Genomic DNA, 112,947 nt, shown 5'->3' with positions numbered 1-112,947 from the left:
CGGGCGCGGACGGCGGCCTTGAGGTGCTTCTGGCTGGTCACGGTGGAACTCCTCGGGGCGGCGCCGGGTCCCGCCCCACGCACCGCCGGACCCGGGCCGCGGCGAAGAGGTCGCACACCGGCTGAGATCGCCCCGAGGACGCAGATCCCCTTTGCCCTCGCGATGCCGGCCTGCGTGGGCGGCCGGTCAGAGGGTGCGGCGGAGGGCACCGCCGCTGCGCAGGTTACCGGAGGGCGGCCCGGGCGACCACGTCCTGGGCCCACCGCTCCCAGGCCTCGGGGGTCCGGCCGCGCTCTCCCGTCAGCAGGAGGCGGACCTCGATGCTGATCAGGGTGAACAGCGTGTCGGCCGCCTCGTCCAGCGACAGTCCCCGCTCGCGCTGGAGGACGTCGCGGCGGGCTGACCCCGCCCGGCAGCCCGTGACCGGCTCCCTCAGCCGAGCAGGACCAGGCCCACCGCTGCGAGGGGGAGCGACACGAACAGGAAGACGCCGACGGCGGTGAGTCCGGCGCCGCCTCCCGGTTCCTCGCGATCGGGCCCACGGCCGAGGAAGGCCCGGGCGTCGTTGGTCGACGCCCGGGACACCGCCGTCCCCCCGGTCAGTGCGAGCAGCCCTCCCACCACCATGAGGCAGATCGCGGTCGCCCGGCGGAACCCGGTGCTGCCGAGGCTCGACCAGACCGCCGCCGCGACGAGGGCCACCGCGGCTCCCGCCACGAGCATGAGCGCCGCCTGTCGCAGTCCCCGCCCCATGCCCGGATCCAACACCGGTTGGTGCCGGATCAGGGGAACGAAGTCCCCGACAGGCCGGTCCTCAGCTCCAGCCGTGCCGCTCGGCCACGGCAACCGCGGCCTGCCGGTCCGGTCGTCAGGGTCAGCGGATGGAACGAGGGGCGGGACGGCAGCTGCCGTCCCGCCCCTCGTCGCAGATCCTGGGGTCAGACCGTCGGCGGCACCATCGAGGCGCTCACCAGCGGCGCCCGGTCCCACACGCGGTGCATGCCGAGCGCGGCGACCGTCGCGGCCGCCAGCTTGGCGTTGGCCTTCTTCCCGGTGAGGACGCCGGGTGCGTCCGGGTCGATCCCCGCGGTCCTCAGCACCTCGACCCCGTCGCCCCAGGCCCCGACCGCCTTGAGGTGGCGGAACGCCTCCTGCAGCATTCCCAGCGCGCGGAAGTCCCCGTCCTTCGGGGCGCCGTCGGCGACGACGATCGCGTCGAACTCGATCGACCGCCCCGTGGCGAAGGTGCGCTCCACGATCTCGACGTCCTTGCCCTTCGCCAGCTGCCCGCCGTGCGGCGCGATCACCCGGAGCAGCGCGCCTTCGGCCTCCAGCGCCTTCCGCAGCGTGGCGATCCCGCTCAGGTCGGCACCGGGGCCGGCGACCACGCCGACGATCCGACCCTCGATCGGGAAGGGCGTCGGCCTGATCTGGCGCAGCGCGGGGGACTCCAGGCGCGGCTTCTCCGCCTTGACCTTCTTCGGCACCGGCAGCCCGAGCCCGGCGGCGACCTGCGCGCAGAGCTTCGCGTCGATGCGCGCGAGCACCGACAGGCCGCGCTCCTTGATCGACTGCTCGTAGCACTTGCCGAGCTCGAAGGTGTACGCGTCGGCCACGTGCTGCTGCTCGACGCCGGTGAGGCTCCGGTAGAACAGCGCCGGCTGGGAGAAGTGGTCGTCGAAGGACGCCGGCGCCGTCCGGCCGACCGCTCCCTCGACGTGCCGCGGCACGTGCACGTAGCCGCCCTCGGCCCAGTCGGCGGGGAAGGGGACGCCGTCGTCGACGCTGTTGGGCGTGTACGGCGCCTGCCCGGTGTGCACCGCCTGCTGCGCGAAGCCGTCCCGGCTGTTGTCGTTCACCGGCGCGTGCGGCCGGTTGATCGGCAGCTGGGTGAAGTTCGGGCCGCCCAGGCGGGTGAGCTGGGTGTCCAGGTAGGAGAAGTTCCGGCCCTGCAGCAGCGGGTCGTTGGTGCCCTCGATGCCCGGCACCAGGTGGCCGGTGTGGAAGGCGACCTGCTCGGTCTCGGCGAAGAAGTTGGTCGGGTTGGCGTTCAGCACCAGCGTGCCGATCGGCTGCACCGGTGCCAGCTCCTCCGGCACGATCTTGGTCGGGTCCAGCAGGTCGATGCCCTCGAACGTCTCCTCGGGGGTGTCGGGGAAGACCTGGATGCCCAGTTCCCACTCGGGGAAGGCGCCGTTCTCGATGGCGTCGGCCAGGTCGCGGCGGTGGAAGTCGGGATCCACGCCACCGGCGATCTGCGCCTCCTCCCAGGTGAGCGAGTGCACGCCGAGCTTCGGCTTCCAGTGGAACTTCACCAGGGCCGTCTCCCGCTCGGCGTTCACCAGCCGGAAGGTGTGGACGCCGAAGCCCTCCATCGTCCGGTAGCTGCGCGGGATGCCCCGGTCGCTCATGTTCCAGATCGTGTGGTGGGTGGCCTCGGTGTGGAGGGTGACGAAGTCCCAGAAGGTGTCGTGCGCCGACTGCGCCTGCGGGATCTCGCGGTCGGGGTGCGGCTTGCCCGCGTGGATGATGTCGGGGAACTTGATCGCGTCCTGGATGAAGAAGACCGGCATGTTGTTGCCGACCAGGTCCCAGGTGCCTTCTCTCGTGTAGAACTTCGTCGCGAACCCGCGGGTGTCGCGCACAGTGTCGGCCGAGCCACGTGAGCCCAGCACGGTGGAGAACCGCACGAACACCGGCGTCTCCAGGCCCTTCTCGGCCAGGACGGCGGCCCGGGTCACCGACGCGGCGGCCCCGTTGGCGGTGAAGACGCCGTGCGCTCCGGCGCCGCGGGCGTGCACGACGCGCTCCGGGATCCGCTCGTGGTCGAAGTGCATGATCTTCTCGCGCAGGTGGAAGTCCTCCAGGAGGACCGGTCCCCGCGGACCCGCCTTGAGCGAGTGGTCGGTGTCCGGGATGCGCACCCCGTTCGGCGTGGTGAGCGTGTCGCCGGCCTGACCCCGGGGATCGCGGCCGTCCTCCGGTCCGTCGTGGCCGACACCGGTGGGGCTGACGGTCCTCGGTGCGGACTGGTCCGGCGTGCGCGCGGGGGGCATGGGAACTCCTGACTGCTGCAGAGTCGTGCGGTCCCCCGGCGGCTACCCGATGTCGTTGCGCAGGCAAACGATCCGTCCCGGTGGGTGGAAACTCCCGGCGGGGGGTAGGCGGGGGCGCGGACGTGTGGCGCTTCCTCCGGCCCCGGCGTCCGACCGGAGAAGGAGGAAGCGTGAACCGGCAGGACCAGAAGCGCGCCCAGCTGGGTGAGACCGACGCGCCCGCGGAGGACGAGGTCGCCGAGGCGTTCGAGAAGATCGTCAGCGAGGGGGCCCAGCGGCTGCACCGCCGGTGGCGGGAGGTGCTGGCGACGGGGCTGGCCGGCGGGCTGGAGATCGCCGTCGGCGTCCTGGCGCTGCTCGCCGTCTACGCCGCGACGGGCAGCCATCTGCTGGCCGGGGTGGCCTTCAGCGTCGGCTTCGTGGCGCTCATGCTCGGCCGCAGCGAGCTGTTCACCGAGGGCTTCCTCGTGCCGGTCACCGCCGTCTTCGCCGGCCGGGCCAGTGCCGCGCAGCTGGGCAAGCTGTGGGCCGGCACCCTGGTCGCCAACCTGGTCGGCGGGTGGCTGGTCATGTGGGTGGTCGTGCAGGCCTTCCCCGACCTGGTGGCCACCGCCGTCGAGTCCGCGGTGCACTTCGTCGAGGCGCCGCTGGACCTGCAGTCGGTGTGCCTGGCCTTCCTGGGCGGCAGCGTCATCACGCTGATGACGCGGATGCAGCACGGCGCCCACACCGAGGGCGGGAAGATCGTCGCCGCCGTCATCGGCGGGTTCCTGCTGGCCGGGCTGCAGCTGTTCCACTCCATCCTCGACTCGCTGATCATCTTCGGGGCCCTGCACGCCGGCGCCCCGTTCGGCTACGGGGACTGGCTGGCCTGGTTCTGGTACACGGTGCTGCTCAACATGGCCGGGGGGTTGCTCGTGATCACCCTGATCCGGCTGGTGCGGAGCAAGGAGCTGATCGAGGAGGAGCGCCGGCGGGCCGCCGCCGACGACTGAGCCGGGCCGTTCGTGCACGGCTCGGCGGCCCGGAGCACATCACAGGGAGCGGCGGGGCGAGCGGGTGCAGCTGCCCGGTCTGCGGCTAGGTTGTCCGCACTGTGCTGCCCGCCGTCACCGCCACCCGCTACGTCACCCCGCTCCGTGAGGGTGGCTCGCTGCCGGGGCTCATGGAGGCCGACGACCTGGGCACCTACGTGGTCAAGTGGCGCGCGGCCGGCCAGGGCGTGCAGGTCCTGGTCGCCGAGGTGGTGTGCGCCGAGCTCGCCCGCGCGCTGGAGCTGCCGGTGCCCGCGCTGGTGACCGTCGACGTCGTCCCGGAGCTGGCCGTGGGGGAGCCGGACGTCGAGGTCCAGGAGCTTCTCCAGCGCTCGGCCGGCCGCAACCTGGGGCTGGACTACCTGCCGGGGGCGCTCGACTTCGAGGCCGGTGCCGACGGCGTGGACCCGGAGCTCGCCGGACGGGTGCTGTGGTTCGACGCCCTGGTCGGCAACGTCGACCGGTCCTGGCGCAACCCGAACATGCTGTTCTGGCACGGCCGGCTGCAGCTGATCGACCACGGCGCCGCGCTGACCTTCCACCACCACTGGCCGGGTGCCGCCGCCGCGGTCGCCCGCCCGTACGACGCGTCCGCGCACGCGCTGCTGGAGTGCGAGCCCCGGGTGCCGGCGGCCGATGCCGCGCTGGCCGGCCGGGTGACCAGGCCGCTGCTGGAGAACGTGCTGGCCCAGGTGCCCGACGAGTGGCTGGACGAGGGGGCGCCGGACGAGCTGCGCACCCGGTACGTGGACCAGCTCCTCGCCCGGCTGGCCGCCCGGGAGTCCTGGCTGCCGCCGCTGGTCGCCGCTGCCGAGGCCGGTGGCGGTGGGCGCCGTCGCGCGCCCCGCGGGGAGAACCGGCCCGCGTGGCTCGGGCCCCCGCCACCGGAGGGGGTGACCCAGCGATGAGCGGCTCCGGGTCGAGGGACACCTTCGAGTACGCGGTGCTGCGGGTGGTGCCCCGGGTCGAGCGCGGTGAGGCGCTGAACGCCGGCGTCCTCGTCTACTGCCGGCAGCGGGACTACCTCGGCTCGCGGGTGCACCTGGACCTACAGCGACTGCACGCACTGGACCCGACCGCCGACGCCGAGGCGATCGGGCGGGCGCTGCAGGCCGCCGCCGACGTCTGCGCCGCCGATCCGGCCGCGGGGGCGGCGGGACGCGAGGCGCTCGGCTCCCGGTTCCGCTGGCTGACCGCCCCTCGGAGCACGGTCATCCAGCCGGGTCCGGTGCACACCGGGCTGACCGCGGACCCCGAGGCGGAGGCCGACCGGCTCCTGCGGCTGCTGGTCCTGCCCGTCGAAGGCTGAGGACCACCTCCTCCCGGCCCCTGCACCGGTCGGTACAGCGGCTGTAGTCAGTCGGGGAGGAGCGCGTCGATCCGCCGGGCCAGCTCCAGGTCGAGCTCGGTGACGCCGCCGGCGGAGTGGCTGACCAGCGACAGGTGCAGGGTGCGCCAGCGGAGGTCGACGTCGGGGTGGTGGTCCATCTCCTCGGCGACGTCGGCGATCGCCACGATCGCGTCCACCGCCTCGCGGAAGGTGGGCAGCTGGACGGTCCGGCGGATCCCGTCGGCGTCCCCGCTCCAGGACGGGAGCGCGTCGAGGGCGGTGGCGACGTCGTCGGGGGAGAGGCGTGGTGGGCGAGGCATGTGGTGATGATGCTGGAACGGCCGCGTCCCAGGGGCCCGCGGCGTGCGGAGCGCGTCGTTCACCGGCCTCGGTGCAGGGGCCCGACGCGAGCGTGCGAGCGGTGGGGGGCAGCGAGGTCCTTCTGGTGGTCCTTCGTCAGGTGTGCAGGCCGCACTCGACCTTGGTCGTGCCCGCCCAGCGGCCGGCGCGCGGGTCCTCGCCCGGCGCGACCGGGCGGGTGCAGGGCTCGCAGCCGATCGAGCCGTAGCCGAGCTCGAACAGCGGGTTGACCGGCACCTGGTGCGCGGCGATGTAGTCGTCCACGTCGCCCTGCGTCCAGGCGGCGAGCGGGTTGACCTTCACCATGCCGCGCTTGGCGTCCCAGTCGACCAGCCGGGTGCCGGCGCGGGTGGCGGACTCGTCCCGGCGGACACCGGACCCCCACGCGACGTAGCCGGCCAGCGCCTGCGCCAGCGGCGTGACCTTGCGCAGGCTGCAGCACAGGTCCGGGTCGCGGTCGTGCAGCTTCGCCCCGAAGGCGAGGTCCTGCTCGGCGACGGTCTGCTCCGGGGTGACGTTCACCAGCGTGACGGGCAGGACCCCGGTGATCCAGTCGCGGGTGCCGATGGTCTCGGCGAAGTGGTAGCCGGTGTCCAGGAAGACCACGTGCACGCCGGGGGCGGCGCGGCCGGCCAGGTGGGCGAGCAGCCCGTCCGCCATGGACGACGTGACCGCGAACCGGTCACCGAACGTCTCCCCGGCCCAGCGCAGCGCGGCGAGCGCCTGCTCGACCGGGTCGGCGATGCGGCCGAAGCGCGCGTCGGCCTCGTCGGCCAGCTCCGGCGAGGCGCCGATAGCGGTCGTCATTCCTGCACCCCCGTCGCGATCAGGCGGACCGAGAACGCCCGCAGGCAGGCGCCGCAGCGCCAGCCGGCGGCCGACTCGCCCTCGTAGGGGGTCAGCTCCTCGTCCCCGCAGTACGGGCAGTGGAACACCGGCAGCTGCCGGGCCCTTCCCGCGCCCGCCTCCTCGGTCATGACGTCGCCTCGCCGGCGCTCGTCGACGTCATGCCCACAGGTGCTGTGCTCTCCGGTGACCTCGCGAGCTCGGTCACAGCAGCCAGTCCTCGTCCGCCCGGGAGACGTAGTGCGCGAACGACTCCCCGGGCGTCCGCCGCTCCAGGAACCCGCGCAGCACCCGCTCGCAGTAGTCGGCGGTCTCTGCCTTGGTCACCTTGTGCCCGCGGAACTTGCGGCCGAAGGTGGCCTCGACGCCGAGGTGACCGCCCAGGTGGACCTGGAAGCCCTCGACCATCTCGCCGGCGGCGTCGCGCACCATCGAGCCCTTGAACCCGATGTCGGCGGTCTGGAACCGGGCGCAGCTGTTGGGGCAGCCGTTGACGTTGATCCCGATCGGGGTGTCGAAGTCGGGCAGCCGCTTCTCCAGCTCCGCGTAGAGGTCCTGCGCGTGCTGCTTGGTCTCGACGATCGCCAGCTTGCAGAACTCCAGGCCGGTGCAGGCCATGGTGCCGCGGCGGAAGGCGCTCGGGCGGACCTGCAGGTCGTGCTCGGCGAGCGCGGCGACCAGGGCCTCGACCTTCTCGTCGGGGACGTCCAGGATGACCAGCTTCTGCTGCGTCGTCGTCCGGATGCGGCCCTGGCCGTACTCGTCGGCCAGATCCGCGATCGTGGTGAGCAGCGAGCCGCTGATCCGGCCGGTGCGCAGCGCGAAACCGACGGCGTTGGCGCCGTCCTTCTGCCGGCTGACGCCCACGTGGTCGCGCTGGTCGTGCTTGGCCGGTGCCGGGGCCGGCCCGTCGGGCAGCTGCACGTGCAGGTACTCGTCCTGCAGCACCTGGCGGAACTTCTCCGGGCCCCAGTCGGCCATGAGGAACTTGATGCGGGCGCGGTTGCGCTGCCGGCGGTAGCCGTAGTCGCGGAAGACGGCCGTGCACGCCGCCCACACGTCGGTGACCTGGTCGGGACGGACGAACACCCCGATCCGCTGGGCGAACTTCGGGTTGGTGGACAGCCCGCCGCCCACCCAGAGGTCGTAGCCGGCCTCGCCGTCGGCGTTCCGCACGCCGACGAAGGAGACGTCGTCGATCTCCGGCTCGGTGCAGTGGTCCACGCAGCCGGACATCGACGTCTTCCACTTGCGCGGCAGGTTGCTGAACTCGGGGCTGCCCACGTACTTCGCGACGGTCTCGGCGATGACGTCGGTGGCGTCGAGCACCTCGTCCTCGAGGATCCCGGCGAGCGGGCAGCCGAGCATGACGCGCGGGACGTCCCCGCAGGCCTCCATCGTGCTCAGGCCCACCGACTCCAACCGCCGCCAGATCTCGGGCACGTCCTCGATGCGGATCCAGTGGTACTGCACGTTCTGCCGGTCGGTGACGTCGGCGACGTCGCGGCCGAAGTCGGTGCTGATCCCGCCGATCACGCGCAGCGCGTCGCTGGTCAGCTGCCCGCCGTCGATGCGCGCCCGCATCATGAAGTAGGAGTCCTCGAGCTCCTCGGGCTCCAGCACGGCGGTCTTGCCGCCGGGGATCCCCTGGGCGCGCTGGGTGTAGAGCCCCATCCAGCGCATCCGGCCGCGGAGGTCCCCGGGGTCGATGCTGTCGAAGCCCCCCTTCGAGTAGATGTCGAGGATCCGCTGACGGACGTCGAGACCGTCGGAGTCCTTCTTCATCCGCTCGTTGGGGTTGAGCGGCTCGCGGTAGCCGAGCGCCCACTGGCCTTCCCCACGCTGGGGACGGCTGCTGACGCGGGTGGGGGTGGTCACGGTCGAACTTCTTCCTGCGCCCGTTCCCCTGCCGTGCCCGGCCGACCAGGGAGGAGCGCTGATGATCGGGGGCGCGGCGGGAGCGGCGCGAGGTGGACCGAGGTCAGCGCGGCGCGGAACAGGCGGCGCTGGAGACGAGCGCGAGGTCGATGTGCAGCCGCGCGACGAGGAGGCTGCCGCGGTCGGTCACGCCCCCCATCGTCGCACAAGTCGACCGGATCGGTGGAGTGACCCGGGATACGGGCCTCCTCAGGCGCCCGGCGCGTCACCGAAGGAACGCCAGGCGTTCTCCAGTGCGACCAGCTCCGCGGCGTGCGCGGGGAGGTCGCCGGAGATGACGTCGGCCAGCGTGACCCCCTCCAGCACCCGGCGGTAGCCCTCGCGGGCGGCCACCCAGACCGACGCCAGCGCCTCGGCGGCGCCCGGGTAGGCGACCTCCTCGGGGCGCCGGCCGTGCACCTCGGCGAGGAACCCCTGCTCCACCCGCATGACCCGCGCGATCGAGATCTCCGACGGCGGGAGGGCGAGCCGGTAGCCACCCTCCCGGCCGCGCTGGCTGGTGACCAGGCGGGCGTGCTGCAGGTCGCCGAGGATGGTCTGCAGGAACCGGGCCGGGATGCCCTGGTTGGTGGCGATGCGCTCGGCGGTCAGGGCCTCGGGGGCCACCGCGGCCAGCTCGAGAGCAGCGCGGACGGCGTAGTCCACGCGGGCGGTGATGCGCACTGTGCTCCTCTGCGGGGCTGCTCTGCCCGGTCCGGCAGGTCGGCGCAGCCGGGGTTCTGCCGGCCCATCCTGCCGGTTCTGCCAGGCTGGACCCGTGTTCCGGCTGCGATTCACCACGATGGTGGAGGCGCCGCTCACCGTGGCCTTCGACGTGGCCCGCGCACTCGGGCGTCCGTGGGGTTCGCCGCTGGAGGAGCTCGTCTCGGTCCGGCCGGAGCTCGACGTGCACGCGGGGGCCCCGGGGCCGGGCGGGCGTCGGCTGACCCACTCGCGGCGCTTCTCTGCCACCGCCGCGGGCACCCTCGTCGAGGAGCAGCTGGACTGGGAGTCCGCCGGATGGCTGGGGGGCCTGCGCGACCGGCTGGTCCTGCGCCGGCGGATCCGCCGGGCGATGCGGGCGCACCTGGACGCCTACGCCGTGGCCGCCGAGCGCCGGGCCCTGGACGTGCTGCAGGTGGTGGGCGCGGCGATCGTCGACGACGGCCGGCTGCTCGTCGCGAAGCGGGCGGGCGGCCCCTACGACGGGCTCTGGGAGTTCCCGGGCGGAAAGGTCGAGCCGGGGGAGTCGCAGCTCGCCGCACTGGTGCGCGAGATCGAGGAAGAGCTGGGCGTCCCGATCACCCCGGAGGACTTCCTCGGCGAGGTGCTGCTCGACGGCGTCGTGGGTGGCGGTCCGCCGGGCAGCTCGACCCTGCGGGTCTGGTCGGCGCGCCTCGCCGGTGGGGTGCCGGTGGCGCGCGAGCACGCCGAGCTGCGCTGGGTCCGGGCCGACGAGCTGGACGCGCTGGACTGGATATCGGCCGACCGCCCGCTCGTCCCCGCCGTCCGCGCCCTCCTGCGCGACGTCCGACGGCCCGCCTGAAGGCCCCCCGACGGCACGGACGCCGCGGCTCGGGGAGCCGCGGCGTCCGTCGTCGGAGCGTCCTGCCGGGCCCTCCCGGAGGACGCCGCCGACGGGACGGCGCTACTTCTTGAAGGCGTCCTTGAGGTTCTCGCCGGCCTGCTTGAGGTTGCTCTTCGACTCCTCCTTCTGCCCCTCCGCCTGCAGATCCCGGTCGCCGGTCTGCTCGCCGACGGCCTGCTTGCCCTTCCCGGAGACCTCTTCGATCTTGTTCGTCAGCTTGTCCGTGCCACTCATCGCGCGTGCCTCTCCCTCGGGATCCGTGTCGAGGGGACAGGTACCCGGGTCGGCGGCCGGCCGAACCCGCTGCGGAGGCGTCGCCGGAAGCTGTCCGGCGGACGGCGTGAATGAGAGGAAGGACACGCGGCGGGACGGCGGTTCGCGGTGTGGATGTTGCGGCTGAGGCGAGGGTCACGCATGGAGGTCACAACTCGATGACGGCCGTGGACACCCTCTTCGCGGCGTGCCTAGGGTCCTTCCGTCGTACTGGGGAGGTCTGTGCCACCCGGGTGCGTTTCGATCGTGACCAATCAGTCGTCCGACGGCCCTCTGCTGGGCTCGGATCGACCTGTCCGTTCCCCCCGCGCACGCGGGTCGAGGGAGGCCTTGCACGTGAAGTTGAGCAAGCGCAGCAGTTCACTGGTCGCGACGGCCATCGCCGCCGCGCTGGTGATGACCGCCTGTGGCGGTAGCGACGACGAGGGCAGCGAGGGGGAGAGCGGCGCCGCCGGCGGCACCTACAGCATCGCCCTCTACAGCGACCCGGAGAACCCGCTCGTCCCGAGCAACACCTCGGAGAGCGAGGGCGCGCAGGTCCTCGAGGCCCTGTGGACCGGTCTGATCCAGTACGCCGCCGACGGCTCCGTCGAGTACACCGGTATCGCGGAGTCCATCGAGTCGGAGGACAGCCAGACCTGGACGGTCACGCTGAACGACGGCTGGACCTTCCACGACGGCACGCCGGTCACCGCGAGCTCGTTCGTCGACGCGTGGAACTGGGCCGCCTACAGCGAGAACGCCCAGGGCGCCTCGTACTTCTTCTCGAACATCGAGGGCTACGGCGACCTGCAGGCCGAGACCGACGACGCCGGCAACGTCGTCTCCCCGGCGATCGCCACGGAGATGAGCGGGCTCGAGGTCATCGACGACCAGACCTTCGAGGTCACGCTGGCGGCGCCGTTCGCCCAGTTCCCGGTCACCGTCGGGTACAACGCCTTCCACCCGCTGCCGGAGGGCTTCTTCGACGACCCGGAGGGCTACGGCGCACTGCCGATCGGCACCGGCCCGTTCAAGGCCGACGAGGAGTTCGTGCCGGGCCAGGGCATCACGCTGTCCCGCTACGAGGACTACGCCGGCCCGAACCCGGCGCAGGCCGACACGGTCGAGTTCCGTGTCTACAGCGATGTCGACACCGCCTACCTCGACGTGCAGGGCGGCAACCTCGACGTCTCGCCCGACCTGCCCCCGGACGCCATCGCCTCGGCGGAGGACGTGTTCGGCGACGCCTTCCTCGAGGCGCCGTCGTCGGGCTTCCAGTACCTCGGTTACCCGGTGTACGACGAGCGCTTCTCCGACCCGCGCGTGCGCCAGGCCTTCTCCATGGCCATCGACCGCGAGGCCATCTCCGAGGCCATCTTCCAGGGCACCAAGCAGCCGGCGGACTCGTTCGTCGCGCCGATCGTCGACGGGTACCGCGAGGGGGCCTGCGAGTACTGCGAGCTGGACCCCGAGGCGGCCAACGCGCTGCTCGACGAGGCCGGGTTCGACCGCACGCAGCCGATCGAGCTGTGGTTCAACTCCGGCGCCGGTCACGACGCCTGGGTGCAGGCGGCCGGTAACCAGATCCGGGACAACCTGGGTGTCGACTACGTCCTCCGCGGCGACCTCGACTTCGCCCAGTACCTCCCGCTGCTCGCCGACAAGGGTGTGACCGGTCCGTTCCGGCTCGGCTGGTCCATGGACTACCCGAGCCCGCAGAACTACCTGGAGCCGCTCTACTCGGCCGCGGCGATCCCGCCGAACGGCTCGAACCGCGTCTTCTACGTGAACGAGGAGTTCGACGCGCTCGTCCAGCAGGGGAACTCGGCCGAGAGCAACGAGGAGGCCATCGAGTTCTACAACCAGGCCGAGGACATCCTCATCGAGGACATGCCGAGCATCCCGATGTTCTTCGACGTGGAGCAGGCCGTGCACGCCGACACCGTGTCGGACGTGGTGATCGACGTGTTCGGGCACATCCGCACCGCCGAGGTCAGCGTCAACTGACGCGGCGCCCGTAACACCGCACCATCCCCGCCGCCGGGGGTGCTGTCCCCGTGACAGTCACCCCCGGCGGCGCGGAGCGTGTGGGGGCTGACAGCATTCCCACCGACGCCGCACAGGGTGCCGGCCGCACACACAGAACCGAGGGGGGACATGGGCCGCTACGTGGCGCGCCGCCTCTTGCTCACGATCCCGGTCATGCTGGGCGCATCGTTCCTGATCTTCGCGATGGTGTTCGCGCTGCCGGGGGACCCGATCGCGGCCCTGGCCGGCGACCGGCCGATCGCGCCCGCCGTGGCCGCCCAGCTGCGGGACGACTTCAACCTCGGCGACCCGCTGTGGCTGCAGTACGCCAAGTACGTGGGCGACCTGGTCCAGGGCGACTTCGGTACCGACTTCGCCGGCCGCCCGGTCCTGGACACCATCCTCCAGCGGCTGCCGGTGACCGCCAAGCTCGCGCTGGTCGCGGTCCTGTTCGAGATCGTGATCGGCATCGTGGCCGGCGTCCTGGCCGGCATCCGGCGGAACAGCTTCTTCGACAACCTGGTGCTGGTGTCGACGACGATCGTGGTCTCGGTGCCGATCCTGGTGCTGGCGTTCCTCGCCCAGTTCGTCTTCGGCCTGAAACTGGAGCTGTTCCCGATCGCCGGCGTCCGCGACGGCTGGTACAGCTACCTGCTGCCCGGTCTGGTCCTCGCCGCCGGGTCGGTCGCGTACGTCGCGCGGCTGACCCGCACCAGCATGGCGGAGAACCTGCGGGCCGACTACGTGCGGACCGCCCGCGCCAAGGGGCTCAAGCCGAGCACGGTGGTGGTCCGGCACACCCTGCGCAACAGCCTCATCCCCGTGGTGACGTTCATCGGCGCCGACATCGGCACGCTGATGGGCGGCGCCATCGTGACCGAGACGGTGTTCAACATCCCCGGCATCGGTCGCGCCGTGTTCGAGTCGATCCAGCGGCAGGAGGGGGCGGTCGTCGTCGGGATCGTCACGCTGCTCGTCTTCTTCTTCATCTTCTTCAACCTGGTCGTCGACGTGCTGTACGCCGTCCTCGACCCGAGGATCCGCTATGACTGACCGCCACCTGACCGACGCCGGGCACGACGAGGTGGGTGCCGGGCGGGTCACCGGGGTCGCGGACGCGGCCGACACCCAGAACGAGACCGAGACGGCGACGCAGGGCAGTCTGTGGAGCGACGCCTGGAAGGCGCTCCGGAAGAGCGTGCTGTTCTGGCTGGGGGCGGTCCTCGGCGTCGGCTTCATCCTGATGGCCGTGTTCCCGCAGCTGTTCGCCCGCGGCGCGAAGCCGCGGGACTGCGACCTGGCGAACTCCGCCGACCCGCCGTCGGCGGCGCACTGGTTCGGCTTCGACCAGCAGGGCTGCGACTACCTCGCCCAGGTGGTCTACGGGGCGCGCAACTCCCTGATCATCGGTGTCCTGGCGGTGCTGTTCATCCTGCTGCTCGGCGTGATCGTCGGGGCGATCGCCGGGTTCTACGGCGGCTTCACCGACGGCCTGCTCTCGCGGGTCGCCGACATCTTCTACGCCATGCCGCTGATCCTCGGGGCGCTCGTGCTGCTGCGGGTGGGGCCGTCCACGGACATCCCCGTCATCAGCGATCGCGGGGCGGGGGCGGTCGCCATCGCGCTCGCGGCCTTCGGCTGGATGACCGCCATGCGGCTGGTCCGCTCGCAGGTCATCTCGGTGAAGAGCGGGGACTACGTGGCCGCGGCCCGCGCGATGGGCGCCGGTGACACCCGCATCCTGGTGCGGCACATCCTGCCCAACGCCGTCGCCCCGGTCCTGGTCTACGCGACGATCACGGTCGGCATCCTGATCGCGGCCGAGGCGACGCTGACCTTCCTCGGCGTCGGCCTGCAGCGGCCGGCGATCTCCTGGGGCCTGCAGATCAACGAGGGGCAGAACCTGCTGCGCACGGCACCGCACATCGTGCTGTTCCCGAGCGCCGTGCTGACCCTGACGGTCATGGCCTTCATCCTCATGGGCGACGCCCTGCGCGACGCCCTCGACCCGAGGCAGCGTTCATGAGCATCTCCTCCGGCGCGACGGCGGCACCGCGGGGCGGCGCGGTGGGGTCACCGTTGCTCGCCGTCGACGACCTGCAGGTGGAGTTCCGCACGGGCTCGGGCGTGGTCAACGCCGTCAACGGGATCAGCTACACCCTGGCCCAGGGGGAGACCCTCGCGATCCTGGGCGAGTCCGGGTCCGGCAAGTCGGTCTCCGCCCAGGCGATCATGGGCATCCTCGACACCCCGCCCGCCCACATCACCGGCGGCACGGTCGTGTTCGAGGGCCGGGACCTGCTCACCCTGCCGCCCGAGGAGCAGCGGCAGGTGCGTGGCCCCGGCATCTCGATGATCTTCCAGGACGCGCTGTCGGCGCTGAACCCCGTGTACAGCGTGGGGTTCCAGATCGGCGAGATGTTCCGCGCGCACCAGGGCCTGTCGAAGAAGGACGCCAAGCGCAAGGCCGTCGAGCTGATGGACCGCGTGCGCATCCCGGCCGCGGCGCAGCGGGTGAACGACTACCCGCACCAGTTCTCCGGCGGCATGCGGCAGCGCGTGATGATCGCCATGGCCATCGCGCTCGACCCGAAGATCCTCATCGCCGACGAGCCGACCACCGCGCTCGACGTCACGGTGCAGGCGCAGGTGATGGACCTGCTCAAGGACCTGCAGCGCGACACCGGGATGGGCCTGATCCTGATCACCCACGACCTGGGCGTGGTCAACGAGGTCGCCGACAACGTGGCCGTCATGTACGCCGGGCGCATCGTCGAGCGGGGCACCGTGGACGACGTCTTCAGCAGGCCGGCGATGCCCTACACCGAGGGGCTCATGACCTCGATCCCCCGGGTGGAGGCGAAGGGCGGCCGGCTCGTGCCGATCTCCGGGCAGCCGCCGAACCTGGCCCGCATCCCGTCGGGCTGCCCGTTCCACCCGCGCTGCCCGCGGCGCCGGATCGGCGCGGAGGCGGCGCCTGGCCGCGACTGCGCGGTCGACCACCCGCCGCTGCGCCTGGTCGTCCCCGGCCGCGAGGCCGCGTGCCACTACAGCGAGGAGGTGCTCGGTGTCTGACGACAGCTCCCGGCCGTCCGACCGGGACCAGGAGGTCGCTCGCGCCGCCGCGGGCGCGACCACCGGCTCCGGCGCGTCCGAGCACGGCGGGACGACGGCGTCCGAGCCGCTGCTGCAGCTCAAGAACCTGGAGAAGCACTTCCCCCTCACCCAGGGGATCGTGTTCAAGAAGACGGTCGGGCACGTCCGTGCCGTGGACGGCGTCACCCTGACCCTCGGCCGCGGGGAGACGCTGGGACTGGTCGGCGAGTCCGGCTGCGGCAAGTCGACGGTGGCGAAGCTGCTGGTGGCGCTGGAGAAGCCCAGCGACGGGCAGATCCTCTACAAGGGCCGGGACGTGGCCCGGATGGGCCGGCGCGACCTCAAGCAGTACCGACGCGAGGTCCAGATCATCTTCCAGGACCCGTACGCCTCGCTGAACCCGCGGATGACCGTCGGCGACATCGTTGCCGAGGGCTGGTCGGTGCACGCCGACATCGCCCCGAAGAAGGGCCGGCTGCAGCGCACCCAGGAGCTCATGGACCGGGTCGGGCTCAACCCCGACTTCGTCAACCGGTACCCGCACCAGTTCTCCGGCGGCCAGCGCCAGCGCATCGGCATCGCCCGGGCCCTGGCGCTGCAGCCGGAGGTCATCGTCTGCGACGAGCCGGTCTCCGCGCTCGACGTCTCGGTGCAGGCCCAGGTGGTGAACCTGCTCGAGGACCTGCAGGACGACTTCGGCCTCTCCTACCTCTTCATCGCCCACGACCTGTCGGTGGTCCGGCACATCTCCGACCGCGTCGCCGTCATGTACCTCGGCAGCGTGGTGGAGGAGGGCACGGACTCCGACGTCTACGGCTCGCCGTCGCACCCCTACACCCAGGCGCTGCTGTCGTCGGTCCCGCTGCACGAGCCGCACCTGCGGGGCCAGAAGGACCGCATCCTGCTGCAGGGCGACGTGCCGAGCCCGGCGAACCCGCCCTCGGGGTGCCGGTTCCGCACCCGCTGCTGGAAGGCCCAGGACATCTGCGCCACCGAGCCGCCGGCGCTGGTCGACCGCGGGCAGGGCCACCCCGCCGCCTGCCACTTCGCCGAGGCGCGGTCGGTCGTCCCCGTCGACGTCGAGTGACCCGCGCCGGGATCAGGGCACCTGATCCCGGCGCGTCCTCCCTCGTGGTGCGCGGTGGGGGAGGACGCCGCGCGGTGAGGGAGGACGACGGGGGGACGGCGTCGGCCCCCGTGCGATCCGGCAGGATCGCGGTGTGACTGCCGACCGACGCATGCTGCTCGTGCACGCCCATCCCGACGACGAGACGATCAACAACGGGGCCACCATGGCCCGCTACGTCGCGGAGGGGGCCCAGGTCACCCTGCTCACCTGCACGCTGGGCGAGGAGGGCGAGGTCCTCGTCCCCGAGCTCGCGCAGCTGGCCGCCGACCAGGCCGACCAGCTCGGCGGCTACCGGATCTGGGAGCTGCGGGGCGCCATGGAGGCCCTCGGCGTCGGCGACATCCGGTTCCTCGGCGGACCGGGCCGCTACCGCGACTCCGGGATGATGGGCGTGCCCTCGAACGGTCGTCCCCGGGCGTTCTGGAACGCCGACCTGGCCGAGGCGATCGCGCACGCGGTGGCCGTCGTCCGCGACGTCCGGCCGCAGGTGCTGGTCACCTACGACGAGAACGGCGGCTACGGCCACCCCGACCACATCCAGGCGCACCGGGTGGCGATGGGGGCGGTCGAGGCGGCGGCCGACCCCGCCTACCGCCCGGACCTGGGCGAGGCCTGGACGACGGCGAAGGTCTACTGGTGTTGCGTGCCCCGGTCGGTGGTCCAGCGGGGGATCGACGCCATGGCGGCCGCCGGAGACGACTCGTTCTTCGAGGGCGTCCGGAGCGCCGACGACGTCCCGTTCGCCGTGCCGGACGACGTCGTCACCGCGGCCGTCGACGGCTCCGCGCACATGGCGCAGAAGGACGCCGCCATGCGCGCCCACCCCACCCAGATCCTGGTGGACGGCCCGTTCTTCGCCCTGTCCAACAACCTGGGCCACGAGATGCTGAGCGTCGAGTACTACCGGCTGGTCCGGGGCGAGCGCGGGACGGCCGGGCCCGGTCCGCAGGGCTGGGAGGACGACCTGTTCGCGGGCACCACCGGATGACGGTCGGCGAGCGGCTGGGCTGGGGTGCGGCCGCCGTCGTGGTGGCCACCTGGCTCGCCCTGGTCGAGGTCTTCTGGCTGCCGCTGCGCGCCGGGGGCGTCCTCGTGCCCGTGTCGGTCCTGGCCGCGGTGGTCGGGAACCTGCTGCTCCCCGTGGCGGCGCTGCGCCTCTCCGGCAGCCGGCTGGTCGCGCTGCTGCCCGCCCTGGCGTGGCTGGTGGTGGCCGTCGGCGCCATGCTGCGCCGTCCCGAGGGTGACCTGGTCATGACCGGGGCCGGCGACCTCGGGGTGCTGAACCTGGTCTTCCTGATGCTCGGCGTGCTCGCCGCCGCCGTGTCCGTGGGCCGGGTGCTCGGCGGGTCCCGCCGTCCGGTCGCACCGGCGCGGTCCGCGCCGGCCGCCGGCCCGGCCAGGACCACCGCGGGTCAGCCGGGCGTCGGCTAGGAGGGCCGCGGGCCAGGAGGGGGCTACGAGGGCCGGGGGAGCCCGCCGCGGGGGACGAACGCCGGCTGCCCGGCCAGCCAGGTGAGGAAGCGCTCGGCGGGCATGGGGCGGGCGATGTGGTAGCCCTGCGCGTAGTCGCAGCCCCAGGCGCGCAGCGCGGTGAGCGTCGCGGCGTCCTCCACGCCCTCCACCACCATGCCCATGCCCAGGTCGAGGCTCAGCTGGAGGGTGCTGCGCACGATCGCGGACGCCCGCTCGTCGGAGGTGAGGTCGGTGACGAAGCTCCGGTCCAGCTTGAGCTCGTCGACCGGCAGCGCGCGCAGGTACGCCAGCGAGGAGTAGCCGGTGCCGTAGTCGTCGATCGACAGCCGCACCCCGAGCCGGCGCAGGCCGGCCATCACCTGCTGGCTGCGGGCGGTGTCGGCCATGAGCACGTCCTCGGTGATCTCGAGGATCAGCGCCCCGGCCGGCACGTCGAACGCGTCGAGCAGCATCTCCACCTGCTCGGGCAGCGCGACGTCCTGCAGGTTGGAGACCGACAGGTTGACCGCCACGGACAGGTCCAGCCCGCCCGCGCGCCACGCCTGCAGGTCGCGCAGCGACCGCTCCAGGACGCGCAGGGCCAGCCGGCGCATCAGGCCGGCCTGCTCGGCCAGCGGGAGGAACACGTCGGGGAAGACCAGCCCCCGTTCGGGGTGCTGCCAGCGCACCAGCGCCTCCACCCCGACGACGCTGCCGCTCCGGAGGTCCAGCTTCGGCTGGTAGTGCACGTCGAGCTCGTCGCCGTCCAGGGCGCTGCGCAGCTCCTCGAGCGTCTGCAGCCGGTCGCGGGAGGCCGGGGTGCCGTCGGGCGCCCAGGTCTCGACGCCGCGCCGGCCACGCTTGGCCAGGTGCATGGCGGTGTCCGCGCGGGCCAGCAGCAGGGAGCGGTCGCGGCCGTGCTCGGGGCAGAGCGCGACGCCGATGCTGGCGTCGACGTGCAGCGGCATGCCGTCGAGCACGAAGGCGTCGCGCAGGGCGGCGCCGAGGTGCCCGGCGACCTCGGTGGCCCGGGCGGCGTCGGCACCCGGGAGCAGGACGGCGAACTCGTCGCCGCCCATCCGCGCCAGCAGGTCGCCGGGGTGCAGCGCCCGTTCCAGGCGCGGACCCACCAGGCAGAGCAGGTCGTCGCCCACGCTGTGCCCGAAGCTGTCGTTGATCTCCTTGAAGCGGTCGAGGTCGATCATCAGGACGGCGCAGGTGGCGTCCTCGGCGCGGTAGACGGTGGCCTCGAGCTGCTCGATGAAGCGGCGGCGGTTGGCCAGCCCGGTCAGCGGGTCGTGGTGGGCCTCGGTGGCCAGCTGCTCGAGGCGCAGCTGCTCCACCGCGCGCAGGGCGGCGTTCTCGACGACCAGGGCACCCTCCAGGGTCACCTGCCGCACCGCCTCCCGGACCTCGGGGGACCAGCAGGTGCGGGCTCCGCCGGTCGCGCCGGTCACCACCAGGCCGAGCAGCCGGTCGCCGGAGAACAGCGGCACCGAGACGTAGGAGGCGAGGTCGAGGGCGTGGGCCAGCCGCGGGTCCAGCAGCTCGCTGGCGCCGGCGTCCTCCACGAAGAGAGGCAGCTTCTGCTCGGCGGTCAGCCGCCACAGCGGGACGTCCCCGGCCGGTCGGCCGACCAGCTGGGTGGCCACCACCTGCTTGTGCGCGTCCGGCCAGTCGACGTGCCGCACCTCGCCGATCCGGCCCTCGTCGTCGAGCAGGTAGGCGGCGCTGCGGTCGGTGCCGGCCAGGCGTTGCACGGCGCGGGCGAGCACCTCGGCGGCCTCGGCCACCCCGGTCGCCCCGGCGCCGTCCACCAGCAGCTGCCGGACGACGCGCGCGGTGGCCAGCGAGGCCGCCCGCGCCTGGCTGGTCCGGGCCTGCTCGATGACGCCGCCCAGGTGCGCGCCGGCGGCCGCGGCCAGCCGGCGGACGTCCTCGGAGAACGGGCGCACCTGGGTGCTGTCGAGGGTGAGCACCCCCGCCAGGTCCGGGCTGCGCCCGAGGGGCACGGCCAGGCCCGACGCGATGTCGAAGTTGTCGACCCACCAGCCGGAGAGCAGGCCGGAGTCCCGGTCGGCGGTCATCGGCTCGCCGGTCCGCAGCACCGTCTCGGCCAGCTGGAGACCGACCGGCGCGTTGCGGAACTGCTCCCAGGTCGCGGGGTCGCGGCGTCCGTCGGCGTAGGCGGCCATGCGCGGGACCAGGCGGCCGTCCTCGAGCAGGAAGATGCAGGCCCGCTCCACCTCCCCGAGCTCGGCGAGCCGGTGGCACGCCGAGCCGAGCAGGTGGTCCATCGACTGGGCCTTGGCGGCGGACTCGATCAAGCCGAGCAGCACCTCGGCCTGCGCGGTGCGGCGCTTCTCCGACCGCCGGGTCCAGGCCTCGGAGAGCGCGAGCGCCAGCTTGGGGGTGACCTGGCGGAGCAGGTGCGGCGCGGCCGCCGCGGCGGGCTCGACGGTGAGCACGCCGACCACCTCGCCGTCGACGAGCAGCGGCTCGCCGTGCGCCGACGTCACGCCGCGGGCCGCCATCTCCCGGTCCGAGGCGCGCTTCCCGTCCGCTCGGGCGACGAGCGGACGGCGGCTGCGGATCACCGCGGCGAGGAAGGGGGAGCGGCTGAGGGAGAGGGCCGTGCGCGGGGTGCCCTCGGTGACCTGGCGCGGATCGGCCATGGACGTGCGGAAGGGCACGGCCATGGCGGTCGACGCCTCGTGCACCCACACCGAGATCCGGGTGGCGCCGGCGGACGCGCGCAACCGGGCGAGCTGGTTCTCCAGCGCCGCCTGGGCGTCGTACGGGGACGCCGGCGGCCGGGGCCGCGGCGTCGTCCCGGGGTGCGCCTTCGCTGACACAGGATCAAGATCGGCATCTCGTTCCGATGCTTGAGCCGCGGGCCGCCGCTCACCCCGACGGGGGAGGGGCGTGCGCCGTCCGGCACCCGTCGCGCTGGGTGCCCCGGTGGCGCGTCATACTGGGGACGCATGATCGCCCCTGGCTCCGGCCAGCGGTTACTGCTCCGCGCTCCCCGGGAGGGAACCACCGTGACCTACGTCATCACACAGGCCTGCGTCGACGTCCTCGACAAGGCGTGCATCGACGAGTGCCCGGTGGACTGCATCTACGAGGGCGAGCGGATGCTCTACATCCACCCCGACGAGTGCGTCGACTGCGGTGCCTGCGAGCCGGTCTGCCCGGTGGAGGCCATCTACTACGAGGACGACGTCCCGGACAAGTGGAAGGACTTCTACAACGCCAACGTGGAGTTCTTCTCCGACCTGGGCAGCCCCGGCGGCGCGGCCAAGACCGGCAAGATCAACAAGGACCACCCGCTGGTGGCGGCCCTCCCGCCGCAGGGCGAAGGTTCCTGACGGCTCCGCAGGCGGGGGACGCGGCCGCCGGGTCCCCGCCCTCGCTGCCGGACTTCCCGTGGGACTCCCTGACCGCGGCGCGGGCCCGCGCGGCGCAGCACCCCGGCGGGGTGGTCGACCTGTCGATCGGCACGCCGGTCGATGACACGCCCGCGGTCCTCACCGAGGCGCTGGCCGGGGCAGGTAACGCCCCCGGGTACCCCACGGCGCTGGGGACGGCGACGCTGCGGACGGCCGCGGCGGACTGGCTGCGGCGCCGGCTCGGCGTCCGGGTGGCCGACCCGCTGGGTGCCGACCCGTCGCTGATCCCGACCGTGGGGTCCAAGGAGCTGGTGGCCCTGCTGCCGACGCTGCTCGGACTGCCGCGGGGCAGCACGGTGGTCGTCCCCGAGGTCGCCTACCCGACCTACGAGGTCGGCGCGGTCCTGGCCGGCCTCGCCGTCCTGCGCACCGACGCACCGCCGCCGGACGCCGCCGGGATCAGCCTGGTCTGGCTGAACTCGCCGGGCAACCCGCACGGCCGGGTGCTGGACGACGACCGGCTGCGCGCGTGGGTGGCCTGGGGCCGGGCGCACGGCGTCCCGGTGGTCGCCGACGAGTGCTACGTGACGCTGGGCTGGGACGTCGAGCCGCGGTCGGTGCTGCACCCGGCCATCGCGGGGGAGGACCACACCGGCCTGCTCGCCGTGCACTCGCTGTCCAAGCAGTCCACGGCCGCCGGGTACCGCGCCGGTCTGCTCTCCGGTGACCCCGCGCTGGTCCGCCCGGTCTGGCAGGTCCGGCGGCACCTCGGGTTGCTGGTCCCCGGCCCGGTGCAGGCGGCCATGGCCGCCGCGCTCGACGACGACGCGCACGTCGAGGCGCAGCGGGAGCGGTACCGGGCCCGCCGGGAGACGCTGGCGGCCGCCGTCCGGGGCGCGGGGCTGCGGATCGACCACTCCGAGGCAGGTCTCTACCTCTGGGTCACCCGGGACGAGGACTGCTGGACGACGATCGAGTGGCTCGCGGGCCTCGGCATCGTGGCGGCCCCGGGCAGCTTCTACGGGCCGGCCGGTGCCCGGCACGTGCGCATGGCCCTGACCGCGACCGACGAGCGGATCGCCGCCGCCGCGGAGCGCCTGTCGGCCTGAGGGGGCCGGCCGCTCACTGCGGCTCGCGGTACCGGAGCACGGTCCCCGCGCCCACCCGCCGGGCGGCCGACAGGCTCAGCAGCGCCCGGCGGAGGAGTTCGTCGGCAGCGGCGTCGGCCGTGGCGGGTGCGATGCCCGCCGCGGCGGTGACGTCCGGGATGCCCAGCGCGGGGACCGCGGCGACCAGGCGGGCGGCCGCGGTCTCGGCCCCCGCCACCGGGCCGTTGAGCAGCACGACGAACTCCCCGGGCCCGGACTTGCCCAGCCAGTCGTCGCCGCGCAGCGAACCGGCCAGCAGCGAGGTGACCGCCGCCAGGGTGCTCTGCGCGGTCGGCCATCCGTCGTCCCGGCGCAGCAGCCCGAGCACCACGACCGTCGTGGGGGCCGGCGCCGGGCCGGCCAGCCGCTCGGCGAGGCGGTCGAGGACGGCCTCGCGCGACGGCAGCAGCGTCGTCACATCGGCGACCGCGGCCTCGGGAGCGGTCGGGGCCGCGAGGGGAGGGGTGTTCGGCGCGATCGTCATGGGGACGAGGTCGGCGCACCGGCCGGGTGGATTGAGCGGATTCCCTCCGCAGGGGGACGGCCGTCAGGCGCAGGCCGGGCTGCCCGCCGAGTCCGGCCCCAGGGCGGCGGTGAGTTCCACCGCCATCGCCTCGTGCTGCTGGTAGAGCTCGGGGAACCCGGAGCGCTGCACGGCCTGGGCGACGTCGGTGAGCCGGCCGGTGTCCCACCCCGGCACGGTCACCAGCCGGTCGTAGAACATGCCGGCCGCGTAGACCGGGTCCTGCACCTGGGCCTCGGTCCCCCAGCCCTGCGACGGCCGCTGCTGGAAGAGGCCGAGGGAGTCCCGGTCGCCGTGGTCGAGGTTGCGCAGGCTGGACTCCTGCTGGGCGGTGGCCAGGGCGATCACGACGGCGCGGTCGGGCAGCCCGCGGTCGCGGCCGACCTGCGCGATCGTCCGGGCGTTGCCGACCTGCTCCGGCGTCACGGTCACGCCCGACCCGGGGAGCGTGCAGCCGTCCGACGACGACGTCGTCCCGTTCCAGGCCATCCCCACCAGGACGACGGCGGCGACCAGGAGGGCCGGCCACCACCGGCCGGCCGCCGCGCGCAGCGAGCGGCGGGAACGCCGGCGCGGCGCGGGCCGCCGACGGCGCGCGTTGCCCCGCCTCGGCGCGGGACGACGGCCCGGGGGGACGCGTCGGGCGGCGCCGGCGCCGCGACGCGGGGCACCCTGGCTCACCCGGACCAGCACGGTGCGCGGGGGAGCGGTGGCCATCGGCTCCGACTGTAGGCGGGGAGCCGGCCGGGGGCGCGGTGCCCGAGGTCACGTCGGCGAGGCGGCACGGTGTCGCAGGCCCGCCGGCGTCGCTAGCGTGGGCTCCCCGTTCCCCGTCCCCGAGGACCCCCATGGCCGACGTCCTGCTGCCCGGCATCACCGCGACCCGGGTGCCGACCGCCCGCCTGACCCAGTCCCTGCTGCATCCCGACGGCGTCGACCCGGCGGGTCCGGGGGAGGTCGTGCTGTTCGTGCACGGCAACGTGAGCTCGGCGCTGTTCTGGCAGCAGGCGCTGCTCGACGTCGGGCACACCGGTCGGCACCGCGTCGCGGCCGTGGACCTGCGGGGCTACGGGGACACCGATCCGCTGCCCGTCGACGCCACCCGCGGCGTCCGCGACTGGGCGGACGACCTCGGTGCGCTGATCGCGACGGCGGGCTGGGACCGCGTCCACCTGGTGGGCTGGAGCATGGGCGCCGGTGTGGTCCTGCAGTACCTGCTGGACGACCCCGCGCGGGTGGCGTCGGTGGCGCTCGTGGCCCCCATCTCGCCGTACGGGTTCGGCGGGACGGCGGGGACCGACGGCGCGCGCGTCCACCCGGACGGGACCGGGTCCGGTGCCGGCGCGGCCAACCCCGACTTCGTGGCCGCCCTGGCGGCCGGCGACACCACCGCCGATGCGCCGACCAGCCCGCGGTCGATCCTCCGGTCCTTCTACGTCGCGCCCGGCTCCCTGCCCCTGGACGCCGCGGCCGAGGAGGTGTTCGTCGCGTCGATGCTGAGCACCCGCACGGGGGTCGACCACTACCCCGGTGAGCCCGCCGCCTCGGCCGCCTGGCCCGGTGCCGCCCCGGGAGCGCGCGGGGTGCTGAACACGATGGCCCCGACGGTGTTCGACGTGTCCGGGATCGTCGACCTGCCGGTCAAGCCGCCGGTGCTGTGGATCCGCGGGGACGCCGACCAGATCGTCTCCGACACGTCGGTGTTCGACCTGGCGTTCCTCGGGTCGGTCGGGGCGGTGCCGGGGTGGCCGGGCGCCGACGCGTTCCCGCCCCAGCCGATGGTGGCGCAGACCCGCGCGGTGCTGGACCGCTACGCGGCCACGGGCGGCGCCTACCGCGAGGTCGTCCTGCCGGACGTGGGCCACTCGCCGCACGTCGAGCGCCCGCAGGAGTTCGCCGTCGCGCTGCTGGAGCACCTCGACGCCCCCGCCGCGGCCCCGGCCAACCTGCGTTAGTTCGCGTGCAGCTCGGCGTTGAGGGCGCCCCAGTTGCCGTCGCGGGGGAGCGCCTCGAGCGCGCCGCTGACGCTGTTGCGGCGGAAGAGCAGCCCGTCGCGACCGCTGAGCTCGGCGGCCTTCACCACCGCTCCGTCGGGCAGGGTGATCCGCGAGCCGGCCGTCACGTAGCAGCCGGCCTCGACGACGCAGCCGTCGCCGAGGGAGATGCCGATGCCTGAGTTGGCGCCGAGCAGGCACCCGCTGCCGATCGAGATGACCTGCTTGCCGCCGCCGGAGAGCGTCCCCATGATCGAGGCGCTGCCGCCGATGTCGCTGTCCGGGCCGACGACGACGCCGGCGCTGATCCGGCCCTCCACCATCGAGGGGCCCAGCGTGCCGGCGTTGTAGTTGACGAAGCCCTCGTGCATGACCGTGGTGCCCTCGGCCAGGTGCGCACCCAGCCGCACCCGGGCGCCGTCGGCGACGCGGACGCCGGCGGGGATGACGTAGTCGACCATCCGCGGGAACTTGTCGACGCCGAACACGGTGACGTTGCCGACGGCGGCCCGCAGCCGGTGGGCGTTGTACGAGGCGGCCTCGACCGGCCCGGCGCTGGTCCAGGCGACGTTGGTGAGCAGGCCGAAGATCCCGGTCAGGTCGGCCCCGTGCGGCCGGATCAGGCGGGCCGACAGCAGGTGCAGCCGCAGCCACACGTCGTGCGTGTCGACCGGCGGCTGGGACAGGTCGGGGATCACCGTGCGGACGGCGATGATCTCCACGCCGCGCGCCTCGTCGCGACGGACCAGGCCGCCGTAGTCGGGGCCGAGCTCGCCGGAGAGCTCCAGGGCGCCGAGCCGGGTGGTGCCGGGCTTCGCGCCGTCGGGGGCACCCAGCCGGGGCTCGGGGTACCAGGTGTCCAGCACCGTCCCGGAGGCGGTGACGGTGGCCAGACCGGCGGCAACGGCGGAGACGGGAGCGGCAGTCACGCCGACCAAACTACCGAGCGGCTGACGGGCGCCCTCCGTGCCGGGCCTTAGGCTCGGTGGTCGTGACGGACCTCCCGCAGCTCGACCTGTCCGCCGACGTCCTCGCCCTCACCCGCGCCCTCGTCGACGCCCCGTCGGTCTCCGGCTCGGAGGAGCCGCTCGCCGACGCCGTCGAGGCGGCGCTGCGGGCGCTCGCGGGCCTGGAGGTCGAGCGGGTCGGCAACAGCGTGCTGGCGCGGACGAACCTCGGCCGGCCGACGCGCGTGGTGCTCGCCGGGCACCTGGACACCGTGCCGGTCGCCGGGAACCTGCCGTCGGAGCTGCGCGAGGTCGACGGGGTGCAGCGGCTCTACGGGTGCGGCACCAGCGACATGAAGGCCGGCGACGCGGTGATGCTGCGGCTGGCCGGCCGGTTCGGCGTGCCCGGCGGGGAGCCCGCGCACGACCTGACGTTCGTCTTCTACGACAACGAGGAGGTCGAGGCCGTGAAGAACGGTCTCGGCCGGGTCGCCCGCGAGCGCCGGGGCTGGCTCTACGGCGACCTGGCGATCCTGCTCGAGCCCACGGACGGCGAGATCGAGGGCGGCTGCCAGGGCACCCTGCGGGTCCGGCTGGAGACGACCGGCCGCCGCGCGCACAGCGCCCGCAGCTGGCTGGGGGTCAACGCCGTGCACGGCCTGGCCGGCGCACTGGCCACGCTGGCCGCGTACCGCCCGCGGGAGGTGGAGATCGACGGGCTCACCTACCGCGAGGGGCTCAACGCCGTCGGCATCTCCGGAGGCGTCGCCGGCAACGTGATCCCCGACGAGGCCGCGCTGACGGTGAACTTCCGCTACGCGCCGGACCGCGACGAGGACGCCGCGGAAGCGCACGTCCGGGAGGTGTTCGCCGAGGCGCTGGCCGGCGGCGCGACGCTGACCGTCACCGACAACGCCGGTGGCGCGATGCCGGGGCTCGCCGAGCCGGCCGCCGCCGCCTTCGTCGCCGCCGTCGGCCGCCCCCCGCGGGCCAAGCTGGGCTGGACCGACGTCGCCCGGTTCGCCGCCTTCGGCATCCCGGCCGTCAACTACGGGCCCGGTGATCCGCAGCTGGCCCACACCCGTGACGAACACGTCCGCGTCGACCGGCTCCGCCCGGCCGAGGACGCCCTCACCGCCTACCTCTCCGGGAGCCCCGCGTGACCACCACCCCGCCCGAGCCGCCGCAGTCGTCGCAGCCGCCGCAGCAGGAGCCCGACGGCCGCCGTCCCCGCCCCACCCGGCACCGCGGGCCGATCACGCTGCGCGGCGGGGAGCCCGATCCCCGCTACGCCGGGACGACGACCGACCAGCGGCTGCTCGACCGCCGCGGCCCCAGCGACTGGGTGCACACCGACCCGTGGCGCGTGCTCCGGATCCAGTCCGAGTTCGTCGAGGGCTTCGGCCTGCTCGCCGAGCTGCCCCGGGCGGTCAGCGTCTTCGGCAGCGCCCGCACGCCGCGCGACCACCCGCACTACGCGGCGGGCGTGGCGATCGGGGCCGCCCTGGCCCAGGCCGGCTACGCGGTCATCACCGGCGGCGGGCCCGGGGCGATGGAGGCGGCCAACCGGGGTGCCTGCGAGGGCGGCGGCCTGTCGGTCGGCCTGGGCATCGAGCTGCCGTTCGAGCAGGACCTCAACGAGTGGGTCGACGTCGGCATCGCCTTCCGCTACTTCTTCGTGCGGAAGACCATGTTCGTGAAGTACGCGCAGGCCTTCGTCATCCTCCCCGGCGGCTTCGGCACCCTGGACGAGCTGTTCGAGGCGCTCACCCTCGTGCAGACCCGCAAGGTCACCCGTTTCCCGGTGATCCTCTTCGGCACCGAGTACTGGTCGGGGCTGCTGCAGTGGATCCGCACGACGCTCGCCGGAACGGGCACGATCAACGCCACCGACCTGGACCTGATCACCGTCACCGACGACATCGGCGAGGTCATGGCGGTGATCCAGGCGGCCGACGAGGCGCGGCGCACCGGCGACGGCGGCGGCGGGATGCAGCACGTCCCGGTCGACCAGGGCCCGCTCGAGGCCTGATGCTCACGTTCGTCGCCTTCGTCGTCGGCGTCCTCGTCGTCGGTGCGCTGCTCTTCCTCGGCGCCTCGCTGCTGCTGGGCCGCGGGGAGAGCCGGCCACCGGCCGAGCCGGACCGCTCGCCGGTGGCGCTGCCCGGCGACCGGCAGGTCACCGCCGACGACATCCGGGCGCTGCGCCTGTCGGTCACCGCCCGCGGGTACCGGATGACCGAGGTGGACTGGCTGATCGAGCAGTTCGCGCTGGCGCTCGAGGAGCGCGACACCGAGGTCGCCGCCCTGCGCGCCCAGCTGCATCCGGTCTCCGCCACGGAGCCGAAGCAGGAGGGTGACGCGACGACGGACGACGACGCCGCGAGCACCGACGACGAGGAGATCTCCCGTGCCTGACCTGGTCGAGCGCATCGACGTGGACGCCCCGCCCGAGCGGGTGTGGGCGCTGCTCACCGACTGGGAGCGGCAGGGCGAGTGGATGCTGGCCACCGACGTCCGCACCGTCGACGGCCCGGCCCAGCGGCTGCACGGCCGGCTGGCCGCCCGGACCGGGCTGCCGCTGCCGGGGGGCCGGCACGTCGGCGTCCTGGACACCATGATCATCACGAAGTGGGAGCCGCCCCGGCTGGTCGAGGTGCAGCACACCGGCCGGCTGATCCGCGGCCCCGGCACCTTCGCCATCGAGCCGCGGGGCGCGCACTCCACCTTCGTGTGGTCCGAGCGGCTCTACCTGCCGTACGGCTACCTCGGCGTGGTCGGCTGGTTCCTGGTGCGGCCCTTCGCCCTGTTCGGGATCCGCCGCTCGCTGGAGCGCTTCGCCGCGCTCGCCGCCCGCGGCTGACACCCCGCCGAGGGCGCCCGGGGCCGTGCGTCAGGATGCTCCGGTGACGACGCGGAGGCCGCGGCCGTGAGCCGGCGCGGGTGGGTGCTGTTCCTGGCCATGTCGGTGATCTGGGGAATCCCGTACCTGCTGATCAAGGTGGCCGTCGACGAGGTCTCGCCGGAGACCCTGGTGTTCCTCCGGTGCCTCATCGGTGCGGCGCTGCTCCTGCCGTGGACGATCGCCCGCGGGCAGCTGCGCCCGGTGCTCCGGCACTGGAAGGCGCTGCTGCTGTTCACGGTGCTGGAGATGGCCGGACCGTGGTTCCTCATCGCCTACGCCGAGCAGACCCTGTCGAGCTCGTTGACCGGCCTGCTGGTCGCCGGGGTGCCGTTCGTCGCCGCGCTGGCCGCCCTGCTGCTGGGGGAGGAGGAGCGTCTGACGCCGGTCCGCCTCCTCGGCATGGCGATCGGGGTGGTGGGCATCGGTGTGCTGCTGGGCCTCGACGTCGACGGCGCCCAGCTGCTCCCCCTGCTGGCGATCGGCCTCGTGCTCGTCGGCTACGCCACCGGCCCCCTGGTGGTCACGCGGGCCCTCCCCGACGTCCCCGGGACGGCGGCCAGCTCCATCGCGCTGTTCGTCACCGCGGTCGTGTACACGCCCTTCGCCTTGCCACAGCTGGACGGGACGGGACAGGTGAGCGCTCCGGCCTGGTGGTCCCTGGCCGCGCTGGGGGTGCTCTGCACGGCGATCGGCCTCGCGCTCTTCTTCGCGCTGATCCGGGAGGTGGGCCCGCAGCGGGCCCTGGTGATCACCTTCGTCAACCCCGCCGTCGCGGTCCTCCTCGGCGTCTGGCTGCTCGGCGAGCCGTTCACCCTCGGCATCGCGCTGGGTCTCCCGCTCGTCCTGGTCGGCTGCGTCCTGGCCACCCGGCGCAGCCCGGCCCGCACCGAGCCCTCCGAGCTCGCGGACGTGGACTCGGCCGTCCCCTGACCACCCTGTCGGACGCGCCGGATACCGTCCGCGCCGTGGAAGCCGAGCGGTCCCGCTGCGGGTGGGCCACCAGCGCACCGGAGTACGTCGCCTACCACGACGAGGAGTGGGGGGTGCCCCTCCGGGGCGACGACGCACTGTTCGAGCGGCTCTGCCTCGAGGCTTTCCAGTCGGGGCTGTCCTGGATCACCATCCTGCGCAAGCGGCCCGCCTTCCGCGCCGCGTTCGCCGGGTTCGACATCGCCGCCGTCGCGGCGTTCACCCAGGACGACGAGGCCCGGCTGATGGCCGACGCCTCGATCGTCCGGAACCGGGCCAAGATCGCCGCCGCGGTGCGCAACGCGCGGGCGGCGCAGGAGCTGCCCGACGGGCTCTCGGCGCTGCTGTGGTCCTTCGCGCCGGGCGGCCCGCGGGCCCGGCCGGCGACGCTCGCCGACGTGCCCGCCACCAGCCCGGAGTCGGTCGCGATGGCCAAGGAGCTCAAGCGGCGCGGCTTCGTCTTCGTCGGGCCGACGACCGCCTACGCGCTCATGCAGGCCACCGGGATGGTCGACGACCACGTCGCCGACTGCTTCCGGGCAGGCGCGTCCGGGTGACCCGCGGGGACCTCATGTTGGACGGAAGCCGCTCATACGGGATCATTGACCCGGAGCGCACAGCAGCGACGGACGCCGCAGCACTCCTGCCCCGGCAGGAGTGGTGGGCCGAAGAAGGAGGCACGCATGGCGGCCATGAAGCCGCGCACGGGTGAAGGTCCCCTCGAAGTGACCAAGGAGGGGCGCGGCCTGGTCATGCGCGTACCGCTCGAGGGGGGCGGTCGCCTGGTCGTCGAGCTGTCGCCCGACGAGGCGGCGGCGCTCTCGGAGGCACTGAAGGGCGCGACCAGCTGAACACCTCCGCGAGCCTGCCTCCGGGCAGCCCCGCGAGCGACACGGCCCCGGCCGCCGGCAACCCGCCGGCGACCGGGGCCGCGCCGTTGCCGCGGGTCGAGATCCTGGTCGACCTCCCCGTGCTCGGGCCCGACGACGTCCTCGCCGTGCCGGTGGGCACCGGTGCGGCGCTGCCGGCCTGGCTGGCCGGGGGGTCCGCGCCACCGGTGAGCCCCGAGCTGCTGACCGGCGCCCTGGCCGACACCGGCAACAGGGGTTCGGCGGGGACGGTCACGAACGTCCCGATCGCGGGGCGCCGGCCGCGCAGCGTGGTCGCCGTCGGGATCGGGGAGGCGACGCTGCCCGATCTGCGCAGCTACGTCGCCACCGCGGTCCGGCGCGCCCAGTCGCTGGCCGAGCACGGTGCGCGCCGGCTGGTGCTCCCGGTCGACAGCACGGTGGCCCCGGCGGGGGCGGTCGAGGTGCGGGCCGCGGTCGAGGCGGCGCTGCTGTCGGGCTACCGGTTCCGGGAGCTGTCCCGCCCGCACCCGCCGCGGCTGGAGACGGTCGCCGTCGTCGTCGCCGCCGACGCCGCCGACCCGGCCGTGGTCGCCGCGGGAGAGGCCGGACGGCTCACCGCGGAGGCGGTGGCCTGGGCCCGCGACCTGGTGAACACCCCGAGCAACGTGAAGGTCCCGGCCTGGCTGGCGGAGCAGGCGGTCGACCGGCTGGGCGGCCTGCCGCACGTCTCGGTGACCGTCCTCGGCCCGGACGAGCTGCGTGCCGGTGGCTTCGGCGGGGTGCTGGCCGTCGGCGCCGGCTCGGCCTCGCCGCCCCGCGTCGTGGTCGTCCGCTACCGCCACCCGGAGGCGCCGGCCGCGCATCCGGTCCTGGTCGGGAAGGGAATCACCTTCGACACCGGGGGGCTGTCGATCAAGCCCACCGCCGGCATGCGCGAGATGAAGACCGACATGGCCGGCGGTGCGGCCGTCCTGGCGGCGCTGGACGCCGTCGCGCGGCTCGAGCTGCCGATCGCGGTGACCGCGGTGGTCCCGGCGGCCGAGAACGCCGTGTCGGGCTCCTCCTACCGCCCGGCCGACGTCGTCCGGCACGTCGGCGGGCGGACCACCGAGGTGCTCAACACCGACGCCGAGGGCCGCATGGTGCTCGCCGACGGCCTGGCCTATGGACGGCTGGAACTCGGCGCCACGGTGCTGGTCGACGTGGCGACGCTGACCGGGGCGATGAAGGTGGCCCTGGGGACGCGGACGGCCGGGCTGTTCGCCACCACCGACGGGCTGGCCGACGCCCTGCGGACGGCCGGGGTGCAGGCCGGCGAGCCCTCCTGGCGGATGCCGCTGCTCGAGGACCACGTCGACCTGCTCGACAGCCCGGTGGCCGACGCGAACAACGCTCCCGGCGGCCCCGGAGGCACCACCGCCGCGCTGTTCCTGCGGCCGTTCGCCGGCGACCTGCCCTGGGCGCACCTCGACGTGGCCGGACCGGCCCGGGCCGGCTCGGACGACGCCGAGGTGGTCAAGGGCGGCACCGGTTTCGGCGCGCGCACCCTGCTGCACTGGCTGGAGGCCGGGGCGCCGGTCGAGCAGGGCCCGACGGTCGAGGACTGATCGGCGGGGGCGGCCGGTGCCGGCCGTCCCCGCGGTCAGCCGCCGGTCGTCCCGTCGATCGCCTCCCGCAGCAGGTCGGCGTGCCCGGCGTGCCGGGCGGTCTCCTCGATCAGGTGCAGCAGCACCCACCGGAGGTCGTACCGCTTCCCCGTGCGGGCCGAGGCCCGGGCCGACAGCTGGTCCAGGCTCGGGGTGCCGGCCACGACCTCCCGGCTGCGGGCGCACGCCCGCGCGTACCGCGCGCGGAGGTCGTCCGGGTCCAGCTCGAGCGCCGTGCGGAACTCCTGGTCGGGATCGGTCTCCCGGTCGATGCCGGCCCACAGCTCGTCCGGGGGCGCGCCGAGGAAGTTCTTCCGGAACCAGGAGTCCTCGACCAGCGCCAGGTGGTTGAGCAACCCGGCGAGGGTCAGCGTCGACGGCGGCAGCCGGCGGGCGAGCTGCTCCCGGGTCAGCCCCTCGGTCTTCCGGAGGACCGCGTCGCGCTGGGCGTCGAGGAACGCGGTCAGCAGGTCCCGCTCGGTGCCGGAGGCCGGCAGCTCGGTGCGCACCCCCACAGCCTCGCACCCGGTACGGACGCCGCGACCTCAGCAGCGCCGCGGAACTGGTGCCCGGTCGGCTCGGTCGGGAGAGTGACCCCTGCCGAACCAGGGAGCCGACATGCGACGACTCATCACCGCCCGGGCGCTGTGGACCCTCGCCCGCGCGGGCAATCTTCCCGCGCGGGTGCGCGCCAACCGCGAGGGAGCGACGGCCATCCGGCTGCACCTCGCCGGTGCCGCGGTCGACACCGGGCTGCTGGACGCTCTCGCCACCGGTGCGGCGGACATCGACGAACTCGCGCAACGGATGGCGGTCGACGACCTGGAGCTGCTCGCGGCGTTCCTGCGGGTGGTCGAGTCGGCCAGCCTGGTGCAGGTCCGTCGCGGATCGTGGCGGTTGACGGCCCGCGGCCGGGCGATCGTCGACGATGACCTGGTGCGAGCCGTCTACCAGGCATTTCCCGGGTTCCACACCGGCCTCTACCGCGAGCTGCCGGCTCAGCTCGCGGGCGGACGGCCACGCCGGGACGTCGCGGAGCAGGGTGGCCTGATCGCCCGGGTCTCCGCTGCCTTCGAGCCGTTCGTCCTCTCCGAGCTCACCGCCACGGTCGTCGAGCGCGCTCCGCGACGCGTCCTCGACATCGGCTGCGGCGCCGGCCTGCAACTGGCCGCCATGCTGGATGCGGCCCCGGCCGCGGAGGGGGTGGGCATCGACTCGGACGCCGATGCGGCGGCGCTGGCCGGGAAGACCCTGCGGGACCGCGGGCTGGACGGGCGTTCGCACCTCCGCTGCGCCGACGTGCGGGAGGTCCTGGCCGACCGCACCGGTGCACTAGCCGATCCCTTCGATCTCGCCGTCCTGGCCAACGTCATCTACTACGTGCCGATGGGGGACCGGGTCGCGCTGCTCCGGGACATCGCCTCCCTCCTCGCACCGGGCGGTGTTCTGTTCCTGGTGACGAGCGTGGCCACGCGGCAGTTGTTCAGCCGGCACTTCGACCTGCTGCTGCACGCCCAGGACGGGGCGATGGAGCTGACGGACGCCGACGCGCTGCTCGGCCAGCTCACCGCAGCGGGGTTGCGCCCCTCGGCCCCCCGGCCCATCGCTCCGGGTGCTCCGGTGGTCACCGTGCGGGCCGTATGGCCCGGGTAGGGCGGGCTCAGGCGGGACCGACGAGGTCCGCCACGATCTGCGCGGACAGGGCGACGAGCGGCAGGCCCCCGCCGGGGTGCGACGAGCCGCCGACCAGGAACAGGCCCGGGACGGGGGAGGCGTTGGCGGGGCGGAGGAACGCGGCACGCGCGCCGTTGCTCGACGAGCCGTAGATCGAGCCCCCCACGCTGCCGGTGTCGCGGGCCAGGTCGGCCGGTGTCCGCACCTCGCACCAGCGCAGCCGGTCGCGCACGTCCATGCCGCGGCGGGCGAGGACGTCGAGGACCTCCCCGGCGTAGCGGCCGGCCAGGCCCGGCTCGTCCCAGTCGACCCCGCCGGCCGGGTCGTGCCGCGGCGCGTTCACCAGCACGAACCAGGACTCGCTGTCCTCGTCCGGGCGCAGCGCCGGATCGTCCGGGGCGCTGACGTACACGGTGGGGTCGGCCACCGGGCGGGGCGCCCCCCGGAAGCGGCCGGTACCGAAGACGGCGTCGAACTCCGCGTCGTAGTCCTCGGGGAACAGCACGGTGTGGTGGGCCAGCCCGGTGGTGCGGCCGCGCAGGGCGAGCAGCAGGACCACGCCGGACAGCGACGGGGCGGCCCGGCCCAGGTCGCGGCGGGCCGGGCGGGTACGCCGGTCGGCGGGGAGCAGGTCGGCGTACAGCGCGGCGGCGTCGATGCCGGAGACGACGACGTCGGCGGCCAGCCGTTCCCCGCCGGCGATCTCCACCCCGGCGGCGCGGCCTCCCTCGACGAGCACCCGGCGGACGGCGCTCCCGGTCCGGAGGACGGCGCCGTGCCCCGTGGCCCGCTCGGCGAGGGCCAGCGCCAGGCGGTGCAGCCCGCCCCGGACGTACCAGGAGCCGAACGTCTGCTCGGCGTACGGGACGGTGGCCAGCACGGCCGGAGCCCGCCGGGGGTCCGATCCGGAGTAGGTGGCGTACCGGTCCAGCAGCATCCGCAGGCGGGGATCGTCCAGCTGCCGCTCCCCGAGACCGCGCAGGGTCCGCCAGGGGGCGATGGTCGTGACGTCGGCCGGGTTGCGGGCGAGGCGGGCGAGGGTCGCCACCCCCTGGAGCGGCCGGCGGAGGAACGGCTCCTCGCTGATCCGCCACATCGCCGCCGCGCGGTCGAGCAGGGCCGTCCACTGCTCGGCGGCCCCCGCACCGAGTGCGTCGGTGAGCGCCCGCGCGATCTCCGGCGCGGTTCCGGGCACCGACAGCCCGGTGCCGTCGGGGAACCGGTACGCGACCGCCGGGTCCAGGCGCACGAGGTCGACCACGGCCTCGAGGGGTGCGCCGGTGGCGGCGAAGAGGTCGCGGTAGACCTGCGGCAGGGTGACCAGGCTCGGCCCGGTGTCGAACACGTGGCCGTCCCGCGCGTAGGTGCCGAGCTTCCCGCCCACCCGGTGGGCCTGCTCGAGCACGGTCACGCAGTGGCCGGTCGCGGTCAGGCGCGCGGCCGCGGCGAGGCCGCCCAGGCCCGCACCGATCACGACCACCCGAGCCATGTCGTCACGGTAACCGGCAGCGGCGTACCGGCCCGGCGGCGATCGGCGGTGGGTCGCCCGGCCGGCGGGTCAGGCGGGAACGGCGAGGACCAGGACGGCGAGGTCGTCGGCCTCGTGCCGGGCCCCGGCGAGGTGCCCCTCGACGGCTCCGGCGACCGCCGCGACCGTCGCCTCGGCGTCCTCGCAGGGGAGCTGTCCTGGGAGTCCCACCGGGTGAAGGGGTGACTGCCGGCGCACATCACGAGCCAGGCCGCATGACTCGGCGGCGTCGACCAGCTCGGCGAGCGTGCCGGTCAGGTCGGCCTTCGCCGCGGCGACGGCGGTGCAGATCCCGGTGATGATCTCGATGGTCGGCGGCAGCAACTCGTGCTTGGCCTCGGGACGCTCCTCGAGGCCCTCGGGCGTGATCTCGGCCAGGATCTCGGTCGCCCCCGACGTCGGCTGACGGGTCCGCGGGTCGATCGGTTGGAGCTCCCACTCGACGCCCAGGCTGGCGCGCCCGGAGGAGTGGAAGGGGATCTGCTACCCCGGCGAGCCGAGTCTGGCAGAAGATCGTCCGCCCCTCGGTCGCCGACCGCACCCGGCACCCACCCGGATGCGGTCGGCCTCCGCATCCGGGTGGGGCACCGGGCGCCGATGTCGTTCAGGCGTCGTAGACGACGATGCCCCGGATGTTCTTGCCCGCGTGCATGTCCTCGTAGCCCTGCGCCACCTGGTCGAGCGTGTACCGGTGCGTGATCAGCTCGTCGAGCTTCAGCTGGCCCCGCGTGTAGAGGTCGACGAGCCACGGGATGTCCGCAGTGGGGTTGGAGGCGCCGAACAACGATCCCTGCAGGCGCTTCTGGAAGACGGTCAGCTCACCGATGGACAACGACAGGTCGGTCCGGGTGATATCGCCGACCCCCGTCACGACCACCGTGCCTGCCTTACGGATGGAGGAGAATGCCTGCGAGACGTGCTCGGGGGTGGTCACCCCGACGGTGACGATCGTGGCGTCGGCTCCCTGACCGTTGGTGAACGTCCGGGCCAGTTCGGCCCCCTCCTCGATGTTCTCGACCACGTGGGTGGCGCCGAACTCCATCGCCTTTTCGCGCTTGAAGGCCACGGGGTCGACCGCGATGACCTGGCCCGCGCCGGAGTGCACGGCACCCTGGACGGCGTTGATGCCGATTCCGCCGACCCCCATCACGATGACGGTGTCCCCGGGGTAGATGTCGGCGAGGTTCACCGCGGACCCCCAGCCAGTGCCGACTCCGCACCCGAGCAGGCAGAGGCTCTCCAGCGGCGCGTCGACCGGCACCTTGACGGCGTTGTCCACGTCGACGGTCGTGTACTGGCTGAAGGTCGAGATGCCGAACATCTGCCCGACCGGCTGCCCGTCCAGGCGCATCCGGAAGCTCGTCGGGTCATCCAGCCGCGAGCCGTTCATCAGGCCGGCACCACGGTCGCAGAGGTTCTGCATGCCCCGCGCACACCAGCGGCACTTCCCGCAGGCCGGCAGGAAGGAGAAGACGACGTGGTCACCCTCGGACCATCCACGGACGGCCTCGCCGACCTGGACGACGACGCCGGCACCCTCATGACCGCCGCAGACCGGGTAGATCCCGTACTCCATGTCGCCGGTGGCGACATGGTCATCGGTGTGGCACAACCCCGAGGCCACCATCTTCACGGTGAGCTCGCCCGGACCTGCCTCGTCCAGCTCGAGTTCCGCCGTCTCGTAGCGCCCCGGCACCTGTCGGATGATCGCGCCCTGCGTCTTCACTTCAGTGGCCTCCAGTTCACATCGCCCGTCCGGGAGCACCGGGCCGAGCCCAGATAGTTCGGAACAGATCGTCCGAGTCATAGTGTTGCACATCGGCACGTGATTCGGAGCGCACCTCCTCGGATCCTGCGGTGGTGGCGAAGAGGTGGCGATACACCTGCGGCACGCACCTCCTCCGACGAGATCTCGCGGCGTGGGCGCTCTTCCTGCTGACCTGGCTCGCGTCGTCCGTCGCCGGCTGGGCCGCCTTCAACGGCGAGCAGCGGCAGCGCGGCTCGCCGGAGGCCAAGCCGGTGGGGGCCGGTCACCGGGACGCCGGCCAGACCGGTTGTCAGGGGTCGACGGGGACGGCGAGGACCGGGAGGATCCACATGTCGCCATGTCGCCATGTCGACATCGCGACATGTGGATCCCTCTGCCGGACCTGTGCGACGGCGGTCGACGGACACCGGTCCGGTGACCACCTCACTGGGTTACCGGTTCCCGGACGTGGGCACTCCGCCCGGGACGACGGTTCGACCGCGGGCCGCACGACGACGGGGAGTCCCATGAAGGCAGTGACCTGGCACGGTCAGCGTGACGTACGCGTCGAGGAGGTGCCCGACCCGTTCGTGCAGGAGCCGACCGACGCGGTCATCCGGGTCACGACGTCGAACATCTGCGGCTCGGACCTGCACCTGTACGAGCCGCTGTCGCCCTTCATGGGCGTGGGTGACATCCTCGGCCACGAGAGCATGGGTCAGGTCGTCGAGGTGGGCACCGGCGTGACCGACCTGAAGGTCGGTGACCGGGTCGCCATCCCGTTCCAGATCTCCTGCGGGCACTGCTGGATGTGCCGGCAGCAGCTGTACACCCAGTGCGAGACGACCCAGGTGCGCGATCAGGGCATGGGTGCCGCGCTCTTCGGCTTCTCCAAGCTCTACGGGGAGATCCCCGGAGGCCAGGCTGAGTACCTGCGGGTGCCGCAGGCGCAGTTCACGCACATCAAGCTGCCCGAGGGGCCGGCGGACGACCGCTTCGCCTACCTGTCGGACATCCTGCCCACCGCCTGGCAGGGCGTGGAGTACGCCGCCGTCCCCGAGGGGGGCACGCTGGTCGTCCTCGGACTGGGGCCGATCGGTGACTTCGCCTGCCGGATCGCCCAGCACAAGGGCTACCGGGTGATCGGCGTCGACCTGGTGCCCGAGCGGCTCGAGCGGGTGCGCGCACGGGGCATCGAGGTCGTCGACCTGCGCGAGCACGAGGACGACCTCGGCGACACCATCCGGGACCTGACCGGCGGCCGCGGCCCGGACTCGGTGCTGGACGCCGTGGGCCTCGAGGCGCACGGGTCACCGGCGACGACGTTCGTCCAGAAGGCGGCCGGTCTGCTGCCCAAGGCGATCTCCGCGCCGTTGATGCAGACGGCGGGGGTCGACCGCCTCGACGCGCTGTACTCGGCCATCGACATCGTCCGCCGCGGCGGCACGATCTCGCTGTCCGGGGTGTACGGCGGGATGGCCGATCCGATCCCGATGCTGACGCTCTTCGACAAGCAGATCGCGCTGCACATGGGCCAGTGCAACGTCAAGCGGTGGATCCCCGAGATCATGCCGCTGCTGACCGACGACGACCCGCTGGGCTGCGACACGTTCGCCACCCACCGGGTCCCGCTGTCGCAGGCCCCGGAGATGTACCGGAAGTTCCAGGAGAAGAGCGACGGGGTCGTGAAGGTGCAGCTCAAGCCCGAGCTGTGAGCCTCCCCGGTGCCCCGCTCGCCGAGCGGGGCACCGGTGCGACACTGCGCCGGTGACGAACCCGCACGGCATCGACCTCAACGCCGACCTCGGTGAGGGCTTCGGGGTCTGGCGGCTGGGGGACGACGACGCGCTCCTCGCCGTGGTCACCAGCGCGAACGTGGCCTGCGGCTTCCACGCCGGTGACCCGGCCACGATGCGGCGGGTCTGCGCCGGGGCGGCGGCGGCCGGCGTGGCGGTCGGCGCCCAGGTCTCCTACCGCGACCTGGCCGGGTTCGGCCGGCGGTTCATCGACGTCGACCCGGCCGAGCTGGCCGACGACGTGCTCTACCAGCTCGCCGCGCTCGACGGCATCGCCCGCTCCGTGGGCACCCGGGTGTCCTACGTCAAGCCGCACGGCGCCCTCTACAACGCGGCGGTCACCCACGAGGGCCAGGCGGCCGCGGTCGTCGACGCGGTGCTGGCCTTCGACCGCCGTCTGCCGCTCCTGGGCCTGCCGGGGTCCGCGCTGCTGCGGTCGGCCGAGGCGGCCGGTCTGCGCCCGGTCCCCGAGGGGTTCGCCGACCGCGGGTACACGCCGGGGGGCCGGCTGGTGCCGCGGCGGTCCCCGGGTGCACTCGTCGAGGAGCCGGCCACCGTGGCCGCCCGCGCGGTGCGCATGGCGGCCGACGGGGTGGTCGAGGCCGTGGACGGGACGGCGCTGCTCATGCCGGTCGAGTCGATCTGCGTGCACGGGGACACGCCCGGCGCGGCGGCGATCGCCCGGGCCGTCCGGGCGGCGCTGACCGGGGCGGGGATCGCGCTCCGCCCGTTCTCCGGCTGACCGGTCCGGTCGCCGCCGCGGCGGCGGTCCCGCAGGTGCGGCGCACGGGGCGGTGTCGCCGCTGGTCAGGGAACCGGTGGACCACCGATCATTGCTCCGTGGAACCGAGCGGGGAGCAGGGCCCGACGGTGCTGCCCTGCGGGGACCGGGCACTGCTGGTGGAGGTGGCGGACCTCGCGGCGGTCTCCGCCGTCCGGACCGCGCTGGAGCGGGCCCCGCTGCGCGGGCAGGTGGAGCTGGTTCCGGCCGCCCGCACCGTCCTGGTCGTCCTGGACCGCGCACCGACCGAGCAGGACGCGGCAGCGGTGCGCCGCCTCGCCCCCGGTCCCGCTCCCGGGCCGGACGAGGGTCCGCTGGTCGAGCTGCCGGTCGTGTTCGACGGGCCCGACCTCGCCGAGGTGGCCGCGCTGACCGGCCGCGACGTGGCCGGCCTGGTGGCCGCGCTCGGCGCGGTCGAGCTGACCGTGGCCTTCGGTGGCTTCGCCCCGGGCTTCGGCTACCTGACCGGGCTGCCCGCCGACCTGCACGTGCCGCGCCGGGACACCCCGCGCACCCGCGTGCCGGCCGGGTCGGTCGGCCTCGCGGGACCGTTCGCCGGCGCCTACCCGCGCGCCTCTCCCGGTGGGTGGCAGCTGGTCGGCCGCACCGACGCCGTGCTCTTCGACGTCGACCGGGACCCTCCGGCGCTGCTGACGCCCGGGGTGCGCGTGCGCCTGCGCGAGGTGGGCTGAGTGCTCGAGGTGCTGGCTCCCGGCCCGCTGGCCACCGTCCAGGACAGGGGGCGCCCCGGCTGGGCGTCGATCGGGGTGACCCGTTCGGGCGCGGCCGACCGGGCCGCCGCGGCGCTGGCCAACCGGCTGGTGGGGAACGACGCGGACGCGGCGGTGGTGGAGGTGACCGCCGGGGTCCTCCGGGTGCGCGCCGCCCGCACGCTGCTGGTCGTGGTCACCGGGGCGCCGGCCCCGGTCGCGGTGGACGGCCGGGCCGCCCCCTTCGCGGCCCCGCTGACCCTGCGCCCCGGGCAGGTGCTGGCGCTGGGTGTCCCGGCCGTCGGGCTGCGCAGCTACCTGGCCGTCCGCGGCGGGATCGACGTCCCCCGGGTGCTCGGTTCGCGCAGCACGGACACGTTGTCCGGTCTCGGCCCGCCGCCGCTGCGGGCCGGCGACGCGCTCCCGGTGGGGGCGCAGGCGGGGGAGGAGCCCGTCGTGGACGTCGCCCCGGTGGGATCGCCGTCGTCCCGGCCGGTGCTCGGTGTCCTGCCGGGGCCGCGCCGCGACTGGCTGGCCCCGGCCGCGTGGACCGCCCTCACCACCGCCGGGTGGACGGTGACCGCCGACAGCGACCGCGTCGGGCTGCGGCTCGCCGGCCCGCGGCTGGAGCGTGCGCGGCCCGGGGAGCTGCCGAGCGAGGGGCTGGTCCCCGGCGCGGTGCAGGTGCCACCGGACGGCGCCCCGGTGCTGTTCCTCGTCGACCACCCGGTGACCGGTGGCTACCCGGTGCTGGGCGTCGTCCCCACCGGGGACCTCCCCGCGGCCGCGCAGCTGCGGCCCGGCGACCGGGTGCGGTTCCGCGCGGTGTGACGGGCGGGGTGCCGGGAGGGGCCGGCGCGGCGACGACGCAGTGGCTCGAGGCCGCCGGGGCACGGCAGGAGCTCGCGGTGCGATCCGGAGGATCGCCGGGTCACCGCACGGGCAGCACGGCCGGCCCGGACGGGCCCTGCACCACCTGGGCGCGGGCGCCGTAGTGGGTGCTCAGGGCGGCGGCGGTGAGCACCTCGTCGGGAGCCCCCTCGGCGACCACGCGGCCGCCGGACAGCAGCGCCAGGCGGTCGGCGTACTGCCCGGCCAGGGTGAGGTCGTGCAGCGTGCTCACCACGGTCAGGTCGTCCTGCCGGCGGAGCCGGTCGACCAGGTCGAGGACCTGCTGGGCGTGCCCCAGGTCGAGTGCGGCCGTGGGCTCGTCGAGGAACAGCACGCGGGGCTGCTGGGCCAGCGCCCGCGCCAGGACCGCGCGCTGCTGCTCGCCGCCGGACAGCGTGGTCAGCGGCCGCTCGGCCATCGGCCCGAGCCCGAGCCGGTCCATGACGTCGGCGACGATCTGCCGGTCCACCGCACGGGGGGCGGCCAGCAGCGGCCGGTGCGGCGTCCGGCCGAGGGTGACGTAGTCGCCGGTGGTGACCCCCTCGGGGAGGACGGGGGTCTGCGGTGCGTAGGCCAGGCACCGGGCGCGGTCCTTCCGCGCCATGCCGGTCGTCGGAACGCCGTCGACGCGCACCAGGCCCTCGTGCGGGTGGAAGCCCAGCATCGAGCGCAGCAGCGTGGACTTGCCCGATCCGTTCGGCCCGATGACCGCCAGCCAGCCGCCAGGTTCGACGGTGAGCCGGACCGACTCCAGCACCGTCGTGCGGCCGTAGCCGGCGGTGAGGCCCACGACCTCCACCCGGGCCCCGCCGACGGCCGGGGGTGGCGCCGGCTGCCGTCCCCTCATCGCGACCGGGCCCCGATCCACAGCAGGCCGGCGAAGAACGGCGCGCCGACGAAGGCGGTCACCACCCCGATGGGCAGCTCGGCCGGGGCGAGGACCACGCGGGCGACGAGGTCGGCGAGCACGAGGAAGGCGCCCCCGACCAGCAGCGACAGGGGCAGCACGCGGGTGTTGGCGCCGCCGGTCAGCTTGCGGACGATGTGCGGCACGACCAGCCCGACGAAGCCGATGAGCCCGCTGACGGCGACGGCGGCTGCGGTCGCCAGCGAGGCGGCCAGGATGACGACCAGGCGGAGCCGGCCGGGGTGCACACCGAGCGAGGAGGCCTCGTCGTCGCCCACCGCGAGGACGTCCAGCGCGCGGCCGCTGGCCAGCAGCACGACGCAGGCCACCCCGAGGTAGGGCAGCACCAGGACGATGTCCGACCACTGCGAGCTGCCGAGCTGGCCGAGCAGCCAGCCGTAGATCTGCCGCAGTTCGTCGGTGTTCTGCTGCTGCACCAGGGTCTGCGCGGCGGAGAGGAAGGCGGCGACGGCGATGCCGGCCAGCAGCAGCGTCGCGCTGTGCCACCCGCCGGCCGCGGTGCCCAGCAGCAGGGCCGCCCCGACGCCGAGCAGCGCACCCGCGAAGGCCGCCAGCGGGACCACGCCGATCGGGCCCACCGCCTGGACGGGGGAGTAGGCGATGACCAGCGTCGCCCCGAGGCCGGCGCCGGAGGCGGCCCCGAGCAGGTAGGGGTCGGCCAGCGGGTTGCGGAACACGCCCTGGTAGGCCGCGCCGGAGATGGCCAGGCCGGCGCCGACGAGGACGGCGACCAGCACCCGTGGGAGGCGCAGCTCCATCAGCACCGCCTCGTGCGTGCCCTCCAGACCGCCGGGCACGCTGATCCCCAGCGGGGCCAGCAGCCGGTCGAGCAGGGTGACGACGACGGCGCCCGGGGGGAGGGGCAGCGCGCCCACCCAGACCCCGGCCAGCATCGCGAGGACGAGGGCGAGCCCCGCCCCCGCGAACACCAGCCCGGGCCGCCGCCGCGTGGGCAGCGCCCCCGCGGCCGTGCGCGCCCCCGGCGCCGTCGTCGTCATCGTCGCGTCGTCCCCAGCCGTCCGGCCGTCCTCAGCCCTGCAGGGTGTCGGCGACGGCCTCCGCGAAGTCCGCGATCCGCGGCCCCCAGCGCGAGGCGATGTCGTCGTCGGCCTCCAGGATCCGCCCCTCCTGCACGGCCGGCAGCCCGCCGAAGGCGGGGCGCTCCGCGACGGTCGCCGCCGACTGGTCGCAGCACTTGGTGTCGGCGAGGACGATCAGGCCCGGCTCCTGCCCGGCGATGTACTCCGCCGACAGCTGCGGGTAGCCGCCCGCCGCGTCCGGCGCCTCGTCGGCGATGTTCTCCAGCCCGAACCGGCTGTAGATGCTGCCGATGAAGGTGTCGCTCGTCGCCGAGAAGAAGCTGGGGTCGAGCTCGTGGTAGACGCGGGTCCCCTCGCCGGCGTCGCCGACCGACTCGACCGCGGCATCGATCCGGTCCTGCATGTCGGCGACGACCTCGTCGGCCTCCTCGGCGTGCCCGGTGGCCTCCCCCAGGGTCTCCAGCTGCTCGTAGCTGTCGTCGAGCGTCTCGGCGGCCGGCAGGAGCAGGGTGGGGATGGAGAGCGCGTCGAGCGCGTCGACGATGCCGTTGAGGTCGTCGCTCAGGACCACCAGGTCGGGCGCGTACTCCGCGATCGCCTCGGCGTTGGGGGTGAAGGCCGACAGGTCGGTGGTCGGCGCGTCCGCGGGGTGGTTCGAGTTGTCGTCGACGGCCTCCACCTGCTCTCCGGCGCCGATCGCGAAGAGCATCTCGGTGGCGGTCGCCGACATGGACACGATGTCCTCGGGCCGCTCGTCGAGGGTCAGCTCGCCGTCGGCGCCGGTCACGGTGACCGGGAAGGCGTCGGAGGAGGGGGCGTCGGCCGCCGGCTCGTCGGCGGGGGCGTCGCCCCCGCAGGCGGTCAGCGCCAGGCTCAGGCCGAGCAGGAGAGCGGCGGGGGTCGTCCGCCGATGGCCCCGGGACGTCGTCCGCGGCCGGGAGAGGGAACGGTGCAAGGGAAGAGCCTCCACAGGGAGGCGGCGAGCGTCGCTCATGAGCTGCCCGACGGCAGCGATGCGCGACCCTTACCGCGAGGGTCGGTGACATGCCGCAGGGCAGGCGATCTGGCTCGGGCCACCAGCTGGTGGCCATCACAGTTGCGGGACAGCGCCGGGATTGCACCGGACTTCGCTGCCGTTGCGACACCGACCCGGGGGTCGGCGGGGGAAAGATACCAGGGGGCGGGCTCAGCCCCGGTCGGCGAGCACGCGCGAGTAGACCTCCACATTCTGCGCCGCGATGGCCGGCCAGCCGAACTCGGCGAGCACCCGCGCGCGGCCGGCCGCTCCCATCGCGGCGGCCCGGTCGGGATCGGCGAGCAGCTCGGCCATCCGCGCGGCCAGTCCGCTCTCGAAGGCCCCGACGTCGTCGGGGTCGTAGTGCACGAGCAGCCCGGTCCGGCCGTCGTCGACGACCTCCGGGATCCCGCCCACGTCACTGGCCACCACCGCGGTGCCGCAGGCGGCCGCTTCGAGGTTCACGATGCCCAGCGGCTCGTAGACCGAGGGGACGACGAAGACGGTCGCGCCGGTGATCAGCGGCACGAGCTGCTCGCGCGGCAGCATGGCCTCGATCCACACGACACCCGCGCGGCGGGCCTGCAGCCCGGCGACGGCGTCGGCCACCTGCTGCCGCTCGGCCGGGGTGTCCGCGGCCCCGGCGCACAGGACGAGGCCGACATCGGGGGGCAGCTGCGCGGCGGCGGCCAGCAGGTGGCCGACGCCCTTCTGCCGGGTGATCCGGCCGACGAAGAGGGCGTAGGGCCGGTCGGGGTCGACGCCCAGGCCGCGGACGACCTCCGGGGCGTGCACCGGGCGGTAGGCGTCGGCGTCCACCCCGTTCCCGACGACGTGCACCCGCTCCGGGTCGAGGTCGGGGTAGGCGTCGAGCACGTCGGTGCGCATGCCGTGGCTGACGGCGATCACGGCGTCGGCCGCCAGGTAGGCGGTGCGCTCGACCCACGAGGAGAGCCGGTAGCCCCCACCCAGCTGGTCGGCCTTCCACGGGCGGCGCGGCTCGAGGGAGTGGGCGGTGACCACGTGCGGCACCCCGTGCACGAGCGCGGCGAGCATCCCCGCCCCGTTGGCGTACCAGGTGTGGCTGTGCACGAGGTCCACGCCGCCCAGGGCCGCGGCGATCTCCACGTCGACCCCCACCGCCTGCAGCGCGCCGTTGGCCTCCCGCAGGCCCGCCGGGACGGCGTGCGCGGTGGCTCCGTGTCCCGCCATGCCCGGGCCCCGCGGCTCCCCGAAGCAGTGCACGTCGAGGTCGGGGCCGTCCGGCAGCGACCGGAGGGCCGCGGCCAGGTGCTCGATGTGGACACCGGCCCCGCCGTAGACGTCCGGCGGCCACTCGCGGGTCACGATGCCGATGCGCATGGGGGGAGCCTAGGGATTCCGCCGGCCCCCGGCCTCCTTGCCGGGCCCCGACGCGACCGTGCCGGCGGTGGGGGCAGGAGGTCCCTCTACACCCGAGGGGGCGGATCAGGCACCGGCAGGGCGCGGAAGCACAGCTCAGCGGCTACGTTGCGACCATGCGCGGCGGTCCTCGGGTTCTCGGCATCGTGCTCGCCGGCGGCGAGGGCAAGCGGCTCTCGCCCCTGACCGCGGACCGGGCGAAACCCGCGGTGCCCTTCGGGGGGAACTACCGGCTGATCGACTTCGTGCTGTCGAACCTGGTGAACGCCGAGATCCGGCAGATCGCCGTCCTCACGCAGTACAAGAGCCACAGCCTGGACCGGCACATCACCCAGACCTGGCGGATGTCGCAGCTGCTCGGCAACTACATCACCCCGGTCCCGGCGCAGCAGCGGCTCGGGCCGCGCTGGTACACCGGCAGCGCCGACGCGATCTTCCAGAGCCTGAACCTGATCTACGACGAGCGGCCGGAGATCGTCGTCGTCTTCGGCGCCGACCACGTGTACCGGATGGACCCGGGCCAGATGGTCGACCAGCACCTGCAGACCGGTGCGGGCGTCACCATCGCCGGGCTGCGGGTGTCGCGGCGGGAGGCGACGGAGTTCGGCGTGATCGACGCCGACGCCGACGGAAAGGTGCGGGGGTTCCTGGAGAAGCCGGCCGACCCGCCCGGCCTGCCGGACTCGCCCGAGGAGAGCTTCGCCTCCATGGGCAACTACGTCTTCACCACCGATGCGCTGCTCGAGGCGCTGCGGGCCGACGCGGAGGACGAGGACTCCGTCCACGACATGGGCGGCTCGATCATGCCGATGCTCGCCGACGCCGGCGAGGCCTGGGTCTACGACTTCTCCACCAACATCGTCCCGGGCGCCACCGAACGGGACCACGGCTACTGGCGCGACGTCGGCACCATCGACGCCTACTACGACGCGCACATGGACCTCGTCTCGGTGTCGCCGGTCTTCAACCTCTACAACGACCGCTGGCCCATCTACACCCTCCCGCCGCAGCTGCCGCCGGCCAAGTTCGTCCTCGGCGGCCGTGCCGAGGAGTCGATGGTCAGCGCCGGCGCGATCATCGGCGGCGGGTCGGTGCACAACTCGGTGGTCTCCCCGGGGGTGCGGGTCGAGCGCGGCGCTCGGGTCGAGGACAGCGTGCTCATGGACGGTGTGCACATCGGGGAGGGCGCCTACGTGCGCCGGACGATCCTGGACAAGAACGTCGTCGTGCCGCCGTGGGCGCGGATCGGCGTGGACACGGTGACCGATCGCGAGCGGTACCACGTGAGCGAGGGCGGCGTGACCGTCCTCGGCAAGGGCGCCCGCGCGGTCGTGTGATGAAGAACCCCCTTCTCCCCGCCCCTCGCACGCTCGGGGCGGTGCCCTGAAGGGGGCCATGAGCGCGGGGGTGCGGCCGCTGGTCGTGACGTTGCTGCTCGACGAGGAGGCGCAGGCGCGGTTCGACCGGCTGCGCGCCGAGCACTTCCCGGCGAGGCCGCTTCCCGGGGAGGACGGGGTGTTCCGGCTGGCCGCCCACGTCACCCTCTTCCACGCGCTTCCCGGGGAGCACCTCGACGCCGTCCGTGCCGATCTCGCGTCGGCTGCCGACCGGCCGGCCTTCGACGTCGGCGTGACCGGGGTCCGCTTCCTCGGCCGGGGGATCGCCTTCACGCTCGACTCGTCCGAGCTGGCCGCGGTGCGCACCGGGCTGGCCGGGGCGTGGCGGCCGTGGCTCACGCCGCAGGACCGGCAGCGCCACGCACCGCACGTGACGGTGCAGAACAAGGTGGACCCGGCCGTGGCCCGGGCGCTGCACGAGCGGCTGCTCGCCGGCTTCGTGCCGTACGACGTCCGCGCCCGAGGGCTGGCGCTGTGGCGCTACCTCGGCGGCCCGTGGGAGCCGGTGGCGGAGTGGCCGTTCCGCTGAGCCGGGCACTGCCGCCGCCGACGTCACCCGCTGATCGGCTCCGTCGCGGGTCTCAGGCGCGCTTGGTGGCGACCAGCAGGCCGTCGCCGATGGGCAGCACGGCCGGCAGCAGCGTCTCGTCCTCGCGGATGGCCCGGGCGATCTCCCGGGCGGCCACGGTCTGCGGATCGCGGGCGGTGCGATCGGCCACCCGGCCACCGGCCAGCAGCCCGTGGCAGGCCAGCGTGCCGCCGGCGCGGACCAGGTCGAGCAGGGCGGGCAGGTGATCGGCGTAGTCCCGCGGCGGGCCGTCGCAGACCACCATGTCGTACCCGCCGGGGGAGAGCCGGGGGAGCACCTCCGCCGGGGTGCCGAAGATCAGCCGCGCCCGGCTGGAGGTCACCCCGGCGTCGGCGAACGCCGAGCGGGCCGCGCGCAGCTGCTCGGGATCGCCGTCCAGCGCGGTGAGCACGCCGTCCGCGCGCATCCCGCGCAGCAGCCACAGCCCGGCCAGCCCGCCGCCGCTGCCGATCGACACGACCGAGCGCGCCTCGACGGCGGCGGCCAGGACGGCCAGGGTGGCGCCGACCGCCGGCCCGACCGGCCGGGAACCGGCCAGCTGGGCCGCGCGGGCGCGGGCCGCCACCATCTCGGGGGTCTCGACCGCGAACCGGTCGGCGTAGGCGGCGCCCTCGGGACCGCCTCCCGGCGGCGGTTGGTCGGCGCTCATCACCCGCCGAGGGTAGTGGTCCGGGCAGCGGGCGGGGCCGGGCCGCCCGGCCCGGGGTGTCGCCCGACCGGTCGCCGGCCCCGTACCTGTGGGTTTCCTGCGAGCCGCTGTGCGCGGGAACACCGGCGCCCGTGCCGTCCGTTGATCATGTCGTGCGCCTGAAGCGAGCCGCGACCACGGATCCCACCCACACCGGGGAGGTGTCGGGCCCTGCGGTCTGCGATCCTCAGAGCGTGTCCGAGCCCGCCGTTCCCCCCGCGCCCGAGGCGGCGTGGGTCGCGCCCACCTGGGAGCAGGTCGTGCGCGACCACTCCGCGCGCGTGTACCGGCTGGCCTACCGGCTCTCGGGCAATCCCCAGGACGCCGAGGACCTGACCCAGGAGACGTTCGTCCGGGTGTTCCGCTCGCTGGCGGACTTCTCGCCGGGCACCTTCGAGGGCTGGCTGCACCGCATCACCACCAACCTCTTCCTGGACATGGTCCGCCGCCGGCAGCGGATCCGGTTCGACGCGCTGCCCGAGGACACCGAGCGCCTGCCCGGCACCGCGCCGAGCCCCGAGCAGGTCTACGCCGACACCCACCTGGATCCGCAGGTGCAGGCGGCGCTGGATGCGCTCTCGCCGGAGTTCCGCGTCGCCGTCGTCCTCTGCGACATCGAGGGCCTGACCTACGAGGAGATCGCGGCCACGCTGGGCATCAAGCTCGGCACGGTCCGCAGCCGCATCCACCGCGGCCGCGTCCAGCTGCGGCAGGCGCTGGCCCACCTCGCCCCTGGCCGCAGCTCCGTCGGGACCGGAGGCGCCCCCGCATGAGCATCCCGGAGAGCCACCTGGCGCAGGAGGCCATCGCCGCGCTGGTCGACGGGGAGCTGCCCGCCGGCCCGGCCGGCCGCGCCGCCCGGCACCTCTCCGGCTGCCTCCAGTGCCGCCTGGCCGTCGAGGCGCAGCGCGAGGCGAAGGAGGCCCTGCACGGTTCACGGGACGTGGCAGTGCCGGGCGACCTGATGTCGCGGCTGTGCGCCATCCCGTTCACCACCGACGTCTGCGGTCCCGGCGGCGGCGGGCTCGGGACCGTGGCCGCCGGGCCCGGAGGGCTCACCGTCAGCGGCGCCTCCGGCGACTGGTCGGTGGACCTGCAGCCGCAGCAGCGGCCCGCCCGGCCCGGCCACGCCCGCTGGCTCCGGCGGGGGCTCGCCGGGACGATGCTCGGCCTCGGTGCCGGCGTCACGGTCCTGGCGCTGAACCTGCCGGCCGGCGGGGCCACCGACCCGGGGCCCCGGGGGCCGGTGGCCGGTCCCTCGGCACCCGAGCAGCACACCGAGGTCGTCCCGCCGGTCGTGCGCACCGTGACCGTCGGGGCCGGTGCGGCGACGACAGCTCCGGGCGGGACCCCCTGAGCACCTCCGACCAGCGACCGTCCGACGGGCCGGCTCCGGGCTCCGGCGGCACCGCGCCGCGCGAGGAGGCCTTCGTCCGGCCGCCCGGGGTGACCGGCGCCTTCGCCGACGTCCCCGACCGGCTGGCGCCCCGACCGTCGCCGGCGGACCGCCCGCCGCCGGAGCAGGAGGCGGCGTTCGGCCGCCCGGCGGCCGCCGTGGGCGGCTTCGCCGACGGGCGGCCCACCCCGCCGCCCCGTCCGGTGCCACCGCCGCCGGCGGAGGCGCTGCTGCGCGCGTTCGGCCCCAAGGGCACGGGGGAGCGGGGCCTGCAGGAACCACCCGGCGGCCGACCCGGCCGCCGCCGCACCGCCGCCGGTCCCTGGTGGAAGTCCGACGCCCGCAGCGACCCGTGGCGGGACCCGTACGCGCCGGCCGGCCTCGGCGCGCCCGCCGTCTACGACGAGGCCAGCCGGCCCGGGCCGGTGGTCGTCGAACCGCAGGACCGCACGAAGCTGCGGGTGCGCGACCTGTCGGTGCGGCTGTCGGTGCTCGCCCTGCTCGCCGTGCTGCTCGTCGGCGCGATCGGCGGCGGCGCCGGCTGGTACCTGACCAAGACCAACGACGAGACGCCGCTGCTCGCGCCCGGCACCCAGCTCTCCCAGGTGGACCCCGGCATCACCCGGGAACCGGGCTCGGTGTCGCAGATCGCGGAGAGCGTCATGCCGTCGGTCGTCTCCATCGAGGTGCGGGTCGGGCAGGCCGGGGCAACCGGCTCCGGCGTGGTCGTGGACGCCGAGAACGGCTACATCGTCACGAACAACCACGTCGTCTCCGGTGCCGACGGGGTGGAGGGCGCGGAGATCCGCGCCGTCTTCGTCGACGGCAGCGGCTCGGCGGCCCGCATCGTCGGGCGCGACCCGGCCAGCGACATCGCCGTCCTCAAGGTGGAGAAGCCCGGTCTGGTCGCCGCCTCCCTCGGCAGCTCCGACGACGTCGTCGTCGGCGACCCCGTCGTCGCGATCGGGTCGCCGCTGGGGCTGGCCGGCACGGTGACCAGCGGCATCGTCAGCGCCCTGGAGCGGCCGGTCCGGCTGGCCGGCGAGGGTAGCGACACCAACGCGGTGATCAGCGCCGTGCAGACCGACGCCCCGATCAACCCCGGCAACTCCGGGGGCGCGCTGGTCGACGCCAGCGGGGCGCTGATCGGCATCAACACCGCCATCGCCTCCACCGGGGCCGGCGGCTCGATCGGCCTGGGCTTCGCGATCCCGGTCGACACGATGCGCGACATCGCCGAGCAGCTGATCGAGAGCGGATCGGCCGTGCACTCCTCGCTCGGGGTGAACACCCGTTCGGTGACCGACGGCACCCGGGACGGCGCCCTGGTGCTGAACGTGGAGCCGAGCAGCGCCGCGGCGGCCGCGGGCATCCGCGAGGAGGACGTCGTCATCGCCGTCGAGGGGGAGCGGGTCGGCAGCTCGGAGGAGCTGGTGGTCGCCGTCGACGCGTTCCAGCCGGGTGACACCATCACCGTCGAGGTCGTGCGCGGCGGCGGGTCGATCGAGCTCGAGGCCACGCTCGACGCTGCCTAGCTGTACTGCCCAGCCAGGTTGTTCAAGCGGGTGATCGGGGAGTGCTTGCCGATCGCGGTGTGGGGCCGGTGATGGTTGTACTCGTGCAGCCAGGCGGGCAGGGCCTTCCGGCGGGCTGACTCGCTGTAGAACATGCGGGCGAAAGCCCAGCCGTCGGCCATGGTGCGGTGGAAGCGCTCGATCTTGCCGTTGGTCTGCGGCCGGTAGGGCCGGGTCCGCTTGGGCGTGATGCCGAGCTCGAGGCATGCGTCGCGCCAGGCGTGGGAGCGGTAGGCCGAGCCGTTGTCGGATAGCACCCGCTGGGTGGTGACGCCGCGGGCGGCGAACCAGGCCACCGCGCGGCGCAGGACGTCGATGGCGGTGGCGGCGGTCTCGTCGTCGTGGATCTCGGCGTAGGCGACGCGGCTGTGGTCATCGATCACGGTGTGCACGAAGGCGGTGCCCAGCAGCGGGCCGTGGTGCTTGCTGCGGGGCTTGCCTGCCGTGGCGGCGCGGTTCTTGTGGCCCTGCTGGCGGCCGGTGTAGCGCCAGCCGCCGCCGTCGGGGATGTTGCCCAGCTTCTTCACGTCGACGTGCAGCAGCGAGCCGGGGTGATCGTGTTCGTAGCGGCGGATCGGTTCTCCGGTGGCGCGGTCGACGTGGGAGAGCCGGTTGATCCGGCAGCGGACCAGCACCGCGTGCACGGTCGAGGCCGCCAGGCCGAGGCGGTCGGCGATCTGCACCGGCCCGAGTCGCTTCTTCCACCGCAGGTGCACGATCTTGCGCACGATCGGCCGCGGCGTGCGCCGCGGGCAGGCATGCGGCCGGGAGCTGCGGTCTTCCATCGCCGCCGGCCCGCAGGTGCGGTAGCGGTCGGCCCACTTCTCGGCCGTGGGCCAGGCGACGTTGAACACCGCCGCGGCGTAGCTGATCGTCCAGCCGCCATCGACCACGGCGCGAGCAAGCTTCAGACGGTGGCGGGGAGTCAGGGCAGCGTTAGCGTGGGCCAGGAGGACCTCCGGGTTCGTGTAGTGGGTGCCTTCAGCAGCTCCACTCCACGTCCGGAGGTCCTCCTCGCACAAGATCTTCAGTCAGATCCCGTGGTCACACGTCCTCGACCAACGTCTCTGGTCAGTACACCTAGCCGGCGGCCGCCACACGCGCGGCTCGAACCCTGCGGGGGCCTTCTACGCTGGGACCGACGGAGGGAGGTGGCCGGTGTTCGACTCGATCGGGTGGGGCGAGATCATCGTCCTCGGGCTGGCCGCGCTGTTCATCTTCGGCCCGGAACGCCTGCCGGACCTCGCCAAGGACGCCGCGGCCGGGCTCAAGCGGGTGCGGGCCGCGGTCACCGGTATCCGCGAGCAGGTGAACGAGTCCCTCGGTGACGACCTGCCCGAGTTCCGGGACATCGACCTGCGCAAGTACCACCCCAAGACCTTCATCCGCAGCCAGCTGCTGGGCGAGGACGACGAGCCCACCGTGCACCGAGGGAGCTCCGCCGCCGCTGCCGCCGCACCGGTCGTCGCCCGCCCCCGGGACCGAGCCGTCCCGCCGCCGTTCGACCCCGACGCCACATGATCTGTCGTCCTCCGGACGACACCGCGGCCACGAGCCGTCCCCCTGCAGCGTGGAGCCGCTGCGTCGCACCTGCGCGGACCCCTCCGGGGCCCACTCGGCGCAACAGGACGGAGCTCGCTTCTTCAGGATCTCCGATCGCGTGACAGGGGTAAGGACCCTGGTCGCGGTGTCGTCCGGTAGGACGACGATGTCCTGGCCCTAGCGCTTGACCGGCGTGAGCCCCAGCGACATCCCGGAGAGGCCGCGCTGGCGGACGGCGAGGCCGTCGGCGATCTTCTCCAGGGCCTGCGCGGCCGCCGACTCCGGCTCGGCGAGCACGATCGGCGCACCGGCGTCGCCGGCCTCGCGCAGCCGGGTGTCCAGCGGGATCTGACCGAGCAGGGGCACCCGGGCCCCCAGGGTCCGGGTCAGCGCGTCGGAGACGGCCTCGCCGCCGCCGGAGCCGAAGATCTCCATGCGCGAGCCGTCCGGCAGCTCCAGCCAGGACATGTTCTCGACCACCCCGACCACCTGCTGGTGGGTCTGCGTAGCGATCGCCCCGGCGCGCTCGGCCACCTCGGCGGCGGCGAGCTGCGGCGTGGTCACGACGAGGATCTCGGCGTTGGGCACCAGCTGGGCCACCGAGATCGCGACGTCACCGGTGCCCGGGGGGAGGTCCATGAGCAGGACGTCGAGGTCGCCCCACCACACGTCGGCGAGGAACTGCTGCAGCGCGCGGTGCAGCATCGGCCCGCGCCAGACGACCGGGGTGTTCCCGGGGGTGAACATGCCGATCGAGATGACCTTCACGCCGTAGGCCTGCGGCGGCATGATCATGCTGTCGACCTGGGTCGGCTTCTCCTCGACGCCGAGCATGCGCGGCACCGAGTGGCCGTAGATGTCGGCGTCGACGACGCCGACCGACAGGCCGCGCTTGGCCAGGGCCGCCGCGAGGTTCACCGTGACGCTGGACTTGCCGACGCCGCCCTTGCCGGAGGCCACGGCGTAGACGCGGGTCAGCGAGCCCGGCTGGGCGAACGGGATCACCGGCTCGGCGGCGTCGGAGCCGCGGACCACCTTGCGCAGCTCGGCGCGCTGCTCGTCGTTCATCACGTCCAGCACGACGGACACCGACGTGACGCCGGGGACGGCGGACACGGCCTGGGTGACGCGGCTGGTGATGGTCTCGCGCATGGGGCAGCCGGAGACGGTCAGGTAGACCTCGACGCGGACGGAGCCGTCGTCACCGATCTGCACGTCCTTGACCATGCCCAGCTCGGTGAGCGGGCGGTTGATCTCCGGGTCCTGGACGGTGGCCAGAGCGGCGGTGACGGCGTCGAGCGCCGGCTGGCCGGTCAGCGTGTCGGACATCGTTGCGTGGTCTCCTTCGACGGGGGAACCCGGTCGGCGGCGCGTCTCGATCAGCGGCGCGGACCTGCGCGATCGGGTCGCCTGCCACTGTACGGCGGACGACGGGTGCCGCCGTGCCCCGGAGGGTGATCTCCGGCGCGGTCCGCCCCCAGGGGCCGGTCAGCGTGCGGAGAGGCCGGTCGTGTCGCGGCCTGCGGCGGGGTGGACGAGGGCGGCGCTCACCGCGTTCCTTGTCGACTTCGCCCGGTAGAGCTGATCGTCGGCGTCGGACATCAGCCACGGGGGAACGGTCTGCCCGCCCGTCGCCACGGCCACCCCGAGGGAGAGGGTGATCCGCATCCCGGGAAAGGCGGACGGCCGCAGGCGCGCGGCCGACAGCCGCACGCTCTCGGCGACGGCGCGGGCGCGCTCCAGGTCGGCACCGGGCAGCAGCAGGGCCAGCTCGTCACCGCCCAGCCGGGCCACGAGGTCGTCGGCGCGCACCCGTTCGCGCAGCAGCCCGGCGACCAGCCGCAGGGCCTCGTCCCCGCCGGCGTGCCCGAAGTGGTCGTTGACCCGCTTGAAGTGGTCGAGGTCGGCCAGCACCACCGCCACGGGGGTCCCGTCCTCCCGGGCGGCCTCGCAGGCCGCGAGCAGCGCGCTGTCCCAGTGGCGGCGGTTCGCCAGACCGGTCAGCGGGTCCTCGTGGCTCTGCCGCTCCAGGTGCAGCAGCAGCTCGTCCAGCCGCAGCCGGGTGCGGAACTCCCGCATCGCGAACGCGTACCGCTGACGGTGGGCGATCAGCCCGAGGGTCGAGGCGGTGGCGAGGTAGACGACGGTGGCCAGCAGGTCCTGGACCGGCATGGGCGTCGGCGCGGTGAGCAGCGAGATGAGCACGGAGCACCAGGTGAGGAGGACGAGCAGCCCGGTCCAGGTCGTGCGGGCCACGAGCAGGCAGCCGCTGGCGTAGATCGCGAGCGTGAACCCGAGCAGGTAGAACTCCAGGTTCGCCACCCGCGGCAGCATCCAGGAGATCTCCGCCTGCACGATCGCCAGCACCACGACGGCCAGCAGCTCGGGCCGTCGCCGCCCCACGGGCCGCCGCCAGAGGAGCCACACCAGGGCCAGCATGGGGACCAGGCAGGCGAAGCGGAGGACGACGAACGACCCTGCGACGCGCGGCTCCAGCAGCAGGTCGAACACCGACCACGCGGGCGCCACCACCGTGGCGAGCGCGGCGACGAGCAGGGCCGACTTGTGCGTGCGGTCGGCGAACTCCGCGGCGGCCGTGCTCGACGCGGCAGCGGCCCGGCCTCCGTCGTCCCTACCCGGGTCGGCGGCCGGGCGGGGCCGTACCCGGGTGCGGAGCAGCCCGAGCACCCATGGCACAGGGGACCCCGGAACTCGCCGCATGCCACGTCATCGGCCGCAGGGCGGTGGTGCTGGCCACCCGGCGGGGGGTCGCGGCCCCGAAAGGGTGAGTCGCGCCGGCCGGGCCGGGGGGCGGCCGGGCCCGGGCAGAGGGGGTTAGCCTCGCTCCCTGTGTCCCGCGCCGCCGCCCGCTCCGCCACGCTGCGCGACGCGATCGGGCTGGGCCTCGCCGTCGGCCTGTACGGCGCCGCGTTCGGCGCGGCCGCCGACGCCGCGGGCCTGGACCTCTGGCAGACGGTCACCCTCTCGGCGCTGATGTTCACCGGGGCGTCGCAGTTCGCGCTGGTCGGCGTCCTCGGGGCCGGCGGCAGCGCGCTGGCCGCTGTCGGCAGCGCGCTGCTGCTGGGCACCCGCAACACCGTGTACGGCGTCCGGCTGGTCCCGCTGCTGCGACCGCGCGGGGTCCTTCCCCGGCTGGCGACCGCGCACTGGGTGATCGACGAGACGACGGCGCTGTCGATCGCCGCCCCCGACCGCCGCCTCGCCCGGCTGGCCTTCCTCGCGGGCGGTGCCTCGATCTTCCTGATGTGGAACCTCACCACCGTCGTCGGGGCGCTCGGCGCGGCAGCGCTCTCCGGCCCGGCGCTCGCCGCCCTCGACGCCGTCGTCCCCGCCGCCTTCCTGGCGCTGCTGTGGCCGAGACTGCGGGCCGGGTTCCCGGAGGCGCGCGTGCAGCTGCGGGTGGCCGTGGGTGGCGCGGTCGTCGCGCTGGCGCTGACCCCGTTCGTGCCGGCCGGTGTGCAGGTGATCGCCGCCGTCGTGGCCGTCGCGCTGGCCGGCCGGCCGGGGCGGGCCCCGCGGCCCACGGCGGAGGAGGAGATGGCGTGAGCGGGACGGCGCTCTGGGCGGCGGTGCTCGCCGGGTCCATCGGCTGCTACCTGCTCAAGCTGGCCGGGCTCTCGGTGCCCGCCGCCTGGGTGGAGCAGCCGTGGGTGGCGCGGATCGTCGACTTCGTGCCCGCCGCGCTGCTGGCCGCCCTCGTGGCGGTGCAGGCGCTCACCAGCGGGCAGGAGCTCGTCGTCGACGGGCGGCTGGCCGGGCTGGCCGTGGCGGCCCTCGCCCTGGCGCTGCGGGCCCCGTTCATCGTGGTGCTGGTCCTCGCCGGCGCCGCGGGCGCCCTGGTGCACGTCGTCGCCGGCTGACGGGCGCGTCCGACCCCGGTCGCGCGCCGCGTCCGGCAGCATCCCGTCGGTGACGATCGACTCCCGCCCCCGCGCCCGGGTCCGCGGCGACGGCCGTCTCCTGGTGGTGTCCGGCGCGCTGGGTCTGCTGGCGGGGGCCGCGGCCAAGGCGGCGGACGAGTCGGGCTGGCGCTGGGCGGCCGATCTCGGCAGCTACCCGGCGGCCTGGGTGCTCGCGGTGGCACTCGTCGGCCGGTACGCACCCACGGTGGGGACCGCGGCCGGCCGGTCGGCTGCCTTCTTCGCCGCCATGACGGTGGCCTACTACGCCTGGGCGGCGTGGGCCCTGGGGTTCGGGTGGAGCCCGCTCCTGCCGGTGTGGCTGGTCCTGTCGGCCACGGTGGTGGCGGCCTTCGCCGCGACGACCTGGTGGGCGGGCCGGAAAACCGGCCCGCTGCCCGCCGCCGCCATCGCCCTGGCGGCCGCGGTGCCGCTCGCCGGAGGTGAGTTCGCCGGCCTCTGGTCCTGGATCGTCGACGCGCCGTCGGGATTCGTCCCCGTGCATCCGGTGCAGGGCGTCGTCGACGCGGCCGTGGCCCTCGCGTTGCTGGTCGTCCTGCCGTGCACCCCCCGCACGCGGCTGTGGGCGGTGCTCCTCGTCGTCCCGGCGACGGCGGTGGCCGGCCGGCTGCTCGACGCGCTGCGCACCGTGACGGGCTGACCGGCCCGGCGCCCCGCCGTCAGGTGACCGGGTCGCGCTTCTTCTTCGCCTTCTTCTCGCGCTTCTCGCCGTCGTCGCCGCCGTCCCCGGTGAGCCGGTTGAGCTCGCTGCGGATGAAGTCGCGGGTGGCCAGCTCGCCGACGGCCACCCGCAGCGAGGCCAGCTCGCGGGCCAGGTACTCGGTGTCCGCGCGCATCGCCGCCGCGCGCACCCGGTCCTCCTCGGCCTGCACGCGGTCGCGGTCGGCCTGCCGGTTCTGCGCCAGCAGGATGAGCGGCGCGGCGTAGGCGGCCTGCGTGGAGAACGCCAGGTTCAGCAGGATGAACGGGTAGGGGTCCCAGCGGAGCCGGACCGCGAAGACGTTCAGCGCGATCCACGCGATTACGAGGACCGTCTGCACCGCGAGGAACCGGCCGGTGCCGAGGAAGCGGGCGATCGCCTCGGCGAACGCGCCGACGGCGTCGGGGTTCAGCCGCAGGAAGCTGCCGATGCGGCGGGCCTGCCCGCGGGGGACGTCGAGCCGCGGGGGGTCAGCCACGGCGGGCCCGCTCGCGCCAGTCGTCGGGCAGCAGGTGGTCGAGGACGTCGTCCACGCTGACCGCGCCCACCAGCCGGCCCTGCGCGTCCACCACGGGTGCGGCGACCAGGTTGTAGGTGGCGAAGTACCGGGTCACCTCGGCCAGCGGCGCCTCGGGGTGCAGCGGCTCGAGGTCGTCGAGCACGCCGCTGACCAGCGAGGACGGCGGCTCGCGTAGCAGCCGCTGGATGTGCGCCAGCCCCAGGTAGCGGCCGGTGGGCGTGGCCGACGGCGGACGGCAGACGTACACCTGGCTGGCCAGCGACGGGGTGATCTCCTCCTCGCGCACCCGGGCCAGCGCCTCGGCGATGGTGGCGTCGGGGGACAGGATCACCGGCTCGCTGGTCATGATGCCGCCGGCGGTGTCCTCGGAGTACTTCAGCAGCTGGCGGACCGGCTCGGCCTCGTCGGGCTCCATCAGCTCCAGCAGCCGGTTGCGGTCGACGTTCGACAGCTCCGAGAGCAGGTCCGCCGCGTCGTCGGGGTCCATCACCTCGAGGACGTCGGCCGCCCGGCGTTCCTCCAGGGTGCTGAGGATGGTCACCTGGTCGGCCTCGGGCAGTTCACCGAGGACGTCGGCGAGCCGCTCGTCGTCCATCGCCTCGGCGACCTCGTGCCGGCGCTTGATCGGCAGCTCCTGCAGCGCGTGGGCCATGTCGGCGGCGTTGAGCTCGCGGTACGTGGCGATCAGGGTCTCGGCGCCCTGCCCGGTCTGGGGCAGCGCCAGGCCGGTCACCTCGTCCCAGGCGAGCTGGTGCAGCTGGCCCCGTCGCCCCAGGCGGCCGGGCTCCTGGACCGCGACGCGGGAGAGCACCCAGTCACCGGTGCGGGTCTGCTCGATGCCGGCGTCGACGACGTGCGCCGGCCTGCCGGACTCGACGATCCGGACGGCGCGGTCGAGCAGTTCGCCCAGCACCAGGGTCTCGCCGGCCCGCTGCTCGAAGCGCTTGAGGTTGAGCGTGCCGGAGGCGAGCATCACCGCGCCGGGATCGATCGCGGTGACCCGGCCCATCGGCACGAAGATCCGGCGCCGGGCGACCACCTCGACGACCACGCCGAGGACCCGCGGGGTGGCGGTGCCGACCCGCAGCGCGACGACCACGTCGCGCACCTTCCCGATCCGGTCGCCGTTGGGGTCGAAGACCGTCAACCCGGCGAGCCGCGAGACGTACGCCCTGCTCGCCGTGGTCACGGAACCTCCTCGCTGCCGCTCGTCGGCCCCGTGACCGGGGTGCTGCGTCCCCGGGACCTCGCGCGCCCGGCCCCGAGCGGTGAGGTTACCGTCGGCGCCGTGCCGTCCCGGGATGAGCTGGACTACGAGGTCGTCGACGTGTTCGCCCCACGGGCCTTCGCCGGCAATCCGCTGGCCGTGGTGTTCGACGCCGACGACCTCACCACCGAGCAGTGCCAGGCGCTCGCCTTCGAGTTCCACCTGTCCGAGACCTCGTTCGTCAGCGCCCCCACCGAGCCCTCCGCCGATTACCGGGTGCGCATCTTCACCCCGTTCGCCGAGCTGCCCTTCGCCGGGCACCCGAGCGTGGGGGCCGCCCACACGCTGGTCCGCACCGGCCGGCTGCCCGCGGGCACGGTCCGGCAGGAGTGCGGGGCCGGGGTCCTCGACCTCGTCGTCGACGCCGACGGTGCGCGGCTCAGCGGCGGCCGGCCGACGCTCGAGGACGGGCCGGCACCCGCCGAGCTCGCCGCGGCCGTGGGGCTGAGCGAGGCCGACCTCGCCGGGGTGGCGGCCGACGTCGCCGGGTGCGGGCTGCCGTTCGCCTACCTCTCGGTGTCGCCGGAGGCGGTGGACCGCGCGGTCCCCGACCAGCGGGCGCTCGACGCCCTGGGCGTGGGGGAGGGCGTCTCGGTGCTCTCCTGGGACGCGGCCACCTCCACCGCCTACGCCCGCGTGTTCGCCGGGGACCTGCGCTGGGGCGAGGACCCGGCGACCGGGTCGGCGGCCCTGGGTGCCGGGGTCTGGCTGGTGGAGAGCGGCCTGCTGCAAGGCGAGGGGACGTCGTCCTACGTCATCCGGCAGGGGGAGAAGCTGGGCCGGCCGTCGGTGCTCGAGTGCACCGTCACCGCCGCCGGCGACCGGGCCGTCGCGGTGACCGTGCGGGGGGACGTCGTCCCGATCGCCCGCGGCCGCATCCGCGCGCCCGATGACCGCTGAGGACCCCGTGCCCCTCACCCCGCGCTCCGCTCGCGGCGAGCCTCCGCACGGGGCCGGGTCAGCGGAGGCCTGGGCGCTTCACCGGCCGGGCACGCGGGACGTCGGGCTGCTGTCCCTCGCCGTCGTCGGTGTCTCGCTGTCGGCGCCCCTGACCGCCATGGTGACCGCGCCGATGCTGGCCCTGGCGTTCTGGCGCAACGCCGCCGGCGCCGCCGCGCTCGTCCCGGTGCTGCTGACCCGGGAGCGATCGACCCTCGCCGGGTTGCGCCTGCGGGACCTGCGCAGCTCCGTCGTGGCCGGGCTCTTCCTCGCGGCGCACTTCGCGGCCTGGCTGCCGAGCCTGTCGATGACGACGGTGGCCGCGTCGGTCGCGCTGGTCACCACCACGCCGATCTGGACGGCGCTGGCCGCCCGCGTCTCGGGGGTGCGGTTGCCGGCTGCCGTGTGGTGGGGCCTGCTGCTCGCGTTCGCCGGCGTCGTGCTGATCGTCGGGGTGGACGTGACGGTCAGCACGGAGGCTCTCGCCGGCGATGCGCTGGCCCTCCTGGGGGCGGTGTGCGCGGGCGGGTACGTGCTGGCCGGGGCGCGGGCCCGCCGGCGGCTGGCGACCTCCGCGTACGCCGTCGTCTGCTACTCCGTGTGCGCCGTCGTCATCGCCGTCGCGGCCGTGCTGGTGGACGCGCCGCTGGGCGGTTTCCAGGCGCGGGACTGGTGGCTGATCGCGGGCATCACCGTCTCCGCGCAGCTGTTCGGGCACACGCTGCTCAACCTGGTGCTCTCCTCGGTGGGCCCGACCGTGGTGAGCCTCGCCGTCCTCCTCGAGGTGCCCGGCGCGCTGCTGTTCGCCCTCGTGCTGCTCGGCCAGGTACCGCCCCTGCTGGCCCTGCCCGGGGTCGTGCTCGTCGTCGCGGGGGTGGCGCTGGTCGTGCGGGCCGGCCGGCCGCAGACCCTGGTGGAACAGGGCACCTGAGGGTCGGGTGAGCAGCCGTGGTCACCCGAACCGGCGTGCCGTCGACCACACCTGCGCCTCCGGCGGGTTCGCGCGGTCAGCGGCAGCGAGAGCGCCTGGCTACTCTCCGGTGGCTGAAGACGCCGTCGTCCGCACGAAGAGAGGCACCGTGGCCGAGCTCCGATCCCGTCGTTCCAACCTCGCCGTCCCCGGCAGCAACCCCCGGTTCCTGGAGAAGGCCAAGGGGCTGCCGGCCGACCAGGTCTTCCTCGACCTCGAGGACGCGTGCGCGCCGCTGGCCAAGCCGGGCGCCCGCAAGAACATCGTCGCGGCGCTGAACGAGGGCGGCTGGGGCGAGAAGATCCGCACCGTCCGCGTGAACGACTGGACGACGGAGTGGACGTTCCAGGACGTGCTCGAGGTCGTCGGCGGGGCCGGCGCGAACCTCGACTGCATCATGCTGCCGAAGGTCCAGGACGCGGCCCAGGTCAAGGCGCTGGATCTGCTGCTGACCCAGATCGAGAAGGCCAACGGGCTCGAGGTCGGCCGGATCGGCATCGAGGCGCAGATCGAGACCGCGCAGGGCCTGATCAACGTCAACGACATCGCCTTCGCCAGCGACCGCATCGAGACGATCATCTTCGGCCCGGCCGACTTCATGGCCAGCATCAACATGAAGTCGCTGGTCGTGGGTGCGCTGCACCCCGACTACCCGGGCGACCCGTTCCACTACATCCTCATGCAGATCCTCATGGCCGCCCGCGCCCGCGGGGTCCAGGCCATCGACGGCCCCTTCCTGCAGGTGCGCGACGTGCCCGCCTTCGAGGAGGTGGCCAAGCGCTCGGCGATGCTGGGCTTCGACGGCAAGTGGGTGCTGCACCCGGGCCAGATCGACGCGGCCAACGAGATCTACCGGCCGTCCCAGGAGGACTACGACCACGCCGAGCTGATCCTCGACGCCTACGACTGGGCGACGTCGGAGGCCGGTGGCAAGAAGGGCTCGGCGATGCTCGGCGACGAGATGATCGACGAGGCCAGCCGCAAGATGGCCCTGGTCATCGCCGGCAAGGGGCGGGCCGCCGGCATGGAGCGGACGTCGTCCTTCACCCCGCCCGAGGCGTGAAGCGCGCCACCTGACACAGCGACGGCGGTCGTCCGGGATTCCGGGCGGCCGCCGTCGTCATGGCCACGCCGGTCATCCCATCGCGGAACCGACCGGAGACAGCGGGCCGCGCCCTGTGACGACCCGTCGTGGAACGGTTCGGCGGGTACCGGAAGGGTTGTGGTGCGGAACCCTCAGGCGCACCGTGTCCGCTGCACGACCGTCCGTGCTGACAGCGGGGACGAGAGGTGGCAGCCATGACCGACGACGTCATCGCGCGGGACGACGAGGCCACCATCCGGGCGATGTTGGTGGCGTCGGGCGGCAAGCCCGTGATCCAGATCGTCTTCGACCCGGAGGTCGACACGACGAGCATCCAGAGCGTCGGGTTCGAGCACGCGAAGATCCCGAACTTCATCTACACGCTGGGCCGGGTTCTCGTCGGCGAGATCTAGCCGGACACCTCAGGGGCCGAGTCCGGCGCCGTCGGTGGCGACGGCGAGGACCTCGGTCCCGACGGCCGCGGGGCTCCGTGCGAGGCTGCCGGGCATGCCACTCTTCGCCTTCGAGGGTCGTTCCCCTCAGGTCCACCCGGACGCGTGGGTAGCTCCGACGGCCACGCTCGTCGGGGACGTCGTCGTCGAGGCGGGCGCCTCGGTCTGGTATGGAGCGGTGCTGCGCGCGGACTTCGGCCGCATCGTCGTCCGTGAGGGAGCGAACGTGCAGGACAACTCCGTCCTGCACGGTGGAGAGGACCCGGTCACCGAGGTCGGCCCCGGAGCCACCGTCGGCCACATGTGCGTGGTGCACGGCGCGGTCCTCGGCGCCGAGGTTCTCGTCGGGAACGGCTCGACGGTGCAGGACGGCGCGCGGATCGGCCGACGGACGCTGATCGGTGCGGGCAGCCTCGTGCCGCCGGGGATGGAGATCCCCGAGGGCGTGCTGGCGCTCGGCACGCCGGCCCGTGTGCGCGGGCCGATCTCGGGAGCGGCGGCCGGCTGGGTCGACAGCAATGCTGCCGTGTACCGGCAACTGGCCCGCCGGCACGCCGCCGGGATCGTGGCGATCGGCTGACACCCCACGGTCCGGAACGGGGTTCCCCGGTTTCAGGACACGGGTTCAGGACGCCCGACGACGCCGTCGCGCATCGCGCACGGCGCCGGCCAGCAGCGCCACGCGACGACGGAGGCCGGCGCCGACGGCCTGGAGTCCGATCCGCAGGGCGCTGGGCCCTGCCCCCACCTCGGGCGCGGTCCCGGTGCGCGCGGTCTGGTCGACGGCATCGGCGAACTGCTCGAACATCCGCTGGCTGACGTCGCCGGCAAGGGCCCGGCCGAACTGGGCGATCCGGCCGGACAGGAAGACCGCGGCATCGGCCCGCAGCTCGGTGGAGCCCTCGGGGGTCGCCGTGGCGCGCAGGGTGATCTCCGCGGCGGTGCGGTTGCCTCCGGTGTCGGCGCCCTGGGCCAGCAGCGCCAACCGGTGATCGGCGACGTCCCGCTCGGTGATCTGCGCCAGTCCTTCGAAGGCCAGCCGCACCGGCCCGAGGGACACCTTGGCGCGGCCGCGGTACCGGTCCTCGCCCAGGTCGGCGGTCATCTCGGCCCCGGGCAGGCAGCGGGCGAGCCGGTCGACGTCGTCCATCACCGCCCAGATGTCCTCCACCGGGCTGCTCAGCTGTCGGGTGACCGCGACGGTGATCGTCGGCGTTCCGGTCGGCCGGGTGAGCTCCCGTGGGGTCTGCTCGTCGGCGTCCGCGACCGGCGCCTCGGCCGGCGCGGCAGGCGTGGCGGAGGCGCCCCCAGTGCGTCCCACGAGGGTGCGCGGCGCGCAGTTCAGCGGGCCCGGGATGCCCTCGGGATGGGCCTGGGCGACGTCGCTGACCGCGGCCAGGATCCCGCGGTAGCCGGTGCAGCGGCAGATGACGCCGGACATCTCCTCGGGGAGCGTCTCCGCGTCGACCTCGCCCTCGCTGTTCGCCAGCAGGTCGTAGGAGCTCATCAGGAAACCGGGCGTGCAGAAGCCGCACTGCAGCGCGTGGTGGTGGCTGAACGCCTGCTGCAGGGGGTGCTGCGATTCCTGGGTCCCCAGCCCCTCGACGGTCACCACCTCGGTGCCCTCGGCCTGCACCGCGAACACGAGGCAGGCGCGGGCGGCGTCGCCGTCGATGAGCACCGTGCACATTCCGCACACGCCGTGCTCGCAGCCCAGGTGGGTGCCCGAGAGCCCCAGGTGCATGCGCAGGGCATCGCCCAGGTGCATCCGGGCGGGCACCCGGATCGAGATGGGGCTGCCGTTGACGGTGAACGAGACGTCGATCAGCTCGTCAGCGGCGGCCTTGACCGGCCGCTGTGGCGCACGAGCGGCGGTGTCCTCAGTGGTGCTCATGACCGGCCTTCCGTGGATCGGCGGTGCGCGTGGGCCAGCTCGCGGGCGGCGAGGACGGCGAAGAGCCGACGCCGATAGCCCTGCGAGCCGTGTGAGTCACCGGCGGTGTCGACGACGTCCCGGGCGAGCTCCTCGGTCCCCGGCCGCAGCGCCGCCTCGACATCGGCGGAGTCGGCCGCGGCGCGGACGAGGTCGGTGACGTCGCGGGTGGCGGCCCGGTCGGAGATCCCGAAGCCGCTGATGACCGCCTCCTGGACCGCGCCGCCGGCGGAGCGCACCCGGGTGACGACCCCGGCCAGGGCGAAGTCGCCGTGCCGGCGGGCGATCTCGGCGAAGCCGAAGCCCTCGCCCGGGGCCGCCACCGGGAACTCGACCGCGCTGAGCACCTCCTCGGCGCCGACGGCGGTGGTCATGGCGCCCGCGAAGAATTCCGCCGCCGGCACCGTGCGACGGCCGGAGGCTCCGGTCACCTCGAGCACCGCGCCGAGGCAGGAAGCCACGGCCGGCAGCTCCGCACCGGGGTCGGCATGGGCCAGGCTGCCGCACACCGTGCCGCGGCTGCGCAGTTCCCGGTGCCCGACGAAGGGCAGAGCCATCCCGATCAGCGGCACGTCGTTCGCCGCCGGGCTGCGCTCCAGTCGGCGCTGCCGGGTGGTCGCCCCGATCCGCAGCACCGCTCCCCGGCGCTCGATGGTGTCCAGACCGGCGGCCGCGGTGATGTCCACCAGGGTCCCGGGACGACCCAGGCGCATGGCGAGCACCGGCACGAGGGACTGTCCACCGGCCAGCACCTTGCCGTCGCCGCCCGTGGCGACCAGCTCGGCGACCGCGTCGTCCAGCGTGGCCGGACGGACGTAGGCGAACGGGGCTGGCTTCATGTCGGATCAGCGCCCCGTGAACGTCGGCTTGCGCTTCTCGCCGAAGGCCTTGACGCCTTCGGCGAAGTCCTGGGTGGCCCGCAGCATGGAGTACGCCTTCCGCTCCAGCTCGATGCCGGTGTACAGCGGGCCGTCGACCCCACGGTCGAGGACCTCCTTGCCGGTGCGCAGCGCGGCGGGGGAGAACCCGATGAGCTTGCTGACCAGCTTCTCCGTGGCGTCGTACAGCGCATCGCGGTCGGGGTAGAGCTGGTCGGACACCAGACCCCAGTCGAGGGCCTGCTGCGCCTTGATCCGGGTGGCGGTGAGGATGTGGAACTTCGCGCGGGAGAGCCCGATCAGCCGGGCCAGGCGCTGGGTGCCGCCGCTGCCCGGGATCATGCCGAGGTTCATCTCCGGCAGCGCGAACTCGCTGCGTTCGGTGGCCAGCCGGATGTCGCAGGACAGGGCCAGCTCCAGGCCGACGCCGAAGCAGTAGCCGTCGATGGCGACGACGACCGGCTTGGTGCTGCGGGCCGGCGCGGTGATGTCCTGGCCGAGGTCGGTGAGGTCGATCGGGTCGACCTCCATGAAGCCGGCGATGTCGCCGCCGGAGGTGAAGTGCTTGCCGTCCGAGCGCACGACGACCGCGCGCACGTTCGGGTCGCGGTCGATCTCGGCGAACCGCTGGGCCATCCTGGCCCGCATCTCCATGGTCACGATGGTGTAGCCGCCGTGCGTGAGCGTCAGGTACGCGACCTGGCCGTCGTGGCCGTGGTCGAGAAGGACGTCGCCTCCGGTCGTGGGCATGCGCCAGCTCCTTGTCTATCCGGGGGTGGGGTCAGGCCGGACGGCGGGCGCCGTCGAGCAGGTCGTGCAGCAGGTTCCCGTGCACCGGCAGCGAGTTGATCTGCAGGCCATGGGGTGAGAGAGCGTCGGTGACCGCGTTGGCGAGGGCCGCCGGGAAGCTCATCGAGCTCCCTTCCCCACAGCCCTTGGCGCCCAGCGGGGTGAGCGGGGACGGCGATACGACGTGGTCGGTCACCAGCGGGAAGCCGGCCTCCGCGCTCGTCGGGCAGAGGTAGTCGAGGAAGGTCGCCGAGGTGGGCTGGCCGCCTTCGGAGTAGGTGAACTCCTCGAACATCGCGCCGCCGAGGGCGTGCACGAGGGCGCCGTACACCTGGCCGTCGAGGAGCGTCTGGTTCAGCACCGTGCCGGCGTCGTGCACGCTGGACACCCGGTCCAGGGTGATCTCCAGGGTCTCCGGGTCGATCCGCAGCGCCACCACCTCGGCCACGAACCCGTAGCAGAGGCTGGAGTTGATCTTCTCGTCCCGCGTGGCGGCCTTGGCGTTCGGCGTGAAGGCCGCTTCCTCGTAGAGCCGGGCCGACGTGCCCTCGGGCAGGGCCGCCGGGTCCCAGTGCACGACCCCGGCGGCGTGCCGGAACTGCGCCGCGCGGCTGGGGTCGCCGATGACGCGCACGGTGCCCTCGGCCAGCTCGAGCTGCTCGGGTGCGGCCTCCAGCAGCACGCTGCCGGCGGCCTTGATGGTCTCGGCGATCCGGTCGCACGCCTGGACCACGGCGCTGGTGACCAGCGGCGCGAACCGGGAGGAGTAGCTGCCGGAGGTGACCGTCCACGGCGTGGTCGCGGTGTCCATGTCGATCACGACGCGGACGGACTCCTCGGGCAGGCCCAGGCGCTTCGCCGCGACCTGCCGGGCAGTGGTGGCGTGCCCCTGCCCCTGCGGGACGCTGCCCAGCATCACCGTGACGGTGCCCTGCATGTCGACGCTGACCCGCACGTGCTCGGTCGACCCGGACTTGTCGCGACCGGGCTTGCGCTGCTCGGCGGGGGTGGCCAGGCCGACGTAGCCGATGTTGGTGCCCGAGGGGTCGACGACGAGGGCGATTCCGATGCCGTACAGCTCTCCCCGCTCGCGCGCCTCGGCCTGGCGCCGGCGGAGCTCCGGCATATCGGCGTTGTCGACCGCGAGGGCGACGGCCTTCTGGTAGTCGCCCGAGTCGTAGACGCCGCCGGTGGGGGTCTCGTACGGGAAGGCATCGGCCGGGACGAGGTTGCGGCAGCGCAGGTCCACCGGGTCCAGGCCGGTCTGCGCCGCGACGTCGTCCATCAGCCGTTCCAGCCCGAAGTAGAGCTGCTGGCCGCCGAACCCGCGGTTCAGCCCGGTGGGCATGGTGTTGGTGACGACGGCGCGGGCGCGGATCGCCACCGCGGGGATCCGGTAGGCGCCGGTGATGTTGCCGTAGCAGCGGTAGAGCGTGCTCGGCTCGGGCGGGCGCATGTAGGCGCCGACGTTGTCGACCAGGTCGGTGCGCAGCGCGGTCACCGTGCCGTTGGCGTCGACCGCGGCCTCGAAGCGCATCATCCGGTCGGAACCCGAGGAGCTGGCCAGCAGGTGCTCGACCCGGTCCTCGGACCACCGCACCGGCGTCCGGGCGTGCTTGGAGGCCAGCGCCATGAGGACGACGTAGGGGTAGATCCCGGCCTTGATGCCGAAGCTGCCGCCGATGTCGGCCGGCACGTGCAGCCGCACCCGCGAGGCCGGGATGCCGAGCGCGCCGGCCATGACCGGCATCATCGTGAACGGGCCGTGGAAGTTGGCCCACGCCTCGATGGACGGGCCCGCGGAGTCCTCGGTCCAGTTGGCGATGACCGAGTAGCACTCCATCGGGACCGAGGAGTAGCGCGGGAAGTCGTACTCGCCGACGACCACGTGCGCGGCGTCGGCGAAGGCGCGATCCACCTCCCCGAAGGAGAAGGTGCGGTCGGTGGCCACGTTGGAGCCGTTGTCCTCGTGCAGCAGCGTCGCGTCCTCGGCCAGTGCCGTGCGCACACCGACCACGGGGTCGAGCAGTTCGTACTCGACGCTCACCAGTTCGGCCGCGTCCTCGGCGACGAACCGGTCGGAGGCGACGACGACCGCCACCGGCTCCCCGACGTAGCGGACCTTGTCCGTGCCCGTGGGGAAGTACGGCATCCGGGTGGTGACCGACAGCGGGAACGGCCGCAGGGCGGCCAGCACCTCGTCGGGGCCGATGACCGCGGTGACGCCGGGGTGCCGGCGGGCGCGGCTGAGGTCGACGCTGCGGATCCGGGCGTGCGGGTGCGGGCTCCGGACGATCGCCGCGGTGAGGGTGCCCGGCAGCGGGTCGAGGTCGTCGAGGAAGCGGCCCTGCCCGGTCACCAGGGGGGCGTCCTCGACCCGGGCGGGTCGCCACCGGGGGCCGCCGGCGCCGGTACGCTCCGCGACGTCTGCCGCGTCGGTGGAGTCGCCTTCCTGTGCCACGGCGGCCTGATGGGTGACGGTGGTCCGGTCTGGCACGGTTGCCTCCGAGAACGGGCGCCCGCGACCCCGACCGCCGCGACCGGCACGAGGTCCGGGAGCCGGCGGCCGTCGACGGGACGGCGGAGCGGGGCGACGCCGATGAAGGAACCACCCGGCGCAGCCGGGTGACGGGCCTCCACCGCCGTGGTTAACGATCTGAAACAGACGATACAGCATGGATGGTTACAGTGACAAGCATGGTGAACGAACGACTGTCCCCCACGTCGTACGTGGTCCTCGGGATGGTCGCACTGCGTGGTCCGTCCACCTCCTACGACCTCAAGCGCGCCATTCAGCGATCGATCGGGTACTTCTGGCCGTTTCCCCATGCCGGCCTGTACTCCGAACCGCAGCGTCTGGAGAAGCTCGGGTTGCTCTCGGCCGACAGCGAGCAGGATGGCCGGCGCCGCCGGACCTACTCCATCACCGACGCCGGGCTGCGTGAGGTGCGGGCCTGGCTCGCGGCACCCACCAACGAGCACTTCCAGCTGCGGGACGTCGCGGAGCTCAAGCTCTTCTTCAACGAGCTCGGAGAGCCGACGAACGTGAGGCGGCTGGCCCGTGAGCAGATCGAGCAGCACGAGCAGCGCATCCGGGTCTACGAGGACATGCAGGAGCGCTACGGCGGAGTTCCCAGCGTGGCGCGGCGAATGGTCACGCTTCGGCTGGGACTCGAGATGGAGCGGGCCGCGCTCCGCTTCTGGACCGCCCTGAGCGAGGAGGAGTCGGCCGGTGGGGGCGACGAGGTGCACGGGGCGCCGTCGGGCATCCGGGCCGACATGGACTCGGACCGGTAGGGACCGCCACCCCTCTCTCACGTGACGGGATGAGCTCCGTACGCCGCTGACCGGGCACTTCGGGTCCGACTGACCCGCGACCCATCCGGCATGCCGCTCCGCGTCCGACGCCGGGGCTTGACGTGATCGGCAACACACCCTACGGTCCGGACCGTCCAATACGGACGATCGCTTAGGAGCCATGCGGTTCAGACCTGAGCAGCTGTCGCTCCCTACAGGGTGACGGCCGGGCGGCTCCACGCAGGGGAGCCGGACCCGGGTGCTCGTTCGCCGGAGGGGGCGGAATGCAGATCGGTCAGGCATTGACGTGGACGGCGGAGCGCTATCCCGACCGCGTAGGGATCACCGGCTCGCGCCGGCTGACCTACCGGGCGTGGGACCAGCGCACCAACCGGATCGCCCATGCGCTGCTCGCGGCGGGTGCGCGACCGGGGGACAGGGTCGCGACCTTCCTGTCCAACTCCGAGGTCATGGCCTCCACCCACCTCGCGCTGCAGAAGCTCGGGCTCATGTCGACGCCACTGAACGTCCGGCTCGGCACGGCGGAGCTCGCCTACTGCCTCGACGACGCAGAACCCACCGTCGTCGTCACCGACGACCTCGCCGGCGAAGTGGCCGAACAGGCTCTGACGGCGGCGACCTGCGCGCCACGGGTCCTCCACGCGGGATCCCGGCCCCTTGCCGGCGCGACCGACTTCGAGGACCTCGTGGCGCAGCAGCCCGATGCGCCGACGGGGGTCCGGGTCACCGACGACGACCCCAGCGTGATGCTGTACACGTCGGGGACCACGGGGCGGCCGAAGGGCGTGCCCCGGACGCAGCGCAACGAGTTCGCGGCGTCGGTGGCGCACGTGGTCCAGTCCCAGTACGCCACCGGCGAGGTCACGCTCGGGGCCATGCCGATGTACCACACGATGGGGCTGCGCTCGCTGCTGTCCGTGGTGATCGTGGGTGGCACGTTCGTGGAGTTGCCGATCTTCGACGTCGACCGGGCCCTGGAGCTCATCGAGGACGAGCAGGTCACGAGCCTGTACCTCGTGCCCACCGCGTTCTGGGCCCTGGCGCGCACGGGCAGGCTGCCCCGGGCCGCCGCCACCGTGCGCAAGATCGGCTACGCCGGAGCGCCGATGACGTCCACGCTCACCGAGCGGCTCGTCGACGAGCTGAACCCCGAGGTGTTCATCAACCACTACGGGTCGAGCGAGGTCTACACCTTCTCCGTCGAGCCGAATGCCGCCCGCAAGCCGGGCAGTGCCGGCCGCCCGGGTGTGTTCTCCCGGCTGCGCGTGGTGGACGCGGAACCGGGGGCCTCTCACGAACCTCTTCCTCCCGGCCGGTCCGGCGAGATCGTGGCGTCCCTGCAGTCCGACGAGGCCTTCGCCGGCTACTGGAACCGCCCGGATGCCGACGAGCGCGGACTGCGCGACGGCTGGTACCACACCGGCGACCTCGGGCAGGTCGACGAGGACGGCGACCTCTGGGTCGTCGGCCGGGTGGACGACATGATCATCTCGGGCGGGGAGAACGTCCACCCGGTGGAGGTCGAGGACGTCCTGGCCCGGTCCGCCGACGTCGCCGAGGTGGCTGTGGTCGGCCTCCCCGACGAGAAGTGGGGACAGGCGGTCACCGCCTTCATCGTCCCGACCTCGACGTCCGAGGACCCCGAAGCCGTGGCGGACCGGATCCGGACGTGGGCCCGCGATGCTTCCGGCCTGTCGCCCTACAAGCGCCCCAAGCAGGTCGTGGTCGTCACCGAGATCCCCAAGAGCCCCGTCGGCAAGATCCTGCGCCGCAAGCTCGTCGCCGGTGACTACGAGGCCGCGTCCCAGCCCGACCCCACCCACCGCACCGAGACCAAGGATGGCGCAGCCCGATGAGCAACGGCGTGACACCCCAGGACACCGACCTCGTTCCCGACGATCGCGGATTGGTGGAGCGAGGGCCGGGTTTCGGCTCCGGGGCTCCGTGAGCTTCCCCGGCGGCTCAACGTGGCCACGGTGGGCGCCGGCCTGGTGGCCGCCGTGTTCGGCTGCACCGGCCCCGCGCTCATCGTCATCAACGGCGCGAGCGAGGCGGGCCTCTCGGCCGCGCAGACCGCCTCGTGGATCTTCGGCATCTACGTCTTCGGCGGGCTGATCTCGCTGGTGCTCGGGCTCTACTACAAGATGCCGATCACCGGCGCGTGGAGCATCCCCGGAGCCGTGCTGGTCGCCGGGGCGCTGCAGGACTTCACGTTCGCGCAGATGGTCGGGGCCTACCTCGTCTCGGGGCTCCTGGTGCTGGTGCTGGGCGTCACGGGGCTCGTCCGCAAGGTGGCGGCCTGGCTGCCGTTCCCGATCATCATGGCGATGATCGCCGGGGCGCTGATCCGGTTCGGCACGGGGGTCGTCACGGCGGGCACGACCGCACCGCTCATCGTGGGAGCGGCGGTCGTGGGGTTCCTGCTGCTGACCCGCTACGTGCGCTCGGTGCCCGGTGTCGTCGGTGCGCTCGTCCTCGGCTCGGTCACGGCCGCTGTCACCGGCGGCTTCGGCTCCGTCGAGGGCGGCCTGGGCATCACCAGCCCTCAACTGGTGATGCCGGCCTTCGACCTCGGCGCGATCCTGGCGGTCGGCATCCCGCTCGCGCTGCTCGTGGTGGGTGCGGAGAACGCGCAGGCGATGGGTGTCCTCATGGCCGAGCGCTACCGTCCCCCGTTCAACGTGATGACGATCATCAGCGGTATCGGCGGTCTGCTGGCGCCCATGTTCGGGGGGCACAACGCCAACATCGCCGGACCCATGACCGCCATCTGCTCCTCGGAGCAGGCCGGGCCGGAGCGGGAGGGCCGGTACGCCGCGACGGTGGTGAACGGCCTGTTGTTCGTCACGTTCGGTGTCTTCGCCGGTGTCGCGGTCGCGGTGGTGACGGCCCTGCCGGGTGAGCTCGTCGCCTCGCTCGCCGGCCTCGCGATGCTCGGCGTGCTGCTCGCGGCGTTCCGGGGGGCGTTCGGCGGCGGCCGCTACCAGTTCGGCGCGATGTTCGCCCTGGTCATCGCGATGAGTGGGGTCACGATCCTCAACGTGTCGGCACCCTTCTGGGCCCTGGTGGGTGGCGTCCTCGCCTCCCTGGTCCTCGAGCCGAAGGACTTCCGCCGTGCCACCGCGGCGGCGTCCGAGGGCGACGCCGCATAGCCCCGACCAGCCGCGAGGGGCCGGTCGGCAGGCGGATCTGCTGGCCGGCCCCTCGCCGTGACCCCGCGGGGCACGGCGATGTGGTCGTGGGCCTCGGCCAGCACGGCGCCGGCCAGCCGGAGCAACACCTGCGAGTTCGGAGCCTACGGCCCGAAGGAGCCGCTGTTCGCGAACGCGGCGAAGGCGATGATCCAGAGCACGATGATGAAGACGAAGATCGCCGTCACGATGCCGCCGACGATGATCCCGGCCAGCGCCAGGCCGTCGCCGTCCTCGCCGGTCCGGCGGATCTGCCGGCGCGCCACGATGCCGAGCACGAGTCCCGCGGGGGCGAAGACGAAGGCCATGACCAGGGCGAGGATCGCCATCGTGTTGGTGGGCCGCGGATATCCCGGTGGAGGCCCGTAGCCGGGCGGGGGCCCGTAGCCGGGCGGCGGGTATCCCGGCTGCCCGTACTGCCCGTATCCCGGCGGCGGGTAGCCGGCCGCCGGCCGGCCGTACCCGGTCGGCGGGCCCTGCGGTGGCGGAGGCGGCGGATCGCCGCGGTAGAGGTGGTCGTCGTCGCTGCTCATGCGTCCCTCCCGTCCGGCGGTGCCGGTCGGGGTACTCCACCACGGAGTCCCGCCGGGCGTGAGCAGGCACACGCCGGGAGGACGGTGGCCGTGGCCCATACTCACCGCTAACTCGGACACCGGAGTCCCGAAGGAGTGGACCGTTGACCCGCTTGGCACAGACCGCTGACCTCACCGACATCCAGCGCGAGATCCTGTCGACGGTCAGGACGTTCGTCGACCGCGAGATCATCCCGAACGCGCAGGAGCTCGAGCACGGCGACATCTACCCGCAGGAGATCGTCGACGGGCTCAAGGAGCTCGGCATCTTCGGGCTGATGATCCCCGAGGAGTACGGCGGGCTGGGCGAGTCGCTGCTCACCTACGCGCTGGTGGTGGAGGAGATCGCCCGCGGCTGGATGAGCGTCTCCGGCGTCATCAACACCCACTTCATCGTGGCGTACATGATCAAGCAGCACGGCACGCAGGAACAGAAGGAGCACTACCTCCCGCGCATGGCCACCGGCGAGGTGCGCGGCGCCTTCTCGATGTCCGAGCCGGGGCTGGGCTCCGACGTGGCCGGCATCCGCACGAAGGCGACGAAGCAGGCCGACGGCGGCTACGTCATCGACGGCCAGAAGATGTGGCTGACCAACGGCGGCAGCTCCACCCTGGTGGCGGCCCTGGTGCGCACCGACGAAGGCGCGGAGAAGGCCCACCAGAACCTGACCACGTTCCTCGTCGAGAAGCCGTCCGGCTTCGGCGAGGTGAAGCCCGGGCTCACCATCCCCGGCAAGATCGACAAGATGGGCTACAAGGGCGTCGACACCACCGAGCTGGTGTTCGACGGCTACCGGGCGGAGGCATCGGACATCCTCGGCGAGGCGCCCGGCAAGGGCTTCGCGCAGATGATGGACGGCGTCGAGGTCGGCCGGGTCAACGTGGCCGCCCGCGCCTGTGGCATCTCCATCCGCGCCTTCGAGCTCGCCGTCGCCTACGCCCAGCAGCGGGAGACCTTCGGCAAGCCGATCGCCCAGCACCAGGCGATCGCCTTCCAGCTGGCCGAGATGGCCACCAAGGTCGAGGCCGCGCACCTGATGATGGTCAACGCCGCCCGGCTCAAGGACCGCGGCGAGCGCAACGACGTCGAGGCCGGCATGGCCAAGTTGATCGCCAGCGAGTACTGCGCCGAGGTCACCACCCAGTCCTTCCGGATCCACGGCGGTTACGGCTACTCGAAGGAGTACGAGATCGAGCGGCTCATGCGCGAGGCGCCGTTCCTGCTCATCGGCGAGGGCACCAGCGAGATCCAGAAGACGATCATCAGCCGCGGCCTGCTGAAGACCTACGCGCAGAAGCGCTGACGTCCGGCAGGTTCCTCCTGCGCCAGTCGGCCCTCGCCCACCGGGGTGGGCAAGGGCCGACTGTGCCGGAGGACGTTCAGCGGGCGGGACGGCGCTCGTAGGTGCGCCGCGCCCAGAGGTAGCCGGCCAGCGCGATCCCGGCGCACCACGCCGTCGCCACCGTTGCGCTGGAGCCGATCGCCGTCCCGGTGAGCAGGCCGCGCACCGTCTCGATGATCGGCGTGAACGGCTGGTTCTCGGCGAACCAGCGCAGTCCGGCGGGCATGGACGCCACCGGCACGAAGCCGCTGCCGAGGAACGGCAGGAGCATGAGCGGCATTGGGAGGTTGCTGGCCGCCTCCACGGTCTTCGTCCAGAGCCCCATCGCCACCGAGAGCCAGGACAGCGCGAAGCTGGTCATCGTGAGGACACCGATGACGGCGAGCCACTCCACGGCGTTCGCGTCGGGCCGGAAGCCGATGAGCAGCGCGACGGCGACGACGAGCGCCAGCCCGACCATCGTCTGGATCACCGCACCCAGGACGTGGCCGGTGAGCACCGACGCGCGGGCGATGGACATGGTGCGGAACCGGGCGATGATGCCCTCGGTCATGTCCATGGCGATCCCGATCGCCGTCCCCTGCGCGCCGCCGGTGATCGCCAGGACCAGGATGCCGGGGACGACGTAGGCGAGGTACTCCGCCCGGCCGCCGGACGGCAGTCCCAGCCCGGCGCCCAGCGTGCCGCCGAAGACGTAGACGAACAGCAGCAGGAACACGATGGGCAGCGCGGCGACGATGAGCGTGAGCCCGGGATAGCGGATGGCGCGCTTGAGGTTGCGGCGCAGCATCGTCGCCGAGTCGTTCACGGTGAGTGCCAGCGTGCTCGTGCGGTCACCTCTGCGGGGGTCGGGCGGCCGGTCAGGGCCAGGAAGACGTCGTCCAGGTCGGGTGTGTCGACGGTGAGACCGGCGACGTCGACACCGGCGTCGTCGAGGCGGGCGAGCAGGGACTTGAGCGTGGCCACGCTGCCGTCACCGGGGACCTCGAGGGCGAGCGCCCCCTCCTCGGCCGGCGGCACGCCGAGCGCCGTGGCAGCGCGGGCCAGCGGCTCCGGCCCGGCGAACTCCAGGCGCACGGAGCTTCCGGGCACCATCCGCTTGAGTTCCCCGGCGGTGCCCTCGGCGACCAGTCGCCCGGCGTCCAGGACGCCGATCCGGTCGGCCAGCTGGTCTGCCTCCTCCAGGTACTGGGTGGTCAGGAGGATGGTGACGCCGTCGGCCACGAGCCCACGGACGACGTCCCACATGGCCCGGCAGCTGCGCGGATCGAGCCCGGTGGTCGGCTCGTCGAGGAAGACCACGCGCGGGTCGGCCATGAGTCCCATGGCCAGATCCAGCCGGCGTCGCATGCCGCCGGAGTAGGTGGCCGGGACCTCGTCGGCCGCCTCGGCGAGGTCGAACCGCTCGAGCAGGGCGGCGGCGCGGCGGCGGCCCTGCTGCCGGCCGAGGTGGTTCAGGTCCGACATCAGCCGCAGGTTCTCCCGCCCGGTGAGCAGGTTGTCGACGGCGGAGAACTGACCGGTGAGCGCGATCGCGGCGCGCACCGCCTCGGGTTCCCGGTGCAGGTCGTGGCCGGCGATGCGGACCTCGCCGCCGTCGGCGGGGGTGAGGGTGGACAGGATGTCGACGGTGGTCGTCTTGCCGGCCCCGTTCGGGCCGAGCAGGGCGAAGACCGTCCCCTCGGGCACGCTCAGGTCCAGGCCGTCGAGCACGGCTTTCGTGCCGAAGGACTTGCGCAGGCCGGTCACCTCGATGGCAGCGGTGGGGTGCATGGCCAGGTCCTCTCAGGCCCGGCGGATGAGGATGTCGCCGTAGGACGTGCGGGCGTGGATCTCGACGGTCTCGCCGGCGCCTTCGGGTCCCTCGGTCTCGGTGAGCAGGTTGCGGATGCGGCCGCCTCCGGAGTGGACGTCGAGCCAGGCCGCCGACCCCTCGCGCACGCACGCCTCCACCTCGCCGTAGGCGGTCTCGAGGACGAGCGAGCCCCGCACGGCCTCGCCGACGCGCACCTGGCCGTACTTGGTGCTCGCGGTCAGCGAGCCGAGGGCACGGTCGACGGTGACGTCGCCGTAGCCGGTCCCCAGTCGGGACGGTCCGCCGGTCTCGCCGACGCGGACGTCGCCGTAGGAGGTGATCGCCTCGGTGTCTCCGTCGACGACGGCGACGGAGATGTCGCCGCTGGAGGTGCGGGCGCGCAGGCTGCCGGCGTCGTCCAGCCGCAGGTCGCCGTGCTTGCTCTCGAGGTCCACGGCGCCCAGCCGGCCGGAGCAGGTGATCTCCCCGGCGGTCGTGCGGACGTCGAGGGAGGACCCGGTGGGGATGACGACGTCGACCTCGATTTCCGGGCCGTAGCCGAAGAAGAGCAGCCGCGGCCGGCTGGTGGACCGGACGAGCAGCTCGCCGGCGGAGAAGGTGACCAGCGTCTGCTCGGCGGCGGTGACGTCGGCGGAGCTGGCCTCGTTGCGCGGGCGGACGGTGACGACGGTGTCGTGCCGGTCGTCGGCGCGCACGCGCACCGAGCCGGAGGCGACCTCGATGCGGGCCGAGATGGGGCCGGGGGTGTCGAACGTGGGCATGGCTGCGCCTTCCTCAGGGCAGGGGTGGGTGCCCCCGGGCCGGTCGGCCGGGGTGGCGGTGCGGGTGCGAGTGCTGGTGCGGGGCTAGCGGGCCCAGCCCGTGTACTGCGAGCCGCCGGACCACCGGCCGCGGCGGGAGTCCGACGACGGTCGCGGCTCGGGGGACATGGCGTTGGCGACGGCCCGGACGAGCCAGGTGTTGACCGAGACGCCGAGTCGGGCTGCGGCGTCGTCGACCCGGGACTTGAGCTGCTCGGGCAGTCGCAGCGTGATCCGCAGCGTGCCGCCCTCGTCGAGGTCGAGCGCCGGGCCGGGATCGGCGGACGCGGTGCCCGCCGCAGGAGCGCTGGTCGGCTCGACGGGGGGAGGGGTGACGGCGAAGCCGAGGTCGCTGCCGCGGAGCCGGACGTCGACGGATCCGGGGGCGAGCTGGCCGGTGATCTCCTCGGCCGCCTGGGACAGCGCGCTGAGCAGTGCCAGGCGGACGGAGGACTCCAGCGGTGCGGTGAGCCGCTCCGCCAGGGCGCGGGCCTCCTCGCCGCCGGCGTCCGCCGCGGTCAGCAGGTCGCGGCGGAGCTGGTCGACGAAGGGGGTGAGGTCCATGGCGTCACTATGACACCACCATGACACCACCGTCAAGCGAAGTGGTGTCGGAAGTGGTGTCACCTCGGGTCGCCCGGGGGGCGGCCCCGGTCGGGGGACGTGTAAGCAGGAGCCATGCGTGCCGCGGGAGTGATGCAGTTCGGTGGGCCGGAGGCCCTGCAGATCGTCGACGTCGAGCCGGAGCCCCTGGGGCCGGGACAGGTGCGGCTGAGGGTGGAGGCCGCCGCGGTGAGCCCGACCGACACCCACGCCCGCTCCGGCGCGTACGCCGGGCGCGACCCGGTCACGACGCCGCCGTGGGTGCCCGGCATGGACGTCGCCGGCGTGGTCGCCGAGGTCGGGGACGGCGTCGAGCACCTCGCGGTGGGGGACGCCGCGATGGGGATCGTCGGCCCGTTCGGCCCGTACGGCGCCTACCGCGAGGACAAGGTGCTGCCCGGCGGCTCGGTGGTGCGGGCACCGGCGAACGCCACGGTGGTGGAGGCCTCGACGCTGCCGATGAACGGGCTGACCGCCCGGCTGGCCCTCGACCACATGGCGCTGCAGCCGGGGCAGGTGCTCGCCGTCACCGGCGCGGCCGGCGCGTTCGGCGGGTACGTCGTCCAGCTGGCGAAGGCGGACGGGCTGACCGTCGTCGCCGACGCGTCGGAGGCCGACGAGCAGCTCGTGCGGGATCTCGGCGCCGACGTGGTGGTCCGTCGGGGGGACGACGTCGCCGACCGGATCCGCGAGCAGTTCCCCGACGGCGTCGACGGGCTGGCCGACGGCTCCGTCCAGGACGCGCTGGTGCTGCCGGCGGTGAAGGACGGCGGTGCGGTGGCGACGGTCCGCGGCTACCGCGGTGACGGCCAGCGCGGGCTGCGGTTCTTCCCGACCATGGTGCGCAAGGTCGCCGAGGACCGGGCGGCGCTGGACCGGCTGCGCCGGCAGGTGGAGGACGGCGTCCTGACGCTGCGGGTCGCCCGCACGTTCCCGGCCGAGCAGGCGGCCGAGGCGCACCGGATGCTCGAGCGCGGTGGGGTCCGCGGCCGGATCGTGCTCACCTTCTGAGGTGCTTGGTCGCCTCCCGACGGGAGAGCGGGCTGAGCGGGTGGTCGCGGACGAACGCCGCCACCCAGCCGGGGGCGACCTTGGCGTACTCGCGCAGGGCCCAGCCGATGGCCTTGCGGAGGAAGAAGTCGGGGTCGTCGGCGTTGGCCAGCACGACGTCGGTGAGCAGCGCGGTGTCGGTGTGCTCCTTGCGGCCCAGCTGGGCGATGACGGCGCTGCGGCGCAGCCAGCGGTCGGGGGAGCGGGCCCACCCGCGCACGACCGGCTCCATCGCGGCCGGGTCGGCCCGCAGCAGCTCGGCGACCCGGGCCTGCGTGCCGTCGACGAGGTCCCACCACGCACCGGTGGTGATCATCTCCTCCAGCAGTGGGAGCAGGCGCAGGTCGCCCCGGGCGGCGGGCAGGCCGGTCAGCGCCTGCGCGGCGTAGCGCTCCTCCCGGTAGGCGGCCTCCCGCCAGAGCCGGCCGGCGGCTGCCCTCACCTCGTCGACCGACGCGGGCGGGTGGGCGGCAGCGGCGGCCCGGGTGAGCCGGCGGACCTCGGGCAGGCGGACGCCGAGGCAGGGCTCCGCCGTCTTCAGGTAGGCCCGCATCCCGGCCGCCCGCTCCGGGTCGGCGAGCTCGCGCAACGCCGCGCGGACGGCGGGCACCAGGGCGGTCGGTCCGGCGTCGGCCACGGTCGCGCAGTCTGCCGGACTCGCCGGTCGGACGGCGTCCTGATTGGGTGGGCTCCCGGGCGACGGTGCCCGTCGACATCGGAGGTCCTGCATGGTGCACAGGCTCGTCGTCAGCTACGGACAGCCGGCGGATCCCGCCGCGTTCGACGCCTACTACCGGGAGACCCACACCCCGCTGGCGCTGCAGCAGCCCGGTCTCGTCCGGCTGACCGTCGGGCGCCCGGTGTCCCTCGACCCGAGCCAGGAGGCGCCCTACCTGATAGCCGAGCTGGACTTCGACTCCGAGGAGTCCATGGGCGCCTCGCTGTCCTCGCCCGAGGGGCGCGCGGCCGGCAAGGACGTGGCGAACTTCGCCACCGGTGGGGTCACGTTCGTGCACTTCGACGTGCACACGGCGGGCTGAGCGCGGGTGAACGGCGCCCAGGCCCTGATCCGGACCCTCGTCGACGCCGGGGTCGACGTCTGCTTCGCCAACCCGGGGACGTCGGAGATGCACTTCGTCGCCGCGCTGGACGACGTGCCGGACATGCGGGCGGTGCTGACCCTCTTCGAGGGGGTCGCGACCGGCGCCGCCGACGGCTACGCCCGGATGGCCGGGCGACCGGCGGCCACGCTGCTGCACCTGGGGCCCGGCATGGCGAACGGGCTGGCGAACCTGCACAACGCGCGGCGCGGCCGCACGCCGCTGGTCAACGTGGTGGGTGACCACGCGCGCTCGCACAAGCGGCTGGACGCGCCGCTGGAGTCCGACATCGACGCCGTCGCCGGCACGGTCTCGGGCTGGGTGCGCCGCTCGCTGGCGCCGGAGGACGTCGCGGCCGACGCGGCCGACGCGGTCGCGGCCGCGGCGGCGGGCACGATCGCCACCCTGGTCCTGCCGGCGGACGTCTCGTGGTCCGAGGGTGCGGACGTCGCCGTCCCGGTGCCCGCCCGCCCGGCACCGCGGGTCGCGCCCCCGGTGGTGGACGACGTCGCCGCGGTGCTGGCCTCGGGCGAGCCCGCGGTGCTCTTCCTGGGCGGGGACGCGATGACCGCCGAGGGGCAGCTCGCCGCGGCCCGGGTGACCGCCGGCACGGGGGCCCGGCTGATGTCGGAGACCTTCCCGGCGCGGGCCGCCCGTGGCGCCGGGATGCCCGAGCTCACCCGCCTGCCGTACCCGCCGGAGATGGCGATCGCCGCGCTGGCGGGCACGAAGCACCTGGTGCTGGCCGGCGCGCAGGCGCCGGTGCACTTCTTCGGCTACCCGGACGTGCCGGGCCACCCGGTGCCGGAGGGCTGCACGGTGCACGTGCTCAGCGCGCCGGGGGAGGACGCCGTCGCCGCGCTGCAGGCGCTGGCGGAGCGGGCGGCACCGGACGCCGACCCCGTGCTGCTCGAGGCCGAGCGGCCCGAGCTGCCCAGCGGGGAGCTGACCCCGCGCAGCATGGCCGCCGTCGTCGGGGCGCTGCTGCCCGAGCGGGCGATCGTCGTCGACGAGGCGCTCACCTCGGGCGTCGGGCTGGCGGAGCTCACCTCCGGGGCGCCCCCGCACGACTGGCTGTCGCTGACGGGTGGCGCGATCGGTGACGGGCTGCCCATGGCGCTCGGTGCCGCCGTCGCCTGCCCGGACCGGCCGGTCCTCGGCATCCAGGCCGACGGCAGCGCCATGTACACGATCTCGGCGCTGTGGAGCTACGCCCGCGAGCAGCTCGACATCACCACGATCGTCTGCGACAACGGCTCCTACGCGATCCTGCAGCACGAGCTGGAGCGGGTCGGGGCGGCCAGCGACGGCGAGCGGGCCGGGCAGCTGCTCGACCTCGGCGGCCCGGACCTGGACTTCGTCGCCCTCGCCACCGGCATGGGCGTGCCGGCGACCCGCGCGACGACCGCCGAGGAGCTCGCCGACCAGCTGCAGAAGGCGCTCGCCGAGCCGGGCCCGCACCTCATCGACGCCGTCCTGCGGCGCTGACCCCGTGGCGCCCGGGTGGCGACCGACTCGGTCGCCGCCCGGGCGCGGGGCTCAGTGCTTCTTGCCGTGGGTCAGGTTGTCCATCTGCGAGCTGGTGTCGGCCTTGGCCCTCTTCTCGCTGCGCTTCTCCTTGATGGACTTGCCGCTGGCCTTCTTGGTCATCGACTGTCGCGGGGACTTGTCACCCATGGTGCGCTCCCTCGTCGGGAGCCCGAACGGCTCCGTGCGCCGGACGCTACGCGCTCGCGCGGTGGTCACGGCGTCTCCCGGGCGTCCGGGAGACGCCGCGCCGCGGGGCGCGGACACCCAGCCGCCACGGGGACTCCCCGGGTCGGGCTCCCGGACTCAGCGCTTGTGCTTGGCCTCGGCGGCCAGCCGGGCCAGCTGGGACTCCGTCATCTGTTCCTTCGCCTTGCGCTCGGCGCGCTTCTCCTTGATCGACTTCGCCGACTTCTGCGAGTGGTGGGCGTCGTGCGGGGACTTGTCGCCCATGGCGGACTCCCGGATCGGGGGCGGACGGGAATGGCCGGACGCTACGCCGGGACGCGCGCGCACGGGAGTCTCCCGGGGCCCGTCATGATCGGGGGATGGTCCGGTCGGTGCTGGTGGTGGGCAGCGTCATCGTCCTGGTCCTCGCCGTGATCACCGCGCTGCTGTGGGGGTTCCAGCGGAGGCTGGTCTACCTGCCCGGCGACGGTCCGCTCCCCCCGGCCTCGGCCGTCCTGCCCGGCGCCCGCGACGTCGTCCTGCGCACCGCGGACGGGCTCGAGCTCGGGGCCTGGCACCTGCCGGCCCCGTCGCCCGAGGCGGCGACCGTGCTCGTCGCCAACGGCAACGGCGGGCACCGCGGGATGCGCGCACCGCTCGCCGCCGAACTGGCCGACGCCGGGCTGGGCGTGCTGCTGTTCGACTACCGCGGCTACGGCGGCAACCCCGGCAGCCCCAGCGAGGACGGCCTCGCCCTCGACGTGCGCGCCGCCCGGCAGTTCCTCCTGGACGACGGCGTGCGGCCCGAGCGCCTCGTCTACCTGGGGGAGAGCCTGGGCGCCGCCGTCGTCACCGAGCTGGCCATCGAGCACCCGCCGGCCGGGCTGGTGCTGCGGTCGCCGTTCGTCGATCTCGCCTCGGTCGCCGCCGTCCACTACCCGGTGCTGCCGGTGCGCGCGCTGCTGTGGGACGAGTTCCCGGTGGCCGAGCAGATCGCGCGGGTCGACGTCCCGACGACGGTCGTCCACGGCGGCGCCGACTCGATCGTGCCGCCCGCGCAGAGCCGGGCGGTGGCCGACGCCGCCGGGAACCTGCACCGGCTGGTCGAGGTGCCCGGCGCCGACCACAACGACCGGGTCCTGCTCGACGGCGACGCGCTGGTGGACGCCGTCGTCGAGCTGGCGTGAGCCTCAGCCGACCGGTTCGGCCACCGGGCGTCGTCCCCGCTGCACGGCCAGGACCGCCACCACCGCGACGACCACGCCGACGACCGGCGGGATGAACCAGCCGGCCTCGTTGCTCCACCAGGCGGCCACCGCGGCGACGACGTAGGCGCCGAGGTTGCGCCACTCGACCGACGGCAGGCCGGACGCGGCCGGCATGCCGCCCCGCCAGCGGGCGAGGAAGTCGCCGATGACCACGCCGCCCAGCGGCGGGATGAGGATGCCGAGCCAGACCAGGTACTCGATCAGGTTGTCGTAGATGCCGGTGATCGCCAGCAGCGTGCCGAGGACGACGCCGCCGATCACGAACGGCTTCTTCGAGCGGGAGTTGGCGATCTCGGCGCCGGCGACGCCGAAGTTGTAGGCGGTGTTGTCGTTGGTGGTCCACAGGTTGGCCACCAGGAACACCAGGCCCCAGCCGACCAGGCCCAGCTGGTAGAGGACGAGGACGAAGTCGCCCTCGCCGAAGGAGATGGCCCCGATGGCGCCGAAGCCGAGCATCAGCAGCTCGCCGACCAGGAAGGCGACGACGCAGGCCCAGAAGCCGGCCGACGGTGTCCGGGCGAACCGGGTCCAGTTCGGCGCCTGGGTGCCGCCGGAGGCGAAGGTGCCGACGACGATGGTCACCGCGGCCGCGATCGTCATCGTCTCCGTCGGCACGATCGCGGTCAGCCCGCTCCACCCGCCGACCTCGTCCAGCGACCGCCAGGTCACCCAGCCGGCGAGGACCAGCAGCAGCGGCACGGAGACGATCGACAGCGCGTACATGCCCTTGTAGCCGTAGTACGCGGTGATGCCCATGACCGCGCCGCCGGCGATCATCAGCGCGATCTCGACGCCGCGGCCGGTCCAGTCCAGCGCGCTGGCGGTGAGCCCGGCGAGGGTGGCGACGGTGACGCCGTACCAGCCGACCTGCGTGCCGCCGAGCAGCAGCGAGGCGAGCTTGGCGCCGGAGGTGCCGAGGGAGTACCGGCACATCATCACCGTGGTCAGGCCGGTGCGGGCGCCGATGCCGCCGATGGCGGCGACGTACACGCCGAGGACGGCGCTGCCGAGCAGCAGCACCCAGATGAGGCTGCCGACCTCGAAGGCCGCGCCGATCTGGGCGCCGGCCAGCATGGTGGGGGTGAAGAAGGTGAAGCCCAGCAGCACGATCGCCAGGGAGAACAGCGACTTGCGGGCGTGCTGGGGGACCGGGTCGATCGGGTAGTCGGGATCGATCTCGCCGGCCGCCGGCGCGACGTCGTCCCGGTTGCCGATGCTGCTGCTCATCCGTCGGTCTCCTCGTCTTCCCCGATGTCCTCGTTCCACAGGGACGGGTGCGCGGCGATGAAGTCCGTCATCAGCTGCACGCACTCCGGGTCGTCCAGCACGAGCACCTCGACGCCGTGCTCGCGCAGCCAGTCGTGGCCGCCGGTGAAGGTGCGGGACTCCCCGACGACCAGCCGGGAGATGCCGAACTGGCGCACCAGCCCGCTGCAGTACCAGCAGGGCGAGAGGGTGGTGACCATCGTCGTGCCGCGGTAGGTCGGCTGGCGCCCGGCGTTGCGGAAGGCGTCGGTCTCCCCGTGCACCGACGGGTCGTCGTCCTGGACGCGCCGGTTGTGGCCGCGGCCGAGCACCGTCCCGTCGGGGCCGACGAGTGCACCGCCGATCGGGATGCCGCCCTCGGCCAGCCCGGCGCGGGCCTCCTCGACCGCGACCGCCAACCACGACCTGGCCGTCGTCTCGTCCAGCGGAACCGTCATCCGGCTGTCCCTCCCCGTGGGCGCGCAGCGAGCAGTGCGCAGACCTTGGCAGAGATGGCCGCGCCGCGTCGATGCCTCGGATGTTCCCGTTCGGTGACGTTCCCGGCCCCGCGCAACGCCGTCGGGCTCGGGCCCGGCCTCGCGCGCGGGGATCGACGGGCCGGCACGCGCGGAGGGGTGTATCTCCTGACCATGAGCAGCAGCGAGTACGTCGTCGGGCGTCGTGGGAACGCCCAGGGAGAGCCGGTCGGCGAGCGTCATGCCGTGCTGGCCGTCGCGACGCGGAAGGAGCCACCCTTCCGGGCGGAGTGCGGCGCGAAGGTCGACGTGGTGGACGGGGACTGGCCGCCCGCGGGCGGCGACGAGCACGCCTGCCCGGTCTGCAGCCGGGACACCAGCGCGCCCTGGGCCTGAGCCGGTCGGGGGACGGGAGGCGGACGTCCCGCTGCCACCGCTCCCCGTCAGCGGCGTCGGCGGCGGGTGCCGAAGATGCCGCGGGTGATCTCGCGGCCGAGCGCCGAGGCGGCGGACCGGGCGAAGGACCGGAACGCCGACGAGCCCAGCACCGTGCTCAGGACGTCCTGCTCGGCCGGCTGGTGTGCCCGGCCCCGGCGGCGGGGAGCGGGCCCGGCGTCGGGGATCTCCGGCCACGGGCTCGGGAGCGCGGGCTCGTCCGCGGGCGGCGATGCCGACGGTGGGGGAGCCAGGCGGGCGGCCAGCCGCTCGTGCGCGGAGTCGCGGTCGACCGGCTGCCCGTACGTCGCCCACAGCGGGGAGGCGGTGACCTCCGCCGTCAGGACGGCAGGGTCGACAGGGGTCATCAGCGACCGTGGTGCGCGTAGCAACGTCCAGGCGACGGGGGTGGGGGAGCCGCGCTCGGATAGCACCGTGACCGCCGCCTCACCGGTGCCGAGCGAGGTCAGCAGCTCCTCCAGGTCGTAGTCGCTGCTCTTCGGGAACGTCGAGACGGTCGCGCGGAGGGCCTTGGCGTCCTGCGGCGTGAACGTCCGGAGTGCGTGCTGCACCCGGTTGCCGAGTTGCCCGAGGACCGCGCTCGGCACGTCCGTCGGCGTCTGGGTCACGAAGACGATGCCGACGCCCTTGGACCGGATCAGCCGCACGGTCTGCGTCACCGACTCGAGGAAGGCCTTGCTGGCCCCGGTGAAGAGCAGGTGCGCCTCGTCGAAGAAGAAGACGAGCTTGGGCTGGTCGAGATCCCCGACCTCGGGCAACTCCTCGAACAGCTCGGCGAGCAGCCACATGAGGAACGTGGAGAACAGCGCCGGCCGGTCCTGCACGGCGGCGAGCTCGACGGCGGTGATGACCCCGCGTCCGTCCGCCGTCGTCCGCATCATGTCGGCGGGGTCCCACTCGGGCTCACCGAAGAAGACGTCGCCGCCGAGGTCCTCCAGGCCGATGAGCTCCCGCAGGATGACACCGGCGGTCGCGGGCGAGAGCCCGCCGAGGGCCTTGAGCTCCGGACGGCCTGCGTCGCTGATCAGCCAGCTCACCACCGAGCGCAGGTCCCGGAGGTCCAGCAGCGGCAGCCCGGCGTCGTCGGCGTAGTGGAAGATCAGCCCGAGCGAGCTCTCCTGCGTCGGGTTGAGGCCCAGGACCTTGGACAGCAGCACGGGACCGAAGTCGGTGATGGTGGCCCGCACGGGCACGCCCGGGCCGAGCCCGCCCAGCGCGAGGAACTCCACGGGGTACGCCGTCGCCGTCCAGTCGTCGCCGGTCTGCTGCACCCGGGCGGTGATCCGGTCGCCGGGGGTGCCGGGCCGGGCCAGGCCGCTCAGATCGCCCTTGATGTCCGCCAGCACGACCGGCACCCCCGCGGCCGACAGCTGCTCGGTCATCAGCTGCAGCGTCCTCGTCTTGCCGGTGCCCGTCGCCCCGGCGATGAGACCGTGGCGGTTGAGCATCGACAGCGGTACCCGCACCTGTGCGCCGGGGTGTGCCGCGCCGCCGTGCATCACCGACCCGAGTTCGAGCGCTGCACCGCCGCCCGCGTACCCCGCGGCGATCCGTTCGGCGGTCTCCGGCCCTGCTGGGGAATCGGTCACCGCCGGACGGTAGCGCTGGACCGGTGGCCGCCGGTGGTCGACGCTGGCGCCGTCGTCGGGTGTCGGGATGTCAGGAGCGAGGGATGAAGGCGGTCGTGTACGACCGGTACGGGTCGCCGGAGGTCCTGCGGCTGGACGACGTCCCGGTGCCCTCCCCGGCCGCCGGGCAGGTGCTGGTGCGGGTGGTCGCGACGTCGGTCAACCTCAGTGACTGGGAGGGCCTGACCGGGTCGCCGGCGTACGCCCGGCTCGGCGGGCTGCTCCGGCCGTCGCGCCACATCCTCGGGTCGGACATCGCGGGCACGGTCGAGGCAGTCGGCGACGGGGTCACCCGGTTCCGCCCGGGCGAGGAGGTGTACGGCGACAACCTCGCGCTGATGGGTGGCTTCGCCGAGTACGCCGTCGCCCCCGAGACGGCTCTCGCGCCGAAGCCGGCCGGGCTGACGTTCGCCGCGGCCGCCACCATCCCGCAGGCCGGCGCCATCGCGCTGCAGGGCACCGCCGCCGCGGCCGAGGGACGGCGGTTCCTGATCAACGGGGCCGGCGGTGGGTCGGGGTCGTTCGCGATCCAGCTGGCGAAGCGGGCGGGCGCGCACGTGACCGCGGTGGACAACGCCGCGAAGCTGGAGTTCATGCGCTCGCTGGGCGCCGACGAGGTATTCGACTACCGCGCGGAGGACTTCACCCGCCGCGGGCCCTACGACGAGATCCTGGACCTGGTGGCGCACCGGTCGGTGTTCGCCTACCGGCGCGCGCTCGCCCCCGGCGGCCGGTACCGGTGCGTCGGCGGATCCGTGCGCGCGCTGCTGCGCATCCTGACGGTCGGGCAGCTCGCCGGCCGGCTGACCGGGCGCCGGCTCGGGGTGCTCGCGGTGAAGGAGGGACCGGCCCACTTCGGGCCCCTCGCGGACCTGTGCGTCGCCGGGGACGTCGCCGTCCACATCGACCGCAGGTTCGCCCTGGCCGACGTGCCGGCGGCGCTGGCGCACGTGGGGGAGGGGAGGGCCCTCGGCAAGGTCGTCGTCGAGGTCGGTTGACCGCTTCTCGGCGTCCGCCGCGCGACTGACTCCCGGTGGCCGAGGCAGTCGCCCCTCGCCATGCACACGGCCGGCCGGTCCTCTTCGCCCGGGTTCCGGCGCCGACGGGCTGAGCAGCCCGACGGTGGTCACGCGGTCGCGCGGACGAAGGTGAGCCGGACGATGCGCCGGTGCACCACGGAGGCGACCTCGGCCACGTCGGCGAAGCCGGCCTCGCGCAGCAGTCGGGGGATGCCGTCACCGACGTTGGCCTGCAGCCGCTCGTCCTGCTGCGCCCTCCGGGCGATCCCTCCCTCGTGGGCGTGCGCGTGACCGCCCATGTCCACCACGTGCAGCAGGCCGCCCGGGCGCAGCACCCGGTGCACCTCCCGGGCGGCCTGCTCCCGCTGGCCGGCGGGCAGGTGGTGCAGCATGAAGGAGGACAGGACGACGTCGACGCTGCCGTCGGCGTAGGGCAACGCGTCGGCGTAGCCGCGGTCCAGCTGCAGCTCCACCTGTCGCCGGCGGGCCTTGCGCCGGGCGCGGGCCAGCGCGCTCAGGTCGGGGTCCAGCCCGACGGCGGCGACCCCCGGCTGCCCCTCCTTGGCGAGCAGCAGCAGGGTGCCGGTGCCGCAGCCGATCTCCAGCACCCGCTGACCGGGGCGCAGCGCGGCCTGGTCGAGCAGCTGCCGGTGCACGCCGCGCACGCCGAACAGCCGGGTGAACGGGTCGTACAGCGGGAGCAGCCACTCCTTGCCCATGGGCGGCAGGTACGCGCGCTCCTGGCCGGTGACCTCGGTCCGTCGGGTGTCCTCGATGGCGTTCATCGCTGGCCTCTTTCGTCGTGCGTCGGGATCTTCTTCCGGTGGCGAGGACTACGTTTCCTCTCGTGGGTGGAGCGGACAATGGCGAGATTTCGGGCGATCTGGGACTTTCTTCCGACGGCGGGCCGGAGCTCCACACCGTGGCCAGGCGGTCGGTCGACGGCGTGCCGGTGTACGGGTACGCCCGGTTGCCCGGTGTGCCGTCGATCAACGTCGTCCGCACCGCGGGGCAGCACCGCCCGGCCGGCGGCTGGACGCGGGAGCGGGCGCACGCGCACGACTTCCTCGTCCTGGCCTACGCCGAGCGGGGCGGCGGGCGGCTGCAGATCGACGGGCGCACCTGGTCGGTCGGCGACGGCGACGCGTTCGTCGTCGCCCCCGGTGAGGTCGTCACGCCCGAGTGGGACGGTGCAGCCGAGTCGGTCGTGTGGTCGGCCGACTTCCCGGCCGACGCCCTCGACCCACGCACGGCGCGGGCGCTGCAGTCCTGGCGCGCGCACCCGTTGCTCTTCCCGTTCGTCGGGCGCCGCTCCGGTGGGGTGCAGCGGCTGCGGGTGCCGGCGGCGGCCCGGCCGCGCTGGTCGGCGCGGTTCGCCGAGCTCGATGGGGAACTGCGCGAACGCGGTGACGGGTACGCCGAGGCCGCGCCGGCGCTGTTGACGCTGCTGCTGGTGGACCTCGCGCGGGTGGCCGCCGACGTCCCCGGCCACCTGCGGCTGGACGGCGAACCGCTACTGGCCGAGGTGTTCGACGTGATCGAGCGGCGCTTCCCCGAGGCCATCTCGCTGCGTGACGTCGCGGCCGCCGTCGGCCTGTCGCCGGGGCACCTGACCACCCTCGTCGGCCGGCGGACGGGGCGGACCGTGCAGCAGTGGATCACCGAGCGGCGGCTGGCCGAGGCAAGGCGGCTGCTCGTCGAGACCGACGCCACGGTGGCGTCCATCGCGGCCCGGACCGGCTACCGGGATGCCGGCTACCTCACCCGCCGGTTCCGGGCGGCCTACGGCACGACGCCCCAGGCTTGGCGGCGCGCCCCCCGCCCACAGCACTGACGCGGCGCGCCGTTCACCCGATCCGGGCCAGTTGTCCACAGGTGCCCGGATCGGCGCCCTACGGACTGGTCCGTTCTCTTACAGTCCGGGCTCGTTCGTCGACCGTCCGACCGGGACTACGGGGGTGCCGTGCCGACCGCTCTGGACGTCGTCGACGGCGAAGTGCGGGAGCTGATCCGGCGCCGCGGCCTCGACCCGTTCACCGACCCCGGGCCCGTGCGGCTCCTGGTGCGCGACGTGGTCGCCGACTACTCGGAGCGCTCGCTCACCTCGGCGCTGCCGCCGATCGGTGATCCGGAGTCCGTGGTCCGGGACGTGCTGGACCGGGTGGCCGGGTTCGGCCCGCTGCAGCGCTATCTCGACGATCCGGAGATCGAGGAGATCTGGGTCAACGAACTCAGTCCCCTGAATTCGCAGGTCAGCGGCTCAACCGTGGTGCTCGGTCCGCAGTGAGTCCGCAGCAGCGGCGAAAACCAGATCCGTGAGACCGGCCGCGCCCGCCCGAGTGCGGTCCTCGGCCGAGGGCCATAGGTGGGAGTAGGTGTCCAGCGTCGTCGACGGCGACCGGTGCCCTAGCGCCCGCTGCACGGTCACCACGTCGCAGCCCGCGGCGATCAGGCCCGAGGCGTAGAAATGCCGAAGTCCGTGCAGATGCAGCCCCGGCGTGCCGGCCGCCCGGACGGTGGACTGCCACCACGAGTTGACCGTGCTGGGCGGAAGAGGACGTCCCTCACCGGTGTGGAACAGCCAGCCCTCAGCCGCGGTCCCCGTGCGCTCGAGATGCCGGGCGAGCATCTCGACCAGCCGGTCGGGCAGATAGATCGTCCGCTCCGATCCGTACTTGGGCTGCCGCAGTTCGGCAGGGCCACCCCGGCGACGCTGCACCTGCCGGCGCACGTGCAGCCGCCTCCCGAGGAAGTCGACGTCCTCCAGATTGAGCCCGGAGGCCTCGCCCAGGCGCAGGCCGGCGAAGGCACAGACCCCCAAATAGGCCTGCATGCTGGGGCGTGAACGATCGACCAGCGCTCGTATCTGGCCCGGTGTCGGAATCTCCATGGCGTGCTCCGCGCGCCGCCGGGCTGGAAGCCGGAGTCCCGCGGAGGGGTCAACGGCGATGACCCGATCCCGCACGGCGGACTTGAGGACCGCTCGGACGGCGTTCACCCGGGTGGCCACCGTGTTGGGCGCGTAGCCGGCGGCCACCATCGCTTTCACCCAAGTCTCGAGGTGCGAGGCCCGCAGCGATGCGATGGGGACCGAACCGAAGGTGACCTTGCGTCGCGCCAGGTCCATCGACACCTCAGTCATGGGCGCCCACACCTGGCGCTCCGCCCAGGCTCGGAAATACGCGTCGAACGTCGTCCGGCCGGCTTGCGGATCCACGTAACTACCTGTGATCACTGAGGCCGTCACTTCGTCGAGCCACCGCTGAGCGTCGGCCTTTCGCTTGAAGTGGCGAGCGTGCTCCTTGCCGTTCTCGTCCCGGTACCGCGGCCGATACGTCCCATCAGGCCGCTTCGCGATCGACGCCACCGCCCATCGCCTCCCTCCGTCTTCAATTCCGGGGCCTTGCCGCTTCAGTTTGGGAGTCTCCACCGACTGAAAGGCCATCAGCCCCGACTGGCTGCCGTCTGTCGAGCACAGACCGGCTGATCAGGGGCGGCCTCGGTTGACCTGATCTGCCTGTGCGTCGATCCAGGTGTGCAGGTCGGCGCGGCGGTAGAGGACGCGCCGGCCGAGTCGGAAGCTGTTCGGCCCGGTGCCGAGGTGTCGCCAGTACCGGAGGGTGGCGACGGGGGCGCGGAGCACGTCCGCAGCCTCGGTGATGGTGAGCAGTTCGGGCTCGTGGTCGGCGGTGGGGTCGGGCATGGCTGGCTCCCGGGGGTCGTCGGTGGTGGGCGGTGCCTTCACCACAGAAGGCGCCATTTCGGGCCCGGTGGTGACACCTCACAGCCAGCGTCGTGTAACTGTCTCCAGTTGTTCTCCTGTAGTGGCTCCCCGGACGTGTCACCTGGCAGCGATGGAGGCACCTCATCTCCCGACGCCGGGGGCGGCGCCACCACCGGCGAGGGACGGCCCGAGGCGCTCGGCGTCTGGGCGTGCAACGGCAGGGACCGGGCCGGGTGGCCACGGACTCGTCCATGCCCCCTGGTCGGGGTCGATCGGGCGCCGCGTGCGCCAGGCCTCACGTTCCTGGCTGAGCCGGTCAGGCGGCTGGGCGAGGAGGGCCGGCTCGGCGGTGAGGGTCGCGATGCGCGCCCGGGCGTCGGTCAGCTCCTGGCGGGTGGTGGCGATGTCGCGCTGGAGGTTGGTGAGCCGGCCGGCCGGGTCGGGGGTCCAGGCCACGGGACCGAAGGGGTCGAGTCGCTCGTCGCGGCGTCGGCCGGCCTCGGCGACGGCGTGTCGGGCTTGCTCGTGCGCGTTCCAGGCGGCGTCGGCGGCTGCGCAGAGCTGCGCGTGTTCGGGGTGGGCCTGTTCGGCGGCTTGGCGGGCGGAGGCGGCGAACGCCCTCCACAAGGCGGGGCGGTCGTCGAACCAGCCGGCAACCTGCGCGAGGTCCTTCGGGTCGGTGGGCAGGCACGGCACGTGGGGCCGCCACCGGTCGGCCCAGTCGGTGAGCTGCTCGCCGGCGCGGGCCACCGCGCCGCGCCGGAGGCCGAACCGACCGGAGCCGTCGAGCACCATCCGCGCGGCTTGACGGGCGGCGTCGCGTTCGCCGCCCCAACGTGTGAGCAGGGTATCGCGGACCTTTTCCGCGTGGGCGGCGATGGCCGCGCCGCTGTCCGCGGCCCACCGTCTGGCATGCTCGGCGGCGACGCACGTCTGATCACGGGCGGCTTCGAGGTGCGCGAGTTCGCCGACGTGCGGGGCTTCGAGCGCGACGACCTCGCGCAGGGTGTCTCGCTGAGGCTCCCAGTAGGCGAGTCGCTGAAGGGAGCGCTGCTCGGCCGTCCACGCCGCGCGCAGCTCGACCAGGACCTCCTCCAGCGGGCGGGGTGTGGCGTAGCGGGCGGCCTCGGCGGCAGCGAGCTGGGCGGCGTGCGTGGGGCCGAGGTCGGCCCGGTCGCGGGCGAACACGGCGACCCACTCCTCCCGCGCATCGTTCACATCGGTGGCGACGAGGTGGGCGATGTTGGTTTCCCGGCCGCGGGTCATCCCGACGTAGGCCGACGCCGCCCCGGTGTGCTCGCCGACCACCACATGGGCGGCGGTGACCGTGTCCCCCTGCACGCCGTGGGCCGTGCTGGCGTAGGCCAGCTCCACGTGCGCGGTGACGTAGTCGGCGGGCAGTACCCGCACACCTTGCGGGTCCGGGGTGACACCGCCGGGAACGTCACCGGTGACCGGGCCGGCGGGGGTGACAACCAGTTCACCGTTTCGGCCGACGGCGGTGACGGTCCAGGTGTCGCGGTTGGCCACGCCCAGGTCGCGGTCGTTGCGGCGGGTGGCGATCCGGTCCCCGGCCCCGATCCGCTGCCCGGCGGCCGTGATGGCGACGCGCTGGTCGTCGACCCGGCCGACGGCGACCCGCCGTTCCCGGATGACGGCGTTCACCTCGGCGGCCTGTTCGCGGGTGTCCACCACCACCGTCACGTGTTCGCCCCGGCGGTGGTGCTCGGCGGCGGCCGCCGCGATCGCCTCCTGCAGGGCGGTCGCGTCGGGGTGCAGCCTGATCTGCCCGCGCGCGAGGAGCGCGTCGAAGACCGCGGCAGGGTGGGCGCCGGTACGCATGGCCAGGGTCAGGTCCGCGTACTCGGTGTCGGGCACCGTCTGCCCGGCCTGGTCGGTGCGGGTGAAGCGGTGCACCCGGTCGAGGGTCATGTGCGCGGCCGGGTCGACCTGGCGCACGGCGAGGTCGAGGACCCCGCCGCGGCCGACCGCGGCGAGCTGGTGCCGGTCGCCGAGCAGCGCCACCCGCACCTGGCACTCGTCGGCGACGGTGAGCAGGGCGCGGGCGGTATCCTGGTCGAGCATGCCGGCCTCGTCGACAACCAGCAGATCTCCCGGCAGCAGTCGCGCCGCCTCCGTCGGGCCGGCGTAGACGCGGCCGGTGGCCGGATCGGTCTGCCCGGGCGCGAGCCGGGTCCAGGCGCCGTCGTCGTTCCAGCGCCAGCCGTGCTGGTAGGCCAGCCAGGCCGCCGACCCAGCCGCCCCGCCCACCTCCGCGGCGGCGACCTTGGCGGCCTTCAGCGTCGGGGTCACCACTACCAGCCCGCGCCCCTGGTCCTGGAGCAGGCTCCGGGTGGCGGCCAGGGTGGTGGTCTTGCCGGCGCCGGCCGCACCCTCCACCACGGCCAGCGGCCGGGACCCGGCCAGCGCGGCGACCGCCGCTGCCTGGCCGGCATCCAGCCTCGCGCTGCCGGCCACGAGGTCGACCGGGGGTGTCAGGTCCGGGTCCGGTTTGCCGGTCGTGGCGCGGGCGGCGAGGCGGGCGGTCAGCTCGGCCTCAACCTCGAGGACCGGCTGCGACGTCCAGGCCCGGATGTGCTCGGGTACGCCGTCGCGATCCAGCAGCGGCAGGCAGCGTGCCATGGCGCGGGCGGTCAGGTCTTCGGCCAGCTCGAGGCGCACCGCCGCCCCGGCGACGACGCCGACGGCGGCGATCAGCCGCTCCACCTCGCCGCGGACGTCCGCGGAGTTCCACGCCGACCGGCCCGCCGCGAGCCGGGTCAACGCGCGCTGCACCAGCTCCTCCCGGTCGAGGGTGCCGACCGGGGTGGGCGTCAGGTCAACGGGACCGGCCGGGTCGCGGTAGCCGAGCCCGGACAGCTGCCCCCGCCAGCGCTCGGCGAGGGTCACCCCGGGCTGCGGAGTGACCTTGTCCGGGCGGCCGTCGGCCCAGGCGCGGGCGTCCCACGCGCGGCGCAGCGCCGGGCCGGGCCGTTCACCGGGGTGCGCGGTGGCCCATTCCCGTTCGTAGCGGTCCACATTCCGGGCGATCTGCGCATTCCGCGCGCTGAACGGGCCGACATAGTCGGCGAGCTCCAGTATTTCTCCAGTAGCGCCTTTCGTGTAGCCGTGCGCGGCGAACGCGGCGTTCAACTCCGGGTCACAGGCCATCGCCGCATGCCCGATCCCGTTGATCGCCCCGAGCGAGTCGCGGAGTCCGACGGTGTGCAGCCCGCGCCATTTCCCGGCGGCGAACACGCGGGACAGGATCTGCAGGTGCAGATGCCAGTGCGGATCCTCCGCCCGGGAGGTGTAGTGCCGCACCGTCGCCGCCTCCAGCACCTCCACCGGCACCTGCACCTGCCCGCCGCGCGGGCCGACCCGGGTGGTGGCGTGCTGCGCGAGCCAGCCGACGATCTGCCCGGCCGCGCGGTCCTGCGCCGCCTCGTACGCGGCGGCGATGTCCGGATGCAGCGCGGCGGCCAGCGACCAGGTCTTCGGGCCGTTGACCACCACCTCCACGAACCGCACCGCCCGCGCGTCGTGGCGCAGCTGCCCCCGCGGCTGGCCGGTGTCCGGGTCGCGGCCGGCGACCCAGGTCTCGTAGGTGTCGCCGGTCAGCGGGGCCAGTTCGGCCACGCGCCCGTCGGCGGCGGTGAAGTGGCGGGCGAACCCGGAGCCCTCGGTCAGGTAGTAGTCATCGGCCCGACCCCGGTCGGCCTCCACATAGGCGCGGGCGGCGGCCGGGTCGCCGACGTACACCTTCATTCCCCCATGCATTTTCAACGCCACCCAATAATGGCCAACACGTCACCCCTGAAAACGCCACTGGGCCCCGCGAAGCGGGGCCCGAGCTACCTGCGAAGGTAGCATGCGTGCCGTTCCGGTTAAAGGCATGGACGTTGATGGATAGAGTCTGCTATCTCGATTTCTTAGAGAACTGTGAATCGAGTTGTTGAATAGCGCTAATTGAGGCTGAACTCTGCGGCCCGGGCTCAGGAGTGCGTTGCCCTCTTGATCTAGATCATCTCCAGCGAGGGTCACCAATGGTTCTCAGCTACCGACGGATGGTGCGCCGCGACGTAGTCGGGCCTGGTGCGCACGCCCCCCACGCGTCATCGGAGCCGCTGACGTCCACGTGCTCATCGGGAGGGATCTGACGGAGCGCGCTCCTACGCTGCCCGCCGTGGACTCCGGTCTGGCCAGCCTGGCACTGCAGGTGCTCGCGCGGTTCGCGGGGGATCAAGCCCAAGCTGAAGTACACCGGCCGGCCGCACAACACCGACGACCGCGAGCATCGGCCGCCAGGTGATCGGGTCAACGCGCGCGATCGGGGGAGGGTTTGTCAGTCCCGCCCCCGGTCGCGCGGTCGTGCGTCAGGCGATTGGGATTGCGGAGCTGGAGGCGTAGTACGCGGGCCAGCCGAGCGTCGTGACGCCGACGTAGTACTGCCATGCCCTGTCCCGACAGACGATACGTGCGGCTGCCTGCGAGTCCGAGGGGTACATGGCGTCGCAGGAGGCGCGCATGTCGTTGAGGAACCAGGAGTCGCACGTCCCCTTGCTCGCCCACCGGCCCGCATAGCACCCGTCGTGGTGGATGCAGGCATGGTTGAAGTCGTAGAACGCCGTTGTCCACATGTTGGCGCCCCACGGCGGCTGCCCGTAGTACAACGAGGTGCCGTGGATGCCGCTGTCGGGGACCACGGTGCAGCCGTCCGTGCTCCACGGGTGGTCGCCGCTGTTGTACGGGGTTGCGCTTACGCCCGGGGTCGTCGTCGCCCCCGCAGGCGAGGCCAGCGCAACGAGAAGGAACACAGCGGCGATCAAGGTCATGAACAACGACAGGCGTGGGTGTCGCCGAGCTGTCGTGGAGGTTCGAAAGGACGCAGTTTCTCGGTCGTCGGCGCGAGTGGGGCGCGATATCGGGCTGGCAACGTTGATCGGTCGAGGCATGGCCGGCTCCTGTCTGTGGCTGTGACAGGTCAACCGTGCAGCCGACGGCCCTCACACGTCGGGAAGTGAGCGATAGCCCGGAAAAATGCAGCTGGTGACGTCCGTCTCGGTGACGCAGGCTGCCACCATGAGCGACCAGCCGAGTGCCGACGGGCTCGAGGAGCAAACGGAACCGGAGCCCCCTGCTGCTGCCGCGCAACGCGGAGCGATTCTGAGGGCATGGCGGGTCTACCGCGGGCTCGGACTCGACGCGGTGGCACGCCACGCCAAGATGAGCGACGCTGCCTTGTCCGAATGGGAGCGCGGCGAGCTCAATGCTCGTCGGCGGCGCGTCTTCGAGCCGCTGGAGAAGGTCACACGTATAGACGCCAGGCTCCAGGCCGACGGGGCTCTGGTTGATCTCTGGCAGGCCGTCGGTTCGAGCGATGCCCTACCGCCTCGAAGCGACTGGATGCACAACTATCGGATTGGCGGCAAGCCCGGGTGGCTCTGGATCCGTAGTGCTTGGGACTGCACCGTGGATCTCGCGTGGGGACCGCTGCGAGGCCGTACGGCCGTCTCTGCCGGCTCTGGCGGCGTACTGATCCAGCTGCCGATCACCCTGGACAACCCGCCACTGCGTGCCTCGACGACGTCGCCCGCCTGGGCCGATTTTGGCGCCGGCATCGTTCCTGCTGAGGTGTCCTCTCGGCTCGGGATCGTGCGAGTCATGGCTCAGGACCTGCACGAACCGAACCAGGAAGCGCGGCGTCGATTGCCGGTACCGGGCGGCCTTTTCAGAGACCCTCTCGGCGAGGTCCGGTCCTGGGCGCGCGACCTGGGCGTCCGCTGGGAGCTCATCCGACCGCACATCGGGGTCGTGCTGGCCACCGACAATCCGGAGCATGCTCTTGACAGCGCTGACGTCTCCGTCCACGGCTCGTCGGGAGAGGTGCGGTTTGACCGGGAGGGCCGGCTTATCAGCCAACTGACGATGCGCCCCGAGCAGCTGCGAGCCTTGCGGATGGCCCGGGGCTACTCACATGATCGGGCGGCGCAACGAGTCTCCGAGATGGACGACGGCCTACCCACCCTGTCCCGTGCGGCGCTGGAGAGGGTGGAACGGCTCGGCGCTCTGCCGCGCGCCGAAAACTGGCTGCCCCGGCTGGACATGGCGTACCGAGCGGACGGAAGGGTCGGCATCGAGCGAACCTTCGACTCCATCGGGGCCGAGCTGAGGTCTCGGCGGCGCGGCACCCGATGGGTCACTGCGATGACCTTCCCGGACTACTGGGTCGGGCCCATCTGGCTGCAGGCAAGGTCCCCTGGTGGGCGGAGCGATGTCGGTTCGATACGACTGGTGTGGGGCCCGTGGCGGCGGCGGCAGCGCGTGGGGTCAGGACAGGTAGTGACCATGCGGAAGGCCCGGCCGGGAGCCGATCCGCTCTTCGTGGACCTTCCCGCTGGATGGCGCTTCGCCGCTGGGACAGGGGCGGTTGGTACCGGCATGGACATCAACGACGACTGGCAGCCGCGGAGCGCTTTGGCAGGTCTGGCATTGCTGCTGGAGGCGCTTGCGACGATCCGGGCCTGGCGTCGGATCGCGCAGTCGCTTAGTGCTTCCCGCAGTGGGGACGCTGAAGTCCGTCAGCCCGGGTCCTCGGGCGAGAGTGGTGAGGGCAGCTGACCTGTTCAGGCGTCCTGGGCTCGGCAGCAAGGTGTGGTCCTCGGTGCGGAAGTCCGTGCTTTGCGGTTGGTGAAGCCCGCACTGCCGTCTCTTCCTCCACACTGCGGAACCCGGGGAAGGATGAGGTCGTGAGCAGCGCATCGACGGCCGGCGCCTGCGGCTACCACTCGACATGGTCGGCGCAGATGCAGACCGACCGGGGGCCGCTCACCAGCGTCGGCTGCGGCATCCCGTTCTCAAAAGAGAGTGACCTTCGCGCACTCTCCGTCGAAGTTGCCGCCTACACCCTTATCGCTTGCGGGGAGCTGTCGCCGGTCGCGCGGCCAACTTTTCGTCGCGCGAGCCCGGCGCCCGTGCATGTGGGCGGCATCTACCCTCGGCGACAACCCGCCCACAGGACGAAGGAGTTCCGCATGCGAACCCGCTCATGGCAGGAGATGCGCGGGGCCGCAACCCGCTTCGCCACCGAGTGGCGCGACGAGACCCGCGAACGCGCCGAAAAGGACTCGTTCTGGAACGAGTGGTTCGGGATCTTCGGAATCGACCGCCGCCGCGTCGCCGTGTTTGAGCACCTGTCTACCCGGCATTCCACGGGCGGCCGTGGGTTCATGGACGTGTTCTGGCCCGGCTACGTCGCCGCCGAGCACAAGAGCCGCGGCTCGGACCTCACCGCCGCAATGGAACAGGCGCTGGACTACCTGCCAGCCATCCCCGCCGAGCACCTTCCCCGGCTGGTCGTCGTGTCCGACTTCGCCCGCTTCCGGGTCCGCAACCAGCTCAACGGTGAGGAGGTCGAGTTCTCCCTCGAGGACCTCCCGGCCAGGCTGCGCACCTTCGCCCCGATGCTCGACGCGGAGATGACGCAGTACGAGACCGAAGAGGACGTCAACCTCAAGGCGACCGAGCTGCTCGCACTGCTGCACGACGCGCTCCGCGAGAGCGGCTACGAGGGGCATGCGCTGCGGGTGCTGCTGGTCCGCCTGGTGTTCATCCTGTTCGCCGACGACACGCAAGTGTGGGAGACCGGGCACTTCTACGACTACCTGCTGTTGAAGACTGCCGTCGACGGGCACGACCTCGGGCCGGCGCTCGTGCACCTGTTCCAGGTGTTGGACACGCCCAAGGAGCGCCGCTCGACGAACCTCGATGACGACCTGGCCAGGTTCGAGTACATCAATGGCGGCCTGTTCGCCGAGACCCTCCCAATCCCCGCATGTACGCGCACGATGCGGGAGCGGCTGTTGCAGGCGGCGCGGTTCGACTGGTCGAAGATCAGCCCCGCCATCTTCGGGTCGCTGTTCCAAAACGTGATGGAGCCCGCCGAACGGCGGAACCTCGGCGCGCACTACACGACTGAGCAGAACATCCTCCGCACGATCGAGCCGCTGTTCCTTAACGACCTGCGGGCCGAGCTGGACGCGGCGACGACGCTGCCCGCGCTGCGCCGGTTCCGCGACAAGCTCGCCGAGCTGACCTGGTTCGACCCGGCAGCCGGGTGCGGAAACTTCCTGGTCATCGCGTACCGGGAGGTCCGCCGACTCGAACTGGACTGCCTCAAGCAGATTCGGGGACGGGAACGCGGATCGACCGCCGAGCTCACCATCGACGTGCAGATCGAGTCGAAGGTGCGGGTCGGGCAGTTCTACGGCATCGAGATCGAGGAGTTCCCCGCACGCATCGCGGAGACCGCGATCTACTTGGTCGACCACCTGGCGAACCTCGAACTGTCCGCGGCGTTCGGCCAGTACTACGCGCGGTTCCCCATCCGAGACAGCGCGCACATCACGATCGGGAACGCGCTGCGCGTCGACTGGAACGACGTGCTGCCGGCGCGGCAGGCAACGTACCTGTTTGGGAATCCGCCGTTCCACGGCATGTCGTGGATGACCGCCGAACAGCAGGAAGACAACAGACTCGTCTTCACTGAGGCACCGGTGACGGTCGGCCGGTCGGGGCGACTGGACTACGTCGCGTGCTGGTACGCGAAGGCGATCGGGTACATGCAGGGCACCTCGGTCCGGGCGGCGTTCGTTTCGACGAATTCGATCACGCAGGGCGAGCAAGCGCGGTCGCTTGGGCCGGCGCTCCGTGACGCAGGGTTCGACCTGCTGTTCGCGCACCGCACGTTCGAGTGGACGAGCGAGGCCCGCGGCAAGGCCCACGTGCACGTGGTCATCATCGGGTTCGCCTACGGGCAGCAGCCGGGCCGCAAGCTGCTCGTCGACTACCCGACGGCGAAGACGTCCGAGGGTGAGGTCAGCACGCCCCCGCATCTGAATTGGTACCTGGCCGACGGCGTGAACGTGTTTCCCGCGCAGCGGAGGCAACCGCTGCTCGCCGGGCTCCCTCCGGCCGTGCAGGGGAACAAGCCGTGGGACGGCGGCGGCCTGATCGTGGAGCCGGAGGCCATTGACGAGGTGCGGGCGGACCCTCTCGCGGCGAAGTACCTGCGGCCGTACCGGCAGGCGACGGAGTTCCTGTGGGACGAGCCCCGGTGGTGCCTGTGGCTCGTCGACGCAGACCCGGGTGACCTGCGGGCGTCGCGGGTGCTGCGTGAGCGGCTGCAGGTCGTGCGGCAGGCGCGGCTGGATACGAAGACGGTCGCGGTGCAGCAGCAGGCGGCGACGCCGGCTCTGTTCAACCAGATCCGGCAGCCGAGCTCGCGGTACCTGGCGTTGCCGGAGGTGAGCAGTGAGCGGCGGCCGTACGTGCCGGCCGGGTTCCTCGAGGCGGACATCATCGCGGGGAACAAGCTGATAACGATCGAAGGCGCGGATCTGTGGGTGTTCGGCGTGCTGCAGTCGCGGATGTGGATGGCGTGGGTGGGCACGATCGCCGGACGGATGAAGTCGGACATCAGTTTGGCGCCTGGACTGGTCTACAACGCGTTCCCGTTCCCTGATCACGACGGTGGCCGGCGGGACGCGGCGGTCATGGAGGCGGCGCAGGGCGTGCTGGACGCGCGGGCAGTGCACCCGGAGTCGTCGCTGGGGGTGCTGTACGACCCGCTCGCGATGCCCTCGGGGTTGGTGCGAGCCCATCAACAGCTGGATCGGGCGGTGGACACGGCGTACGGCCGGGCCCGGTACGTGGGTGACGCGGCGCGGCTGCACGCGCTTTTCGAGCGGTACGCGAAGCTGACGAACGCGGATTCGCTGCCTGGCGTGGGGATAGCGGTCCCGCGACGGCGACGGGTGGGGTAGTCCGTCGAGCGCCACCAGCGGCTGCTCCGCGAGTACTTCCCTACATTTACTTCGCAATGCGGACGGTCGGAGCCTGGCTCGCCCACAAACCACGGAGCAACACGAAACCGGAGTTAAGACATCGAACTCAACGCACTCACGGGGGATTGTCATGCGCATCGCATTCCTGAAGATCGAGCACTTCCGGGGCGTTGCACTTGCCGAGTTGAAATTTGAGGGACACGCGCTTCTCGTCGGTACCAACAGCGCTGGGAAGTCCACTGTCTGCGAAGCCCTCGACCTCGCCTTGGGCCCCGAGCGGACGTCGCGCCGGCCTGTGATCGACGAACATGACTTCTATGCGAGCAAGTATGTGGGCGGTGACCACGATCGAGTTCGCATCGAGGTCATACTGACCGACCTTAGCCGCGAAGCAAGGCGCCGTTTCAGATCCCACCTCAGGCCTTGGGACGCGGAGCTAAATGCGTACAGCGACCTCGTTGAGTCACCCGATCTTGACGGCTCGGATGTAACAGAGGCGGCCGAGACGGAATCATCACGGACGGCGGAGCTACCTACGGATCCGGAGGACGACGCCGCGGTATGGGCGTTACCCGTCCTCTTCCTTGGTCGGTACAATCAGCCGGACGACGATTTCGAGGGGGCAACCTTTTTTGCCCATCCCGAGCCCATCACGAGCGCGCCAGTGGACGACTTTGAAGAGCTCGGAGCGGGTCTCGCACGCTTTTCGCGGGCTGACAAGCAGTATTGTGGCTTTCTGTACCTCCGGCCGAATCGCACAGGCTCGCGCGCGCTTTCGCTACAGCGGGGCTCGCTCGTGGACACCATCATGCGCCTCGAGGCCACCGCCTCGTCGTCCGTCTGGGAAGACATAATTTCCAAGGCTACAGCGGCCGACCTAACCGACGATGGCTCTGGGCTAGCGACCGTCAGGGACGAACTTCAACGCCGCATGGCAAGGTTCATCAGCTTGGGCTCGTCTTCGGCCCCGGTTGACATCCTGATGACTGACCTGACTCGCGAACATCTCCGGGAGACGCTTCGCCTCCATGTAGCTGGGCAGCCCAGCTCTCATGCCGTTCCCTTTGATCGCTTGAGCACCGGAACATTGAATCTCATGGTGTTTGCCTTGCTGACGTACATTGCGGAGTTGCGCGGCCATCAGCACGTCATCTTTGCCATGGAGGAGCCGGAGATTGCGCTTCCTCCCCATGCGCAAAGGCGGCTCGTGGACTTTGTAATGCGGAACATGACGCAGGTCATCGTCACGAGCCACTCGCCTTACGTGATCGAGCGCTTCCAGCCGAGGCAGGTCATGGCTCTCTCTCGGGATTCCGGTGGAGTTCTGGCGGCCACACGGGTGACGTTGCCGGCCGATACGAAGGCCAAGAAGTACACCGACAATAAGCGACAGTTTGCTGAGGCTCTACTTGCGAACGCGGTGATTGTCGTTGAGGGGGCTACTGAGTGGAATCTACTACCTAGAATCGCGGACGCCATGGATGTAGACGAGACCGTCTCGTATTACCATCCGGACATGGCCGGTATAAGCTTCTTCGACGCACAGAATGATGTTTCCGTGCCCACGTTCGCCCCCATATTCGCCGGGCTAAACAAGCCTGTGTATGGCATTCACGATCAGCCAAAGAAGCCGCTGGGGCCCGACCTTGTAGCCATGAGCCGGGCGTTCGACCTCTACCTCGAGGTTCCCTACACCGGTGTTGAGGAACTACTTGCGGCGGAAGTTGCCATTCCGGCTCAACGGCGCTTCCTCGCCGACGCCGAACAGCGGGACGACTACCCGAGCGCGTGCGGAACGCTCGACGCCTCAGCAGGCGACTCGATCGTTCGAACTCAGCTCAAAGATGTTCTGAAGGGACGAAAGGGTCATAGTGGATACGCCGCCGCCTTAATCAGTCACTGCAGCGACGTTTCCGAGTTACCTCGCACGCTTGTTGAGTTCCTCCTAGCAGTCGACGCGGATCTGCGCATGAAGGGCCTTATCCCCGCAGATGCTGGGAAGGCGGCGGCCAGTGGAACTTGATGACCAGCGGCGGAGCATCCTGAGTGAGGCGGGGCACCTGCTCATTGAAGGCGGCCCCGGTTGCGGAAAAACAAGCATCGCCCTCGTCAAGGCTAGCCGCGCCTTGCCGGCACTGGAGCTCGAACAGAAGGTTCTTTTTCTTAGCTTCTCACGGGCTGCAGTGCGTCAAGTACTCGACCGTGCGGGGGGCGTCCTCACCCATGCACAGAGCGAGCGCGTCGAGGTGCGAACCTTTCACTCCTTCTTCCTGGAAATCCTTCGTACCCACGGCCGTAGTTTGAGCGGGAGGTCGATCCAATTCATATCTCCCGCTCAGGAGCTGCAGTTGAGGGCCGTCCACACCGGGAGCGATTGGGCTGCGGAAAAGCTCAGGTTGGCTACCCGCGAGGGGCTGTATGTGTTCGACCTTCTTGCGAGCGGCGTAGCTGACCTCTTCGCTCGCTCACGAGCTACGCGGTCCCTGTACAGCGACACCTACCCGATCGTTATAGTTGATGAGTTTCAGGACACCAATGAAGACCAGTGGCGCGTCATAGAGGCTCTTGCGGTTGAATCGACGGTCATCCTCCTCGCAGACCCCGACCAACGAATCTTCGATCATATCGAGGGTGTCGTCCCTGAACGCATCCCCCGGGCCATCGCGGCCCTGAGTCCAATCCGCTTCGATCTGTCGGCAGAGAACTTCCGTAGTCCCATTGGCGGTATTCTTGACTATGCGAACGCCGTACTCCGGAATCGCCCCATCGACGAACACTCGATCCCCGGAGTGAAGCACTTCAACTACGCCTCCCATATCCCGGTAGAATATGCCGCCCACGCCGTAACAGTCTCACTCCGGAAGGAACTCGTGGACGCTGGGATCTCGGCCGGTACTGTCGCGGTTCTGGCGAGTACGAACGGCATTGTCAACCGCATCTCTGACAAGATCCTGTTTGCGGTCCCGACGTCCAACGGAGTTCTTCCTCCGATTCCTCATGACCTACAGTGGGACGCCGCTCTGTCGGCTGCGGCAGGTGTCGCGGTCGCCTCCCTTCTTGAGTGGCCGCGGCTCGACCGCCTTCCGGCGATCTGCCTGACTCTTTCGCACATGGCCGGCTTTTACCGGGCGAAGTATGCGAACGGCGTACTAGGAGCCAAGGGCGCTGCCGAGACTCTGGATCGGTCTGTAGACGCCCTGCAGCGAGGGGCGCGGCCGGCGGCAAAGTCCGCGAAGATTCTGAGCGCCGTCTATGACAACGGCTATCGATTGCGCGGGAGTCCAGTCATAGACTGGATGAAGGTGCGGTCCTTGTTCAGCGGCTCTCAGGAGCTAAATGAGGTAGGCAAGGCTGCTCGCTTCATCAAAGTCGGACGCGCGAGTGACTCGATGGCTTGGGCGCTCGGGGACTCCTGGAACGGAGAGGACGCCTACTCGCTCGCTTCTTCTACCGTTCGTAGTGTCTTGGAAGAGGAAGTTCTGCAAGGGAGAGTCGAGCCGCCGGCCCCAGTGACTCTCATGAGCATGCATAAGTCGAAGGGGCGCGAGTTCGACGGTGTCGTCATGGTCGAGGACAGGTATCAAGGGGTCTGGCTCCCCGAGCGTGCGACGCCCGAGAAGATGTCGGAGTCTCGGCGCCTTCTCAGGGTAGCCATAACCCGCGCTCGGCACCGGGTCTTCATCGTTCGGCCATCGGACGCCGTCGGCCTAATTGACTGAGGGTTGTCCTTGCGGTGACGGGCAAGAAGACCGTCGAGAATGGCAAGACTGGGCGTGCGGCCCGTCCTGAGGGAAAGGGGCCCGAGTCCGCTCCACCTCCCTGGGGTGGACGCCACTCAGGTCTGGTCGATCGTCTTTCTCCTCGCCTAATACTGCGCGCCTTGCAGGGGCTGGCCCCTCAATCCACAGTCGCCAAGTTCGCAGTGATCCGCAGTGCCTTCTTGAGCCGAGCCCGCCCTCTAGGCCGCGGTCGTCCACGACGCCGTCGTCCGGCGACGCCAATCCCTCATCACCGGACCGGTGCGGGCACTCCTATCGGCCCATTACCCGGTCGTATCCCGATGATCACCGGCGGCTGGACGAAGACCCGGGTTACTGCAAGACATCGTCGATGACGCCACGATCAACTCGGTCTACTACACCGAGGTCCTTCAGAAGCCGTTCGGGCGTGTTATGGAGGACGTCGGCGCCGACGAGAGGCCTTGGACATCACGATCATGGGGAGGCCCGGTCGAGGACCCTGAGAGTGAACGTCCACGTGATTCGCTGATAACCGAGGGGTACGCCGACGTCGTCGTTTCAATCGTGAGCGGGCCAGGCGATCAGCGGCGGTAGCCGGTCGCCGAGGTGCGGGATGCCGTTCTCACCGGAGCTGATGCGGCGGTGTTCGTGGCTGCCGGCGGCGTGGGTGATGGCGGCGAGCACGAGGACGAGAGCTCGGCGGTCGAGGCCGCCCGCGAGATCGCCGAGGTCGACGCTCCGACCGTCGGCGATGCTTGCGGCGGAGTGCAGGACCCGCAGTTCACCGCTGTCGCCGACGAGGATCCCGGCGCAGAGCGCCGCATCAAGTTCGGGCCAGTCGATCCGCGCCCACAGCCCGTCGGCGTCCGGTTCGGGGTTGATCAGGCCAGCGGATTGCAGTTGCGGCAGCCAGTGCCCGAAGTTGATGAGCAGGAGGACCGCTGCCTCGTCGGCGGGGTCACCGACGGCGGCCCGCACTAGGGCATTCTCGACATCGACTAGGTCGAGGTCGGCGGCGCGCGGCTCGAACATCATGGCGGTTCGCCTTTTCACCGCTGCGGCGGAGGGGTCTGGACGCGAACTCGGTGGGGATGCCAGCCGCAGCCGTCTCCCGGGATGCCAGCGGTTCCGAGTGGTGTCCTGGCCACCCATTCCTCCGGCCCGTCCGGCACAGAGCTCTGCTCAGGGGCCGGGAGCGACGGCGGGGGACGACCGGACCAAGACTGCTTCCGCAGCAGAGCGCCCGAAGGGCGGAAGGATCTTGGTCCGGTCGGGAGGAGGCGGCGCGGGAGGCCCCTAGGCTGAGCTGCCGGACGGGTCGGCGGATCAACAGGCAGTCCGCCGGAGGCGGTCGGTGACGAAGGCGCAGCCAGCGCCACGCGCAGCGTGGCCCGAAGGATGCTCCTGCCACGTCGACAGGACCGGACGCCGTCGACAGCCTCATGTCGGTCACGGGAGGTACCTCCGGACAATTGGAGACAGCGTGCGGGCGACCGAGGCCGTCTCATGATCTCGGGTCGGGAGCCCTCGCAGGTCAGTGCCTCTGCAGCAGGGCGGCGACACAGGTGACGATGACGGAGGCGTCGCGGCGGTCATAGCGGAAGTCGGCGGTAACCGCGTCGTCGTGGTGAGCGCCGCTGGCGAGAGAGTGCACCGCGTTGCGCAGCACTGCGAACCGTTGCGCCAGGTCCCGTTGCCGCGGGGCGCGCTGGTCGTCGTGGGCGGCAGGTGGGTCGAGCCGGTCGTAGAGGTCGAGAGCGAGCCGAGCGTCGCGCACCGCATCCTCGGCTCGTCCGTCGGCCAGCGCCCGCACGGCTGATTGCAGCCGGCGACCGGCCTGCGCGCGCAGGCTGTCCGGATCGCCAAGCGGCAGCGGCACCATCAAAGGCACGGTGACCAGGGCGCCGAGCCGCTCGGCGTGGGCGGCCCAGATCGGACCTCGAATGCGGACCCAGTCCTGGGCGTCGCTGGCTGGGTAGTCCATGGACGCGGCGCCGACGAGGGTGACCTTCAGATCGATGAGCAGTTCCAGGTCACTTCCGTTGCGGTCGGCTTCGATGCCGGCCAGCTGCGGGTCGCTGATCGTGGTGCCGAGCAGCACCGAGCGCGGATAGACCCCTGCGGCGCTGATGAGCAGTGGCTGATCGGCCTGCAGCGCCCCGATCCAACTAAGCGTGTGCTGCAGCCGTACCGCGCCCGAGATCAACGCCACCGATCCCGGCGGCAACCCTACTGGGGTCGCCTGGTAGCGCAGGGCGAGGCGGTGAGCACCTGGCCCAGCTTCAACCCCGATCTCGTCGAAGACGAGGCGCAACTGCGCGCCCGGCGCCAGAAAGATGCTCGTCACGCCAGTCATCGTCCCGAACCCTCGAGCGGAACCGCCCCTCCCGCTCTCCTGCGTTGGTCCAGATCCGTCACTCTTAGACTAAGCGGACCTGTAGTCGCCGCCATCGCCGTACAGCTCGCGGCTCAGTTCGTCGTCGTCGAGCGCCGCGAGTGTTTCCACTTCGCGATGGATGCCTCGGTTCACCCGCTCCAGCTTGCGCCAGGTGCTGCACGGAAATTCTTTCTCGTGGCAGATTTTGCAGCTCCCATCCGCTGCCTCCTCATGTGCTAGTAGCACCTCGGCGAGAGCGGCCTTCCAATTATCCCGGGAGCGCAGCGCGCTCTTCATGCGGTCCTGGTACTGGCTCTGGAAGTTCCAGGCGGCGGCGTAACCCGGACGTAGACGCTGGTCGTGGTCACGCAGGCGCGCCAGCTCGCGTTCGGGCGCTTCGCTGGCGACCGGGAAGTGAAGCTGACAACGGGGACAGTGCTGCGTCTCGTTGTCGTCGGGCGGGCGCGGGAACCGCATTCCGCAGCACGCACAGCCACGGTCTATCGGCGGCACGTCAGTAACCTCGGACACGTTGTACATCGCGGCGTCTCTCGGTCGCAGGTGTGGAGCGGAGATCGGAACGGGAGCGAGGCCCTGAGGTCGCAATGGAAACCCGGAGGAAGCCCGTCCGCGATTGTTCGTCCTCGGCTTGAAGTGATCCCGCAGCTGCTTGACCTGATCCGGCCGGAGGAGCGCGCCGACGCGAGTGGCGGGGATGCCCAAGTGCCTACAGGCGGCGAGAGCGTCGTTGCGGTGGACACCGCAGTCGCGAGCGACCTGCCAGAGAGGCGTCATCTCCACGCCGCCAGTACGCCACGCGCCTACGACATTTGTGACGCAGGCGTCCGTTCTCGGTGTAAGGCTGGTGGGCGTGACGGACGCACTGACGGTTGCCAAGGCGCTGTCCGGCCGACCCGCCAACGCCGAACAGGCGCAGGGCGAGTTGCCTCGCGCGCCGGGCCTTTACGCCTGGTGGGCGCCGCTGGGGCTGCTGCCGCGCGTGTCAGGCCCCGCGCACCCTTCCGTGGACGGGCTTGAACTGCTTTACATCGGACTAGCTCGCAACCTGCGGGCCAGGGTGGGTGGCAACCACTTCGGAGGTCCGACCGGTTCCTCGACTCTGCGCCGCGCTCTCGTAGCGCTGCTCATGGCCTCCGAGGGTTACACCACCCGTTGGACCCGGACGCGCGTCGTTCCCGTCGACGCGGATGAGGACCGGCTGACGGTCTGGATGCGAGAGCACCTGTGCGTCACGTGGGCCGAGCACCCGAAACCTGACGACGTCGAGTCTGCGGTCATCAAGGAGCTGGCACCGCCGCTCAATCAGGTGCACAACAAGGCCCATCCGCTGCACTCCATGATCGCCACCGCGCGCGCCGCGTACCGGGCGTCGGCGGGACCTCGACCGCAGGCGCCGAACTGAGCCCAGCCGCGTTCTACCCAACGATTTGCCCAACGGACTGCCGCGACCGGAGGGTGATCAAGCGGCCCCCCGACCAGCGAACTGCACTGTTTCCACAGTTCAAGGTCGAATATCCTGGTCAACGGCGCGACTCCTCGCCGCCCTCCAGCGTTCTTAAGACCTGGTGCCGTCGCCACCCCCCTGGCGGCTGCAACCCGAAGTGTCATCAATGGGCCGCTGCGGGGCACGACGGCTGGCGAGTTCGGCGCGCCGGGAGTTGCGAACTTGATAGGTGAATTGTCCCCAAGGGTCGGTACACTCGGTTAGCAACTTGTGGATAACCGCCCGCCGGGCTGTGGATAACCGACGAAGGAGGGGTCGACGATGAGGCGCTTGAGCGCTCTGGACGTCGCCTCCTACATCCTTCAGCGCCAGCACGGTCTCACGGGCATCGAGCTGGAGAAGCTCGTGTACTACGCCCAGGCGTGGAGCCTGGCGTGGGACGGGCAGCCGCTGTTCGCCGACGAGATCCAGGCATGGGAGCACGGGCCCGTCGTCCCCCGCCTCTACAGCAAGCACGCCGGCCAGCGCCTCATGTCGGTCATCCCTGGCGGTGACCCTGCGCGGGTAACCGCTGTGGACCGCGACAAGATCGACGCGGTGATCGACTTCTACGGCGGGCGGGACGCAGCCGCACTACGCCGGCTGAGTCACGAAGAGCAGCCATGGCGGGACGCCCGTGGGTCACTGCCAGCCGGGGCGTCGTCGAGGGCCCCGATCCCGCACCGGGCCATGCGGCGGTTCTACACCGCACAGCAGGTGATGGGCGAGGGGCCGCGACGTCCTGCCGCCGAGGTGACGGAGGCGTCCCTGGACGAGGCATTGGAGGCAGCCGGCCACCAAATGAAGAAGTGGCGCCGGACCCTGGACTGGCTGGCCGTTAGATGACCCGCCGCCTCTCCTATGAGGCGGTCCTGCTGATCAATCAGCGAATCACTGGGGATTGCGTCGTCCGGGACTCGGACGGTCTCGACTCGGCGCTCAATCGCCCCTTTCAGAGCGCCTTTGGCAACGACGCATACCCCACCCTCCTCGAGAAGGCCGGCGCACTCCTGCACGGCCTGGCCGCCGCGCACGCCTTCAAGGACGGGAACAAGCGGACGGCCTGGACGACATGCCTGGCGTTCCTCGAACTCAACGGCGTCGAGATCGAGAGGGACGAAGACGCGGCGGGCCCCTTTGTCATCGCGCTCGTCGAGCACCAAGAGGACGCACGAACCGCCGCACTATGGCTGGCCGCACGGGTCCTGTAGCGGCCCTCCGTCGTCCGCCGATCATGCGATCTCGGTCCGCAGCCAGTCCGCAGCTAGTCCGCAAGACGGCCAATCGCGACACTCACCGGCTAGCAAAGGCAAACGGCGAAAGCCCAGCTCAGCGGCGTTTTCCATCGACAACCGTAGATGGTCAAACATCGGGAAGTAGTTCTGGGTCAACGAGCCCGGCCGGGTGTTCATCGCCCGCCGGGGCCGGTCGGAGCTGACCACCACGATCCTGGCGCCGGGGGAGCTGGCCGACCTGGTCGAGCGGATGCTGCGCACCTCGGGTCGACGGATCGACATGTCGACACCGTTCGTCGACGCCACGATGCCCGACGGCTCCCGGCTGCACGTCGTCATCCCCGACATGATTCTGGCAGGAGTCGCTGACCTGTTGAGATCCACGCAACACGCGTCTTGAACTGGGCGTATTGGTGTGGGAATGCGTTGGCCGTCGACGGTGAGATGTGGATGTCCTGCGGACTATCTGCGGACTCCGTGCGGACCAAGGAGTCCCCGGCCGAAGATCAGTCGCGACCTTGCGACGCCCACTCGGCGCGGCTCATGCGCAGCACCCGGACGCCGACGAGACCGAACACGACGGCCATAGCCGTCCAGCTGACGACCGGCACCACCTTCCCTTGCCAGCCTAGCGTCTCGGCGGTCATCTGGAACACCACTGCCAGGGGTCGTCAGGCCCAGCACCCCACGTCGGCACGTGCCCGGCTCGCCAGAGCCCGACGATGAGCAGGACGGCGCCCGAAATAACCGACAGCAGCAGGGGTGGAAGGACGTCGGCAATTGGTGACGCACGGCCGAGGAACTCCACCATGGCCGCGCGGTGCGGCTGGTGCGGCACGGCGGCGAGCGTCGGCTGCCACGTCGCGTAGCCCATGTGACCGAAGGCGCCTAGCACGAGGAAGGCGGCTCCGGTGTGGCCGCGCGGCGCCGCGGGCTCGCAGCAAAGTGCAGCATGCCGCCGGCTGCCGGGATCAGGAGCAATGAGGACACGGGGAAGACCGCCGCCGAGGCGGACCAACGCTCATTGGGGACTGCTGCGCGGATCGGTGACAGGTTGGGTCACGCGGCCTGAGCGGCCAGTGTGGGTGTGATGGTCTCGTACTCGATGGGCGTGAGTCGACCGAGGGCGTCCTGACGGCGCCGGCGGTGATAAGTCCGTTCGACCCAGGTGACGATCGCGATCCGCAGCTCCTGTCGGGTGCGCCAGTGTCGGCGGTCGAGCACGTTCTTCTGCAGCAACGCGAAGAATGACTCCATGGCCGCGTTGTCGCCGGCCGCGCCGACTCGCCCCATCGATCCCGACAGCCGATGACGGTTCAGGGCGTGCACGAATTTCCGGCTGCGGAACTGGGATCCGCGGTCCGAATGCACGATGCAGCCGGCCACATCGGCGCCGTCGGCATGGCGCCGGGCGACGGCGTTGTCGAGCGCGGTGACCGCGAGCCGGGACTTCATCCGCGAGTCGATGGAGTAGCCGATGATCCGGTTGGAGTGCACGTCCTTGATCGCGCACAAGTAGAGCTTGCCCTCGGCGGTGCGGTGCTCGGTGATGTCGGTCAACCACACGGCATTGGGCGCCTCGGCGGTGAACACCCGGTTGACCCGGTCGTCGTGCACCGGCGGCCCGGGACGACCACCCTTGCCCCGCCGGGGCTTGCCGAACGCGCTCCACCAGCGGTTATCCGCACAGATCGCCCACGCGGTGCGCGTCGCCATCAGCTGCCCGTTCGCCGCAGCCTCGTCGACGAGCAGCCGGTAGCCGAACTCCGGGTCGTCCCGGTGGGCGTCGAACAGCGCGTTGGCCCGGTAGGCCGCTACCAGTTCGCGGGCCGTGACCGGGGCGGCCAGCCACCGGTAGTAGGGCTGGCGGGCGATCTTCAGAACCCGGCACGTCACCGTCACGGCGATCCCGTCGACGGCGAGCTCACGGACGAGCGGGTAGATCATTTTCCCGGCAGGTTCGCCTGGGACAGATAGGCCGCAGCCCGGCGCAGGACCTCGTTCTCCTGCTCGAGCAGCCGGATCCGCTTGCGGGCCTCCCGCAGATCGGCGTTCTCCGCCGCGGTGGTCCCGGGCTTGACCCCTTCTTCGACGTCAGCGGCCTTCATCCAGTTCGTCAGGCACGACTCGCTGATCCCGAAGTCCGCCGCGATCTGCTTCAGGTGCTGGCCCGGCTCACGGTTGCGAGCGACGTTCACGACGTCGTCGCGGAACTCCTTGGGGTAGGGCTTGGGCACGGTGAACATCCTTCCAGCGGCACCTGTCGGCACCACAGATCAGATGTCACCTACTCGCGCAGCAGTCCC

General features: G+C 72.7%; 113 protein-coding genes (1 of these 113 only partly in view). 61 read left to right on the top strand and 52 right to left on the bottom strand.

Annotated elements, in window-relative coordinates:
- The 3 genes from BM142_RS15735 to BM142_RS15725 form a co-directional block, all read right to left on the bottom strand.
- Positions 1-41, bottom strand: partial view of a BtrH N-terminal domain-containing protein gene (locus tag BM142_RS15735; RefSeq protein ID WP_092200813.1) — the 5' end (the start) only. The gene continues 1,258 nt to the left of window position 1, outside the view; the window shows 41 of its 1,299 coding nt (coding positions 1-41); its start codon is at positions 39-41; its stop codon lies off the left edge, out of view.
- Positions 42-432: 391 nt separating this feature from the next.
- Complete coding sequence (locus BM142_RS15730; RefSeq protein WP_092200810.1) at positions 433-753, bottom strand: hypothetical protein; 321 nt, start codon at positions 751-753, stop codon at positions 433-435.
- A gap of 185 nt (positions 754-938) precedes the next feature.
- On the bottom strand, positions 939-3,056 hold the full coding sequence (locus tag BM142_RS15725; protein WP_092200807.1) for a catalase: 2,118 nt from the start codon (positions 3,054-3,056) through the stop codon (positions 939-941).
- 170 nt (positions 3,057-3,226) lie between these two features.
- On the opposite strand from BM142_RS15725, the gene BM142_RS15720 reads away from it, so the two are divergent.
- From BM142_RS15720 to BM142_RS15710, 3 genes are all read left to right on the top strand, one after another.
- Positions 3,227-4,051 carry a formate/nitrite transporter family protein gene (locus tag BM142_RS15720; protein WP_092200804.1) on the top strand — a complete coding sequence of 275 codons (825 nt, stop codon included), beginning with the start codon at positions 3,227-3,229 and terminating at the stop codon, positions 4,049-4,051.
- A gap of 101 nt (positions 4,052-4,152) precedes the next feature.
- Entirely contained in the window at positions 4,153-4,998 is an 846-nt protein-coding gene (locus tag BM142_RS15715; protein ID WP_092200801.1) for a HipA family kinase, read from the top strand.
- A complete protein-coding gene (locus BM142_RS15710; protein WP_092200798.1) occupies positions 4,995-5,399 on the top strand; it encodes a DUF3037 domain-containing protein in 405 nt (134 codons plus the stop codon). Before BM142_RS15715 ends, BM142_RS15710 begins: the two co-directional genes overlap by 4 nt.
- A 47-nt stretch (positions 5,400-5,446) precedes the next feature.
- On the opposite strand, the gene BM142_RS15705 is transcribed toward BM142_RS15710, so the two are convergent.
- The 5 genes from BM142_RS15705 to BM142_RS15690 form a co-directional block, all read right to left on the bottom strand.
- Positions 5,447-5,740 carry a 4a-hydroxytetrahydrobiopterin dehydratase gene (locus BM142_RS15705; RefSeq protein WP_092200794.1) on the bottom strand — a complete coding sequence of 98 codons (294 nt, stop codon included), beginning with the start codon at positions 5,738-5,740 and terminating at the stop codon, positions 5,447-5,449.
- Between the two features lie 136 nt (positions 5,741-5,876).
- Positions 5,877-6,587, bottom strand: coding sequence for a phosphoadenylyl-sulfate reductase (locus tag BM142_RS15700; RefSeq protein WP_092200791.1), 711 nt, complete (start codon positions 6,585-6,587; stop codon positions 5,877-5,879).
- Entirely contained in the window at positions 6,584-6,757 is a 174-nt protein-coding gene (locus tag BM142_RS24230) for an Insertion element protein (RefSeq protein ID WP_139228901.1), read from the bottom strand. Before BM142_RS24230 ends, BM142_RS15700 begins: the two co-directional genes overlap by 4 nt.
- 73 nt (positions 6,758-6,830) lie before the next feature.
- Entirely contained in the window at positions 6,831-8,504 is a 1,674-nt protein-coding gene (locus BM142_RS15695; protein ID WP_092200789.1) for a nitrite/sulfite reductase, read from the bottom strand.
- Between the two features lie 249 nt (positions 8,505-8,753).
- A complete protein-coding gene (locus BM142_RS15690) occupies positions 8,754-9,227 on the bottom strand; it encodes an RrF2 family transcriptional regulator (protein WP_092200786.1) in 474 nt (157 codons plus the stop codon).
- A 94-nt stretch (positions 9,228-9,321) separates the two neighbouring features.
- Between BM142_RS15690 and BM142_RS15685 the strand changes: the two genes are divergently transcribed.
- Entirely contained in the window at positions 9,322-10,089 is a 768-nt protein-coding gene (locus BM142_RS15685; RefSeq protein ID WP_092200783.1) for a (deoxy)nucleoside triphosphate pyrophosphohydrolase, read from the top strand.
- 102 nt (positions 10,090-10,191) lie between these two features.
- On the opposite strand, the gene BM142_RS15680 is transcribed toward BM142_RS15685, so the two are convergent.
- Positions 10,192-10,365, bottom strand: a complete 174-nt coding sequence (locus BM142_RS15680; protein WP_092200781.1) for a CsbD family protein — start codon at positions 10,363-10,365, stop codon at positions 10,192-10,194.
- 375 nt (positions 10,366-10,740) lie between these two features.
- On the opposite strand from BM142_RS15680, the gene BM142_RS15675 reads away from it, so the two are divergent.
- From BM142_RS15675 to BM142_RS15645, 7 genes are all read left to right on the top strand, one after another.
- Positions 10,741-12,393: a peptide ABC transporter substrate-binding protein gene (locus BM142_RS15675; RefSeq protein WP_217640745.1), complete on the top strand. Its 1,653-nt coding sequence runs from the start codon at positions 10,741-10,743 to the stop codon at positions 12,391-12,393.
- A 150-nt stretch (positions 12,394-12,543) separates the two neighbouring features.
- A complete protein-coding gene (locus BM142_RS15670) occupies positions 12,544-13,467 on the top strand; it encodes an ABC transporter permease (protein WP_092200778.1) in 924 nt (307 codons plus the stop codon).
- Positions 13,460-14,440 (top strand): ABC transporter permease, encoded by a 981-nt coding sequence (locus BM142_RS15665; RefSeq protein WP_092200775.1) that lies wholly within the window; start codon positions 13,460-13,462, stop codon positions 14,438-14,440. The genes BM142_RS15670 and BM142_RS15665 overlap by 8 nt, the downstream gene beginning before the upstream one ends.
- Positions 14,437-15,489, top strand: coding sequence for an ABC transporter ATP-binding protein (locus tag BM142_RS15660; RefSeq protein WP_092200772.1), 1,053 nt, complete (start codon positions 14,437-14,439; stop codon positions 15,487-15,489). Before BM142_RS15665 ends, BM142_RS15660 begins: the two co-directional genes overlap by 4 nt.
- Positions 15,482-16,597, top strand: a complete 1,116-nt coding sequence (locus BM142_RS15655) for an ABC transporter ATP-binding protein (protein WP_092200768.1) — start codon at positions 15,482-15,484, stop codon at positions 16,595-16,597. Before BM142_RS15660 ends, BM142_RS15655 begins: the two co-directional genes overlap by 8 nt.
- A gap of 133 nt (positions 16,598-16,730) precedes the next feature.
- Entirely contained in the window at positions 16,731-17,627 is an 897-nt protein-coding gene (gene mshB, locus BM142_RS15650) for an N-acetyl-1-D-myo-inositol-2-amino-2-deoxy-alpha-D-glucopyranoside deacetylase (protein ID WP_092200765.1), read from the top strand.
- Entirely contained in the window at positions 17,624-18,070 is a 447-nt protein-coding gene (locus BM142_RS15645) for a hypothetical protein (RefSeq protein ID WP_092200762.1), read from the top strand. The genes mshB and BM142_RS15645 overlap by 4 nt, the downstream gene beginning before the upstream one ends.
- A gap of 23 nt (positions 18,071-18,093) precedes the next feature.
- Here the strand turns inward: BM142_RS15645 and BM142_RS15640 are convergent, their stop codons facing one another.
- Positions 18,094-20,946, bottom strand: a complete 2,853-nt coding sequence (locus BM142_RS15640; RefSeq protein WP_092200759.1) for a bifunctional diguanylate cyclase/phosphodiesterase — start codon at positions 20,944-20,946, stop codon at positions 18,094-18,096.
- Between the two features lie 189 nt (positions 20,947-21,135).
- On the opposite strand from BM142_RS15640, the gene fdxA reads away from it, so the two are divergent.
- Positions 21,136-21,462 carry a ferredoxin gene (fdxA, locus tag BM142_RS24900; protein ID WP_217640750.1) on the top strand — a complete coding sequence of 109 codons (327 nt, stop codon included), beginning with the start codon at positions 21,136-21,138 and terminating at the stop codon, positions 21,460-21,462.
- The gene (gene dapC, locus BM142_RS15630) at positions 21,459-22,592 is read left to right on the top strand and encodes a succinyldiaminopimelate transaminase (protein ID WP_335340783.1); all 1,134 of its coding nucleotides are present in this window, start codon (positions 21,459-21,461) and stop codon (positions 22,590-22,592) included. The genes fdxA and dapC overlap by 4 nt, the downstream gene beginning before the upstream one ends.
- Before the next feature lie 13 nt (positions 22,593-22,605).
- Here dapC and BM142_RS15625 read toward each other — a convergent pair whose 3' ends face one another.
- Both BM142_RS15625 and BM142_RS15620 read right to left on the bottom strand, forming a co-directional pair.
- Positions 22,606-23,115, bottom strand: a complete 510-nt coding sequence (locus tag BM142_RS15625) for a GGDEF domain-containing protein (RefSeq protein ID WP_092200750.1) — start codon at positions 23,113-23,115, stop codon at positions 22,606-22,608.
- A 63-nt stretch (positions 23,116-23,178) separates the two neighbouring features.
- Complete coding sequence (locus BM142_RS15620; RefSeq protein ID WP_092200747.1) at positions 23,179-23,871, bottom strand: hypothetical protein; 693 nt, start codon at positions 23,869-23,871, stop codon at positions 23,179-23,181.
- A 131-nt stretch (positions 23,872-24,002) separates the two neighbouring features.
- Here BM142_RS15620 and BM142_RS15615 point away from each other — a divergent pair, with 131 nt between their 5' ends.
- Complete coding sequence (locus BM142_RS15615) at positions 24,003-25,109, top strand: alpha/beta fold hydrolase (protein ID WP_092200744.1); 1,107 nt, start codon at positions 24,003-24,005, stop codon at positions 25,107-25,109.
- Here the strand turns inward: BM142_RS15615 and dapD are convergent.
- On the bottom strand, positions 25,106-26,077 hold the full coding sequence (gene dapD, locus BM142_RS15610) for a 2,3,4,5-tetrahydropyridine-2,6-dicarboxylate N-succinyltransferase (RefSeq protein ID WP_254791005.1): 972 nt from the start codon (positions 26,075-26,077) through the stop codon (positions 25,106-25,108). The genes BM142_RS15615 and dapD overlap by 4 nt on opposite strands.
- Positions 26,078-26,139: 62 nt before the next feature.
- On the opposite strand from dapD, the gene dapE reads away from it, so the two are divergent.
- The 8 genes from dapE (at position 26,140) to BM142_RS15570 (ending at position 32,427) form a co-directional block, all read left to right on the top strand.
- Positions 26,140-27,258: a succinyl-diaminopimelate desuccinylase gene (gene dapE / locus BM142_RS15605; RefSeq protein WP_092200962.1), complete on the top strand. Its 1,119-nt coding sequence runs from the start codon at positions 26,140-26,142 to the stop codon at positions 27,256-27,258.
- On the top strand, positions 27,255-28,127 hold the full coding sequence (locus tag BM142_RS15600; protein WP_092200738.1) for an LOG family protein: 873 nt from the start codon (positions 27,255-27,257) through the stop codon (positions 28,125-28,127). Before dapE ends, BM142_RS15600 begins: the two co-directional genes overlap by 4 nt.
- Positions 28,127-28,513, top strand: coding sequence for a DivIVA domain-containing protein (locus tag BM142_RS15595; RefSeq protein ID WP_139228900.1), 387 nt, complete (start codon positions 28,127-28,129; stop codon positions 28,511-28,513). The genes BM142_RS15600 and BM142_RS15595 overlap by 1 nt, the downstream gene beginning before the upstream one ends.
- Positions 28,506-28,958: an SRPBCC family protein gene (locus BM142_RS15590; protein WP_092200735.1), complete on the top strand. Its 453-nt coding sequence runs from the start codon at positions 28,506-28,508 to the stop codon at positions 28,956-28,958. Before BM142_RS15595 ends, BM142_RS15590 begins: the two co-directional genes overlap by 8 nt.
- Before the next feature lie 66 nt (positions 28,959-29,024).
- On the top strand, positions 29,025-29,930 hold the full coding sequence (locus BM142_RS15585; protein ID WP_092200732.1) for a DMT family transporter: 906 nt from the start codon (positions 29,025-29,027) through the stop codon (positions 29,928-29,930).
- Positions 29,931-29,965: 35 nt separating this feature from the next.
- Positions 29,966-30,526, top strand: coding sequence for a DNA-3-methyladenine glycosylase I (locus tag BM142_RS15580; RefSeq protein WP_092200729.1), 561 nt, complete (start codon positions 29,966-29,968; stop codon positions 30,524-30,526).
- 126 nt (positions 30,527-30,652) lie between these two features.
- Positions 30,653-30,820 carry a DUF3117 domain-containing protein gene (locus BM142_RS15575; RefSeq protein WP_012947303.1) on the top strand — a complete coding sequence of 56 codons (168 nt, stop codon included), beginning with the start codon at positions 30,653-30,655 and terminating at the stop codon, positions 30,818-30,820.
- Positions 30,821-30,906: 86 nt separating this feature from the next.
- Positions 30,907-32,427, top strand: coding sequence for a leucyl aminopeptidase family protein (locus tag BM142_RS15570; RefSeq protein WP_092200726.1), 1,521 nt, complete (start codon positions 30,907-30,909; stop codon positions 32,425-32,427).
- Between the two features lie 35 nt (positions 32,428-32,462).
- Here BM142_RS15570 and BM142_RS15565 read toward each other — a convergent pair whose 3' ends face one another.
- Positions 32,463-32,975, bottom strand: coding sequence for a DinB family protein (locus BM142_RS15565; protein WP_092200723.1), 513 nt, complete (start codon positions 32,973-32,975; stop codon positions 32,463-32,465).
- A 109-nt stretch (positions 32,976-33,084) separates the two neighbouring features.
- Here BM142_RS15565 and BM142_RS15560 point away from each other — a divergent pair, with 109 nt between their 5' ends.
- Positions 33,085-34,119, top strand: a complete 1,035-nt coding sequence (locus BM142_RS15560) for a class I SAM-dependent methyltransferase (RefSeq protein ID WP_092200720.1) — start codon at positions 33,085-33,087, stop codon at positions 34,117-34,119.
- A gap of 7 nt (positions 34,120-34,126) precedes the next feature.
- On the opposite strand, the gene BM142_RS15555 is transcribed toward BM142_RS15560, so the two are convergent.
- The 3 genes from BM142_RS15555 to BM142_RS15545 all read right to left on the bottom strand — a co-directional run bounded on the left by BM142_RS15555 (position 34,127) and on the right by BM142_RS15545 (position 37,394).
- Positions 34,127-35,629 carry a phytoene desaturase family protein gene (locus BM142_RS15555; RefSeq protein WP_092200717.1) on the bottom strand — a complete coding sequence of 501 codons (1,503 nt, stop codon included), beginning with the start codon at positions 35,627-35,629 and terminating at the stop codon, positions 34,127-34,129.
- Between the two features lie 69 nt (positions 35,630-35,698).
- Complete coding sequence (locus BM142_RS15550; RefSeq protein ID WP_254791012.1) at positions 35,699-36,091, bottom strand: hypothetical protein; 393 nt, start codon at positions 36,089-36,091, stop codon at positions 35,699-35,701.
- A gap of 181 nt (positions 36,092-36,272) precedes the next feature.
- Entirely contained in the window at positions 36,273-37,394 is a 1,122-nt protein-coding gene (locus tag BM142_RS15545) for an NDMA-dependent alcohol dehydrogenase (protein ID WP_092200714.1), read from the bottom strand.
- Between the two features lie 548 nt (positions 37,395-37,942).
- Between BM142_RS15545 and BM142_RS15540 the strand changes: the two genes are divergently transcribed.
- The 4 genes from BM142_RS15540 (at position 37,943) to BM142_RS15525 (ending at position 41,533) form a co-directional block, all read left to right on the top strand.
- Positions 37,943-39,130, top strand: a complete 1,188-nt coding sequence (locus BM142_RS15540; protein ID WP_092200711.1) for a zinc-dependent alcohol dehydrogenase — start codon at positions 37,943-37,945, stop codon at positions 39,128-39,130.
- A 52-nt stretch (positions 39,131-39,182) separates the two neighbouring features.
- Positions 39,183-39,953: a LamB/YcsF family protein gene (locus BM142_RS15535; RefSeq protein ID WP_254791004.1), complete on the top strand. Its 771-nt coding sequence runs from the start codon at positions 39,183-39,185 to the stop codon at positions 39,951-39,953.
- 98 nt (positions 39,954-40,051) lie between these two features.
- Entirely contained in the window at positions 40,052-40,684 is a 633-nt protein-coding gene (locus BM142_RS15530; RefSeq protein ID WP_254791003.1) for a 5-oxoprolinase subunit B family protein, read from the top strand.
- Entirely contained in the window at positions 40,685-41,533 is an 849-nt protein-coding gene (locus BM142_RS15525; RefSeq protein WP_092200708.1) for a 5-oxoprolinase subunit C family protein, read from the top strand. It begins immediately after the preceding gene.
- 100 nt (positions 41,534-41,633) lie between these two features.
- Here BM142_RS15525 and BM142_RS15520 read toward each other — a convergent pair whose 3' ends face one another.
- The 4 genes from BM142_RS15520 to glgA form a co-directional block, all read right to left on the bottom strand.
- Positions 41,634-42,440: an ABC transporter ATP-binding protein gene (locus BM142_RS15520; RefSeq protein WP_092200953.1), complete on the bottom strand. Its 807-nt coding sequence runs from the start codon at positions 42,438-42,440 to the stop codon at positions 41,634-41,636.
- Positions 42,437-43,519, bottom strand: coding sequence for a FecCD family ABC transporter permease (locus tag BM142_RS15515; protein WP_092200705.1), 1,083 nt, complete (start codon positions 43,517-43,519; stop codon positions 42,437-42,439). The genes BM142_RS15520 and BM142_RS15515 overlap by 4 nt, the downstream gene beginning before the upstream one ends.
- Positions 43,520-43,550: 31 nt before the next feature.
- A complete protein-coding gene (locus BM142_RS15510; protein WP_254791002.1) occupies positions 43,551-44,516 on the bottom strand; it encodes an ABC transporter substrate-binding protein in 966 nt (321 codons plus the stop codon).
- Between the two features lie 231 nt (positions 44,517-44,747).
- Positions 44,748-45,938, bottom strand: a complete 1,191-nt coding sequence (glgA, locus tag BM142_RS15505; protein WP_092200699.1) for a glycogen synthase — start codon at positions 45,936-45,938, stop codon at positions 44,748-44,750.
- Between the two features lie 155 nt (positions 45,939-46,093).
- Between glgA and glgC the strand changes: the two genes are divergently transcribed.
- Together glgC and BM142_RS15495 are read left to right on the top strand one after the other, a co-directional pair.
- Positions 46,094-47,314, top strand: a complete 1,221-nt coding sequence (gene glgC, locus BM142_RS15500; RefSeq protein WP_092200696.1) for a glucose-1-phosphate adenylyltransferase — start codon at positions 46,094-46,096, stop codon at positions 47,312-47,314.
- 58 nt (positions 47,315-47,372) lie between these two features.
- Complete coding sequence (locus BM142_RS15495; RefSeq protein ID WP_092200693.1) at positions 47,373-47,903, top strand: 2'-5' RNA ligase family protein; 531 nt, start codon at positions 47,373-47,375, stop codon at positions 47,901-47,903.
- Between the two features lie 52 nt (positions 47,904-47,955).
- On the opposite strand, the gene BM142_RS15490 is transcribed toward BM142_RS15495, so the two are convergent.
- A complete protein-coding gene (locus BM142_RS15490) occupies positions 47,956-48,612 on the bottom strand; it encodes an O-methyltransferase (protein WP_254791001.1) in 657 nt (218 codons plus the stop codon).
- Between the two features lie 233 nt (positions 48,613-48,845).
- Between BM142_RS15490 and sigE the strand changes: the two genes are divergently transcribed.
- The 3 genes from sigE (at position 48,846) to BM142_RS15475 (ending at position 51,582) form a co-directional block, all read left to right on the top strand.
- Positions 48,846-49,424, top strand: a complete 579-nt coding sequence (gene sigE / locus BM142_RS15485; RefSeq protein WP_092200687.1) for an RNA polymerase sigma factor SigE — start codon at positions 48,846-48,848, stop codon at positions 49,422-49,424.
- Complete coding sequence (locus tag BM142_RS15480) at positions 49,421-50,008, top strand: anti-sigma factor family protein (protein ID WP_092200684.1); 588 nt, start codon at positions 49,421-49,423, stop codon at positions 50,006-50,008. The genes sigE and BM142_RS15480 overlap by 4 nt, the downstream gene beginning before the upstream one ends.
- 89 nt (positions 50,009-50,097) lie before the next feature.
- A complete protein-coding gene (locus BM142_RS15475) occupies positions 50,098-51,582 on the top strand; it encodes a S1C family serine protease (RefSeq protein ID WP_092200680.1) in 1,485 nt (494 codons plus the stop codon).
- Here the strand turns inward: BM142_RS15475 and BM142_RS15470 are convergent.
- Positions 51,579-52,571, bottom strand: a complete 993-nt coding sequence (locus tag BM142_RS15470) for an IS481 family transposase (RefSeq protein ID WP_092200950.1) — start codon at positions 52,569-52,571, stop codon at positions 51,579-51,581. The genes BM142_RS15475 and BM142_RS15470 overlap by 4 nt on opposite strands.
- 208 nt (positions 52,572-52,779) lie before the next feature.
- On the opposite strand from BM142_RS15470, the gene BM142_RS15465 reads away from it, so the two are divergent.
- Positions 52,780-53,142 (top strand): twin-arginine translocase TatA/TatE family subunit, encoded by a 363-nt coding sequence (locus BM142_RS15465; protein ID WP_092200677.1) that lies wholly within the window; start codon positions 52,780-52,782, stop codon positions 53,140-53,142.
- Between the two features lie 198 nt (positions 53,143-53,340).
- Here BM142_RS15465 and BM142_RS15460 read toward each other — a convergent pair whose 3' ends face one another.
- A complete protein-coding gene (locus BM142_RS15460) occupies positions 53,341-54,492 on the bottom strand; it encodes an Mrp/NBP35 family ATP-binding protein (RefSeq protein WP_092200674.1) in 1,152 nt (383 codons plus the stop codon).
- A gap of 159 nt (positions 54,493-54,651) precedes the next feature.
- Positions 54,652-55,851 carry a GGDEF domain-containing protein gene (locus BM142_RS15455; RefSeq protein WP_175527300.1) on the bottom strand — a complete coding sequence of 400 codons (1,200 nt, stop codon included), beginning with the start codon at positions 55,849-55,851 and terminating at the stop codon, positions 54,652-54,654.
- A 162-nt stretch (positions 55,852-56,013) separates the two neighbouring features.
- Between BM142_RS15455 and BM142_RS15450 the strand changes: the two genes are divergently transcribed.
- The 3 genes from BM142_RS15450 to BM142_RS15440 are packed head-to-tail and all read left to right on the top strand — an operon-like array spanning position 56,014 to position 57,744.
- Positions 56,014-56,730 carry an AzlC family ABC transporter permease gene (locus tag BM142_RS15450; protein ID WP_092200668.1) on the top strand — a complete coding sequence of 239 codons (717 nt, stop codon included), beginning with the start codon at positions 56,014-56,016 and terminating at the stop codon, positions 56,728-56,730.
- Entirely contained in the window at positions 56,727-57,044 is a 318-nt protein-coding gene (locus BM142_RS15445) for an AzlD domain-containing protein (RefSeq protein WP_092200665.1), read from the top strand. The genes BM142_RS15450 and BM142_RS15445 overlap by 4 nt, the downstream gene beginning before the upstream one ends.
- A gap of 49 nt (positions 57,045-57,093) precedes the next feature.
- Positions 57,094-57,744: a hypothetical protein gene (locus BM142_RS15440; protein ID WP_092200663.1), complete on the top strand. Its 651-nt coding sequence runs from the start codon at positions 57,094-57,096 to the stop codon at positions 57,742-57,744.
- A 19-nt stretch (positions 57,745-57,763) separates the two neighbouring features.
- Here the strand turns inward: BM142_RS15440 and BM142_RS15435 are convergent, their stop codons facing one another.
- Together BM142_RS15435 and BM142_RS15430 are read right to left on the bottom strand one after the other, a co-directional pair.
- On the bottom strand, positions 57,764-58,282 hold the full coding sequence (locus BM142_RS15435) for a DUF1003 domain-containing protein (RefSeq protein ID WP_092200661.1): 519 nt from the start codon (positions 58,280-58,282) through the stop codon (positions 57,764-57,766).
- Positions 58,275-59,513 (bottom strand): magnesium transporter MgtE N-terminal domain-containing protein, encoded by a 1,239-nt coding sequence (locus tag BM142_RS15430; RefSeq protein WP_092200658.1) that lies wholly within the window; start codon positions 59,511-59,513, stop codon positions 58,275-58,277. Before BM142_RS15430 ends, BM142_RS15435 begins: the two co-directional genes overlap by 8 nt.
- A 99-nt stretch (positions 59,514-59,612) precedes the next feature.
- On the opposite strand from BM142_RS15430, the gene BM142_RS15425 reads away from it, so the two are divergent.
- From BM142_RS15425 to BM142_RS15405, 5 genes are all read left to right on the top strand, one after another.
- Positions 59,613-60,491 (top strand): PhzF family phenazine biosynthesis protein, encoded by an 879-nt coding sequence (locus BM142_RS15425; protein ID WP_092200947.1) that lies wholly within the window; start codon positions 59,613-59,615, stop codon positions 60,489-60,491.
- Between the two features lie 7 nt (positions 60,492-60,498).
- Entirely contained in the window at positions 60,499-61,461 is a 963-nt protein-coding gene (locus BM142_RS15420) for a DMT family transporter (RefSeq protein ID WP_254791000.1), read from the top strand.
- A gap of 148 nt (positions 61,462-61,609) precedes the next feature.
- On the top strand, positions 61,610-62,563 hold the full coding sequence (locus tag BM142_RS15415; protein ID WP_092200655.1) for an HpcH/HpaI aldolase/citrate lyase family protein: 954 nt from the start codon (positions 61,610-61,612) through the stop codon (positions 62,561-62,563).
- Between the two features lie 236 nt (positions 62,564-62,799).
- Positions 62,800-62,997 (top strand): hypothetical protein, encoded by a 198-nt coding sequence (locus tag BM142_RS15410; protein ID WP_092200652.1) that lies wholly within the window; start codon positions 62,800-62,802, stop codon positions 62,995-62,997.
- Between the two features lie 94 nt (positions 62,998-63,091).
- Positions 63,092-63,616 (top strand): gamma carbonic anhydrase family protein, encoded by a 525-nt coding sequence (locus BM142_RS15405; RefSeq protein WP_092200649.1) that lies wholly within the window; start codon positions 63,092-63,094, stop codon positions 63,614-63,616.
- 45 nt (positions 63,617-63,661) lie between these two features.
- On the opposite strand, the gene BM142_RS15400 is transcribed toward BM142_RS15405, so the two are convergent.
- Genes BM142_RS15400 through BM142_RS15385 form a run of 4 tightly spaced genes read right to left on the bottom strand, consistent with a single transcriptional unit; the run spans position 63,662 to position 69,133 of the window.
- Positions 63,662-64,930 (bottom strand): xanthine dehydrogenase family Fe-S subunit, encoded by a 1,269-nt coding sequence (locus tag BM142_RS15400; RefSeq protein WP_092200646.1) that lies wholly within the window; start codon positions 64,928-64,930, stop codon positions 63,662-63,664.
- On the bottom strand, positions 64,927-65,808 hold the full coding sequence (locus BM142_RS15395) for an FAD binding domain-containing protein (protein WP_092200643.1): 882 nt from the start codon (positions 65,806-65,808) through the stop codon (positions 64,927-64,929). Before BM142_RS15395 ends, BM142_RS15400 begins: the two co-directional genes overlap by 4 nt.
- A gap of 6 nt (positions 65,809-65,814) precedes the next feature.
- The gene (locus BM142_RS15390) at positions 65,815-66,597 is read right to left on the bottom strand and encodes an enoyl-CoA hydratase/isomerase family protein (RefSeq protein WP_092200639.1); all 783 of its coding nucleotides are present in this window, start codon (positions 66,595-66,597) and stop codon (positions 65,815-65,817) included.
- Positions 66,598-66,628: 31 nt separating this feature from the next.
- Complete coding sequence (locus BM142_RS15385) at positions 66,629-69,133, bottom strand: xanthine dehydrogenase family protein molybdopterin-binding subunit (RefSeq protein WP_217640742.1); 2,505 nt, start codon at positions 69,131-69,133, stop codon at positions 66,629-66,631.
- Positions 69,134-69,333: 200 nt separating this feature from the next.
- Here BM142_RS15385 and BM142_RS15380 point away from each other — a divergent pair, with 200 nt between their 5' ends.
- The 3 genes from BM142_RS15380 (at position 69,334) to BM142_RS15370 (ending at position 73,106) form a co-directional block, all read left to right on the top strand.
- Positions 69,334-69,933 carry a PadR family transcriptional regulator gene (locus BM142_RS15380; protein ID WP_092200633.1) on the top strand — a complete coding sequence of 200 codons (600 nt, stop codon included), beginning with the start codon at positions 69,334-69,336 and terminating at the stop codon, positions 69,931-69,933.
- A gap of 284 nt (positions 69,934-70,217) precedes the next feature.
- The gene (locus tag BM142_RS15375) at positions 70,218-71,810 is read left to right on the top strand and encodes a class I adenylate-forming enzyme family protein (RefSeq protein WP_092200630.1); all 1,593 of its coding nucleotides are present in this window, start codon (positions 70,218-70,220) and stop codon (positions 71,808-71,810) included.
- Positions 71,811-71,921: 111 nt separating this feature from the next.
- Entirely contained in the window at positions 71,922-73,106 is a 1,185-nt protein-coding gene (locus tag BM142_RS15370) for a benzoate/H(+) symporter BenE family transporter (RefSeq protein ID WP_256381312.1), read from the top strand.
- Positions 73,107-73,249: 143 nt separating this feature from the next.
- Here BM142_RS15370 and BM142_RS15365 read toward each other — a convergent pair whose 3' ends face one another.
- Positions 73,250-73,678: a DUF4190 domain-containing protein gene (locus tag BM142_RS15365; RefSeq protein ID WP_092200624.1), complete on the bottom strand. Its 429-nt coding sequence runs from the start codon at positions 73,676-73,678 to the stop codon at positions 73,250-73,252.
- A gap of 152 nt (positions 73,679-73,830) precedes the next feature.
- Between BM142_RS15365 and BM142_RS15360 the strand changes: the two genes are divergently transcribed.
- Positions 73,831-75,021, top strand: a complete 1,191-nt coding sequence (locus tag BM142_RS15360) for an acyl-CoA dehydrogenase family protein (RefSeq protein ID WP_254790999.1) — start codon at positions 73,831-73,833, stop codon at positions 75,019-75,021.
- A gap of 76 nt (positions 75,022-75,097) precedes the next feature.
- Here the strand turns inward: BM142_RS15360 and BM142_RS15355 are convergent, their stop codons facing one another.
- The 4 genes from BM142_RS15355 to BM142_RS15340 form a co-directional block, all read right to left on the bottom strand.
- The gene (locus BM142_RS15355; protein ID WP_217640740.1) at positions 75,098-75,868 is read right to left on the bottom strand and encodes an ABC transporter permease; all 771 of its coding nucleotides are present in this window, start codon (positions 75,866-75,868) and stop codon (positions 75,098-75,100) included.
- Entirely contained in the window at positions 75,865-76,833 is a 969-nt protein-coding gene (locus tag BM142_RS15350; protein ID WP_092200618.1) for an ATP-binding cassette domain-containing protein, read from the bottom strand. Before BM142_RS15350 ends, BM142_RS15355 begins: the two co-directional genes overlap by 4 nt.
- A gap of 12 nt (positions 76,834-76,845) precedes the next feature.
- On the bottom strand, positions 76,846-77,637 hold the full coding sequence (locus tag BM142_RS15345) for a DUF4097 family beta strand repeat-containing protein (RefSeq protein ID WP_092200615.1): 792 nt from the start codon (positions 77,635-77,637) through the stop codon (positions 76,846-76,848).
- 84 nt (positions 77,638-77,721) lie between these two features.
- Positions 77,722-78,240 carry a hypothetical protein gene (locus tag BM142_RS15340; protein ID WP_092200612.1) on the bottom strand — a complete coding sequence of 173 codons (519 nt, stop codon included), beginning with the start codon at positions 78,238-78,240 and terminating at the stop codon, positions 77,722-77,724.
- A 114-nt stretch (positions 78,241-78,354) separates the two neighbouring features.
- Between BM142_RS15340 and BM142_RS15335 the strand changes: the two genes are divergently transcribed.
- Complete coding sequence (locus BM142_RS15335) at positions 78,355-79,290, top strand: quinone oxidoreductase family protein (RefSeq protein ID WP_092200609.1); 936 nt, start codon at positions 78,355-78,357, stop codon at positions 79,288-79,290.
- On the opposite strand, the gene BM142_RS15330 is transcribed toward BM142_RS15335, so the two are convergent.
- Complete coding sequence (locus BM142_RS15330; protein ID WP_254790998.1) at positions 79,280-79,966, bottom strand: DNA alkylation repair protein; 687 nt, start codon at positions 79,964-79,966, stop codon at positions 79,280-79,282. The two genes, BM142_RS15335 and BM142_RS15330, sit on opposite strands and share 11 nt — an antisense overlap.
- Positions 79,967-80,057: 91 nt before the next feature.
- Here BM142_RS15330 and BM142_RS15325 point away from each other — a divergent pair, with 91 nt between their 5' ends.
- Together BM142_RS15325 and BM142_RS15320 are read left to right on the top strand one after the other, a co-directional pair.
- Complete coding sequence (locus BM142_RS15325; RefSeq protein ID WP_092200604.1) at positions 80,058-80,369, top strand: EthD family reductase; 312 nt, start codon at positions 80,058-80,060, stop codon at positions 80,367-80,369.
- A gap of 6 nt (positions 80,370-80,375) precedes the next feature.
- Positions 80,376-81,917, top strand: coding sequence for an acetolactate synthase large subunit (locus BM142_RS15320; protein ID WP_092200601.1), 1,542 nt, complete (start codon positions 80,376-80,378; stop codon positions 81,915-81,917).
- A 51-nt stretch (positions 81,918-81,968) separates the two neighbouring features.
- Here the strand turns inward: BM142_RS15320 and BM142_RS24600 are convergent, their stop codons facing one another.
- Complete coding sequence (locus BM142_RS24600) at positions 81,969-82,106, bottom strand: hypothetical protein (protein WP_175527299.1); 138 nt, start codon at positions 82,104-82,106, stop codon at positions 81,969-81,971.
- Positions 82,107-82,262: 156 nt separating this feature from the next.
- Positions 82,263-82,409 (bottom strand): hypothetical protein, encoded by a 147-nt coding sequence (locus tag BM142_RS24595; protein ID WP_175527298.1) that lies wholly within the window; start codon positions 82,407-82,409, stop codon positions 82,263-82,265.
- A 95-nt stretch (positions 82,410-82,504) separates the two neighbouring features.
- Between BM142_RS24595 and BM142_RS15315 the strand changes: the two genes are divergently transcribed.
- The gene (locus BM142_RS15315; RefSeq protein ID WP_175527297.1) at positions 82,505-83,311 is read left to right on the top strand and encodes an alpha/beta hydrolase; all 807 of its coding nucleotides are present in this window, start codon (positions 82,505-82,507) and stop codon (positions 83,309-83,311) included.
- Positions 83,312-83,314: 3 nt separating this feature from the next.
- Here BM142_RS15315 and codB read toward each other — a convergent pair whose 3' ends face one another.
- Together codB and BM142_RS15305 are read right to left on the bottom strand one after the other, a co-directional pair.
- Complete coding sequence (gene codB / locus BM142_RS15310; protein WP_092200598.1) at positions 83,315-84,619, bottom strand: cytosine permease; 1,305 nt, start codon at positions 84,617-84,619, stop codon at positions 83,315-83,317.
- Entirely contained in the window at positions 84,616-85,095 is a 480-nt protein-coding gene (locus BM142_RS15305; RefSeq protein WP_092200595.1) for a nucleoside deaminase, read from the bottom strand. The genes codB and BM142_RS15305 overlap by 4 nt, the downstream gene beginning before the upstream one ends.
- A 192-nt stretch (positions 85,096-85,287) precedes the next feature.
- On the opposite strand from BM142_RS15305, the gene BM142_RS15300 reads away from it, so the two are divergent.
- Positions 85,288-85,509, top strand: coding sequence for a hypothetical protein (locus BM142_RS15300; RefSeq protein ID WP_139228899.1), 222 nt, complete (start codon positions 85,288-85,290; stop codon positions 85,507-85,509).
- Positions 85,510-85,556: 47 nt separating this feature from the next.
- Here the strand turns inward: BM142_RS15300 and BM142_RS15295 are convergent, their stop codons facing one another.
- Complete coding sequence (locus BM142_RS15295) at positions 85,557-87,158, bottom strand: helicase HerA-like domain-containing protein (RefSeq protein ID WP_092200589.1); 1,602 nt, start codon at positions 87,156-87,158, stop codon at positions 85,557-85,559.
- An 83-nt stretch (positions 87,159-87,241) separates the two neighbouring features.
- Here BM142_RS15295 and BM142_RS15290 point away from each other — a divergent pair, with 83 nt between their 5' ends.
- A complete protein-coding gene (locus tag BM142_RS15290; RefSeq protein WP_092200586.1) occupies positions 87,242-88,195 on the top strand; it encodes an NAD(P)-dependent alcohol dehydrogenase in 954 nt (317 codons plus the stop codon).
- Positions 88,196-88,323: 128 nt separating this feature from the next.
- Here the strand turns inward: BM142_RS15290 and BM142_RS15285 are convergent, their stop codons facing one another.
- A complete protein-coding gene (locus BM142_RS15285; protein WP_092200583.1) occupies positions 88,324-89,001 on the bottom strand; it encodes a class I SAM-dependent methyltransferase in 678 nt (225 codons plus the stop codon).
- A gap of 137 nt (positions 89,002-89,138) precedes the next feature.
- On the opposite strand from BM142_RS15285, the gene BM142_RS15280 reads away from it, so the two are divergent.
- Positions 89,139-90,050 carry an AraC family transcriptional regulator gene (locus tag BM142_RS15280; protein ID WP_092200580.1) on the top strand — a complete coding sequence of 304 codons (912 nt, stop codon included), beginning with the start codon at positions 89,139-89,141 and terminating at the stop codon, positions 90,048-90,050.
- Between the two features lie 129 nt (positions 90,051-90,179).
- Positions 90,180-90,503 carry a hypothetical protein gene (locus tag BM142_RS15275; protein WP_254790997.1) on the top strand — a complete coding sequence of 108 codons (324 nt, stop codon included), beginning with the start codon at positions 90,180-90,182 and terminating at the stop codon, positions 90,501-90,503.
- Here BM142_RS15275 and BM142_RS15270 read toward each other — a convergent pair.
- The 4 genes from BM142_RS15270 to BM142_RS15255 form a co-directional block, all read right to left on the bottom strand.
- Positions 90,477-91,583: a tyrosine-type recombinase/integrase gene (locus BM142_RS15270; protein WP_092200576.1), complete on the bottom strand. Its 1,107-nt coding sequence runs from the start codon at positions 91,581-91,583 to the stop codon at positions 90,477-90,479. The genes BM142_RS15275 and BM142_RS15270 overlap by 27 nt on opposite strands.
- A gap of 120 nt (positions 91,584-91,703) precedes the next feature.
- Entirely contained in the window at positions 91,704-91,919 is a 216-nt protein-coding gene (locus BM142_RS15265) for a helix-turn-helix transcriptional regulator (RefSeq protein WP_092200934.1), read from the bottom strand.
- A gap of 162 nt (positions 91,920-92,081) precedes the next feature.
- Positions 92,082-95,708, bottom strand: coding sequence for a MobF family relaxase (mobF, locus tag BM142_RS15260; RefSeq protein ID WP_092200573.1), 3,627 nt, complete (start codon positions 95,706-95,708; stop codon positions 92,082-92,084).
- A 608-nt stretch (positions 95,709-96,316) separates the two neighbouring features.
- Positions 96,317-96,757 carry a hypothetical protein gene (locus BM142_RS15255; RefSeq protein ID WP_139228898.1) on the bottom strand — a complete coding sequence of 147 codons (441 nt, stop codon included), beginning with the start codon at positions 96,755-96,757 and terminating at the stop codon, positions 96,317-96,319.
- A gap of 223 nt (positions 96,758-96,980) precedes the next feature.
- On the opposite strand from BM142_RS15255, the gene BM142_RS15250 reads away from it, so the two are divergent.
- The 4 genes from BM142_RS15250 to BM142_RS15235 all read left to right on the top strand — a co-directional run bounded on the left by BM142_RS15250 (position 96,981) and on the right by BM142_RS15235 (position 105,504).
- A complete protein-coding gene (locus BM142_RS15250) occupies positions 96,981-98,561 on the top strand; it encodes a helix-turn-helix domain-containing protein (protein ID WP_092200567.1) in 1,581 nt (526 codons plus the stop codon).
- 128 nt (positions 98,562-98,689) lie between these two features.
- Positions 98,690-101,764: a DNA methyltransferase gene (locus BM142_RS15245; protein ID WP_092200564.1), complete on the top strand. Its 3,075-nt coding sequence runs from the start codon at positions 98,690-98,692 to the stop codon at positions 101,762-101,764.
- A gap of 151 nt (positions 101,765-101,915) precedes the next feature.
- A complete protein-coding gene (locus tag BM142_RS15240; RefSeq protein WP_092200561.1) occupies positions 101,916-103,808 on the top strand; it encodes an ATP-dependent nuclease in 1,893 nt (630 codons plus the stop codon).
- Entirely contained in the window at positions 103,798-105,504 is a 1,707-nt protein-coding gene (locus BM142_RS15235) for a UvrD-helicase domain-containing protein (protein ID WP_092200558.1), read from the top strand. Before BM142_RS15240 ends, BM142_RS15235 begins: the two co-directional genes overlap by 11 nt.
- A gap of 579 nt (positions 105,505-106,083) precedes the next feature.
- On the opposite strand, the gene BM142_RS15230 is transcribed toward BM142_RS15235, so the two are convergent.
- From BM142_RS15230 to BM142_RS15220, 3 genes are all read right to left on the bottom strand, one after another.
- Entirely contained in the window at positions 106,084-106,560 is a 477-nt protein-coding gene (locus tag BM142_RS15230) for a hypothetical protein (protein WP_092200556.1), read from the bottom strand.
- A 499-nt stretch (positions 106,561-107,059) separates the two neighbouring features.
- On the bottom strand, positions 107,060-107,872 hold the full coding sequence (locus tag BM142_RS15225; protein ID WP_092200554.1) for a hypothetical protein: 813 nt from the start codon (positions 107,870-107,872) through the stop codon (positions 107,060-107,062).
- A gap of 78 nt (positions 107,873-107,950) precedes the next feature.
- Positions 107,951-108,442: a hypothetical protein gene (locus BM142_RS15220; RefSeq protein ID WP_139228897.1), complete on the bottom strand. Its 492-nt coding sequence runs from the start codon at positions 108,440-108,442 to the stop codon at positions 107,951-107,953.
- 331 nt (positions 108,443-108,773) lie between these two features.
- On the opposite strand from BM142_RS15220, the gene BM142_RS15215 reads away from it, so the two are divergent.
- The 4 genes from BM142_RS15215 to BM142_RS15200 all read left to right on the top strand — a co-directional run bounded on the left by BM142_RS15215 (position 108,774) and on the right by BM142_RS15200 (position 111,041).
- Positions 108,774-109,325 (top strand): GIY-YIG nuclease family protein, encoded by a 552-nt coding sequence (locus tag BM142_RS15215; protein WP_139228896.1) that lies wholly within the window; start codon positions 108,774-108,776, stop codon positions 109,323-109,325.
- A 372-nt stretch (positions 109,326-109,697) separates the two neighbouring features.
- Positions 109,698-110,252: a Panacea domain-containing protein gene (locus tag BM142_RS15210; RefSeq protein ID WP_217640739.1), complete on the top strand. Its 555-nt coding sequence runs from the start codon at positions 109,698-109,700 to the stop codon at positions 110,250-110,252.
- Positions 110,249-110,617: a type II toxin-antitoxin system death-on-curing family toxin gene (locus BM142_RS15205; protein WP_092200543.1), complete on the top strand. Its 369-nt coding sequence runs from the start codon at positions 110,249-110,251 to the stop codon at positions 110,615-110,617. The genes BM142_RS15210 and BM142_RS15205 overlap by 4 nt, the downstream gene beginning before the upstream one ends.
- A gap of 193 nt (positions 110,618-110,810) precedes the next feature.
- On the top strand, positions 110,811-111,041 hold the full coding sequence (locus BM142_RS15200) for a hypothetical protein (protein WP_254790996.1): 231 nt from the start codon (positions 110,811-110,813) through the stop codon (positions 111,039-111,041).
- Between the two features lie 106 nt (positions 111,042-111,147).
- Here BM142_RS15200 and BM142_RS24590 read toward each other — a convergent pair whose 3' ends face one another.
- Both BM142_RS24590 and BM142_RS15190 read right to left on the bottom strand, forming a co-directional pair.
- Positions 111,148-111,288, bottom strand: coding sequence for a hypothetical protein (locus tag BM142_RS24590; RefSeq protein WP_175527295.1), 141 nt, complete (start codon positions 111,286-111,288; stop codon positions 111,148-111,150).
- A 412-nt stretch (positions 111,289-111,700) separates the two neighbouring features.
- A protein-coding gene (locus BM142_RS15190) for an IS3 family transposase (protein ID WP_092200931.1) occupies positions 111,701-112,878 on the bottom strand; the annotation gives its coding sequence in 2 pieces (ribosomal slippage) (positions 111,701-112,591 and positions 112,594-112,878; 1,176 coding nt in all).
- Between the last annotated feature and the right edge of the window lie 69 nt (positions 112,879-112,947).

The sequence above is a fragment of the Blastococcus tunisiensis genome, from assembly GCF_900112815.1.
GTDB lineage: Bacteria > Actinomycetota > Actinomycetes > Mycobacteriales > Geodermatophilaceae > Blastococcus_B > Blastococcus_B tunisiensis.
Note: the sequence above shows the minus strand (reverse complement) of the source record. Positions and strands in the feature narration are given on the sequence as shown.

Excerpts from the sequence above, each read along its gene's own strand:
- BM142_RS15730 (WP_092200810.1), bottom strand. The coding sequence starts at position 753 with ATGGGGCGGGGACTGCGACAGGCGGCGCTCATGCTCGTGGCGGGAGCC.
- BM142_RS15725 (WP_092200807.1), bottom strand. The coding sequence starts at position 3,056 with ATGCCCCCCGCGCGCACGCCGGACCAGTCCGCACCGAGGACCGTCAGC.
- BM142_RS15710 (WP_092200798.1), top strand. The coding sequence starts at position 4,995 with ATGAGCGGCTCCGGGTCGAGGGACACCTTCGAGTACGCGGTGCTGCGG.
- BM142_RS15705 (WP_092200794.1), bottom strand. The coding sequence starts at position 5,740 with ATGCCTCGCCCACCACGCCTCTCCCCCGACGACGTCGCCACCGCCCTC.
- BM142_RS15700 (WP_092200791.1), bottom strand. The coding sequence starts at position 6,587 with ATGACGACCGCTATCGGCGCCTCGCCGGAGCTGGCCGACGAGGCCGAC.
- BM142_RS24230 (WP_139228901.1), bottom strand. The coding sequence starts at position 6,757 with ATGACCGAGGAGGCGGGCGCGGGAAGGGCCCGGCAGCTGCCGGTGTTC.
- BM142_RS15680 (WP_092200781.1), bottom strand. The coding sequence starts at position 10,365 with ATGAGTGGCACGGACAAGCTGACGAACAAGATCGAAGAGGTCTCCGGG.
- BM142_RS15670 (WP_092200778.1), top strand. The coding sequence starts at position 12,544 with ATGGGCCGCTACGTGGCGCGCCGCCTCTTGCTCACGATCCCGGTCATG.
- BM142_RS15665 (WP_092200775.1), top strand. The coding sequence starts at position 13,460 with ATGACTGACCGCCACCTGACCGACGCCGGGCACGACGAGGTGGGTGCC.
- BM142_RS15660 (WP_092200772.1), top strand. The coding sequence starts at position 14,437 with ATGAGCATCTCCTCCGGCGCGACGGCGGCACCGCGGGGCGGCGCGGTG.
- BM142_RS15645 (WP_092200762.1), top strand. The coding sequence starts at position 17,624 with ATGACGGTCGGCGAGCGGCTGGGCTGGGGTGCGGCCGCCGTCGTGGTG.
- BM142_RS15625 (WP_092200750.1), bottom strand. The coding sequence starts at position 23,115 with ATGACGATCGCGCCGAACACCCCTCCCCTCGCGGCCCCGACCGCTCCC.
- BM142_RS15620 (WP_092200747.1), bottom strand. The coding sequence starts at position 23,871 with ATGGCCACCGCTCCCCCGCGCACCGTGCTGGTCCGGGTGAGCCAGGGT.
- BM142_RS15615 (WP_092200744.1), top strand. The coding sequence starts at position 24,003 with ATGGCCGACGTCCTGCTGCCCGGCATCACCGCGACCCGGGTGCCGACC.
- BM142_RS15595 (WP_139228900.1), top strand. The coding sequence starts at position 28,127 with ATGCTCACGTTCGTCGCCTTCGTCGTCGGCGTCCTCGTCGTCGGTGCG.
- BM142_RS15575 (WP_012947303.1), top strand. The coding sequence starts at position 30,653 with ATGGCGGCCATGAAGCCGCGCACGGGTGAAGGTCCCCTCGAAGTGACC.
- BM142_RS15560 (WP_092200720.1), top strand. The coding sequence starts at position 33,085 with ATGCGACGACTCATCACCGCCCGGGCGCTGTGGACCCTCGCCCGCGCG.
- BM142_RS15555 (WP_092200717.1), bottom strand. The coding sequence starts at position 35,629 with ATGGCTCGGGTGGTCGTGATCGGTGCGGGCCTGGGCGGCCTCGCCGCG.
- BM142_RS15540 (WP_092200711.1), top strand. The coding sequence starts at position 37,943 with ATGAAGGCAGTGACCTGGCACGGTCAGCGTGACGTACGCGTCGAGGAG.
- BM142_RS15520 (WP_092200953.1), bottom strand. The coding sequence starts at position 42,440 with ATGAGGGGACGGCAGCCGGCGCCACCCCCGGCCGTCGGCGGGGCCCGG.
- BM142_RS15515 (WP_092200705.1), bottom strand. The coding sequence starts at position 43,519 with ATGACGACGACGGCGCCGGGGGCGCGCACGGCCGCGGGGGCGCTGCCC.
- glgA (WP_092200699.1), bottom strand. The coding sequence starts at position 45,938 with ATGCGCATCGGCATCGTGACCCGCGAGTGGCCGCCGGACGTCTACGGC.
- glgC (WP_092200696.1), top strand. The coding sequence starts at position 46,094 with ATGCGCGGCGGTCCTCGGGTTCTCGGCATCGTGCTCGCCGGCGGCGAG.
- BM142_RS15495 (WP_092200693.1), top strand. The coding sequence starts at position 47,373 with ATGAGCGCGGGGGTGCGGCCGCTGGTCGTGACGTTGCTGCTCGACGAG.
- BM142_RS15490 (WP_254791001.1), bottom strand. The coding sequence starts at position 48,612 with ATGAGCGCCGACCAACCGCCGCCGGGAGGCGGTCCCGAGGGCGCCGCC.
- BM142_RS15480 (WP_092200684.1), top strand. The coding sequence starts at position 49,421 with ATGAGCATCCCGGAGAGCCACCTGGCGCAGGAGGCCATCGCCGCGCTG.
- BM142_RS15460 (WP_092200674.1), bottom strand. The coding sequence starts at position 54,492 with ATGTCCGACACGCTGACCGGCCAGCCGGCGCTCGACGCCGTCACCGCC.
- BM142_RS15410 (WP_092200652.1), top strand. The coding sequence starts at position 62,800 with ATGACCGACGACGTCATCGCGCGGGACGACGAGGCCACCATCCGGGCG.
- BM142_RS15405 (WP_092200649.1), top strand. The coding sequence starts at position 63,092 with ATGCCACTCTTCGCCTTCGAGGGTCGTTCCCCTCAGGTCCACCCGGAC.
- BM142_RS15400 (WP_092200646.1), bottom strand. The coding sequence starts at position 64,930 with ATGAGCACCACTGAGGACACCGCCGCTCGTGCGCCACAGCGGCCGGTC.
- BM142_RS15395 (WP_092200643.1), bottom strand. The coding sequence starts at position 65,808 with ATGAAGCCAGCCCCGTTCGCCTACGTCCGTCCGGCCACGCTGGACGAC.
- BM142_RS15390 (WP_092200639.1), bottom strand. The coding sequence starts at position 66,597 with ATGCCCACGACCGGAGGCGACGTCCTTCTCGACCACGGCCACGACGGC.
- BM142_RS15380 (WP_092200633.1), top strand. The coding sequence starts at position 69,334 with ATGGTGAACGAACGACTGTCCCCCACGTCGTACGTGGTCCTCGGGATG.
- BM142_RS15375 (WP_092200630.1), top strand. The coding sequence starts at position 70,218 with ATGCAGATCGGTCAGGCATTGACGTGGACGGCGGAGCGCTATCCCGAC.
- BM142_RS15365 (WP_092200624.1), bottom strand. The coding sequence starts at position 73,678 with ATGAGCAGCGACGACGACCACCTCTACCGCGGCGATCCGCCGCCTCCG.
- BM142_RS15350 (WP_092200618.1), bottom strand. The coding sequence starts at position 76,833 with ATGCACCCCACCGCTGCCATCGAGGTGACCGGCCTGCGCAAGTCCTTC.
- BM142_RS15345 (WP_092200615.1), bottom strand. The coding sequence starts at position 77,637 with ATGCCCACGTTCGACACCCCCGGCCCCATCTCGGCCCGCATCGAGGTC.
- BM142_RS15340 (WP_092200612.1), bottom strand. The coding sequence starts at position 78,240 with ATGGACCTCACCCCCTTCGTCGACCAGCTCCGCCGCGACCTGCTGACC.
- BM142_RS15335 (WP_092200609.1), top strand. The coding sequence starts at position 78,355 with ATGCGTGCCGCGGGAGTGATGCAGTTCGGTGGGCCGGAGGCCCTGCAG.
- BM142_RS15325 (WP_092200604.1), top strand. The coding sequence starts at position 80,058 with ATGGTGCACAGGCTCGTCGTCAGCTACGGACAGCCGGCGGATCCCGCC.
- BM142_RS24600 (WP_175527299.1), bottom strand. The coding sequence starts at position 82,106 with ATGGGTGACAAGTCCCCGCGACAGTCGATGACCAAGAAGGCCAGCGGC.
- BM142_RS24595 (WP_175527298.1), bottom strand. The coding sequence starts at position 82,409 with ATGGGCGACAAGTCCCCGCACGACGCCCACCACTCGCAGAAGTCGGCG.
- BM142_RS15315 (WP_175527297.1), top strand. The coding sequence starts at position 82,505 with ATGGTCCGGTCGGTGCTGGTGGTGGGCAGCGTCATCGTCCTGGTCCTC.
- codB (WP_092200598.1), bottom strand. The coding sequence starts at position 84,619 with ATGAGCAGCAGCATCGGCAACCGGGACGACGTCGCGCCGGCGGCCGGC.
- BM142_RS15305 (WP_092200595.1), bottom strand. The coding sequence starts at position 85,095 with ATGACGGTTCCGCTGGACGAGACGACGGCCAGGTCGTGGTTGGCGGTC.
- BM142_RS15300 (WP_139228899.1), top strand. The coding sequence starts at position 85,288 with ATGAGCAGCAGCGAGTACGTCGTCGGGCGTCGTGGGAACGCCCAGGGA.
- BM142_RS15290 (WP_092200586.1), top strand. The coding sequence starts at position 87,242 with ATGAAGGCGGTCGTGTACGACCGGTACGGGTCGCCGGAGGTCCTGCGG.
- BM142_RS15285 (WP_092200583.1), bottom strand. The coding sequence starts at position 89,001 with ATGAACGCCATCGAGGACACCCGACGGACCGAGGTCACCGGCCAGGAG.
- BM142_RS15265 (WP_092200934.1), bottom strand. The coding sequence starts at position 91,919 with ATGCCCGACCCCACCGCCGACCACGAGCCCGAACTGCTCACCATCACC.
- mobF (WP_092200573.1), bottom strand. The coding sequence starts at position 95,708 with ATGAAGGTGTACGTCGGCGACCCGGCCGCCGCCCGCGCCTATGTGGAG.
- BM142_RS15250 (WP_092200567.1), top strand. The coding sequence starts at position 96,981 with ATGCAGCTGGTGACGTCCGTCTCGGTGACGCAGGCTGCCACCATGAGC.
- BM142_RS15240 (WP_092200561.1), top strand. The coding sequence starts at position 101,916 with ATGCGCATCGCATTCCTGAAGATCGAGCACTTCCGGGGCGTTGCACTT.
- BM142_RS15230 (WP_092200556.1), bottom strand. The coding sequence starts at position 106,560 with ATGATGTTCGAGCCGCGCGCCGCCGACCTCGACCTAGTCGATGTCGAG.
- BM142_RS15220 (WP_139228897.1), bottom strand. The coding sequence starts at position 108,442 with ATGTACAACGTGTCCGAGGTTACTGACGTGCCGCCGATAGACCGTGGC.
- BM142_RS15205 (WP_092200543.1), top strand. The coding sequence starts at position 110,249 with ATGACCCGCCGCCTCTCCTATGAGGCGGTCCTGCTGATCAATCAGCGA.
- BM142_RS24590 (WP_175527295.1), bottom strand. The coding sequence starts at position 111,288 with ATGACCGCCGAGACGCTAGGCTGGCAAGGGAAGGTGGTGCCGGTCGTC.